Source organism: Salipaludibacillus neizhouensis (assembly GCF_002886185.1).
Classification (GTDB): domain Bacteria; phylum Bacillota; class Bacilli; order Bacillales; family Salisediminibacteriaceae; genus Salipaludibacillus; species Salipaludibacillus neizhouensis.
The window spans coordinates 407,187-522,529 of the sequence record NZ_KZ614147.1 but is presented as its reverse complement, the minus strand read 5'-3'; the positions used below and the strand labels follow the sequence as shown (position 1 = coordinate 522,529).

The 115,343-nt window shown below is 37.6% G+C and carries 102 protein-coding genes, 6 tRNA genes, 2 pseudogenes and 1 other annotated feature (1 of these 111 only partly in view); of the genes and pseudogenes, 30 read left to right on the top strand and 80 right to left on the bottom strand.

Translation table 11 applies throughout. The features are described from left to right. The 10 genes from CEF18_RS19470 to CEF18_RS19425 form a co-directional block, all read right to left on the bottom strand. Positions 1 to 611 carry the beginning of a DEAD/DEAH box helicase gene (locus CEF18_RS19470; RefSeq protein WP_110938172.1) on the bottom strand. It extends 826 nt beyond the left edge of the window, so only the first 611 of its 1,437 coding nucleotides appear in the window; it begins with the start codon at positions 609 to 611; the stop codon falls past the left edge of the window. Between the two features lie 241 nt (positions 612 to 852). Continuing rightward, the gene (gene rpiA, locus CEF18_RS19465; protein WP_110938171.1) at positions 853 to 1,533 is read right to left on the bottom strand and encodes a ribose-5-phosphate isomerase RpiA; all 681 of its coding nucleotides are present in this window, start codon (positions 1,531 to 1,533) and stop codon (positions 853 to 855) included. A 17-nt stretch (positions 1,534 to 1,550) separates the two neighbouring features. Continuing rightward, on the bottom strand, positions 1,551 to 1,829 hold the full coding sequence (locus tag CEF18_RS19460; RefSeq protein WP_110938170.1) for a cupin domain-containing protein: 279 nt from the start codon (positions 1,827 to 1,829) through the stop codon (positions 1,551 to 1,553). A gap of 30 nt (positions 1,830 to 1,859) precedes the next feature. Beyond that, entirely contained in the window at positions 1,860 to 3,125 is a 1,266-nt protein-coding gene (locus tag CEF18_RS19455) for a TRAP transporter large permease (RefSeq protein WP_183041159.1), read from the bottom strand. After that, a complete protein-coding gene (locus tag CEF18_RS19450) occupies positions 3,122 to 3,607 on the bottom strand; it encodes a TRAP transporter small permease (protein ID WP_110938169.1) in 486 nt (161 codons plus the stop codon). Before CEF18_RS19450 ends, CEF18_RS19455 begins: the two co-directional genes overlap by 4 nt. 181 nt (positions 3,608 to 3,788) lie before the next feature. Beyond that, a complete protein-coding gene (locus CEF18_RS19445; protein WP_110938168.1) occupies positions 3,789 to 4,850 on the bottom strand; it encodes a TRAP transporter substrate-binding protein in 1,062 nt (353 codons plus the stop codon). Positions 4,851 to 5,218: 368 nt separating this feature from the next. Beyond that, the gene (gene hxlB / locus CEF18_RS19440; RefSeq protein WP_110938167.1) at positions 5,219 to 5,776 is read right to left on the bottom strand and encodes a 6-phospho-3-hexuloisomerase; all 558 of its coding nucleotides are present in this window, start codon (positions 5,774 to 5,776) and stop codon (positions 5,219 to 5,221) included. Position 5,777: 1 nt separating this feature from the next. Continuing rightward, positions 5,778 to 6,398, bottom strand: coding sequence for a 3-hexulose-6-phosphate synthase (gene hxlA, locus CEF18_RS19435; protein WP_110938166.1), 621 nt, complete (start codon positions 6,396 to 6,398; stop codon positions 5,778 to 5,780). A gap of 9 nt (positions 6,399 to 6,407) precedes the next feature. Continuing rightward, positions 6,408 to 7,361 (bottom strand): sugar kinase, encoded by a 954-nt coding sequence (locus CEF18_RS19430; RefSeq protein WP_110938165.1) that lies wholly within the window; start codon positions 7,359 to 7,361, stop codon positions 6,408 to 6,410. 38 nt (positions 7,362 to 7,399) lie between these two features. After that, positions 7,400 to 8,404 carry a substrate-binding domain-containing protein gene (locus CEF18_RS19425; protein WP_110938164.1) on the bottom strand — a complete coding sequence of 335 codons (1,005 nt, stop codon included), beginning with the start codon at positions 8,402 to 8,404 and terminating at the stop codon, positions 7,400 to 7,402. Between the two features lie 417 nt (positions 8,405 to 8,821). Between CEF18_RS19425 and CEF18_RS19420 the strand changes: the two genes are divergently transcribed. From CEF18_RS19420 to CEF18_RS19405, 4 genes are all read left to right on the top strand, one after another. Then, on the top strand, positions 8,822 to 10,183 hold the full coding sequence (locus CEF18_RS19420) for a GGDEF domain-containing protein (protein WP_110938163.1): 1,362 nt from the start codon (positions 8,822 to 8,824) through the stop codon (positions 10,181 to 10,183). A gap of 342 nt (positions 10,184 to 10,525) precedes the next feature. Continuing rightward, positions 10,526 to 11,779 (top strand): GGDEF domain-containing protein, encoded by a 1,254-nt coding sequence (locus CEF18_RS19415; RefSeq protein WP_223292442.1) that lies wholly within the window; start codon positions 10,526 to 10,528, stop codon positions 11,777 to 11,779. A 202-nt stretch (positions 11,780 to 11,981) separates the two neighbouring features. After that, entirely contained in the window at positions 11,982 to 12,917 is a 936-nt protein-coding gene (locus tag CEF18_RS19410; RefSeq protein ID WP_110938161.1) for an NADP-dependent oxidoreductase, read from the top strand. 186 nt (positions 12,918 to 13,103) lie between these two features. Beyond that, the gene (locus tag CEF18_RS19405) at positions 13,104 to 13,823 is read left to right on the top strand and encodes a 3-ketoacyl-ACP reductase (protein WP_110938160.1); all 720 of its coding nucleotides are present in this window, start codon (positions 13,104 to 13,106) and stop codon (positions 13,821 to 13,823) included. A gap of 369 nt (positions 13,824 to 14,192) precedes the next feature. On the opposite strand, the gene CEF18_RS19400 is transcribed toward CEF18_RS19405, so the two are convergent. Then, the gene (locus CEF18_RS19400; RefSeq protein ID WP_110938159.1) at positions 14,193 to 14,498 is read right to left on the bottom strand and encodes a DUF3817 domain-containing protein; all 306 of its coding nucleotides are present in this window, start codon (positions 14,496 to 14,498) and stop codon (positions 14,193 to 14,195) included. Between the two features lie 756 nt (positions 14,499 to 15,254). Between CEF18_RS19400 and CEF18_RS19395 the strand changes: the two genes are divergently transcribed. Continuing rightward, on the top strand, positions 15,255 to 16,784 hold the full coding sequence (locus CEF18_RS19395) for a NarK family nitrate/nitrite MFS transporter (protein ID WP_110938158.1): 1,530 nt from the start codon (positions 15,255 to 15,257) through the stop codon (positions 16,782 to 16,784). Positions 16,785 to 16,846: 62 nt separating this feature from the next. Here CEF18_RS19395 and tatC read toward each other — a convergent pair whose 3' ends face one another. The 3 genes from tatC to CEF18_RS19380 all read right to left on the bottom strand — a co-directional run bounded on the left by tatC (position 16,847) and on the right by CEF18_RS19380 (position 19,367). Then, positions 16,847 to 17,563, bottom strand: a complete 717-nt coding sequence (gene tatC / locus CEF18_RS19390; RefSeq protein ID WP_407690427.1) for a twin-arginine translocase subunit TatC — start codon at positions 17,561 to 17,563, stop codon at positions 16,847 to 16,849. A gap of 69 nt (positions 17,564 to 17,632) precedes the next feature. After that, positions 17,633 to 17,857 (bottom strand): twin-arginine translocase TatA/TatE family subunit, encoded by a 225-nt coding sequence (gene tatA, locus CEF18_RS19385; RefSeq protein ID WP_110938157.1) that lies wholly within the window; start codon positions 17,855 to 17,857, stop codon positions 17,633 to 17,635. A 58-nt stretch (positions 17,858 to 17,915) separates the two neighbouring features. Further along, entirely contained in the window at positions 17,916 to 19,367 is a 1,452-nt protein-coding gene (locus CEF18_RS19380; protein WP_110938156.1) for an alkaline phosphatase PhoX, read from the bottom strand. A 667-nt stretch (positions 19,368 to 20,034) separates the two neighbouring features. Here CEF18_RS19380 and CEF18_RS26100 point away from each other — a divergent pair. Beyond that, positions 20,035 to 20,235: an antibiotic biosynthesis monooxygenase gene (locus CEF18_RS26100; protein ID WP_183041158.1), complete on the top strand. Its 201-nt coding sequence runs from the start codon at positions 20,035 to 20,037 to the stop codon at positions 20,233 to 20,235. Positions 20,236 to 20,698: 463 nt separating this feature from the next. On the opposite strand, the gene CEF18_RS19370 is transcribed toward CEF18_RS26100, so the two are convergent. The 5 genes from CEF18_RS19370 to CEF18_RS19350 all read right to left on the bottom strand — a co-directional run bounded on the left by CEF18_RS19370 (position 20,699) and on the right by CEF18_RS19350 (position 26,598). Continuing rightward, positions 20,699 to 20,941 (bottom strand): hypothetical protein, encoded by a 243-nt coding sequence (locus tag CEF18_RS19370; protein ID WP_110938154.1) that lies wholly within the window; start codon positions 20,939 to 20,941, stop codon positions 20,699 to 20,701. Between the two features lie 191 nt (positions 20,942 to 21,132). Continuing rightward, positions 21,133 to 22,704 carry a Vga family ABC-F type ribosomal protection protein gene (locus tag CEF18_RS19365; protein WP_110938153.1) on the bottom strand — a complete coding sequence of 524 codons (1,572 nt, stop codon included), beginning with the start codon at positions 22,702 to 22,704 and terminating at the stop codon, positions 21,133 to 21,135. A 385-nt stretch (positions 22,705 to 23,089) separates the two neighbouring features. Next, entirely contained in the window at positions 23,090 to 23,875 is a 786-nt protein-coding gene (locus tag CEF18_RS19360) for an SDR family oxidoreductase (RefSeq protein WP_110938152.1), read from the bottom strand. A 139-nt stretch (positions 23,876 to 24,014) separates the two neighbouring features. Then, positions 24,015 to 25,796 (bottom strand): methyl-accepting chemotaxis protein, encoded by a 1,782-nt coding sequence (locus CEF18_RS19355; RefSeq protein WP_110938151.1) that lies wholly within the window; start codon positions 25,794 to 25,796, stop codon positions 24,015 to 24,017. A 214-nt stretch (positions 25,797 to 26,010) separates the two neighbouring features. Beyond that, positions 26,011 to 26,598, bottom strand: a complete 588-nt coding sequence (locus tag CEF18_RS19350) for a TetR/AcrR family transcriptional regulator (RefSeq protein WP_110938150.1) — start codon at positions 26,596 to 26,598, stop codon at positions 26,011 to 26,013. A 152-nt stretch (positions 26,599 to 26,750) separates the two neighbouring features. Between CEF18_RS19350 and CEF18_RS19345 the strand changes: the two genes are divergently transcribed. Then, the gene (locus CEF18_RS19345; RefSeq protein WP_110938149.1) at positions 26,751 to 27,668 is read left to right on the top strand and encodes an ABC transporter ATP-binding protein; all 918 of its coding nucleotides are present in this window, start codon (positions 26,751 to 26,753) and stop codon (positions 27,666 to 27,668) included. After that, on the top strand, positions 27,668 to 29,269 hold the full coding sequence (locus tag CEF18_RS19340; RefSeq protein ID WP_110938148.1) for an ABC transporter permease: 1,602 nt from the start codon (positions 27,668 to 27,670) through the stop codon (positions 29,267 to 29,269). The genes CEF18_RS19345 and CEF18_RS19340 overlap by 1 nt, the downstream gene beginning before the upstream one ends. A 106-nt stretch (positions 29,270 to 29,375) precedes the next feature. On the opposite strand, the gene CEF18_RS19335 is transcribed toward CEF18_RS19340, so the two are convergent. The 5 genes from CEF18_RS19335 to CEF18_RS19315 all read right to left on the bottom strand — a co-directional run bounded on the left by CEF18_RS19335 (position 29,376) and on the right by CEF18_RS19315 (position 35,347). Further along, complete coding sequence (locus CEF18_RS19335) at positions 29,376 to 30,308, bottom strand: ABC transporter ATP-binding protein (protein ID WP_110938147.1); 933 nt, start codon at positions 30,306 to 30,308, stop codon at positions 29,376 to 29,378. Further along, positions 30,308 to 31,372 (bottom strand): ABC transporter ATP-binding protein, encoded by a 1,065-nt coding sequence (locus tag CEF18_RS19330; protein ID WP_110938146.1) that lies wholly within the window; start codon positions 31,370 to 31,372, stop codon positions 30,308 to 30,310. Before CEF18_RS19330 ends, CEF18_RS19335 begins: the two co-directional genes overlap by 1 nt. Before the next feature lie 15 nt (positions 31,373 to 31,387). Beyond that, entirely contained in the window at positions 31,388 to 32,548 is a 1,161-nt protein-coding gene (opp3C, locus tag CEF18_RS19325) for an oligopeptide ABC transporter permease (protein WP_110938145.1), read from the bottom strand. After that, positions 32,548 to 33,477, bottom strand: a complete 930-nt coding sequence (opp3b, locus tag CEF18_RS19320; protein WP_110938144.1) for an oligopeptide ABC transporter permease — start codon at positions 33,475 to 33,477, stop codon at positions 32,548 to 32,550. The genes opp3C and opp3b overlap by 1 nt, the downstream gene beginning before the upstream one ends. Before the next feature lie 145 nt (positions 33,478 to 33,622). Continuing rightward, complete coding sequence (locus tag CEF18_RS19315) at positions 33,623 to 35,347, bottom strand: peptide ABC transporter substrate-binding protein (protein WP_110938143.1); 1,725 nt, start codon at positions 35,345 to 35,347, stop codon at positions 33,623 to 33,625. A 384-nt stretch (positions 35,348 to 35,731) separates the two neighbouring features. On the opposite strand from CEF18_RS19315, the gene CEF18_RS27275 reads away from it, so the two are divergent. Both CEF18_RS27275 and CEF18_RS19305 read left to right on the top strand, forming a co-directional pair. Beyond that, entirely contained in the window at positions 35,732 to 36,100 is a 369-nt protein-coding gene (locus CEF18_RS27275) for a DUF3899 domain-containing protein (RefSeq protein ID WP_110938142.1), read from the top strand. Positions 36,101 to 36,218: 118 nt separating this feature from the next. Beyond that, complete coding sequence (locus CEF18_RS19305; protein WP_407690434.1) at positions 36,219 to 37,025, top strand: uroporphyrinogen-III synthase; 807 nt, start codon at positions 36,219 to 36,221, stop codon at positions 37,023 to 37,025. Between the two features lie 151 nt (positions 37,026 to 37,176). Here CEF18_RS19305 and CEF18_RS27270 read toward each other — a convergent pair. From CEF18_RS27270 to CEF18_RS19285, 5 genes and pseudogenes are all read right to left on the bottom strand, one after another. Then, a pseudogene (locus CEF18_RS27270) lies at positions 37,177 to 38,343 on the bottom strand (hypothetical protein); the annotation flags it as partial. 273 nt (positions 38,344 to 38,616) lie between these two features. Continuing rightward, positions 38,617 to 40,878, bottom strand: a pseudogene (locus CEF18_RS26610) (rhamnogalacturonan lyase); the annotation flags it as partial. 750 nt (positions 40,879 to 41,628) lie between these two features. Then, entirely contained in the window at positions 41,629 to 42,414 is a 786-nt protein-coding gene (locus CEF18_RS19295; RefSeq protein ID WP_110938140.1) for a GNAT family N-acetyltransferase, read from the bottom strand. Positions 42,415 to 42,464: 50 nt separating this feature from the next. Next, a complete protein-coding gene (argS, locus tag CEF18_RS19290) occupies positions 42,465 to 44,147 on the bottom strand; it encodes an arginine--tRNA ligase (RefSeq protein ID WP_110938139.1) in 1,683 nt (560 codons plus the stop codon). A gap of 72 nt (positions 44,148 to 44,219) precedes the next feature. Beyond that, positions 44,220 to 44,445 (bottom strand) — a binding site (T-box leader). A gap of 117 nt (positions 44,446 to 44,562) precedes the next feature. Next, a complete protein-coding gene (locus tag CEF18_RS19285; RefSeq protein WP_110938138.1) occupies positions 44,563 to 44,814 on the bottom strand; it encodes a hypothetical protein in 252 nt (83 codons plus the stop codon). A gap of 480 nt (positions 44,815 to 45,294) precedes the next feature. Between CEF18_RS19285 and CEF18_RS19280 the strand changes: the two genes are divergently transcribed. Together CEF18_RS19280 and CEF18_RS19275 are read left to right on the top strand one after the other, a co-directional pair. Further along, positions 45,295 to 45,591, top strand: coding sequence for a TIGR04104 family putative zinc finger protein (locus CEF18_RS19280; protein WP_183041157.1), 297 nt, complete (start codon positions 45,295 to 45,297; stop codon positions 45,589 to 45,591). Positions 45,592 to 45,721: 130 nt separating this feature from the next. Then, entirely contained in the window at positions 45,722 to 47,368 is a 1,647-nt protein-coding gene (locus tag CEF18_RS19275; protein WP_110938136.1) for a M20/M25/M40 family metallo-hydrolase, read from the top strand. Between the two features lie 93 nt (positions 47,369 to 47,461). Here CEF18_RS19275 and CEF18_RS19270 read toward each other — a convergent pair whose 3' ends face one another. The 5 genes from CEF18_RS19270 to CEF18_RS19250 form a co-directional block, all read right to left on the bottom strand. Next, entirely contained in the window at positions 47,462 to 47,962 is a 501-nt protein-coding gene (locus CEF18_RS19270; RefSeq protein ID WP_110938135.1) for a ferritin, read from the bottom strand. Between the two features lie 130 nt (positions 47,963 to 48,092). Next, positions 48,093 to 48,692: a response regulator transcription factor gene (locus tag CEF18_RS19265; protein ID WP_110938134.1), complete on the bottom strand. Its 600-nt coding sequence runs from the start codon at positions 48,690 to 48,692 to the stop codon at positions 48,093 to 48,095. Between the two features lie 34 nt (positions 48,693 to 48,726). After that, positions 48,727 to 49,836 carry a sensor histidine kinase gene (locus CEF18_RS19260; RefSeq protein WP_110938812.1) on the bottom strand — a complete coding sequence of 370 codons (1,110 nt, stop codon included), beginning with the start codon at positions 49,834 to 49,836 and terminating at the stop codon, positions 48,727 to 48,729. Between the two features lie 129 nt (positions 49,837 to 49,965). Further along, a complete protein-coding gene (locus CEF18_RS19255) occupies positions 49,966 to 50,988 on the bottom strand; it encodes a Delta(5) desaturase DesA (protein ID WP_110938133.1) in 1,023 nt (340 codons plus the stop codon). Between the two features lie 440 nt (positions 50,989 to 51,428). After that, positions 51,429 to 52,427 (bottom strand): methyl-accepting chemotaxis protein, encoded by a 999-nt coding sequence (locus CEF18_RS19250; RefSeq protein ID WP_110938132.1) that lies wholly within the window; start codon positions 52,425 to 52,427, stop codon positions 51,429 to 51,431. A 345-nt stretch (positions 52,428 to 52,772) separates the two neighbouring features. Here CEF18_RS19250 and CEF18_RS19245 point away from each other — a divergent pair, with 345 nt between their 5' ends. From CEF18_RS19245 to CEF18_RS19225, 5 genes are all read left to right on the top strand, one after another. Continuing rightward, positions 52,773 to 53,465, top strand: a complete 693-nt coding sequence (locus CEF18_RS19245) for a response regulator transcription factor (protein ID WP_110938131.1) — start codon at positions 52,773 to 52,775, stop codon at positions 53,463 to 53,465. After that, positions 53,462 to 54,466 (top strand): sensor histidine kinase, encoded by a 1,005-nt coding sequence (locus CEF18_RS19240; RefSeq protein ID WP_110938130.1) that lies wholly within the window; start codon positions 53,462 to 53,464, stop codon positions 54,464 to 54,466. Before CEF18_RS19245 ends, CEF18_RS19240 begins: the two co-directional genes overlap by 4 nt. A gap of 99 nt (positions 54,467 to 54,565) precedes the next feature. Further along, positions 54,566 to 55,327: an ABC transporter ATP-binding protein gene (locus CEF18_RS19235; RefSeq protein WP_110938811.1), complete on the top strand. Its 762-nt coding sequence runs from the start codon at positions 54,566 to 54,568 to the stop codon at positions 55,325 to 55,327. Next, positions 55,317 to 57,272, top strand: coding sequence for an FtsX-like permease family protein (locus CEF18_RS19230; protein ID WP_110938129.1), 1,956 nt, complete (start codon positions 55,317 to 55,319; stop codon positions 57,270 to 57,272). Before CEF18_RS19235 ends, CEF18_RS19230 begins: the two co-directional genes overlap by 11 nt. Positions 57,273 to 57,538: 266 nt before the next feature. Continuing rightward, a complete protein-coding gene (locus CEF18_RS19225; protein ID WP_110938128.1) occupies positions 57,539 to 57,934 on the top strand; it encodes a hypothetical protein in 396 nt (131 codons plus the stop codon). Positions 57,935 to 58,223: 289 nt separating this feature from the next. Here the strand turns inward: CEF18_RS19225 and CEF18_RS19220 are convergent, their stop codons facing one another. From CEF18_RS19220 to CEF18_RS19210, 3 genes are all read right to left on the bottom strand, one after another. Further along, positions 58,224 to 58,577 carry a GIY-YIG nuclease family protein gene (locus CEF18_RS19220; RefSeq protein WP_110938127.1) on the bottom strand — a complete coding sequence of 118 codons (354 nt, stop codon included), beginning with the start codon at positions 58,575 to 58,577 and terminating at the stop codon, positions 58,224 to 58,226. Between the two features lie 68 nt (positions 58,578 to 58,645). Beyond that, positions 58,646 to 58,834 (bottom strand): hypothetical protein, encoded by a 189-nt coding sequence (locus CEF18_RS19215; protein WP_110938126.1) that lies wholly within the window; start codon positions 58,832 to 58,834, stop codon positions 58,646 to 58,648. A 38-nt stretch (positions 58,835 to 58,872) separates the two neighbouring features. Next, the gene (locus CEF18_RS19210; protein ID WP_110938125.1) at positions 58,873 to 59,316 is read right to left on the bottom strand and encodes an Lrp/AsnC family transcriptional regulator; all 444 of its coding nucleotides are present in this window, start codon (positions 59,314 to 59,316) and stop codon (positions 58,873 to 58,875) included. A 171-nt stretch (positions 59,317 to 59,487) separates the two neighbouring features. Here CEF18_RS19210 and CEF18_RS19205 point away from each other — a divergent pair, with 171 nt between their 5' ends. Then, a complete protein-coding gene (locus tag CEF18_RS19205) occupies positions 59,488 to 60,126 on the top strand; it encodes a YitT family protein (protein ID WP_183041155.1) in 639 nt (212 codons plus the stop codon). A gap of 471 nt (positions 60,127 to 60,597) precedes the next feature. Continuing rightward, positions 60,598 to 62,025, top strand: a complete 1,428-nt coding sequence (locus tag CEF18_RS19200; protein ID WP_110938123.1) for an FAD/NAD(P)-binding protein — start codon at positions 60,598 to 60,600, stop codon at positions 62,023 to 62,025. Between the two features lie 381 nt (positions 62,026 to 62,406). On the opposite strand, the gene CEF18_RS19195 is transcribed toward CEF18_RS19200, so the two are convergent. From CEF18_RS19195 to CEF18_RS19120, 16 genes are all read right to left on the bottom strand, one after another. Next, on the bottom strand, positions 62,407 to 63,030 hold the full coding sequence (locus CEF18_RS19195; RefSeq protein ID WP_110938122.1) for an SAM-dependent methyltransferase: 624 nt from the start codon (positions 63,028 to 63,030) through the stop codon (positions 62,407 to 62,409). 9 nt (positions 63,031 to 63,039) lie between these two features. Further along, complete coding sequence (locus CEF18_RS19190; RefSeq protein ID WP_110938121.1) at positions 63,040 to 64,227, bottom strand: ParM/StbA family protein; 1,188 nt, start codon at positions 64,225 to 64,227, stop codon at positions 63,040 to 63,042. 963 nt (positions 64,228 to 65,190) lie between these two features. After that, entirely contained in the window at positions 65,191 to 65,670 is a 480-nt protein-coding gene (rlmH, locus tag CEF18_RS19185; RefSeq protein WP_110938120.1) for a 23S rRNA (pseudouridine(1915)-N(3))-methyltransferase RlmH, read from the bottom strand. A gap of 325 nt (positions 65,671 to 65,995) precedes the next feature. Beyond that, positions 65,996 to 66,169 (bottom strand): CxxH/CxxC protein, encoded by a 174-nt coding sequence (locus CEF18_RS19180; protein ID WP_147422006.1) that lies wholly within the window; start codon positions 66,167 to 66,169, stop codon positions 65,996 to 65,998. 279 nt (positions 66,170 to 66,448) lie between these two features. Continuing rightward, positions 66,449 to 67,696: a S1C family serine protease gene (locus CEF18_RS19175; protein WP_110938118.1), complete on the bottom strand. Its 1,248-nt coding sequence runs from the start codon at positions 67,694 to 67,696 to the stop codon at positions 66,449 to 66,451. A gap of 319 nt (positions 67,697 to 68,015) precedes the next feature. Further along, entirely contained in the window at positions 68,016 to 68,810 is a 795-nt protein-coding gene (locus CEF18_RS19170; RefSeq protein WP_110938117.1) for an MBL fold metallo-hydrolase, read from the bottom strand. A gap of 17 nt (positions 68,811 to 68,827) precedes the next feature. Beyond that, positions 68,828 to 69,628: a two-component system regulatory protein YycI gene (locus tag CEF18_RS19165; RefSeq protein ID WP_110938116.1), complete on the bottom strand. Its 801-nt coding sequence runs from the start codon at positions 69,626 to 69,628 to the stop codon at positions 68,828 to 68,830. After that, positions 69,615 to 70,967 (bottom strand): YycH family regulatory protein, encoded by a 1,353-nt coding sequence (locus CEF18_RS19160; RefSeq protein WP_110938115.1) that lies wholly within the window; start codon positions 70,965 to 70,967, stop codon positions 69,615 to 69,617. The genes CEF18_RS19165 and CEF18_RS19160 overlap by 14 nt, the downstream gene beginning before the upstream one ends. Positions 70,968 to 70,969: 2 nt before the next feature. After that, positions 70,970 to 72,796 carry a cell wall metabolism sensor histidine kinase WalK gene (gene walK / locus CEF18_RS19155; RefSeq protein WP_110938114.1) on the bottom strand — a complete coding sequence of 609 codons (1,827 nt, stop codon included), beginning with the start codon at positions 72,794 to 72,796 and terminating at the stop codon, positions 70,970 to 70,972. Between the two features lie 2 nt (positions 72,797 to 72,798). Continuing rightward, positions 72,799 to 73,524 carry a response regulator YycF gene (gene yycF / locus CEF18_RS19150; RefSeq protein ID WP_110938113.1) on the bottom strand — a complete coding sequence of 242 codons (726 nt, stop codon included), beginning with the start codon at positions 73,522 to 73,524 and terminating at the stop codon, positions 72,799 to 72,801. A gap of 478 nt (positions 73,525 to 74,002) precedes the next feature. Continuing rightward, positions 74,003 to 74,078, bottom strand: a tRNA-Thr gene (locus tag CEF18_RS19145). A gap of 12 nt (positions 74,079 to 74,090) precedes the next feature. After that, positions 74,091 to 74,166: transfer RNA gene (locus tag CEF18_RS19140), tRNA-Phe, on the bottom strand. A gap of 54 nt (positions 74,167 to 74,220) precedes the next feature. Continuing rightward, positions 74,221 to 74,296: transfer RNA gene (locus CEF18_RS19135), tRNA-Asp, on the bottom strand. 59 nt (positions 74,297 to 74,355) lie between these two features. Further along, positions 74,356 to 74,432, bottom strand: a tRNA-Met gene (locus tag CEF18_RS19130). A 102-nt stretch (positions 74,433 to 74,534) separates the two neighbouring features. Beyond that, positions 74,535 to 74,609: transfer RNA gene (locus tag CEF18_RS19125), tRNA-Glu, on the bottom strand. A gap of 18 nt (positions 74,610 to 74,627) precedes the next feature. After that, positions 74,628 to 74,703: transfer RNA gene (locus CEF18_RS19120), tRNA-Lys, on the bottom strand. A 324-nt stretch (positions 74,704 to 75,027) separates the two neighbouring features. Here CEF18_RS19120 and CEF18_RS19115 point away from each other — a divergent pair. Next, positions 75,028 to 75,660, top strand: coding sequence for a 3'-5' exonuclease (locus CEF18_RS19115; RefSeq protein ID WP_110938112.1), 633 nt, complete (start codon positions 75,028 to 75,030; stop codon positions 75,658 to 75,660). 186 nt (positions 75,661 to 75,846) lie between these two features. Here CEF18_RS19115 and CEF18_RS19110 read toward each other — a convergent pair whose 3' ends face one another. The 13 genes from CEF18_RS19110 to CEF18_RS19055 form a co-directional block, all read right to left on the bottom strand. Continuing rightward, entirely contained in the window at positions 75,847 to 77,133 is a 1,287-nt protein-coding gene (locus CEF18_RS19110) for an adenylosuccinate synthase (RefSeq protein ID WP_110938111.1), read from the bottom strand. A 193-nt stretch (positions 77,134 to 77,326) separates the two neighbouring features. Further along, complete coding sequence (locus tag CEF18_RS26090) at positions 77,327 to 77,494, bottom strand: hypothetical protein (RefSeq protein ID WP_183041153.1); 168 nt, start codon at positions 77,492 to 77,494, stop codon at positions 77,327 to 77,329. A gap of 163 nt (positions 77,495 to 77,657) precedes the next feature. Then, positions 77,658 to 79,016, bottom strand: a complete 1,359-nt coding sequence (dnaB, locus tag CEF18_RS19105) for a replicative DNA helicase (RefSeq protein WP_110938110.1) — start codon at positions 79,014 to 79,016, stop codon at positions 77,658 to 77,660. Positions 79,017 to 79,049: 33 nt separating this feature from the next. Then, positions 79,050 to 79,493, bottom strand: coding sequence for a 50S ribosomal protein L9 (rplI, locus tag CEF18_RS19100; RefSeq protein WP_110938109.1), 444 nt, complete (start codon positions 79,491 to 79,493; stop codon positions 79,050 to 79,052). Beyond that, positions 79,490 to 81,460: a DHH family phosphoesterase gene (locus CEF18_RS19095; protein WP_110938108.1), complete on the bottom strand. Its 1,971-nt coding sequence runs from the start codon at positions 81,458 to 81,460 to the stop codon at positions 79,490 to 79,492. The genes rplI and CEF18_RS19095 overlap by 4 nt, the downstream gene beginning before the upstream one ends. A gap of 12 nt (positions 81,461 to 81,472) precedes the next feature. Then, the gene (locus tag CEF18_RS19090; RefSeq protein WP_110938107.1) at positions 81,473 to 82,408 is read right to left on the bottom strand and encodes a YybS family protein; all 936 of its coding nucleotides are present in this window, start codon (positions 82,406 to 82,408) and stop codon (positions 81,473 to 81,475) included. A gap of 213 nt (positions 82,409 to 82,621) precedes the next feature. Then, entirely contained in the window at positions 82,622 to 82,807 is a 186-nt protein-coding gene (locus CEF18_RS19085; RefSeq protein ID WP_110938106.1) for a hypothetical protein, read from the bottom strand. A gap of 441 nt (positions 82,808 to 83,248) precedes the next feature. Next, positions 83,249 to 83,476: a 30S ribosomal protein S18 gene (gene rpsR, locus CEF18_RS19080; protein WP_110938105.1), complete on the bottom strand. Its 228-nt coding sequence runs from the start codon at positions 83,474 to 83,476 to the stop codon at positions 83,249 to 83,251. Positions 83,477 to 83,518: 42 nt separating this feature from the next. After that, on the bottom strand, positions 83,519 to 84,076 hold the full coding sequence (gene ssb, locus CEF18_RS19075) for a single-stranded DNA-binding protein (protein ID WP_110938104.1): 558 nt from the start codon (positions 84,074 to 84,076) through the stop codon (positions 83,519 to 83,521). Positions 84,077 to 84,120: 44 nt separating this feature from the next. Further along, on the bottom strand, positions 84,121 to 84,408 hold the full coding sequence (gene rpsF / locus CEF18_RS19070; protein WP_110938103.1) for a 30S ribosomal protein S6: 288 nt from the start codon (positions 84,406 to 84,408) through the stop codon (positions 84,121 to 84,123). 209 nt (positions 84,409 to 84,617) lie between these two features. After that, entirely contained in the window at positions 84,618 to 85,718 is a 1,101-nt protein-coding gene (gene ychF / locus CEF18_RS19065; protein WP_110938102.1) for a redox-regulated ATPase YchF, read from the bottom strand. Positions 85,719 to 85,947: 229 nt separating this feature from the next. Continuing rightward, a complete protein-coding gene (locus CEF18_RS19060; RefSeq protein ID WP_110938101.1) occupies positions 85,948 to 86,148 on the bottom strand; it encodes a DUF951 domain-containing protein in 201 nt (66 codons plus the stop codon). A gap of 55 nt (positions 86,149 to 86,203) precedes the next feature. Then, entirely contained in the window at positions 86,204 to 87,223 is a 1,020-nt protein-coding gene (locus tag CEF18_RS19055) for a YkvI family membrane protein (RefSeq protein ID WP_110938100.1), read from the bottom strand. 85 nt (positions 87,224 to 87,308) lie between these two features. Here CEF18_RS19055 and yyaC point away from each other — a divergent pair, with 85 nt between their 5' ends. After that, positions 87,309 to 87,929, top strand: a complete 621-nt coding sequence (yyaC, locus tag CEF18_RS19050) for a spore protease YyaC (RefSeq protein ID WP_407690426.1) — start codon at positions 87,309 to 87,311, stop codon at positions 87,927 to 87,929. Positions 87,930 to 88,101: 172 nt separating this feature from the next. Here yyaC and CEF18_RS19045 read toward each other — a convergent pair whose 3' ends face one another. The 14 genes from CEF18_RS19045 to CEF18_RS26085 form a co-directional block, all read right to left on the bottom strand. Next, entirely contained in the window at positions 88,102 to 88,806 is a 705-nt protein-coding gene (locus tag CEF18_RS19045) for a DUF554 domain-containing protein (protein ID WP_110938098.1), read from the bottom strand. A 12-nt stretch (positions 88,807 to 88,818) separates the two neighbouring features. Continuing rightward, positions 88,819 to 89,964 (bottom strand): aminotransferase class V-fold PLP-dependent enzyme, encoded by a 1,146-nt coding sequence (locus CEF18_RS19040; protein ID WP_110938097.1) that lies wholly within the window; start codon positions 89,962 to 89,964, stop codon positions 88,819 to 88,821. 224 nt (positions 89,965 to 90,188) lie between these two features. Continuing rightward, complete coding sequence (locus tag CEF18_RS19035) at positions 90,189 to 91,037, bottom strand: ParB/RepB/Spo0J family partition protein (protein WP_110938096.1); 849 nt, start codon at positions 91,035 to 91,037, stop codon at positions 90,189 to 90,191. Continuing rightward, the gene (locus CEF18_RS19030; RefSeq protein WP_110938095.1) at positions 91,030 to 91,791 is read right to left on the bottom strand and encodes a ParA family protein; all 762 of its coding nucleotides are present in this window, start codon (positions 91,789 to 91,791) and stop codon (positions 91,030 to 91,032) included. Before CEF18_RS19030 ends, CEF18_RS19035 begins: the two co-directional genes overlap by 8 nt. Positions 91,792 to 92,184: 393 nt before the next feature. Beyond that, entirely contained in the window at positions 92,185 to 93,033 is an 849-nt protein-coding gene (noc, locus tag CEF18_RS19025) for a nucleoid occlusion protein (RefSeq protein WP_110938094.1), read from the bottom strand. 425 nt (positions 93,034 to 93,458) lie between these two features. Beyond that, on the bottom strand, positions 93,459 to 94,175 hold the full coding sequence (rsmG, locus tag CEF18_RS19020) for a 16S rRNA (guanine(527)-N(7))-methyltransferase RsmG (RefSeq protein ID WP_110938093.1): 717 nt from the start codon (positions 94,173 to 94,175) through the stop codon (positions 93,459 to 93,461). A 21-nt stretch (positions 94,176 to 94,196) separates the two neighbouring features. Further along, positions 94,197 to 96,083 carry a tRNA uridine-5-carboxymethylaminomethyl(34) synthesis enzyme MnmG gene (gene mnmG / locus CEF18_RS19015; protein WP_110938092.1) on the bottom strand — a complete coding sequence of 629 codons (1,887 nt, stop codon included), beginning with the start codon at positions 96,081 to 96,083 and terminating at the stop codon, positions 94,197 to 94,199. Positions 96,084 to 96,138: 55 nt separating this feature from the next. Further along, positions 96,139 to 97,515, bottom strand: a complete 1,377-nt coding sequence (gene mnmE / locus CEF18_RS19010) for a tRNA uridine-5-carboxymethylaminomethyl(34) synthesis GTPase MnmE (protein WP_110938091.1) — start codon at positions 97,513 to 97,515, stop codon at positions 96,139 to 96,141. Between the two features lie 1,051 nt (positions 97,516 to 98,566). Then, entirely contained in the window at positions 98,567 to 99,187 is a 621-nt protein-coding gene (jag, locus tag CEF18_RS19005; protein WP_110938090.1) for an RNA-binding cell elongation regulator Jag/EloR, read from the bottom strand. Continuing rightward, positions 99,184 to 99,984, bottom strand: a complete 801-nt coding sequence (gene spoIIIJ, locus CEF18_RS19000; protein ID WP_110938089.1) for a YidC family membrane integrase SpoIIIJ — start codon at positions 99,982 to 99,984, stop codon at positions 99,184 to 99,186. The genes jag and spoIIIJ overlap by 4 nt, the downstream gene beginning before the upstream one ends. A gap of 259 nt (positions 99,985 to 100,243) precedes the next feature. Beyond that, complete coding sequence (gene yidD, locus CEF18_RS18995) at positions 100,244 to 100,468, bottom strand: membrane protein insertion efficiency factor YidD (protein WP_110938088.1); 225 nt, start codon at positions 100,466 to 100,468, stop codon at positions 100,244 to 100,246. Next, entirely contained in the window at positions 100,465 to 100,839 is a 375-nt protein-coding gene (gene rnpA / locus CEF18_RS18990; RefSeq protein ID WP_110938087.1) for a ribonuclease P protein component, read from the bottom strand. Before rnpA ends, yidD begins: the two co-directional genes overlap by 4 nt. Positions 100,840 to 101,141: 302 nt before the next feature. Further along, complete coding sequence (gene rpmH, locus CEF18_RS18985) at positions 101,142 to 101,279, bottom strand: 50S ribosomal protein L34 (RefSeq protein ID WP_110938086.1); 138 nt, start codon at positions 101,277 to 101,279, stop codon at positions 101,142 to 101,144. Between the two features lie 25 nt (positions 101,280 to 101,304). Beyond that, entirely contained in the window at positions 101,305 to 101,652 is a 348-nt protein-coding gene (locus CEF18_RS26085; RefSeq protein WP_147422005.1) for a hypothetical protein, read from the bottom strand. Positions 101,653 to 101,926: 274 nt separating this feature from the next. Here CEF18_RS26085 and dnaA point away from each other — a divergent pair, with 274 nt between their 5' ends. From dnaA to CEF18_RS18940, 9 genes are all read left to right on the top strand, one after another. Then, complete coding sequence (gene dnaA, locus CEF18_RS18980; protein WP_110938085.1) at positions 101,927 to 103,288, top strand: chromosomal replication initiator protein DnaA; 1,362 nt, start codon at positions 101,927 to 101,929, stop codon at positions 103,286 to 103,288. Between the two features lie 214 nt (positions 103,289 to 103,502). Next, positions 103,503 to 104,645 (top strand): DNA polymerase III subunit beta, encoded by a 1,143-nt coding sequence (gene dnaN / locus CEF18_RS18975; protein ID WP_110938084.1) that lies wholly within the window; start codon positions 103,503 to 103,505, stop codon positions 104,643 to 104,645. A 178-nt stretch (positions 104,646 to 104,823) separates the two neighbouring features. Continuing rightward, a complete protein-coding gene (yaaA, locus tag CEF18_RS18970; RefSeq protein ID WP_310793584.1) occupies positions 104,824 to 105,048 on the top strand; it encodes a S4 domain-containing protein YaaA in 225 nt (74 codons plus the stop codon). 12 nt (positions 105,049 to 105,060) lie between these two features. Continuing rightward, positions 105,061 to 106,182 carry a DNA replication/repair protein RecF gene (recF, locus tag CEF18_RS18965; RefSeq protein ID WP_110938083.1) on the top strand — a complete coding sequence of 374 codons (1,122 nt, stop codon included), beginning with the start codon at positions 105,061 to 105,063 and terminating at the stop codon, positions 106,180 to 106,182. 10 nt (positions 106,183 to 106,192) lie between these two features. Next, positions 106,193 to 106,453: an extracellular matrix regulator RemB gene (gene remB, locus CEF18_RS18960; RefSeq protein WP_110938082.1), complete on the top strand. Its 261-nt coding sequence runs from the start codon at positions 106,193 to 106,195 to the stop codon at positions 106,451 to 106,453. Between the two features lie 59 nt (positions 106,454 to 106,512). Next, complete coding sequence (gyrB, locus tag CEF18_RS18955; RefSeq protein WP_110938081.1) at positions 106,513 to 108,426, top strand: DNA topoisomerase (ATP-hydrolyzing) subunit B; 1,914 nt, start codon at positions 106,513 to 106,515, stop codon at positions 108,424 to 108,426. Between the two features lie 296 nt (positions 108,427 to 108,722). Beyond that, positions 108,723 to 111,338, top strand: a complete 2,616-nt coding sequence (gene gyrA, locus CEF18_RS18950) for a DNA gyrase subunit A (protein WP_110938080.1) — start codon at positions 108,723 to 108,725, stop codon at positions 111,336 to 111,338. 172 nt (positions 111,339 to 111,510) lie between these two features. Further along, positions 111,511 to 113,151 (top strand): BCCT family transporter, encoded by a 1,641-nt coding sequence (locus CEF18_RS18945; protein ID WP_110938079.1) that lies wholly within the window; start codon positions 111,511 to 111,513, stop codon positions 113,149 to 113,151. 434 nt (positions 113,152 to 113,585) lie between these two features. Next, positions 113,586 to 114,674 (top strand): HD-GYP domain-containing protein, encoded by a 1,089-nt coding sequence (locus tag CEF18_RS18940; RefSeq protein WP_110938078.1) that lies wholly within the window; start codon positions 113,586 to 113,588, stop codon positions 114,672 to 114,674. Positions 114,675 to 115,343: the final 669 nt, after the last annotated feature.

Here is a 115,343-nt window from a genome sequence, read left to right as displayed (position 1 = left end):
ACCTCAATTTGATGAGGATTATCCATATATTTAAAACAAAGCGCTTCGACATCTCTCGGCAACGTTGCTGAAAAAACCATCGTAACTCTGTTTTCCGGGAGTGCTTGCAGGATCGTCTCAACCTTCTCAATAAAACCCATATTGAGCATTTCGTCTGCTTCATCAATTACGAGATACTTTACTTGGTCTAACTCCAATGTCCCACGCTCGATATGATCCATCACTCGTCCTGGTGTTCCAACAACGACATGCGTTTTTTGCTGTAATTCCTCTTTTTGTTTCGCAAAAGGTTCTTTTCCATAAACCGCCATCGCTTTAATACGTTTAAATCTGCCAATATTCGTAATGTCGTCACGGACTTGGACAGCAAGCTCCCTAGTAGGTGTAAGAATTAACGCTTGTGGCTTTTTCTCTTCCCATGCGATCATTTCAGTAATTGGAATTCCAAAGGCTGCTGTTTTCCCGGTTCCTGTCTGAGACTTCACAACAAGATCTTGATTCTCCATCGCTCTCGGGATAACTTCCTTTTGAACCTCGGTTGGGGTTTTATATTTTAACACGTTCAGTGCCCTTGTTATTTCTTCGCTTACATTATAATTCGTAAAACTCATGTATTAACCTCATTTATAATATATTATCCGACTTCTATATAGGATTCTCTCAAAGAAATATCATATTCAAAAAATCCGACTAATTCCATTATATCTTAAAATCCAAACATATCGACCCTTGGTAGGTAAATAATAGCTATTTCCCCTATAAGAGGATGTCCAAAAAGGTAAAAAAACAGATCATAACCAAATAGGTCCATGATCTGTCTTGTCTAATTACGTGGTACAACGTCTCTAGATATTATCGAATGTGGGATACGTGAGCTTCTTCACCTATCAATATGATATCAGCCATATTAATAAATAATCCAGTTTCCACAACACCACACATACTTTTTAATTGCTTGTGCAGATACTCTGGATTAGTTATAGAATTGAACTCACAGTCAAATATATAATTCCCATTATCGGAAATGAAGATATCACTCTCACTTATTTTTCTTAATTGAGGAATCCCATGAATGCGCCTAATTTTCTTTGCAGTCCTTTCCCAACCAAAAGGAATCACTTCAACAGGTACTGGGCGCTTACCTAAGGTTTCGACTTTCTTCGCTTTATCTACTACAATAATGACTTTAGAGGAAGCTTCGGCGACCATTTTTTCTCTGACAAGTGATCCTCCTCCTCCCTTTAATAAATCTAGTTGAGAGGTGAACTCATCAGCTCCATCAATTGTTACATCCAGCAATTCGACATCTGAGAAATTAGTCAAAGGGATACCAAACTCTTTTGCCCAACGTTGCGTTCGTAAAGAGGTCGGAATTCCTTTGACATTCATCCCTTGCTGAACAAGATTGCCAATTTTTTTTATCGTCCAGTAAACGGTGGATCCTGACCCCAGTCCTAAAGTCATTCCATCCTCAATATACTCAACAGCTTTCTCTCCTGCTTTCTTTTTCATTTCCTCGACTGGTTCTAACATCATGTTCACCTCGGATTCTATTTTAAGAGATCCTGACGAATTGGTGTAAAGATATCTATAATTACACAATCCTCTATTACTCTTACACGATGCTTCTCATTGGAAGGAATATACTGAGTCTCACTTGCACTTAAGATGTTTTTTTTCCCACTTACCTCAAACTCAACTTGACCTTTTTCTATATAGCTTAGTTGCTCTTCTGGATGTTGATCCGTATCTCCTTCAAAGCCTTTTTTTATTTGAACTTTAACAACCATTAAAGATCCTTCTGAACTTAATACTTCTCTTTTTACCATAACGATTAATTCCTTTCCAACTGAGATTTTTTATTTTGCAAATAGCATAACATCGGGAAATAGTACTACCAAAGTTAGTACAATGAGAACAATGAGTATATACGGAACAACAGCGGTAAATGACTTTTCTATTGATAAATTTCCTATTTTTGCTGCTAATAACAGACACAATCCATATGGCGGTGTTACTAATCCTATTGCTAAAGAGATGATCGTAACCATTCCTAGAAGAACTGGATCAATACCAAATTGCAAAGCGATTGGTAAAATAACTGGAATAAATAAGATCATCGCTGGAATAGCATCCATAAATGTACCAATAAACAAGAAGAAAAGGATAACGATGATAATAAAAATCCATTTACTTGATATATTATTAGTGAAAAATTCGCCTGCTATTAGGGATAGTTGGTAATAACTCATCAATTCTCCTAATGCACTAGCCGCGGCTAAAGCAAAAAGTGACAATGAACTTAATGTTAATGTGTCCACTAAAATTCCATATAAATCTCGGATCTTCAGTGTTTTATAGATGAACATACAAATAAGTAGTGTATAAATTGAAGCGAATGCTGCTGCTTCTGTTGCCGTAAAGATTCCTGTTATAATTCCACCTATTAAAATTACTGGGGTTAGAAGAGCAGGTATAGACTCCAAAAACAGTTTTAAGAATTTTTTCAAGGATGCTCTTTGGTTTTTAGGATACCCTCTTTTAATCGAAAGGATAAAAACAAAGATCATCATTCCTAGACCAATTGCTACACCCGGTATAAGTCCTGCAAGGAATAATGCTCCGACAGAAACATTCGTTAAGCCTGCAAATATAATCATAGGAATACTTGGTGGAATAATAACACCTATCGTTGAAGATGCTGCTGTAAGGGCAACAGCTGTTTTCGTATCATACCCTTGTTTTTTCATATTTGGAATAAGCACTTTACCTACACCAGCAGTATCTGCCTGAGAAGCACCTGATACCCCAGCAAACATCATTGATACAAGGATATTCGCATGCGCTAATCCACCTCGAATATGTCCAACAATGGAAAGGGCAAAATCAATCAATTTCTGAGAAATCTCACCTGAATTCATTATATTTGCTGTTAGAATAAACAATGGAACAGCGAGGAGAACAAATGAATTTAACCCATTAAGCATACTTACCGGAACAGTAACTTCTGGTATATAAGGAATATTAAATATACCAATAAATGATACAATCCCGATTACAAACGCAATAGGTACACCGATGAACATAAGAATTATAAAAGTTGCAATTAATATTCCACCAATCATTTGTTTGCCTCCTCTCTATTAAAGCCTTTCATATCGTAAATAATGTGCGAAGCTAAATAAATCATCATTGTTAACCCCATAACTGGAACAGATAACCATACGTATCCCATTTTCATAAATGGTAAGGATACCCAATTGTAATTCCAAAAGTTATCTGTAGCAGCAACCCCGTAAAATAGAATCGCTAAGCTGAATAGAAAGAGGATACTATCATTGAAAATACTTAACGACGATCTCATTTTTCCTGTTAATTTTTTATAGAGTAAATCAAATTTAAAATGCTCTTTCCGATTAATCATCACTGCCGTCCCCATGAAGATCGACCAGATAAACGAATAGTTCGCCACTTCTCCTGTCCAAATTACAGAGACTCCTAAATATCTTGTGGCCACTTGAATAATCACTGCTAAGAAAAAGATACTGAGCATAATGACACCTATCGAAAGCTGAACTTTTTCGAGTAGTTTTACGATCTTTTTCATTTCACTTCCCTCTTCCCTTCTGCAAATAGACTCTAAATTTAAAGCTTACTTAATTGAGTACCAAAAGATGATTTAATATAACTGAAATCTAATCTGCAATTTTAAAATATATAGGGGGAAAAGATAAATATTTAACTTTTTATTCCCCCTATTTTATACTCTAATTCTTCAATTAGCTTTTTTACCGTTGCTCTCTTATCTGCTCTAAAAGATGCGCTACACCGATCTCTTCTGCTACTTCATCTTGTAAAGGTACTGCTATATCAATAAATGGTGCTGTATCTATTTCATTCACCTCTGCGCCATCATCCAATAGTGTTTGTTTAGATTCCTCTTCTTGGTCATATAGGGCTTGTCTCTCAGCCTCAACAGAAGCTGCAGCTGCTTCTAGAACAATATTTTGTTGTTCTTCAGAGTATGATTCAAACTTTTCATTATTAATTAATAAAAATCTTGTAGTGAAATCATGTGCAGTTTCAGATGTGTATTTTCCATTGTCCGTTTGATGATGATTCTCCTGAACGAAATAAGGGTACGCATTTTCTGCACTGTCAACAACATTCTGTTGTAAAGCCTGGTACAACTCTCCCCAAGCAACATCTGTAGGCACTGCCCCAACTTGCTGCCAAAAATCTGCAACGACACCTGATGTTTGAGTACGAATTGTCATTCCCTGTAAATCGTCAATGGACTGGATAGGTTCTTTACCATAATAGTGACGTACACCGGCTGACCAGTAACCCATTAATTTAAATTTGTTATCGGACTCCTCTAGGATAATATTTGCAATTTCATCGCCAACTTCTCCATCAACCGCTTCTTCCCAGTGTTCATAACTTTCAAATAAATATGGAAGTGCAAACAAATCAATTTCTCTTATTCCTGTACTGCTCATAAATCCTGGAGAAACCAACACAACATCAGCCCCACCTAACTGCAAACTTTCAACTAGTTCCGACTCACTTGTTCCTAGTGTACCTGCGTGAACTTCAACCTCAATGCTTCCGTTAGATTTACTCTCTGCCACTTCTTTAAATTCTAGTAAACCATCTTGATATGGATTTTCAGGTGAAGTCTGATTGTGCGCAGCAACGATCTTAATAGATTCTTCTTCATTCGCAGAAGTACCTTGATTACCATCTTCTGAGTTTGATTCTTCTCCACTTTCCTCGTTACCACAAGCCGCTAACATAAATACTGATATTAGAAGTACAAATGACCATAGTGTAAAATGTTTTTTCATGATTAATACGCCCCTCTTCATTCTTTTTTTAAAATCACTCAAAGTTCTAATTCAAATTTCATTTACCTTTTCTACATAGTGTGTTTCATCCTTTGTTAAGGATTTATAATTAGCTTGCTTAGCATAGCAACTTTTTTGGATTGACTAAATTACTCTCTATACCGATATAGCCTCACCACCTTTAATGCATATTCTGTACCATTATTTTAGGCGTCTCTGCTGTAATTTTCTAATCACCGAATTCCCACCTTCTAATAGAGCGCTTTCAATTTGTAAAGTGTTTACCGAATTCGCTACCGTATAACTACTACTAGAGTAGACTTTTGCAGTTTATTGATAACTTCCACAAAAATTCACCTACTTTTTTATTACTCCAAGTTTGCGTGCCGATTAGTCATTTTTTCATTTATTGATTCTTTATCATCCGTTTGTGTAATGAAGATCACGATGGCATCAAGAAGAAGATGAACCGATTGATCGAATTGATTCCCCAGCGGTTGAATCGTTTCTGGTTCTTCAGGTCTTCTATGTTTAGTAGCAGCAGGAATGATTAGTACACCATCGCTTATTACAGCAATCTTAGACTCCCGATTCGTCGTCACTAAGAAAATTCTTGCCCCCGCTTTCTTAGCAGTCGTTCCTAGTTGTAAACTTGAGTTTGTAGATCCTGAACCAGAGATTATGATTAATAAATCATCTTTTTCAATACTCGGAGTGATTGTTTCACCTGTTACATAAACATGGAATCCTCCATGCATGAGACGCATTGCAATTGCCTTCCCCATAAGTCCTGAGCGTCCTTCTCCACTTATAAAGATTCGCTTCGCGTTTATAATTTCATCACCTAATAATTTTGATTCCTTTTCATCTACCTTAGCTAAAACTGTTGATATTTCTTTAGCAACCGTCTCCACAACTTTTTTCATTTTAATTGATCATTCCTTTCAATTTCAAACTCACATCTTTTGGATTGTCCGCACTAGTAATAGCACTTCCAACGATGACAATATTAGGGTTATGTTTTACTATATCCGGTAATGAATGCTCGTTTATTCCACCTGCAACAGCTACTTCAAAATTCGAAGCTTCGTTGACTAAATCAAATAAATTAGTCGACATCTCTTTTTCTTGTTGCATGTCTTTTCCAAAATGAAGACTAACTAAATCTACACCTAGGTTTTCAAGTTCTACTATTCGTTTTTTGTCCGTAACACCAAGTAAATCGATCATAATTCTTTTGTTATACTGTTGGGCGACGTTCAGCGTATCTTTTATCGTTTGATCTGCGGAAAATGCCATTACTGTCACAATGTCTGCTCCTGCTTCAAACGCTTGTTTTGCTTCATGTTTACCTGCATCACATGTTTTCATATCAGCTACAATCGTATGACTTGGGTAGGAAACTTTTATTTCACGAACGATTGCCATTCCGAATTCCTTAATGACCCCGGTTCCAACTTCAATCCAATCAACACTCGCTTTTGTTTCTTCTAATAATTCAAAACACTCATCTCTTTCTAATCGATCAAGAGCTACTTGAAGTTTCATTACTTCACCTTACCTTTCAATAGAATCCTTTTCACCTAACTGAACCAAAACATCTTCTAAATAAGGTAAACCCTCGTTGTCTCCTGAAACGCTGACAACCATGGATCCAATCGTATTGGCAAATTCTAATGTCTTTCTTAGTGACCATTGATGCAGTACACCATATATAAATCCTGCATCAAATCCATCTCCTGCCCCAACAGTATCTACGACTTTTTTTGGTTTCACTGAAGGTGCTTCTATAAATTCACCATCAAAGTAACCAATCGACCCTTTGTCACCTTGTTTTATGGCAATATATCGGATTCCTAATGCTTTACTTTTCTCAATAATTTCTTTAGGTTCACTAACGCCTAGTAATATTTCAGCCTCATCAACTCCAGTCAACAAAATATCAACATCCGGTAAAAATTCAGCAATCGCCTTTTTTGCATCAGCCTTGCTCCATAATTTCAAACGAATATTTGGATCAAAAGAAATCAATAATCCTTGTTTTTTTGCGATTGCGATAGCTCTTTTTATAACACCAATATTTTTATCACTATCTATTGCCGGAAAAACACCTGTGATATGAAGTACTTTGGAATCTTTAAAATAAGTTTCCTCCAGAGCATCTTCAGTCAAAGTAGTAGTCGGAGATTGGTTTCGATAATAGAATGTTCTACCACTTCCGTCCTCCATAATCTCTTTGAAATTTAACGAAGTCGGATACCCAACTTCAAGTCCTACTTCAGAGACATCGATTCCTTCCCCTCGAACAAAATTCAAGATATATTTTCCGAATTCGTCATTTCCTAATCGACTTATCCACCCCGTATTTAAACCTAGACGTGCACATCCGATGGCAAAGTTTAATTCCGCTCCACCAACTTTTCTATCAAAGGACTGAACATATTTCATTGGTCCTTTCATACTAGGATTGAATGTGATCATTGCATCACCTATAGTAATCACATCTTTCATAGCTATTCCTCCTCTTTGCTTCTCCTTGTGCTAGTTCGTTAGCAAGATTCTCGCTTAATCAGTTGTGGCTCAAAGCTATATATATGATGATGAACATCTTCTTCTTTCTTTTGGATTTTATTAAGGAGCAACTCCGCAGCCTTTTTCCCCATTTCAAATGCTGGCTGAGCAACGGTAGTTAATCCCGGATTATAAAAACTGGCAAACGATACATCATCTATCCCAATCAACGCTAAATCTTTAGGAATGCTTATCTTTTTCTTTTTAGTAAACTTTAGTATCTCCATTAAGGCTAAATCATTACCTGCTAAGATTGCCTGCGGCGGATTTTTTAATGAGAGCATATTTGTCATTGCGTCTTCAAATTGATGCAACTCCAAGCTTTTAATGTAGTTTTCATTAATAGGTATATTTTGTTCTTGTAAAGCTTGTCTATACCCACCGACCCGTTTAATTCTTGTAGTTAAATTTTCAAGAATCGATGTCGTCATAATGCCAATCCTTTGATACCCACGATCTACAAAATAATCAACAGCTAGCTTGGAAGCCTTCTCATTATCCAATACAACGGATGGAACTTGAACTTCTGACATATAACGGTCCATAAATACTAGTGGAAAGTCATTTTCTTTTAAGCTAAGAAAAAGTTCCACATTCCCTCCTGTTGGGAAAATAATGATACCATCTACTTGTTTCGCCTGAAGCATCTCAATGTATTTTTTTTCTTTTTCGGGATCATCATCCGCATTACAAACAATTGTATGAAAATCATAGTCATGGCAAATGTCTTCAATTGCTCTTATCACTTGAGTAGAAAAGGTATGCAATATGTTTGCCACAATCACCCCAATGGTTGTCGTTGATTTTTGCTTTAAGCTTCGTGCCACAATGTTTGGTCGATATCCTAGCAGTTTAATCGCTTCTTCTATACGAGTCTTTGTCCCTTCACCCATATACTCATATCTTTTATTTAAGTACTGAGAAACAGTACTCTTAGAAACATTCGAGTGTTTTGCAACATCTGCAATTGTAATAGTCCTCATAAGCATCTACTCCATTATCAGTTAAAAACTAAGGTAGTTTGGATATAATATATCTCTTTTAAACATCTAAACTATTTGATAAATCGATTTAGTAAAACGATTTAGTTAGAGTATAAAATAGATGAAAGCGTTTTACAACCCTTTTTTGATTTTATAATAGGTCGATACGGTTCTGGTTCTGTGATTGTACTGGTTCTCTCCAATTTATAAATCTTAAAATTAAAAAAATATAATTAATTGATGACAGATAAATGTAACTTTTTTATACATTTCTAACCCTATTTATTATAATTTTTACGAATACATAATTAAATGAGATATAATTAAGAAATAATGTCTAAATTGATTATTTTCTCATAATTTTAACTGGAATTATAAGCGATATAAATATAATTCTGATTGGTGGTGGAGAAACAGATGAACGAGAAGGTAGATCGTTCGATATTATTCGAACAAGTTTTTCAATTTTCATCCATGGGGATTGCTCTCATATCTAACGAAGGGTATTTCCTTTTAACTAATCCTATGTTAACCGAAATGCTCGGTTACAGTGAAACTGAATTAAAAGAGAAAACATTTATAGACTTAACCTACGTGGAGGATCTTCACAATAGTATCGATAGATTTCGTCAACTCGTAAACGATGAAGTGAGTTATTACCAAGTGGAAAAAAGATATATTCATAAAAACAGTATGTTAATTAATTGCCTGCTTAATGTATCTGCAGTTAGAGACGATGCAGGCAAACCGTTATATTTTATTTCTCAATTCCAGGACATCTCCGATCAAAAATTATATGAGCACCAGTTAAAAGAAAGCGAGGAGCAATTAACCGAAATACTCGAGACCATGCCAAATGGCGTTCTTATGTTTGATTTACAAGGAAATATCTCTTATGCAAATAAGATGGCAGAGGAAATTTTGGAGATTAATAGGGCAGAAATTGTATCCAGAAAAATGGATACACCCGAATGGAAACTCCGTACAGTTGAAGGCAAGGCCATTCCGAGAGAAGAACTTCCTTTCTCGATAGTCATGAAAACGAAGGAGCCAGTGAAGGACTTCGTCCATGCAATCGAATCAGGGTCGGGTACTCGAAAAGTATTATCGATAAATAATTCCCCTCTTTTTGACCATACAGGAACGATGACAGCTGTTTTATGCTCTCTTGTGAATATAACAGAAAAAAAACAAACAGAATATGAACTTATTGAAGCAAACAAACTTCTTAAAAAGCTGTCAGAACATGACGGATTAACTGGCGTCGCAAACCGCCGATATTTCGATGAACAGTTAAAAAACTACTGGGTGGAATACTCAAATCGCAACATTCCTGTATCGCTTATTATGCTCGACCTAGATTATTTCAAACTTTACAATGATGAATACGGCCACCAAGCTGGGGACGATTGCTTGAAGACAATTACAAAAATTATCGGAAAAGAATTAGTCGGGCTTGATGCCGTCTTTGCTCGTTATGGTGGAGAGGAATTTTCAGTCATTTTACCTGGTTATTCACATGATATGGCTAGTGACCTGACGAAGAAAATTCATGGAAAGATGCAGCAGTTAAAAATTGTCCACGCAAAATCACCTGTCTGTAGCCATGTAACATTGAGTTTTGGCTTTTCCACGATTAATCCGGATTCATCCAACAGTCCCAGTGATCTCATAAAACAGGCTGATTTAGCTATGTACTCTGCCAAACAAAATGGTAGGAACACGATAGCCTATCATGACATAATAACAGTAGAAGGTAAATTCAGTACACTGAACTGACTACGTGTGTCAATTCCTAAGAAGATGTCTCGAAAGGTCAAAAAAGACCTTTTAAGGCATCCTTTTTTTATGTCAAATACTCACAAATCTGAAACTTCTCCAACAACATATAGTATTTAAAAAAAAAGAGTTTTAGACACATATTTAGGGTATAGGTCTTTATTATCGATTAATTATACCTAAATTAAATATGATTATACCTTGAGTTATATATTTTGTAACTGGTGGAGGAGAGCTGTATGATCACGAAGATAGATCGTTCGATATTATTTGAGCAAGTTTTTCAATTTTCCTCGATGGGAATTGCTCTCGTATCTACTAATGGGAAATTCCTTTTAACTAATCCAATGTAAGTCCGAGATACTAGGTTATAGTGAGACCGAATTAAAGGGTAAATCTCTCAGGGACTTGACTTATCCAGAGGATCTTCAAGCTAGTTTGAGTGCTTTTCACCAACTTCTTAGCAATGAAATTAGTTATTACCAAGTGGAGAAACGGTATATTCACAGGGAAGGTCAATTGGTATGGTGCTTACTTAACGTTTCTGCAGTTAAAGATGACGAAGGTAATCCTATGTATGCCATTTCCCAGTTTCAGGATATTACGGAACGCAAGTTATACGAGCATCAGTTAAAAGAAAATGAGCAGAAATTAAAAGATATCCTAGAGACCTTTCCTAATGGTGTGCTTACTTTCGATTTGAAAGGCTCTCTTCAGTATGCAAATAATATGGCAGAGGAAATATTAGATACTAAACAGAAAGACATTATTTCTAGGCAATATGATGCACATGAATGGGTGATTACAACAATTGAAGGAAATCCGATTGCACGAGAGAATCTTCCTGTATCCATTGTCATGAAGACCGAGCGGTATGTGAAAGATTATGTTCATACTGTTGTTTCAGGTTCAAACCAAAGAAAAGTTTTGTCTGTTAATGGTACACCGCTTTATGATCATACTGGAAAGTTAATCGCTGCGTTACTTTCCATCGTCGATATTACTGTGAAAAAGCAAACAGAGTCTGAGCTTATCCAGGCAAATAAACTTCTTAAAAGACTGGCGGAACAGGATGGGCTAACTGGTGTGTCAAATCGTCGGCACTTTGATAATGAGCTTCAAAACTATTGGGAAAGCTCCTTAAACAACAATACTCCTTTATCTTTAATCATGCTCGATATAGATTATTTCAAGCTTTACAACGACGAATACGGTCACCAAGCTGGAGATGACTGCTTAAAGTCGATTACAAAAGTAATTGATCAAAAATTAACGGATACGGATACGGTTTTTGCTCGTTATGGTGGGGAGGAATTTGCTATTATATTGCCTGATTACTCTGCTGAGGAAGCCTTAAACCTGGCACAGAAGCTACATCAAAGCATACAGAAATTAAGCATTCCTCATACTTCTTCTCCTTTATGTGATGAAGTAACGGTTAGTTTCGGAATATCCACCATTTTACCGAACCAGGAAAACAAATCCAGCGAATTAATTGAGAATGCAGATAAAGCTTTATATGCAGCAAAAGAAGATGGGCGTAACAGTGTAAAAACTTATATGGAAGTAAATGATAACAATACATGTACTCCTTAACTACAAAGGTTACTAGTACCAATAGATTCCTCATAAGCTAATTTTTTGATTTTATCTATTGTCTTTTTTACACTAGACAATACTAAGTAAGAGAATGCCCTACAAGTAGTAATTTGTTAAATGAAAGATTTAAAACATTATTAAGTGGATCGATTTTTCTAAAACAATAAGATTATATTTTTAAAAAAGGAGTATCAAACATATGAAAGCAATTGTTATCAATGAATATGGTGGTAAGGAACTGTTACATGAACAAGAGGTTTCAAAACCGGAAATTACCGAGGATCAAGTATTAGTGGAAGTCCACGCAACTTCTATAAATCCAATTGATTGGAAGTTAAGAGAAGGTTATTTGAAAGAAATGCTCGACTTTCCCTTCCCTATTATTTTGGGATGGGATGTAGCTGGTAAGATTGTGGAAGTTGGAACGAACGTGAAAAATTTCGGGGTTGGTGACGAAGTTTTTGCTAGACCAGCTACTACTCACAACGGAACGTATGCAGAATATACGACTGTCGATGAAAGCAGATTAGCGAAAAAACCAGAAAATCTTTCTTTTGAAGAAGCTGCCTCGATACCTCTTGCTGGGCTAACCGCATGGCAATGTCTCTTAGATGAAACAGGCGTAAAAGAGGACTCAAAAGTGCTTATCCACGCTGGCGCCGGTGGTGTTGGGAGTTTAGCCATACAAATTGCTAAACATTTCGGCGCATATGTCGCTACAACTGCCAGTGAGAAAAATGAATCCTACGTAAAGGAACTTGGCGCAGATCAAGTCATTAATTATCGCACACAAAAATTTGAAGAAGAAATAGAAAACTTTGATATTGTCGTTGATACGATGGGCGGAGAGATTCTTGAGAGAAGCTTTACTGTGCTAAAACCCGGTGGAAAACTCGTCACAATCGCAGGTTCTCCGGATCAAAAACTTGCTGAAAAATACGAGGTTGAAGCGAATTCCTATTGGCTTACAGAGAATGGCAAACAGTTAGCTCAACTTGGAGACCTTTTAGAAAAAGGAATCGTAAAACCGCAAGTTGGTCATGTTTTCGACTTTACTGCTGAACAACTTCAAGAAGCTCACGGACTCAGTGAAACACATCATGCCAAAGGAAAAATTGTAATTAAAATGAAGTAAGATTAGGTCGAATACGCTTCATTTATTATGATAAAATGCCAGCCACTTATTCTCTCTAACAAGTGCCTGGTTCTTTTCTTAAACTTTTTCTCCAACTTTTAGCTAACTATCACTGGACGTGGTTATAACGTCATCATTTAGTGAATATATCGGATAGAGATATAAATAGAAAGGATGGTTTAAAGCGTGCAATCATTACAAGGGAAACGAGCACTTATAACAGGAGGAAGCAGAGGGATTGGGCGAGCTACCGCAATTGCCCTTGCAAAAGAAGGTGTTGAACTCGGACTTATTGCTCGCTCAGAACAAAGTTTTGAAGTTATCCACGAAGAACTAACTGAGATGGGAGCAACGTTTGTTACGGCTGTTGCAGATGTTTCACATGAAACAGAAGTTCAGTGTGCTGTAAAAGAAATCCAAGAGAACCTTGGCTCTATCGATATTTTGATCAACAATGCTGGAGTTGGAGTTTATGGTAAATTTCAAGATTTATCCACCGAGGAGTGGAAAAAAGTACTGGATACAAATGTCATGGGGATTGTACTTGTAACAAAAGCTGTATTGCCTAACATGATTGAGCAAAATCAGGGAGATATAATTAACATTTCCTCGATGTCTGGACTTAAAGGTACAGAAGGTTCCAGTGCTTATAGTGCATCGAAATTTGCTGTAATTGGTATGAGTGAATCTCTGATGCAAGAAGTCCGTCGCAACAATATCCGGGTCAGCGTTCTGACGCCTAGTCTTGTAGAAACCGATTTAACTAGAGGTAAGGATTCCAACGAACGAAACCCGGATAAATACACGCAAGCAGAAGACCTTGCAGAATATATGGTTAGTCAGCTCAAACTTGAACAGCGGACATTCATTAAGACCGCTGCACAGTGGGGTACGAACCCGTTTTAAAAGATTTTTATTTTTGAAAGGCGGAAGAAATCCCAAATATCTTGTTTTAAATTTCAGCGTAAATCTCTGTAGCTTAATTAATCGATTTCACGCAACATTTCGACCGACCTTGTTAAGAAACGCCTTCCGATTCGGTTGTCGTGAAAGTTCATCCTCTTATAAAGAGAAGGTTGGTAAGCTATAGTCAATACAATACACAACTCATCAATGAGGGGTAATTCCTGCGCGGAATTACCCCTCTAATTTCAATGTATACATAATCCTTTATAACTTGGAGTCTTAAGTTTAGTTGAGTAAAAAACAATACAAGAAAAAGGAGGTCTCTACAACCTTATCGAATTCGACAAGATAATAGGGACCCCTTGTATTTTACTTCGCAACACTAAATGTTGCCTGCTTTAATCGTCCATCCAATATAAGATTTCCAAACGGGATAAAGGCTACAACAACTGCACTAAATAGCCATTTAAAAGACCAGCGGATTCTGTATGTGGTGTAAAGTGTTAAAAGAATATATCCAACAAAAAGGAAACCATGAATGGATCCAACGACTGTTACCATTTCAGGAATTCCTAAAACGTATTTGACCGGCATTGCTATAAAAAGCAAAATCAATAATGATGCTCCCTCAAAAAATCCCATTACTCTAAAACGACCAAGATCTGTTTTTAACATGATAACCCTCCACGTATACAAACTATCATTTACAAAACTAATTATATAGTAATACTCACGATAACTCCACTCTATCAAGGTAAAAAAAGAAGGAAGTTTTTATCATCTAAATTACCTGTTTTGCGTCACTTTTTCAGTCTCGGATACATCTTAGCATGTATTATTTTGATCTTTTATTTAAGACAGTATTCTCTCCCCCTTGTTGTAAATCTCCAGTTTCACTCGCTTGATAGAGACAATAGAATTTTCCCGCTTCTCTCTCAAATAAATATCCTACCTATTTAATCTGACGGTCTCATCATTCTTATGCTTCTATTCTATAAGTATGAACTCATTTTTGTTATCGGTATGACCGACTCCCTGTTTAGTAGAAAGCAGCGTTTTTTCCACTAACTAAATTAAATAAAAAAACAATTAATACATTCTTAATTACCATTATGTCATGTATACAAAGCTCTATTAGAGCATTTTAATTTCAATTTTTTATAATAAATATCCTACTTTAAAATACCGTTTTCATTGTTGATCCAGCAATACTTAAACCAATTAGCACTGGAAAGGACGAGAATATTTTCGCGTTAGATATTGTAACAACTATCCGATTTCCTAACAGAGCATGTGCCATAATAAAAAACAATTACTAGTAAAACGATTGAATATCAAAAATTCAATAACTTTTCACATCAAGAAAAATCAGAATTTACAAATAATTATTGGAGTACAAAAAATCTATGATACCTATAGGAGGGGCTTTAATTGAAAACGGCAGATATTTTTAAATTTAAAAGTCAACGTATGAAAGTTTTACACTTAACTTGGATTGCTTTCTTCATCTCTTTTTTCACTTGGTTCAATATGGCTCCACTCGCTACAACGATGTTGGATACAATGGATTGGATGACCACGGAACATTTAGCTGCACTTGGAATACTAAACGTAGCCTTAACGATTCCTGCAAGAATAGTCGTAGGGATGTTTCTCGATCGATTCGGACCACGAGTAGTCTACTCAGCACTTTTAATTTTAATGTCCATACCTACTTTTATGTTTGCGTTCGGTGACACTTGGACTCAATTGATGATTTCAAGATTATTATTAAGTAGTATCGGTGCCAGTTTCGTTATTGGGATTCGGATGGTTTCTGAGTGGTTTCCACCTAAAGATGTTGGTTTTGCGGAAGGTATTTATGGTGGTTGGGGTAATTTCGGTTCAGCTGCTGCCGCCATGTTACTTCCATGGTTCGCTTTAACCATGCTGGGAGGAGATAACGGTTGGAGATATGCAGTTGCTTTAACAGGCGTTATTTGTATTATCTACGGAATTATTTACTTTATTTGTGTGAGAGATACTCCGGAAGGAAAAGCTTTCATCAAGCCTAAAAAATCAGGGGCGATGGAAGTTAGTACATGGAAAGACATGATCCAGCTCATCTTATGGACCCTTCCATTAGGCGGTGCTTTAGCAGTACTTGCCTGGAGAATTGAGGGTATGGGCTTTATTTCTTCTAATGTCCTTTATATCACCTATACCGTTATTGGAATAACGATGATTTATCAAGTGTTAAAGATATTACAAGTGAATGTTCCAATTCTAAAAAAAGGAGTACCGAAAGACGATCACTATAATTTTAAAAATGTTGCTGCCTTGAATAGCACATACTTTGCAAACTTCGGTGCCGAATTAGCAATTATATCAATGCTTCCAATGTTTTTTCAGTTAACGTTCACACTCACTCCTGCCACAGCTGGAATGATTGCTGCCTCGTTTGCTTTTATAAACTTGGTAGCTAGACCACTTGGAGGAGTTTTATCCGATCGCTTAGGAAACCGTAAGCGAGTCATGCTTACCTATTTAATAGGTATCAGTATTGGGCTAGTTGTGATGGGGTTCATTGAATCGGGTTGGCCTTTAATCCTAGCTATTGTAGTTACTATTCTCACCTCTGTTTTTGTTCAAGGAGCTGAAGGAGCAACATTTGCAATTATTCCAATGATCAAGAAACGATTGACAGGGCAAGTTGCCGGTATGGCTGGTGCGTATGGTAATGTTGGTGCAACCTTGTATTTAACACTTTATACGTTTGTCACACCACAACAGTTTTTCTTTGTTCTAGCAGGAGGGGCCTTCGCAAGTTTCGTTATATGTTACTTCTGGCTTGAAGAACCTGATAACTCGTTTGCAGGTGACTATTACCAGTCTTCTGTAGACAAACAGAATGCCATTGATACAGATAGTCTAGCGAAGGAAGCATTAGAATTAAAGAAAACCGCTTCAGGCGGACGATAAGTGTGTCAAGGGGACGGTTCTCTGCTTCATGATGAAGCAGAGAACCGTCCCCCATTTTACTTTCAACCTGCTATTGTAGAATTTTTTCGGAAAATGATCTTACTCAGAGTTATGCTAACCTCATACAAAATAAATAGAGGAATGATAACTAATACATCTGAAATTAAATCAGGTGGTGTAATTAGTACAGCAATGATTACAAGTAACAAATAAGCAAACTTTCTACCTTTTATTAATTTTTCCGGAGTCACTACCCCCAGTTTTGTTAGAAACATAGCTACTGCAGGTATTTCAAACAGAAATCCAAATGGCAATGTGAGATGAAGCATGAATCGAAAGTACTTTTCTGCAGTGAAAAATGTTTCAAACTGGTCTCCTGCGAGAGATAAAACAAAGGATAGGACTAGCGGAAATAGAACAAAGTATCCAAAGGATACCCCACAGAGAAATAAGATACACAAACCAGGGATAAATAATAGCGAAGATTTCTGTTCATCCTTTGTGAGAGCGGGTTTTATAAACTTCCAAAGTTGATAGGCTGCAACAGGTATAGTTAAAGCAACCGCAACTACAGCTGCCAGTATCATATATATTGAAAGAACGTCACCTGGTCCTAGTAGAGCTAAATTCCCATCTAAGTCCTTAACTAAAAAACGGTAAATATCTTTCACATAAAAAAAAGCTCCCATAAAGAAACTCACGAAAATAATTGCTGTGATGATTATTCGTTTCCGTAATTCTGATAGATGATCAATGAGTTGCATTCCGTCTTTTTCCAATTACAAACTTCCTTTCAAAGAAAAGGCGAAAGATGTAGGCGGTTTAACCGACCGACCCACATCTTTCCTTTATTTAATTTCCTGTTTTTCTTCATTTACTTGCTCGCCTGTTTTATCTTCCGAGTTTGAATTTGTTGATTGCTCACCATTCACTAACTCATTTGTTGCTTTTTTAAATTCCTTTAAAGTCGTTCCGAATGCACGGCCAATTTCCGGTAGCTTTGAAGGCCCGAAAATAATTAAAGCAAGAACCAAGATTAGAATAATACCTGGTATTCCAATATTTTGAAACATGCTGGAATCCTCCTTTGTGCTAGAAAACTATCGTATTTTATAACTAAATAATATCTAATTAAACGGAAACCCCATGACGATTTAATGCAGCCGCCGCTAATAAAGACATTCCATTTCTTTCTGCATATTCCTCAACCTTGTGAGAAGTTTCCGGAGCAAAACCTGCTGGAGGAGAAGCATGACTCATCGCTACTTGCTTTGCCGAGTTTCTTCGAGCAAATGGTCCCCAAATGGCTATGGTTATCCCTGGGCTTTGAATATTTACAAACAGTGTATTTCCTTTTGGAGAGAATACTGGTCCTGTGAGCTCAGAACTATTAAAGACGTTTTGCGCGAATGGGTACACATTACCTTCTGGAGTTAGACCAATGATACGATCACCCCTAGGATTTCCATCTTCTGCAATCCATAAGTCTCCCCATGGCGTAATAGTAATATTGTCTGGAGCATGTAACTCGTTAGAAGCTGACGATTCAAAGAAAAGTTCTAATGTATTTGTAGCTGGAAAATAACGATATATTCTACCAAATTTACCTGAAGCCGTAGTGGTCTCTGCAGCTGTATCATCAAACCAAAAAGCGCCACCTTCAAACCAGGATCCTTCTAGACGTGTAAACTGAATACAGGCTAAATCCTTGGCATCTTCTTTTGCACGTTCAGGTTTAACTTCCTTCCAAACAACCCCGATTTGTTGACCAGGTGTAAAGTTTTTTGCTGATTTATTTGGAATTTCATCAATGGCTGCCGCTTCTAAAGTGCCACCTTTTTGTAAAGAACCTAGCTTTTGACTTCGATCATAAGGGGTGAACCTATATAAGTAACTTGGACTGTTATCTTCTGTTAAATACCAAATTCCAGTAGAAGGATCAATGCTACACGCCTCGTGAGAGAAATATCCCATATCACGAATCGGTGTTTTGGACATCTCATTTTCAGGATCATCAGGGTCTACTTCAAATACGAATCCATGTCCCATATCTCGAGTTTCTTCACATGTTAACCAAGTTCCCCAAGTAGAAGCTCCTCCTGCACAGTTACGAATATTCCCTGAGTTAGTGACATACTCTGAAACTACTTCTCGGTTAGGTCCCACTACTAAAGCCGTTGTTCCGCCAGCTGCACCTTTACTCCAAGGGTTTTTTCCATTTACAGGGTAATCATGGTTCGTACCACACTCGTGATTTCGAACTAGAACCGTCGAGTTTTTTGAGCCTTGAAATGCAGCCATTCCATCAGGTAATCCTGGGACGAGATCCCCATTTGACATCTGGTCGCCTGTTTCTGAAATAATCTTGTACTGGAAGCCTTTTGGCAAATCAAAAATACCTTTAGGATCTTTTACTAATGGCCCATACCCTCCAAATCCACTCGTTGGATTATTTTTAGAAGCTGCAAAGGTGGTCTCTTGTCCTGCAAGAGAAAATAAACCGGTAGATCCCAATGTAACTGCGAGCGTACTCATGCCCCCAATTTTGATGAAATCTCTTCTGTTCAAATTCTTTTTCTCCATTATCTCTGCCTCCTTTTTTTAGTTGGCTGCACTTCTAGAGTGTCGCTCTACTAGTAATCTACCAAAAAAATATTAATTTCTAATGCTAGTAATATCTTTATCGTGTAAACATGATGCAACTAGTTAAGAAGGAGGGATTTCAATTAAATAAAAGGGGGAAAATCCGTTACTATTTTATGTATACGTACATCAATTCATTTCTGATGTTGCAATTCGTTATTCTATTATCCAAAGGTTCGTGACTTTCCACCCACATAATGGACAAAATTGAGATGCACATTTTATGTTTTATGAAAAATTTATTAATACTTTATGAATTTTATGAAATAAAAAGGATTTTTTTGTTGATTTAATTAAAGTCACCAAATCACCTTTAAACCATTTGTTAGCATATGTTTAAAATACAAGTCGACAAAAAACAAGCCTCTTGTGCTAAAAAGAGACTTGTTTTTTATTCTATATTCCTAAAAATATAATATAGTACACCCATTCAATGACTATCGCTGGAACGGGTATCCGCTTCCAAGCTCACCATGAAAAGAAGCAGAGAACCGTCCCCTATTTCATCACAAACAGAATGCTCCTAATTTTAGATAGACTTAGAGGCATTCTTGGAATATTTAGTAACCGTATGCTAAACTTCAGAAAAACAAGGAGGAGGGCTTCCATGTATATTGTTCATGTAGCAGTTCAAGTAAAGGAAAATAAGATCGATACATTTGTCGACGTAGTCGAAGATAATCGAAAAAACAGTTTGAAAGAGGAAGGTGTTCTGCAATTCGATGTCTTTCAAGATACAAAGCAAAAAAATCACTTCTTTACTTATCGAAGTATATCAAACACAAGAGGATCAACTAAAACACCGTGAAACTTCCCACTTTGCCCGCTTCAAAGAAGCTGTACCAGATTTACTCGAAAAACCTTATTCAATCACTATTTACGATCAAGTTTTCAACTAAATATCCATAAAAAAATGCATAGCCGTCTTTTATTAAATACAGCGTCAGCTTCCACCGCCGCCGAATAGCACCTACGAAGTGTGTGCAGGTGCTACTCGATAGGAGGTGGGTTTTCCTTGATACGTGCGGTGTGAAGGTAGCTGCCGATTTTATAAATTCTGGTGTATCTTCTAAAAAAGAACTCTTCCATTTGATTAGAGTGGAAGAGTTCTCTATATTACAAGGTTACTTTCGTTAAACCTTGTTGTTTTTATAGAAATGTTCGAGAAGGAAAAGGCTGCAACTTTTCCACAGAAATCGTACTCTTGCAGCAGATTCGAGTATCCCTTAGCAAGTGTCAATCGTTTTTACCACCAGGTTCGGTTTTAATATTTAATCTTCCAATGTCTCTACCATTAATTTTAGATCAATTATCGATTCTTCAAATTTATGAACTAAGTCTTTCTCTGCAAAATGGGATCGATCGACTGTTTCCAGCAAAGCTAGCGCCGCTTTTATTTTTAAATCATCTTTCCATGTTGGTATTTCCGTCTCTCCCTCTATCTTTACTTTTAACGTTACCATTAATGTTTCTGGATTCACTTCCGTCAATTCCGATTTTGTATATCTCCCCATCTAATCCCCCCTATATATTAGGTACGGTGTCATTATTAAATATCGCTTCCTTAATACTTATTTGCCTGTCCGTGATTTAAGTACAAAGATTAATAAAAAAGATGGAGAAAAATTAATATTAAAGAGCCTCTCCTATTTCGATTACGACAGGGGAGAGGCTCTTCAACATAAATAATGATATCCAACATCTATCAAGTATTGGTACTATTCCTCTTCTTCTCTAAAAGTTTCTGAAATTCCAACTCTAATTCTTCAGAGGGGTCGATACTTAATCGACTAAGGACTTCTGATATCTTCGTTTCTAATAGAAGCTGTTTGTCTTCTTCCACATTTCTGTTTTCTTGTGGTTCATACTGGCTATATTGATCAAATGTTCCTTCAAAGAGTTCTATTTCTTTATTTTTAATCGCTAAAATTCGTGTTGCGACACTTTCGATGAAGCGCCTGTCATGGGAGACAAAAATCACGCTTCCCTCATACTCTTTTAAAAGTGATTCCAAGGCTTCTACAGCCTCCGTATCCAAAAAGTTTGTTGGTTCATCTAATAAGAGTGTATTAATATCACTCAAAAATAACTTCGCTAATGCGACCTTCACTCGCTCCCCACCACTTAATACTTCTATTGGTTTATACACGTCTTCTCTAAAAAAGGAAAGTCTGGCAAGCACCGTTCGAATGAATGTTTCATTTTGTTTGGATGTACAACTGACATTCTCCAGGATCGTTTTATCGCTCGCCAATATCGTTAAGTTCTGACTAAAATAACCGGTTTTCATCGAGGGTGAAACAGTAATACCTTCCTCTTCTTCCACTATTTTTTTAATCAATGTGGTTTTTCCGCTTCCATTTGCTCCTATAATGGCTAGTTTATCTCCACCACGAACATGAAAGGTTGCTGTTCTCCATAAAACACGCTGGCCTATTATGCCAGGTACATCGTTCACGCGAAGGATAATACGACCTTTAAACGTTTCTTCATTCGGTAAATTCATCTTGATTGAGGGAACCTCTTTGATCTTTTCAACTTTCTGCAATTTTGCTAATCTGGTTTCCATTGCTTTCGCAGTTTGTTGAAGCTTTTTTTGTTTCTTAGCAAAATATGGCTTAGCTCCAGTGATTTTCGCTTCTGATTTACTTACTTTATTCGTGGTTTTTGTGGCTCTATCAGCCTTTTTCTCTTTTAATCTCATTGCTTCTTCCAGCTGCTTTTTCTCTCTTATATACTTTTCATACGCAACTTTCTCTTCATGAAGTTCCACTTCTTTTTGTTTGGCATATGCAGAATAATTTCCTTTATATATTCTCACACTTCCCTCATGAATCTCCCATATCGTTGTGCAAAGTGCATCCAGGAATGCTCGATCATGAGAGACTATTACGAATGCTCCTTGCCATGTCATCAATTTCTTTTCCAACCATTCTATGTGATCCGTATCCAGATTTGTCGTTGGTTCGTCAGCAAATAAGATCTCTGGATCCTTTGCTAGAGCTTCAACAATGTGATCTTGTGTCACTTCACCACCGCTTTTGGTTGTATCCGTTCTTGACAACTGCGGTAAAAGTTCACAGGTTACAACTGTGGTAACTTTCCCTTTTTCAGGAATTTCCTTTCCTCCCAAGACATTCAATAACGAGGTTTTCCCACTTCCATTTTTGCCAACTAAGCCGATACAGTCTTTTTTATGAATTTCTAACCGATCAACATCTATGAGTAAACGATCTTTAACATATAACTTTAACGCATTCGCTTCTAATAACATCATATAATCATCCCCATTTACCGTTATGTTCCGAGGACAGAAAAATGCCCCCTAGTCACATCAGAATAGGAGGCAGAGATAGATACAGGTGTACACCAAAAAGAGACTTCTCCTTTTGAAGACAACTATAGAACTCTAATCCTATTCTGAAAACTCAACGAAAGCATCTCAAAAAAGCAGTCATATCTCCTGCTAAAAAATGCCTTCCTTTGTTCGTTTTCGTAAAATAGGATTAGTACTTCATCTAGTTGGTTCACCCTTCCGTGTATATTGATTTAATGTCACAATATCTGATTGAGTAATCTTTGTCAAATGGATCTCATTTCTTCTTATTTATAAATTCTCTTTAAAAGGATGTTCAGACATCTATCCTGAACATCCCTCCTGTTTAAATATCCTTCTTCCAGTTGTCTGCTTCTTCTTCCTTCATTTGTTGTTCTGTTTCAGGAGGATAGACTGTGCGGAATTTATGGGTATCTTTTGGAATTACTTCGACCATTTTAGCGATCATGTCCGCCGGATCAAACTGGTTTTCCATTCCTTTATCCTTTGCTCTCATCTCAACTGTGGGAGAGTAGTGGATATCCTCATTGAACCACTTCCACTTGGCTTCCACAGCTCGATCATTAAATCCTGTCTCAAATGGACCTGGGTTAATCGTTGCCACCTGAACGCCAAAATACGTCATCTCTTTTTGCAATGTTTTCGCAATTGCTTCAAGGGCATGTTTTGAGGCCGCGTAAAGACCACTGTATGGTCCCGCCATACTGCCTGCCATGGATGACATAAAAATAATTTTCCCTTGCCTTTTTTCAACAAACTTCTTCGCTGCCATTTGAGCCGTTTCCAGTGTACTAAAGACATTCACCTCAAATATCTCCCTAAAGATAGACATGGGAACTTCACCTAAAGGACCTCCTTCGTTGATCGCTGCATTTGCGACAAAAATATCAAAATCATATTCTAATATACGTCCACGATCCTCAGGATTTTTTATATCCATTTTGAACACTTCCAATTCCACACCTTCAGCCTCCGCTGCTTCCCGTAAAGACGTGACCTGCGGATAAATCTCAACAGAAGCAATAACGTGATGTCCTTCCTTCGCAAGCCCTATTGCAGTACCTTTACCAAGACCGGTGCCAGCTCCGGTAATAAAAATTGTTTTAGCCATTTCACACGCCTCCTAGATATTAAAATTAGATAAAATTAATATTCCCTGGAGTAAAGCAGCTAAACATTAGGTTTGACGGAATTTAGAAACGCATTCTAAAAAAAAACTGATTACTAACGCTCAGTAATCAGCCTTTTCTTCAGGTTTTAAATTCATTGATTTGATCCTGTAACTCTATTGCAATGGAGCTAAGCTCTTCGGCCGTTCTAGCTATTTCAGTCATGGATGCCAACGATTCCTCTGATGTCGCAGCTACAGTACTTGTACTGTCTGTCATCGTTTGAGCGAATGTCGAGAAATCTTCTGTGACTTTCTTCAATTCACTACCCTTTTCATCCAAAAATTCAACAATATTCGTGACATTTAAAATTTGTCCATCTACCTCTGAATTAATGTCTTCCACTTGTGAAAATAAACTCTTCATATGAAGCATCGAGGTTAATCCGTCTTCCACATCCTCTGTTACTTTTTTCATCGAATGTACAGATACACTAGTATCATTTTGAATATCCCCGATCATGCCTTTGATTTGTTCAGCAGAGTTGCCTGATTGCTCAGCTAGTTTCCTCACTTCATCCGCTACGATTGCGAATCCTCTGCCGTTTTCTCCAGCCCTTGCCGCCTCTATCGAAGCATTCAGCGCTAATAAATTTGTTTGTTCGCTTATTCCTGTCATCGTGCTGATAATTTGGCTAATTTCCTTGGAACGTTCCTCTAATCGGCTAATAACATTCATCGATTCATTGACAGAATTGGAAATCCCAGACATCTTTCCGGAAGTTCTTTCCATCGAAGAGGATCCTTCCTTGGAAACCTTTACAGATTCCTCGGATTTTTCTCTTAGTAGATGCGTAGCCGTCATCACATCCTTTAACCCTTTATCCTGTTCATTCACCATCACTAAACTTTGATCTGCTCTTTCCTTCACTTGTTCTGCTACTTCTGCTAAAGATTGAATCTCCTGTGCCGTGTGTTCACTAGTCGCATTATTTTCTTGAGCACTCGCTGTCAACTCTTCAGAAGACGCTGCTACTTGAGAAGACTTTTCATGAATACTTCCAATCATCTCACCTAACCTTTCCTTCATTTGGTTAATGGAAGCTGATAAATGAGAGATTTCTGTTTTTCCTTTTTCTGATAAGTTTTCGCCTGTTAATTGCCCAGATGCTACTTTTTCAGCAGCAAAACGGACCTCATTGATTTGTTTACTCATCTTATGCAAGAAATAGTATAATGTCGCAGATGCAATGATCACAGTTGCCAAGCCAATTGCGAAAGCCATCCAGCCTATATGAGCTGCTCCTTCATAAAACTCATCACTGTAAGCTGCTAAACCATACATCCAGCCCCACTCGTCATAATATGATACGTAGGCATTTTTTTCTCTGGCTTCCTCTTCGCCTGCATTTATCCACATATAAGTATAATAGCGATCTTCCGGATTCGGTTCCTTAGACGTTTCAATTAATCCACGAATCATATAGTTACCATCATCATCTTGCGTATCAAAAAGATTTTTACCTTCATTACCACTAGGATGAATCACCGTCATACCATCATCCATAAATCCGTAAAAATATCCCTGGTCTCCATATGTATATGGCACATCTTGAAAATCTCTTACCGGTGCGCCTTCTTCTGTAGTCTCCACAATTGGACCAGCCAAACGAACTCTTGCCTCTTCTTGCGCTTCTTCTAATGTTAACTCGCCTGCTTCAACGCGGTCATTAAGTACATCCAACAGCTCTCCCGCAGATTCAACTCTAACCTTTAAATCATTTTGTCCTGCTTCAGTCAGTTCCGATTTAGCGCTTTCATAACTTGCATAGCCTAAAATTACAACAGATAAAACAATAAACAGTGCTGCAATTGCGAAAATACGAGTAGCTATCCTATCCGTCCACTTCAATTTGTTTCCCACTTTAATCCCCCCAAAATAAAACCGTAAGATTACTAAATACCTATTACAATTATCACTATAATATCATGATTGTGAAACTTTTGACACAGAATATTGAGAATATTTGTCGCAATTTGCTAATACGGTTAATAATCCCGTAAAATTACCAAAAAAATGTCTGTTATTTGTCTCAACGACAAATAACAGACACTAGAATTAGACACATACTTCTAGGTTATTTTTTTCTATCCCCAGCAATCCCATAAAATAAAAGCTTTGTTATATCCTCCGTATAGGGTAATATTTTATCGTATACATCTTCTCGCTGCATGTATTCTTTGATCATATAAATATAAAACATAATGGCCTCGTTTGAAATTTCGGGATCAACAAATCCTTTTTTTCTTCCTTCATTAAATAATTCAACCATCTTCGGAATTGCTTTTTTCTCGTAAAACTCTTCAATATAACTACTTCCATTTGAGTATTCCTTCATGAAGTATAAATAAAAGTCTTCATGAATATTGCTTGCCGCCTCTTTTTTATTAAAGATAAGCAGTTTTATTTTCTCAGGAAATGATACATCACTACTCAGTAGCTCTTCTGCTTCTAACCATGCTTGATCAACATAATATATAATCGTTTCTTCCATTAATTTATCTTTACTTTCAAAGTAATTATAAATCGTCACTTGTGATACATTAGCTTTATTGGCTATCTCCGCAACAGAAACTTTTTGTACCCCATGAGCTTTAAATAAATCGAGAGCAGCTTTTAATATTTTTGTTTTTTTGAGTGCTTTGCGTCGCTGAAATCCGTCCATTGGTCTTTCACCTCCATTTAAGCTTATTAAAAAATATGAAATAAAACAAATGATTTACTTCAAAACAATTGCAAAACCTATCTACTTTGTATATTATGAACTCGTAAGGTTGAGATATTTCATATTTTCTGCCTGAAAGAGGAGGAATAGAGATGAACGTATTAGAAATCAATAACCTAACTAAAAGGTTCGGGAAATTTACGGCATTAGATGGTGTTAATTTAGAAGTAAATAAGGGAGAAGTGTTTGGATTTATCGGTCCTAATGGCGCCGGGAAATCAACAACGATTCGTGTCTTGCTTGGTATTCTAAAGCCTACAAATGGTGATGTGAAAATATTTGGGAAAGACACCTGGGAGGATGCAGTTGATATTCACAAACATATTGCTTATGTGCCTGGAGATTTGAACTTATGGCCCAATTTAACAGGTGGAGAAGTCATTGACTTGTTTGTAAAACTGCGGGGTACAAGTCATAAAAATAGACGGGAAGAGTTAATAAATAAATTTGATTTCGATCCAACAAAGAAATGTCGCACATACTCTAAAGGAAATAGACAAAAAGTTGCTTTAATTGCCGCATTCTCCTCTGATGCGGATCTATATATATTAGATGAACCAACCTCAGGACTTGATCCACTAATGGAAAATGTTTTTCAGGAATGTATCATGGATCTGAAAAAACAAGGAAAAAGTGTGCTGCTTTCGAGCCACATTCTATCAGAAGTGGAGAAATTATGTGATCGAGTTGGAATCATACGTAAAGGCAAGATAATCGAGACTGGTTCATTAAAGGAACTTCGGCACTTAACGCGTACTCAAATACTAGTGGAAACAAAACAGCCAGTTCCGAAGTTACATGACTTGAAAGGGATTCATGAAATCATTAAACAAGATCAGGAACTGTCTTTCCAAGTAGACACAGAAGAATTGGATCAGGTTATCCGACACATCAGTCAATATGGTATTATCAAGCTGGAGAGTGCCCCTCCTGCATTAGAAGACTTATTCATGCGTCATTATGATGGAACGGATAAAGCTAGAGATACAGGGGCAGGAGGTAAACATTAATGGTTATGGAAGCACTGTCGAATACCGGACAACTATCACGGTTTATTTTTCGATTGGATCGTGTTCGCATATCTTTATGGTTAATTGGTCTCTTATTTTTCACATTACTCGTTCCTACCGCATTCATTGATTTATATGGATCGCAACAAGAAAGAGACGCGATGGCCGAAACAATGGCTAATCCTGCAATGACGGCAATGGTAGGTCCAGGAGATTTAGCGAACTACACGGTTGGAGCAATGACTGCTCATCAAATGCTGCTGATGACCGCCGCAGTTGTTGGGTTAATGAGCATCATACTCGTCACTCGCCATACTAGAGCAGATGAAGAAGATGGACGAATTGAAATGATACGTTCCTTACCGACTGGAAGACTAGCTTATCTGAACGCAAATATTATTATTTCATTAGGTACAAATCTGGTTTTAGCACTTATTTCAGGTATCGGTTTGTTCGTAATCGGCATAGAAAGTATGAATTTACAAGGATCTTTGCTTTACGGGGCAACTTTAGGAGGAACGGGCTTGTTCTTTGCAGGTGTCACAGCCGTTTTTGCCCAGCTTTCTGAAACTTCCCGGGGAACACTAGGGTTATCTGTCGCTGTATTAATTATCAGCTACCTCATTCGTGCAGTTGGTGATGTAAGCAATGCAGCACTGTCCTGGCTGTCTCCGTTAGGTTGGGTTACAAAAACCGAAGTATACACTGCAAATAATTGGGGCCCCGTTTTAATACTGGTTAGTGTTTCGATCATTTTATTGCTCATTGCTCTTTATTTAAACGCCATTCGTGATTTGGAAAGTGGATTTCTTCCATCTAAACCAGGTAGAAGATTTGCTTCGCGCCTTTTACAAAGTCCTCTGGGTCTTGCCTTTAGACTTCAACGCACTGGAGTGATCGCTTGGGCTATCGGTATGTATGTGCTCGGTGTTTCTTATGGGTCAGTATTAGGAGATCTGGAAACTTTCTTTGAAAGCAATGAACTAATGGAACAAATGCTTACACCAGCTGCAGGAGTTTCTTTAACAGAGCAGTTTATTCCGATGCTGATGCTTGTTATAACCCTGTTAGCAACGGTCCCTCCCATTATGACAATGAATAAATTACGCTTGGAGGAGAAAAAGGAACGTATTGATCATTTGTTAAGCAGAGCAGTATCGCGTGCAGAGCTGTTAGGTGGATACGTAATATTATCGATTATAAATGGCTTTGTCATGCTTTCCCTAGGAGCGATTGGTCTATGGTCCGCAGGTGCGGCAGTAATGGAGGATGGACTCGGTTTCGGGATGATCTATGCTGCAGCACTTGCTTATTTTCCGGCAATGCTTGTGATGATTAGTATTACGGTCTTCCTAATTGGTTATCTACCAAAACTGACTAACCTAATTTGGGCTTATGTCTTTTACTCCTTTATCGTGCTTTATTTGGGAGGTTTGTTCCAGTTTCCAGAATGGGTTGGTAACCTTTCCCCATTTGGCCATGTCCCGCAGTCTCCTATTGAAAAACTGACATTCATGCCTTTGTTCTTACTAAGTGCCCTTGCAGTTGTACTAATGCTTATAGGCTTTAACGGTTTTAATAAACGCGATATAGAAAACTAAACCTATTAAATGAGAAGAGGATGTCTCAAAAAAGTCAAAAGACTTTTTTGAGACATCCTCTTCATTTATTTATAGATACCCTGATACATTCAAAAGGAAAGAATGATCACTGTTTAATTTCTTGTTTGTATGCTTCGAATTCTTTCGTTGTACAAAGTACCCAGTGCTTTGGCTGAACTTCTCTAAACTCGGGTTCTTCACTTGAATCCAGTTGGCTCGGGTCATAAGGAACTCTTGTACGGCTCCGCTCATAATCGGGATCGGGTAACGGAATTGCCGATAACAGTGACTTTGTATAAGGATGCAATGGATTTTTATAAAGTTCATCACTATCTGCCAGTTCCACAATTTTACCAAAGTACATAACGCCAATTCGGTCACTGATATATTTAACCATGGAAAGATCGTGTGCAATAAACAGGTATGTGTAACCATGCTTCTTTTGTAAATCCTTTAAAAGATTTACCACTTGGGCTTGAATAGATACGTCCAATGCAGAGATAGGCTCATCAGCAATGATGAATTCAGGATCTACTGCTAAAGCTCGTGCTATTCCTATTCTTTGACGTTGACCACCACTAAATTCGTGTGGATAACGATTGGCGTGTTCTTTATTTAATCCCACTGTCTCCAACAGTTCCTGCACTCTTGCCTTGCGTTCTTGACTGGAAGAAGTTAGACCATGAATATCTAAACCTTCAGCAATAATATCTAAAACAGTCATTCTTGGATTGAGAGATGCATAAGGATCCTGAAAGATCATCTGCATTTTCCGATTAAACATTTTAAGCTGAGCATGAGATTTTGTGCCGTGAACATCTACGCCTTTAAATTTCACATCACCATCTGTTGCATTATACAACCGGATAATACTTCGGCCTGTTGTTGACTTTCCACAACCGGACTCCCCTACTAATCCAAACGTTTCCCCTTGGTAAATATCAAAAGATACACCATCTACTGCTTTAACAACACTATGTCTACCAGTTTTAAAGTGTTGCTTTAGGTTCGAAACCTCTAATAATTTTTCTCCGCTCATTAGTCATCACCTTTCTTACTAATCGGTGAAGCACCTGTATTACCAAAGCCCTTCATACGTTTCTTCACGGCTGCAGGCGGCTCCACTTTCGGTGCATATTCATGTAGTAACCATGTAGCTGCATAATGAGTATCGGAAACCTTAAACATCGGAGGATCCAACTCATTATCAATCTCAAGTGCATACTCATTTCTCGGTGCAAAAGCATCTCCTTTAGGCGGTTGTAACATATCCGGTGGTGATCCTGGAATGGCAACCAAACTTTCTTCTTCATTATCCAGTGTCGGCATAGACCCCAACAGTCCCCATGTATATGGATGTTTAGGATTATAGAAAATTTCATCCACTGTACCAATTTCCACAATTTTACCCGCATACATCACTGCCACACGGTCAGCCACGTTAGCAACAACACCTAAATCATGTGTGATAAAAATGATCGAGCTTTCTGTTTTTCGTTGGATATCTTTCATTAATTCTAATATTTGAGCCTGAATTGTTACGTCTAACGCCGTTGTAGGTTCATCTGCAATTAAAATTTGCGGATTACATGCTAACGCGATTGCAATAACAACACGTTGACGCTGTCCACCAGAAAACTGGTGCGGATACTGATCCACTCTTTCTTTTGCATCTGGTAAGCCTACTAAATCCAATAGTTCTATCGCTTTCTTCTTAGCTAATGAACGATCCATTTTCTGATGCTTCATGAGACCTTCCATAATCTGTTTACCGATTTTCATCGTTGGGTTTAATGACGTCATCGGGTCTTGGAAGATCGTCGATATATCCTTACCACGAATTTGCTGCATTTGCTTTTCTTTTAACTTTGCCAAATCTTTTCCGTTAAAAAGAATTTCTCCTTCTTTAATTCTTCCAGGAGGTGAAGGGATCAGGCGTGCTATTGCTCTTGTAGTTACAGACTTGCCAGATCCTGATTCCCCTACAATTGCAAGTGTTTCCCCTTTTTTTAAATCAAAGGAAACGCCTCGAACAGCTGTTACTTCTCCTCCATGCGTATCAAAGGAAACGTGCAAATTTTTAACTTCTAATATATTTTCCATCTTCTCACCTACCTCCTATTTACGCATTTTCGGATCTAAAGCATCTCGAAGACCGTCAGCTAAAATGTTAAATCCAATCATAATGAGAGAGATAACAATCGCAGGGAAAATCATAATATGCGGATTTGTTTGCAATGATTTAAACCCATCATTAATTAATGTTCCTAACGATGCTTCCGGTGATTGGAGACCTAACCCGATAAAGCTTAAAAATGCTTCAAAAAATATAGCAGCTGGAATTGTGAACATCGTATTTATAATAATCATTCCAAGTGTATTAGGGATGAGGTGTTTCGACAAAATTCGCGTATTGGATGAACCAAGTGTACGAGAAGCCAGGATAAATTCCTGATTTTTTAACTTAAGCACTTGACCTCGAACAATTCTGGCCATACCTGTCCATCCGGTGATCGTCAGAGCAATTATAATTGATATAACACCCGGTTCTAATATCATAATCATTAAAATAACAACTACTAGATTTGGAATACCTATTAATATTTCAATGAAACGTTGCATCACATTATCGACTCTACCACCATAATAAGCGGATATACCACCATAGGCAACACCAATGATCATATCAAGTGCTGCGGCAACAAAGGCAATTAGCAAGGAAACTTGAGTTCCTGTCCAAACACGAGTAAATATGTCGCGCCCTAGTGTATCCGTGCCGAACCAATAATAAATCTCATCCATGTCCTGTTCCGCATACACATCGAAATGACCCACGACAGTTGCAGGTTCAGAACCCGTTCCATCATCTACCAGTTCGAATTCTACGTATTCTAAATCATCTATAGAAAAGCGCAATAGAGCTTTTTGTTCGGCTTCTTCCACAGTTGCCGCCTGGAATTCATCAGATTTTGTTCCATCTAATTGCAGCCATGAAATGTTCTCTAGAACTGGTACACGTGGTGGCATTCTAGAATGCCCCAAGTCTTGTTGATAGGCATCATTTTCGTTAAGATGTGGACCCACAAGAGATAAGATTCCAACAATTATTAGTAAAGCAATACCAAATATAGCCCCTTTGTTTTTTCTTAAGCGAATCCAAGCATCTTGCCAATATGAAAGACTCGGCCTTCGAATTTCTTCTCGTTTAGCTTCATCCTTTTTAGCAGGAACGAACAGATCTTTATTTAACTTTTCGTTATTTAGCTTTTCTTTATCCATTAATCTTTACCTCCAGCTAGTCGAATCCGCGGATCAATGATACCATACAGCACATCGACAATCAGTATGATAAAAACGAAGAAAAATGCGAAAAATAAGGTTGTTCCCATAATGACTGAAAAGTCATCCGTCATAACCGACGTTACGAACTGCTCCCCTATTCCAGGTATAGAAAATATTTGCTCAATAACCAGTGTCCCTGTCATTAAACTAACTGCCATCGGTCCCATTACTGTAACTAGCGGAATCAAAGCATTTCTTAATCCATGTTTAAATAATACTGCAGTTTCATTTAAACCCTTTGCTCTTGCAGTAACAATAAAATCTGACCCTAGTACTTCTATCATTTCTGTTCGCATAAATCGTGCTGCAATAGCCATTGGGAATATCGCTAATGCAATGGTGGGCATAATCGCTTGTTGCCATGTTCCCCAGAAAGCAATTGGTAATAATCCTAACTCCACCCCCACATAATATTGCAGTAAACCTGCAAATATAAATGACGGGATTGAAATTCCAATAACTGATACAAAATTGGCTGAATAATCAACCCATGAATTATTTTTTATTGCTGCTGCTATACCTAAAAGCATCCCTACTGTAGTCCCTATTAACAAAGCATATAAACCTAACTGCGCAGATATAGGTATTCTATTTAACAGAATATCTGTAACCGCTTGATTCTTCATTTGAAATGATATCCCTAAGTCACCTTGTAAAAGGTCACCTATATATTTAATATACTGAACTGGCACGGGATCATTTAGTCCGTATTTTTCCAGTACAATTAGTTGTTGCGCCTCAGATAGTTTCTCCTTGGCCCGGAGCGGAGATCCTGGAAGCATTTTCATGAGAAAAAATGAAAATGTGGCTATCAAATACAGTGTGACAACCATATAACCAAGACGCTGCAAAATATACTTCGCCATCCCTTAACCCTCCTATTAATCATATATTTACATTATAAATTAGAATCTTCAAACTGTTCAAAATTTATGCTCAAATGGAAAAAGAGAGTAGATGCCATGAGTTGGCATTACTCTCTCCCCAGAGCTTTTGTTCCTATGTTGTTAATTATTCAATATACGCCCACTTGTATGAGAAGTCTGCGCCCATTGGATTAAATACTACCCCTTGAACATCTGGTCTCCAAAGATATGCACGAGCACGTTGGTATAGCGGTGCTATCGCAGCGTCTTCCATCAATACTTTTTCAGCTTCTAAGAAATTGTCATAACGTTCAACAGGCTCGGTAAGTAATTCATTGTTCGCTTCGTTAATTAAAGCATCAAAGTCTTCATTACTGTAATTCATCGTCATGTAAGGACTTTCAGTAGTCCACATTTCCAACCATGTGTTTGGATCTAAGTAGTCAGGACCCCAACCAGAGCTTTGAATATCGTAATCACTTGCTTCATCTCTAGCAATTCTTTCTTCAAATGGTACAGAAGAAACATTCACAGTTAATCCTTCTAAGTTACCTTCTAATTGGTTTTTGATGTATGCATCCATTTCTGTTGCTACTTCAGTGTCTCCTCCAAGTAATCCTAGTTCAAGTGAATCTACACCTAAAGCGTCTAAACCTGCTTGCCAATGTTCTTTGGCTGCTTCTTGATCTGCAGTTAGTAAGTCTCCATTAATAACACGGAAATCTTCCTCTGTTTCAGGGTGCATAGTAAAGTCTTCTGGAACTGCACCATTAGACACGACAGACCCATTTGCAAGAATAACATCTACAAGATCTTGTTTATTAACAGACATTGCAATCGCTTTACGAATGTCTTGGTTAGCTAGTGCCTCTGTTCCTTGGTTCATTTTCAAGTAAAACAATGTTGGCTCAGGTAGTGAACGGAAATCTTCAGTACCTGCATATTGTTCCACATACTCCGCGCTTAGAGGATGACGATCAACTTCTCCATTTGTGTACAGGTTAACGCCCGTACTTGTTTCTTTTACAACACTCACGTTAACTTCTTCTAATTGTACTGTCTCTGCGTCCCAGTAATTCGTATTTTTAACAAGGCTCCACTGTTCAGGATCTTCTCCTGTTGGATCCCAGTTTTCTAGTGTAAATGGTCCGTTAAATAATAGATTTTCTGTACTTAATGCATAATCATCGCCTTGTTCAGTCACAAAAGACTCGTTTAGCGGTAAAAATGTACCAAAAGTAAGTAAACTATGGAAATAAGGAATTGGTTTTGCAAGAGTAATCTCTAGTTCAGTATCACTTAGAGCCTCTACTCCCAATTCTTCCAGTTCTGCTTCACCATTGTTGATTTCAGTTGCATTTGCAATGACATCATTCATCATGAATGGACCATACTCAGAACCTGTATCAGGATCAACTGCACGTCTCCATGCAAATACGAAGTCATTCGCTGTTACAGGGTCCCCGTTAGACCAAACTGCATCTTCTTTAAGTTGAATCGTCCAAGTAAGACCGTCTTCGCTAACTTCTGGTTCACCATCAGCGATACCAGGAATAGGCAATGCGTTTTCATCTAAACGATAAAGTCCTTCCATTGATTCCCCTAGGAATTGAAATGCAACAGCGTCAGTCGCCATTGAAGAATCCATTGTTGGAATCTGTGATGCTTCAGTAATATTAAGTACTTGTTCAGAATCAGACGCTGCAGCATTTTCATTACCCTCAGCGTTATTTGCTTCAGTATTGTTTCCTTCAGTGTTACCCTCTGCATTATTAGTGCCTTCGTTACCTGTGTTATTGCCACCACAAGCAGCAACCACTAAACTAAGCATTAATACTAGTACTACTAAAAACCAGTTTTTCTTTCTCATATAGATGTTGTCCTCCCCTTAATTTATATTTTCTGAATATTTAGGCGTGTACCTACCAACTACAAATTATATTATACAAGTTTTTTTTCAATTGTGCATCTTTTTTTTTCGGAATTTATTTGAATTTTTTTCCTAATTAAGATTGGCACACTTCACCGCGTTGTTCGTTTAAAGTGTTGAAGATTTGATTTTATATTACTAAATAATTATAAATTTGTAACTAATTTTACAATTAACTGAGTAATAATTGTTTTACGTGTTTTTTTTGCTCTTGAGCCTATCTTGTGTTTTCCCCGTAATTGGACTAGGATTCATCATTATTATGCTATAATATGTCATATAATATCTCATACAATATTTTATAAAAAAGGAAGGTCATTATTTATGCTGCCGTTTATTTATAATAAGTGGATTGTTTTGTTGCTTAATTTTTTCTTCAGTTTTCTCCTTTTTATAGTCTTTGCACCTACGTCTAATCTTCTCCACTATATTAATGCATTATTCTACGTTGCCTTAGCTTATTTAATCGTTTGGTTAATTTCCTTCATTATTAAAGGACGTTTCTTAGACGGGATTATTCATGGGTTCAGTAGAGTGGGAAAACGATTATTAAATGATGAGTTCGAGAGTGAGTGGTCCGATGAACGAAAACTTTCTACTAAAATTTCTTCTCGCTTTCTAAATCTTGTTCTTTTTCAAATACTCGTGTTGTTGTTTATAATGAGTGGGTTATTATTCATCTACTACATGTAAAAAGTACATGCCTACTCCTATATGCTGGCGGTACTCTAACTCTCTCTTGTTAAAGGAAACGACGACTCTGATAATATAGGTTATAATAATACACAGACTACTATATAGAAGGGACGCGATTCACATGAGTTTAGAAAACAAAAAAGTCGTGCTTGCTGCTTCAAGAAAAACTGAAGAAATGAGTACACTAATAGAAAAACAAAAAGGTACTCCTCTCGTTCGTTCTCTTCAAGGAACTGTATTTTTAAATGACAAACAAGTGAAGGAAGATCTTGAAAGAGCTGTTCAAGAGAAATTTGACTGGATGATTTTCACGACTGGTATGGGTGCGAATACGCTCCTCGATTTAGCCGAAGAAATGGAAATAAGGGATCAATTTTTGCAGATGATGAAAGATACGGATATAGGAGCAAGAGGATACAAAACGTTTGCTGCCTTGAAAAAAATTGGAGTAAGTCCACTTGCAAAAGATGACGACGGGACAATTAATGGACTAATTCAGTCCTTGAAGCAATTTGACTTCAAAGGAAAAAGAGTCATGGTCCAGCTCCACGGCGAAAATGCCCCCTCTCTTGTAACCTATTTAGAGGAAGCCGGAGCGACAGTCATGCAGATTCTCCCTTATAAACATATTGATCCTGACCTGGATACGGTCGAGTTATTTTGCCAGGAAGTGATGCAATCAAAAGTCAATGCCGTCTGTTTCACAGCTGCTATTCAAGTTAGATCACTCTTCAAATACGTGACAGAGAAAGGCTATACTAAAGAAATACTAGATGCTTTCGGCGATAATATACTCGCAGTTGCGGTTGGAAAAGTGACTGCTGAAGCTTTACGGGATGAAGGTATCGAGCGTATGGTCCAACCCGAATTAGAAAGAATGGGCGCAATGATTAAGGAACTTAGTCGCTATTACGAGAAATAGTGAATGAAACTAAATATTAGTAAAATATGAGTAATATAGTACAAGAAAGCCCTGAGCGAAATTCGCACAGGGCTTTCTTTCTTAATTAGATAACATTTACAAGGTAAATGTTCACAATACCGCTGGTCGTTTGTTCCTTTGTTTTTTACTTTTAATTCTTATTCTTTCCTGGATTATTTACTGGCCCTTTACCTGGGTTATCCATTGGCCCTTTACCAGGACTGTTTAATGGTCCTTTGCCTGGATTGTCCTTATGACCTTTCCCTGGATGCTCCGGTTCAGGTACCTCTTCTAACTCGTCCATCGCTTTTTGTAATGACGCAATTTCAACCTGTAACTGTTCTTCCGTCGTAATCGCCTCAAGTGCTGCTTCTGCAGCTTCAATAGCTTCTAGTAGCGATGCGTATGAGCTGTCTGTGAAAGTTTTCTCTTCATTAGAAATAGCTTTTGCTTCTTCAATGAGTCCTTCAAGCTCCTTTACATCTACACTCTCTTCATCTTCAGGTACATAGTAAATTTCAAGACCATTGATTCGTTCCCCAATATTAAGGGTTAACTGTCCATCCGTCACTGTCACCTGTTCTGTTAATTCTCCAAATTCTCCGGATCCGGAGGCAATACTCCCAATACTTTCCCCATCGACAGAAAAGGTCGAAGTATTAGAGGCGATATTATCACCCGCAATAATATGAAGAAGATAATCTCCATCGCGAAGGTCGACGGTAAATTCGTAATCACCATCAATCACGAAATCTCTTCTTACATCATCAGGTCCACCTCGGTCTCGTTCTGCTACAGCTTTGTTCAGTCCAAAGCCCTTTTCACTATCATAAAGCAAGCTATTTGCTACCTGCTCATAACCATACGCAGTTGGACTTCCCTTCGAACCAAAGTCGAATTTCACGTTGAAGTCTTCTACTGCAACAATTTCAATTCCATTTACACGAGCCCATGAGCCTGTAAATACGATATTTAATTGTCCATCAGACACTGCAATTGTATCTTTATATTCTGCAAATTCACCGGCTTCTGTTCGTGTACCTCCTTGAGTGTCTTCATGCTCAAGAGAAAATGTCGTGTCATTACTATCTGTTTGTGCGCCCGTAATAATTTTTACGTCATACTCTCCATCAGGTACATCGACCATTAATTCACTGCCATTAGCCAAGATGAAATCTCTTCTTAAATCATCAGGTTCACCTTGGTCTCGGTTCCCGTCAGCCGCTTCAGCAAAACCATATCCTGTTTCTTCGTCATAAACCGTGTCATCGGTTATTTTTGTGTACCCATTTGCTAATGGGCTCGTCGAGGATCCAAAGTCAAATCTCCAACCAGGACCTAAATCAACAATTTCTTCTAACCCGTCCATAGCAACCTGTAAGTTTCTCACCACACTACTAACTTGATACTGATAGATTATTTGTTCAAGTTCTTCCTCCGCTTCGGTAATAGCTTCTTGCAACGTTTGATAAGACATTTCTGTGTAGGAATTATTTTCATTTGATATCTCTTTTGCTGCTGCAATTAAATCTTCTATATCACTCACATCAATTTCCGGTCCTTCTTCTTCAATATACTCTAGTTCACCAGAGTAATTAGGAACCGGAACGAAATCCCAATCAATATCTGATGCAAAATAAAAGCTTGGATACGCAGGCTGATTATAGCTGCCGTTCTGCCATGCAATTCCGGTTCTGTATTGAATGTCATGCATTAATGTATACATTTTACGATCAGTAACTTCTGTATTTGTGTAAATACGAATTGCGGAGCTATCCTCAGTACGAACAAGAAGCTCTTCTCTCCAATCACCAAACACATCCGCTACTAATGAAGGATTACCCTTTGTCCCGTTGTTGGTCCTAGTCCCGTCAGCAGTTAATAGTCTACCATTCTCCCAATCATCAATTGTCGGTGTCGCATTTCCTGAACCATTGATAAGTTGAGTTGTCATATCCGAATCCCATTTGATGTTCATATTTGTTCCAGGGGTATTGGAGCTAATTACTTTTCCGTCAGCAGCCTTTAAATTACGGTTCCATGTTTCTAAACCTCGTTCTCCCCGGACAACATCACCGATCATGCCGCGCCCTTCATCATTGCCAGTATACTCTCCATGTATTACTTCCCCTGTAGCGGCATCACGTAGCGCTTTACCATATGGCGCCCAAGCAGAAGCTTCGAAAACAGACCAAATCTCTAACCCTGGTCTATCGGGATTAATATCTGAAACATGTAGCGCATCTCCGTGACCAAAAATGACATTCTCTCCAGGTGCTCCACTTCCTTCAGGAAGGTCTGCCATTGAGCTATATAACAATGTTCCATCATGATCAAGCGTTGCACCACCATGGATAATCTCATGCTTTCCATCTCCATCAACATCAGCTGTACTAATTTGATGATTTCCTTGACCTGCTAACCTTGCAAAATCCTCAATTGAGCCAGCTGCTCCGTGAGGAGTATCATTGAAAGGATTGTTCATCGGCACATGCCCACTATCGGCAACCCATACCTCTTGCAGATTTTCCCCATCCCAATCATAAGCAGCGAAGGTCGCCCTAGTATAATAGCCACGATTGAAAACTGCAGATGGGTTCTCCCCATCGAGATAAGCTACCCCAGCATTGAAACGGTCTACACGATTGCCGGGTTCAATTCTACTATAGGCATAATCTCCCCACATTAGGCCATCATCACCGCGAGCAGGTTCGTACTTAATCGTCTCCAATTCAGCACCTGTTTCACCGTTAAAAATAGTTAAGTATTCAGGCCCATCCAAAATAAAGCCTTCGAAATTACGTAAGTCATTGTTACTACTTCGGCTAGGTGCATAAACATCCATGAAATAATCAACTAAACTTTCGGCATCCTCTCTAGAAAGCGGGTAGTCATACTCCACATCTGTGCCCAAAGCCTCTTCCAGTGTTTCAGGCCAATTACCGGCAGTAACTTCTTCATGCTCGTGCCAATTCATAAATACATTAACGAGATGATCATAATAATCATCCGCATTTTTCCGGTAATCATCTTCGTTGCTGTATCCAGCATCAATGTCCTCATCCGGCATAGTAATATACTCTTCTGACTCAATCTCTCCATTTCCATCGAAGTTCATCACTTTAGTGCCAGGAGCAGTCTTAAACATAATTTCTGCTTTTCCATTACCATCAAAATCATAAACTAAAAACTGCGTGTAATGTGCACCTGAACGGATATTTACACCAAGGTCCATTCTGTGCAGAAGTGTCCCATCAAACTTATACGTATCAATATACGTATTACCTGTATATCCTACTTGCGAGACATCCTTAGAATTTGATGGATCCCATTTTACGATAAATTCATATTTACCATCACCTGTCACATCACCCACACTCATATCATTAGCACTATAAGTATAAGAATCCCCAGCTGGAGTCACACCATCTGCTGGCGTTTGTAACTCTAAATCATAATAGGAATCCTCCCATGGCATTGCTGTATCACTTACATCGCTCGTTTCTTCCCCATCTACTACTGCAGTTACGTAATATTCAGAGGCACCTGTTCCATCTGTATCTAAATAGTTTGTGCTCGTCTCCACGGTATCCAGGAGTTCTCCATCTCGATAAACATTGAAATCTGTTCCTCTTTGACCATAATCAGAATATCCTGTTACTTCATCTGACAAGAGTCTCCAGCTAAGAAAAACACCTTCAGAGGTTGTTGTTGCAAGCAATCCTCTATCAAGGTCTTCTAATTGAATAGTAAACTCTTTTTTCGTCTCAGACTTTACCGTTGTGGATACAGCTTCTTCTGTATCGCCAACAACAGCGGCTACCTTGAAATAATGCGGAATATGAGTAGACATTTCAAAGGTATAAGCCGCATCAGTTACTGTTGCTACCTTTTGGTACTGAACGTTTTCCACGTTTTTATCGGCCCAATAAATAACATACTCATCGGCTCCCTCGTAATTGGTCCAGCTAAGAGAAACAGTGGAGTCTGTCACTCCAGTTACATTCAATCCTGTAACAACCTCAGCCTCTTCTGCAGATACTTCACTTCCTGAAATACTAATACTCGATAACACTGAAAATAGCATCATAAAAATCATGAAAATAGATATACTTTTCTTCCTATACATTTTACTCCTCCTCATATTTAAAAAATGTGTCCAAGTAACACTACTATATTTGATCACTTTTTCTAAACCCCGCCTCCTTTGGCAAATAAGATTGAATTTCTTTGCCACGCTTAGATTTAAAGCGCTTACATTAACTTAGTTACTTATGGAAGTCTCATAGTTGTAGGGGAGGTTATGATATTCTTGAGGTGTGTTCAGTATACAAACAAGTCCGAATTTTTTAAATACTAAAAACAACTAAAAACTATTGAAAAGTAATACACACATTAATAGAAGGTATTTAGCCTACTACTAAATACCTTCTACCGAGTTAATCTGTTCTCTATAGTATAAGAAAAACGCGTAGCGTCTTTTATTAAATACAGCGTCAGCTTCCACCGCCATCTTTTAAGTATCAAGGATGGGTTTCCCTTGATACGCGCGGTGTGAAGGTAGCTGCCAATTTTATAAATTCTGGTGTATAAAAAAATACAACTATCTCACTATCTCATAATGGCTATATACCGGGCCTCTATCAAAACCTACTTTTCCCGCAAGTCTTACAGAAGCTTTATTTGTTACATCGCAGTCCCAAGTCGGGATTATATTTTCATCGAGACATGTAGCGATAAAATGTTTTGCTAATAAGAATCCCAGTCCGTATCCCCTGAAATCATCCTCTGTAAATATATCAATTTCCGCTTTTCGATTACTTCGATAGATGGATATGCATTCACCCACTAGTATATCGTTGTGTAACGCACAGACTCCAATTCCCCAAGTGAAAAAGGAATCGACATTTCCCCAATTACTTTTATAGTAACTGTCTCTATACTTTTCACTCATATTCATTAAGTCTCTCGTTATCGATTTTACTTCTGTCTGTATGGCTGGAACAGTATCTTTCATTTCATAGAATCTCTCCGCATTAAAAATAAACCAAGTTCTCGTGGTTTTCACTATGGTAGTCTTGTGCAGGATGTTCTCAATATAAGTATCCCAAGCTGCATTACCAGAAAAAATCATCAGACTTTCTTCTTTTTTTTCGTCAATTAACTTCTTAAAGACTTGTATACACGAATGACTCTGCTCTCCGCACACAAAATATTTTCCATTACGTGTTTCGACTACTAATGAACGTGGTTCAACCTTGTCATCCGTGTAAATATTTCCTTCAATGAATCCATCAACAATTGCATCAGCAAAGGTTGGTACCGTTGCTGAATTTTCTTCAAGAAGACTTTTCACCATTTGATAATCTTCCTTTATCAATGTAACCATTCACTGATCACCTCTTCTTTAGGCAAATGTTTATTAAGGTTCTTTACTTCTTACATTTTTTCGGGTGCCTGCAGTCCTAGTAGTCTTAAACCTTCTTTTAAAACAGCTTTAACCGAATACACGAGGGATAGTCTGGCTTGTCGTTTACTAGCGTCATCTAACACCCTTACAGAACCGTAGTACTGATTAAACGCTCGTGACAGTTCAACAACATATTTGGCAATTTGTGATGGATCCGAGTTTTCCGAAGCTCGTTTGATCACATTTGGAAAATACATTAGCTGTGTCACAACGGACCATGCTTCCTTGTCATCAATCCCTACGTGGTCACTATCTTTTTCGAATTGACCTTTTACTAAAAGTGAGGATGCTCTCGCATGGGTATATTGCACATAGGGTCCAGTTTCACCTTCGAATCTCAGCATGTCCTCCAGTGAAAATTCAATATCATTGCTTCGATGATGCTTCAAGTCATGAAAGATAATCGCTCCTGTACCGACATGACGAGCCACCTCTTCCTTCGCTTCAAGCTGAGGATTCTTATCATTAATATTTTTCATAGCAAGCGAAATTGCCTCTTGGATGACTTCTTCTAATAAGACAATTTTCCCTTTTCGTGTCGACATTTTTTTGCCGTCCTTCAGCATCATCCCAAAGGATATGTGTTCCATGCCTTTCTGCCATTCATAGCCCATTTTCTTCAATACAGTAAATAGCTGTTGGAAATGAAGGCTCTGTTCATTTCCGACTACATATAAAGATTTCTTAAAATGGTAATTTTCCTGACGATAGACAGCTGCCGCTAAATCCCTTGTCGCATAAAGAGTTGAGCCGTCTCGTTTCCTGATCAGACACGGCGGCAAATCCTCTAACGGAACAACATGCGCACCTTCAGATTGTTCAAGCATCTTTTTTTCTTCCAAAAGATCGACAATTCTTTGCATCTTGTCATTGTAAAATGCTTCCCCATGATAAGAGTCAAACGTGATTCCCAGTTTCTTATAAATCTTCGAAAACTCTTGTAATGATTCTTCCCTGAACCACGTCCACAACGACCTTGCTTCCTCATTGCCTTCTTCTAACTTCTTAAACCATTCCCGGGCTTGATCATTTAAAGAGGGATCGTGCTCCGCTTTCTCATGAAAGTGAACGTATAGTTTTAACAACTCCTTAATAGGGTCCTGCCTTAAGGTGTCTTCCTTCCCCCATAATCGGTAGGCAACTATTAATTTTCCGAATTGCGTTCCCCAGTCTCCAATATGGTTGATCTTTACCGTTTTGTATCCGCACTTTTCAGCGACTAGTGCCAGTGAGTTTCCGATCACGGTCGAGCGCAAATGTCCCATTGAAAAGGGCTTTGCGATGTTTGGAGAGGAAAAATCGAGGGTGACTACCTCTCCCCGGCCTATATCTAGATTCCCATACTCTTGAGCAGATCGATTCACCTCATTGATCACTTCGTTAGTCACTTTATCTCTCTTCAAAAATACATTCACATAACCTCTTACCGCTTCTACTTTCTCCACCAATGGATTCGTGATTTTACTGGCAATATCGCTTGCGATACTTTGAGGTGATTGTCTGAACAGCTTTGCAAGAGTAAAACAAGGGAACGCCAGATCACCCATATAATCATATTGCGGCTTTTCAAGCATATGCTCAATCTGCTCGCGGCTTAGCTGACCCTCTAAACTATTAAAAACTATCTCTACAACATCTTTTTTGATTTTCACCGTGAATCCTCCTCGTAGATTTTAAATTTTTCCGAGGCAGAAAGACACAAAAAACTCCCGCCTCTTTAACGATAAAGAGACGAGAGCTATAAATTTATCCCGCGGTACCACTCTGATTGTTTCTATCCTATAGAAACCACTTGGCGTTGATAACGAGGTCCTCCCCGGCTTTTCCCTACTTTTGTTTTCAAGAAAGCATCTCCAAAGTGCGCTTCATGATTCGCTAAGTATCAGGCTTACACCGTCCCCGACTCGCTGTTCCCTTACAAATCACTACTCTCTTTGTCACTGATATGTCTGTATTAATTTCATTCGAATATTATTTTAAATCTTACCACGATAATTTAAAAAATCAAGATCTCTATATCCATTTAAATGATTTATCCCTATATTTCAGTTCTCTGTCGCTATTAATTTATTGCACTGATAGATCATCAATTTTAGGTTCTGAAAATTGCAGTCCACTTGCCGCACCTTCAACCTTTGTTTTGTAATCGATTAGATACGGGTTCAACTGACCTTTATACTTTTCAATAATGTATTCAATATTATTTGCATTGCTTTCCAATGAGACAACCTTTTTTTCAAATACAAGCCACTCAATTAGATAGATTAAACTTTTGAATTCCTCCACTTTAGCTTCATTATAAAGTTCCTGGATGGTCATACATCTTCCCCCTTTTCGCATTTACATATAACGGAAATGTTCCACGTGTAACAAAATCAGGAATGTTGCGTTGCTATTAGTTATTTTTCCCTCACTGTCTTATATGCGATACATTCCAATTAACGCTTCGTCATTTTTCCTCTATAAAGTAAGTACAGGTCATAATAGAAGAAGGAGGAGGTATATCTCTTAGTTATTAGTCCTTATGTTAAAATGAATAGACTGACTGTGATTACTAATGAGAGAAAAATGGGGGTGTAGAAATGAAAAAGTACATGGCTTTAGTTTCAGCATCAATCATTCTAAGTGCCCTTCTTTTCCCGAACCGGTGCAATGATGCTGAATAAGTTTTTTGTTTGGAAGAATTACCATTCGCTTTCGTGAGGCAAATAAGCCTTTCGAACTAACGCTCAAAGGTACTGAATAAGTAAAACTTAACTTTTTCAGTACCTTCATTTTCAGAAAGATGGAGGTTATATTTTGAATTTACCTACCTGTTGGTCGTGTCAATACTCGTTTAAATGGATCCAACTATTATTTATGACTGGAACCAAACAATGCCCATCCTGTGGAGCAAAACAATATAATACTTCTCGAAAAAAACGAAAAATAGTATGGATCGGCCCCGCGTTAGCAACGTTAATGCTGGTGCTATTAAATATCTTTCATATCTCTTTAATGAATGTTCTTTTACTAGGGTTACTTCTACTGTTAATTGCCTTGGTTATTAGCCCCTTTACATATGAGTTCACCGATAAAAATGAGGGCGTATTTTGAATTTTGGGGTACTTATCCGGTAACAGGAGATAGTGATTAAGCTGTTTACCTCTCCGATTTTAATGATTTAGGTGTTATGATTATCCCATGAATAAGGAAGATGCATATTTTAATAAGAGGAGGTTAAAGAATGGCTAAGATGTTATGGAATACACCCGAAGACTTACGTAAATTGCTATGCGAGCTTGTGAGCTGGGAGAGTCGAACCTTCACACCAGGTGAACGAGAGTTTCCCATTAAGCTGCAAGAAAAAATTAAAAAGTTATCTTATTTTAAAAATAATCCCCATCAAATTTCCCTTCATGATGTTGATTTTGGCAGAAAGCTTTTAACCGCATTATATAAACACCCAAAAGCTGTAAAGACAGTCGTTTTAATCAGTCATTTTGATACAGTGCAAACCGAAGAATACGGTGAATTAGAGCCATTTGCATTTCATCCGGAAGAACTTACATTAAAACTTCATGATCGAAAACATACGCTTCCTGAATCAGCACGGATCGACCTTGAATCGGGAGACTATTTGTTTGGTCGTGGAACAATGGATATGAAAATGGGGCTCGCCACTCATATGACCCTTATCGAACAAGCGAGTATTGAGGAATGGCCGATAAACCTATTACTTCTAACGGTCCCGGATGAAGAAGTTAACTCTGCAGGTATGCGCATCGCGATTCCTGAACTGTTACACCTTCAAGAGGAGCATGATTTGGAGTATTCGCTGTTTCTAAATAGTGAGCCTTCTTTCACCCAGCACCCCGGTGACGAAACGCATTATATCTATACAGGAACGATGGGAAAGATTATGCCAGCCGCGCTTTTTTTCGGGAAAGAAACTCATGTAGGTGAGCCATTGAGTGGAATGACAGCCAATTATATTGCTTCCTTTATGACTCAGCAAATGGAATGGAATGCGATGTTTCGGGAACATGACCTAGGTGAAACATCACCACTTCCTGTATCGCTTCATCAAAAAGACTTGAAGCTTGAATATTCTACACAAACTCCATACCGAGCTTCCGCACTTTACAATGTTTTTCTCATGAAACGTAATGCAGACGAAATATTTGATTTATTTGAAGAAGCTGCCCTGGACGCTGCTAGCAAGTGCAATATCTCCTATCAAGAGATTTGTAGAAGAGAAAACATTTCTGGTGTGGGAGAAGTGAGGGTAATTCGTTATGAGGAACTTTTAAAGCACGCTAATCATAAGTTCGGGGAAGCTACTGTGGAGAAATTAATCGAAGCCTTCACAGATAACACACTTTTAGATGACCGTGAAAAATCGCTTGGAATTGCAGATGAGTTAATGATTCAATGTCCGGAATTAGCTCCGGCAATGGTAATTTTGTTTGCACCCCCATATTACCCGGCTGTGAATTCATCCGAGGATTCTGGGATTGCAGATGCCGTAAAAGTCATTAAAGCTACGGCTGCGTCTCATCATGCTAACCTTGGTCATATTCATTACTTTAATGGGATTTGTGACTTAAGCTACCTCCGTTACACAGATAGTGGAGGAGAATTAGCAACCTATAAGGAGAATACACCTGTTTGGGGTACAACCTATTCCATTCCTTTTGAAGAAATGAAACAACTGCAAGCTCCTGTATTGAATGTAGGTCCCTTCGGAAAAGATCCTCACCAGCGAACGGAACGATTACATCGGAAAAGTGCGTTTGTTCACACGCCATCTATATTAAAAGAATTGTTAAAGAGTATGATGGGCAAACAAAGTGGTACCAACTCCGATATAGAGATGCGGTCCGTAGACTAAGATAGCAAAATTTAAGAAACTTATTTTTAATAGTAAGTTTCATAGAAAAAACGGAAAGGTCCTTTTAATAGACCTTTCCGTTTGCTTTACTAGTTATTCTGCAGTGAATTTTCGCTTTCCTAGCTCATCTTCAAGCATAAAGAATGCATTACTATCATCGTTAATACGTTTCAGCTTTTGAATGAGGTTATCAAAAGTCGCCTCTTCCTCAACCTGCTCTTCAACGAACCAGTTTAAGAATGTCATTGTTGCATGCTCCCGTTGATCCAATGCTAAGTCAGAAAGCTTATAAATCTGCTTCGTTACTTCTTTTTCATGCTCAAGTGATTTTTCAAAAGTTTCGAGTATAGAAGAAAAGGTGTTGTTTGGAGTAGGCAAGCTAGCTACTTCAGCCTTTTCCCCCATGTCATTGATAAAATGATAGAATTTCATCGCATGAAAACGTTCCTCTTCCGCTTGTGTTAGAAAGAAGCTGGCAAATCCATCAAAGCTTTCGTTGGAACAATAAGCAGCCGTAGCAAGATATACATGTGCAGAATAAAATTCATAATTCATTTGATCGTTTAATCCTTTAACTAAGTCTTTACTAATCATCTTCTTCACCTGACCTTTTCACAATTTTTGTTCTTATTTATTATTTTCCTTCTTTTAAGGCTAACATATAATTCGAAAATGAGTTAGTAAAATGGTATACAGTCTTATGGGAAAATTTATCTCTAGCTTCTCACTTAGACCAACCTTTCTCCTTAAAACGTGTTATTGCTTCGATTCGATTCGTGACTTCTAATTTTTCAAGGATGGAAGAAATGTAGTTACGAACTGTCCCATTAGTAAGATGGAGCTCGTCCGCTATGTCTTTGGTACTTTTACCGGCTGCCATTAGTGCAAGAACATCATTTTCCCGGTCAGTTAAGGGGTTTTGTGGACTATAGAATTCATCCACCAGTTCCGGAGCATAAATTCGCCGCCCATCCATCACACTTCGGATTGCATTAGCCAATTCCTCACTCGGATTATCCTTTAGCATATAACCGTTTACCCCTGCTTTCACAGCACGCTGAAAATAACCAGAGCGAGCAAATGTAGTGAGAATAATGACTTTGCAGTCAAGTTCTTTTAATTCTTCCGCTGCATCAAGTCCAGTCCTTTTAGGCATTTCAATATCCATGATGCATACGTCTGGATCATGTTTATAAACGAGATTCACAGCATCTTCCCCATTACTTGCACTTCCAACTACACTCATGTCTTCTTCTAAATCGAGTAAAGCAGCCAGCGCTCCGAGCAGCATCTTTTGATCCTCCGCAATAACAATTCGTATCATACTTTTTTCACCCTCTTCTTTTTTTGCTTAGCCTTTACTTATAGTCACCAGGTACATTAATCACGACTGTGGTACCGTTCTCCGCATAGATTTCCAAATTACCGTTAACAAATTCTAATCTTTCCTTCATTCCTTTTACACCACTTTTTTTTGCTCGACTTTTTGAAGTGTCTATTCCAATCCCATTATCTTTTATTTTCACCGCAAGATCCCTGTCTTCTGATTCGATAATGATGGAGCAATTTGTGGCCCCGCTATGCTTCACTATATTAGTTACCGCTTCTTTTACACACATACTCACGACATTCTCCGCAATAAGAGAAGTGTTCGGAAGTTCCAAAGACCCATTGAAATGGAAGTCAATATTTGCTGCCTGTAATATTTGCTGTACACGAGGTATCTCATCTTCTAACCTCGTACCTCTCATCTCTGTGACTAGTTCTCTTACTTCTTTGAGAGCAATTCTTGCAGTATTTTGAACATCTTTAATCTCAGTCCTGGCTTGATACGGATTTTTACTAATAAGTTTTGCAGCCAGATCACTCTTTAGACCAATTAATGAAAGTTTCTGACCGAGAGTATCGTGAAGATCTCTGGAAATTCGTTGACGTTCTTCTAGCTTGACGAGTTCGGAAATACGCTTGTTTGCATCCTCCAATTGACCTTGGAGTCGCTCCTCTTTATTTTTGTTATAAGTACTTACCGGAAGAAGAATAACAGCAACTATACTGAGAAATACAAAAGGTAGTTGTGTTATAAACACACTATGGGCAATAAATCCATAATAACTAGTTCCAAATGTGCTAATAAGAAGAATCGTGTATAACGTAAAAAAGGCCCCCCGATTTCTGAGATTGCCGATAAAGAAAGCTAGGAAAAGGAAAAAATATATATAGCCAAACAGCAGTGTCATAGCCGTTGCAATTGCAATCTGTAAACTTGCACCTAAATAAATAATCCAGCCATGTGACGCAAATGACAGAACATAGCAAATAAAAAAGCCGACAACCATTGTAATTCCGATAACAATTTGTAGTGTGGAAGAATCTTGCACGATGAAGTAAAAAGGGAGGATGTAAAAGACGACCCATACGTATGGACTAAGCCCTGTATTCTTACGAAACTTTTGATTCCAATTTTTCAAGTCCTTCCCTCTTTTCCATGGATTTTCTTGAATTAAGTGTATTGTACCACATGTTAGCACCTGGGGGTTTCCCCAGGTGCTAACTGTTACTTTTATATGCAAGTAAAGTTTCTCTAATATTTCTATTCGTTAATTCTTTACTAACTCCTCTTCAAGCTTTATTATCCGTTTTGCTTCTCCAAACGAGACGAACTTTTTCGCATTTTCATCCCATAGACGATATCGTAGTGATTTGAAACTTGTCGCTAACGTGATTGTTGTAGCCTTCTGAAGTGGCTGTGATGATTCATGAGCCTTCTCCAAATTGTAGTTTGGAACTCTAGGACTTAAATGATGCACGTGATGAAAACCGATGTTTCCGGTGATCCACTGTAATACTTTCGGAAGCTTATAATACGAGCTTCCTTCTACTGCTGCCTGAACATAACTCCACTCATCACTATGTTCAAAATAAGAATCTTCAAATTGATGTTGTACATAAAATAACCAAATACCCATCATGCCTGAAATTAATAGCATCGGAAGCTGAAGCATAACAAAAGTCTGCCAACCCACTAACAAGCTTAAAAGTGCATAAAGAGCAACAATGGAGAAATTGGTGACATACAGATTGATTCTCTCTTTACGTCTCGCCTTTTTAGAATTAAAACGATATTGAAAGGCGAAAACGGCAAGTGGACCAATTCCTAGCATAACGATAGGATTACGGTATATTCTGTAACCGATTTTTGTCCCAATAGAAGCATTTTTATATTCATCAACGGTAAGGAGCCACATGTCACCAGTACCTCTTTTATCAAGATTACTGCTTGTTGCGTGGTGCGTATTGTGACTATTTTTCCATTGTTGATAAGGAACTAACGTTAATATCCCTGTTATCGTACCCAATATTTCATTTGCCTTCTTATTCCTGAAAAACGATTGGTGACAACAATCATGAAAAATAATAAACGTTCTAACTAAAAATCCAGCTGTGGCGATTAAGAAAGGAATAGTCAGCCAATAAGATACAGATATACTTAAATATGATGAGTACCATAGGATAACTAAAGGTACTAGCGTATTAATTACTTGTTTGACACTTGCTCTTGTGTCGTTTTTTTCATATGGAGCCATTTCTTTTTTTAATTCTGCAATATTTGATTTACTCATTATAGTATTTCCTCCTCGTATAAAACTCCTGAAACTCGAATTAGTATATTCAGGATTGGTCTTACTTTATAAGAATATAGGATTTATATGCTCTAGTTAAGTCATAAACGTCAAAACAAGGGTATGACATATGTCATATATACTGGAGATTTTAGTAGGTCCTCGCTGTTTTATCCCTTACTAGCATATAGATACACTTCCTCTATCAATTTTGATGATATTTACATAACGGTATTCTATGTAGAAAAATTAAACACATAATATACTATTTCTAATCAATAGTAGTATTCACTCTTAAACTAAATTATTCCTTTTCTTTAAAACCAATTTATGCTTTTTGATCAAACCCATCCGCACTAAAAGCCTATTAGGAGCATCATTTATCCTAATAAGCTGGAGAGGAAGCCTATTGTATTGCCTATATCTATTCAATAAAACATTTATGCGATGGATTCAATAACAATGACTGTCCAACCTTTTCCTTTATAAGCGTTGTATCCATTCGTTAAACAATAAGCATGTATTTGCTTGTTTTCAATCATATATCCATGCGTTTCCTTACCTGACAAAACATTGTTTACTGCGGCCATGTCCGTAAGTTTTTTCTCTAAAATACCTGATCGATCTCTTGAGGCAATGATGTATCCCTCTGAATTAATAACATATAGTTTGCTATCTTCGGCAACCTTCACACGATCGATAATATCATAAATGAAATCCCAATTAAACCTCGTAGTAAGTACTCCTACGACCTTACCTGAGTCATTGTGAATCGGGCTCGAATATCCCATTGTATATCCACCAACAACAGATGAATGATACATGTCAGTCACGTGCACCTTATTTGTCTGAACCGTTTCTTTAAACCATTCTCGATCGGACATATTTTTTCCGACCTCGGTTTCATTCTGAGAAGCTACAATGATTTCTCCATTAATATCAACGACTAATAAATCAAAATACACTTCATATATCTTATAAATATTCGTCAAAAAGGAATGTGCGATCTTCTTATTCTCTTGCGTAGGGCTAATAAGACAATTTTTAACAGCATCAAAAGTTGCCCAAGCCTGGACGTCACAATTTCTTTCAAATAAATTCCTATCAATCTTATCAATCGTGTCAAAAGCAATATCTACGGTCCTTACAGCAATTATTTCATTTGCTTTATCTTGTATTTCACTTATAATTTTTTCACTTTCCTTACTAGCACTAAGGCTTTCCTCGGCAAATTTCTTGATTTCGGTTGCGACAACCGCAAAGCCTTTACCAGCTTCTCCAGCTCTAGCCGCTTCAATTCCCGAATTTAGAGCTAAGATATTTGATTTTCTTGAGATACTTTGAATATTCTTCATGACACCTTGCATATCACTATTTTCCTGCTTTAATTCACTCATTAGTAACGAAACATTCAAACTTTTATTTGCAGTATTTTCCACTACTTTGTCCCCCCCCATTATTTCTATAAACTCTTGAAAACTGGATACTTTTAATCAATTTTATTAACAATATTTAGGTATTATATCACATGTTTAGTAAAATAGTGAACACATTCACAAATTAAAGTGGACTGACACTATCGTGTTTTTGATGTTTTCAATAGGCTCTTCAATACTCTTCTAACAATGATGAATAGTAGGGAAAGTCAGATACACTTTTAAAACTCCCTTCACCGTCATTCCATATAGATACATATATAGATAAAATTAACATAATATAGCGCACCAATAGATTTTAATATACAATGACGTTAAGAGTTGACACTAAAAAGCGTGGTGATTTCGTTGTTTAAACTTATGTTAATTGAAGATGACACGACTCTTTTTGAAGAAATCCAAGAAAGATTAACCCAATGGTCATATGATGTCTCTGGAGTGACAAATTTTAATCATGTTTTTCAAGAATTTACTGCTATCAAACCCGATTTAGTCATTATTGATATTCAATTACCTAAATATGATGGCTTTCATTGGTGTCGAATGATTCGAAACCATTCAAATGTCCCCATCGTGTTTTTGTCCTCACGAGACCATCCAACAGATATGGTCATGTCCATGCAGCTTGGTGCTGATGACTTTATTCAAAAGCCATTTTATTTTGATGTGCTTATTGCCAAAATCCAAGCAATTCTTCGTCGTGTTTATAACTACAATGCAGAAGACATTGAGCTTAAAACATGGTGTGGTGCTTTAATCGATTATCAGAAAAACACGGTTACGAATGATGCAGGGACGATTGATCTAACGAAGAATGAGATCTTTATATTAAAACTTCTTGTTGAGCATAAAAATCAAATAGTCAGCCGAGACGACCTTATCATTAGTTTGTGGGATGATCAGCGCTTTGTCAGTGATAACACGCTAACCGTTAACGTTAATCGCCTGAGAAAACGTTTGGAACAGCTCGGATTAGGAAGATTTATTGAGACAAAAATGGGTCAAGGCTACATCGCTATGGAAGAAACGAATACTTTATGATTAAACAGTATCTTATGGAGCGGCTCAGTTGGATTATACTTTTTTTATCCTTGCAGTTACTTCTTTGCTTTGTTGCCTATCTCGATCCCACGATTCCAGTTGCGTCTATCCTTTATATCATATTTTTATCATTACTCATTTTTAGTATCTTTTTGGTTATCCGCTATCATAGAGAAACAACATTCTATACTCGTTTACTCGATCAGGACAATGACCTTGACCTAACACAAATAGCAGACCCTCGTACTCCTTTTGAACAAATTGTTTCTGACAGTATAATTGGACAAACAGAACAACTGAAGCAACTCTCCTCCCATAATTTACTCACGTTAGAACAGGAGAGGGACGATATGCTCGCGTGGATTCATGAAGTGAAAACACCTCTGACTACGATGCATTTGATGATTGATCGCATAGAGGACAAAACAATAAAACGGCATCTATCCTTTGAATGGCTTCGTATTCATCTTTTATTGGATCAGCAGCTTCATCAAAAACGGATACCTTTTATAGAAAATGATCTCTATATGGAAGTCACTAATATAGAAAGCCTTTTTTACGCTGAGATTAAAACTTTACAATCCTGGTGTATTCAAAAAGGAATTGGTTTTGACTTTCAGTTAGAGAAGACAAAAGTACTTAGTGACGGGAAGTGGCTTGCCTTTATCCTGCGGCAACTTTTAACAAATTCCATTAAATATAGTAATGGTTCAGATATTTTGGTTAAAAGCTTCCAGCAAGAAGACCACATAATCCTCGAAGTAAAGGATTTTGGTCGCGGTATTGCTCAGAAGGACATTCCACGGATTTTTGACAAAGGTTTTACTTCTACTGTGGACCATTACGATAATGCTGCATCCGGGATGGGACTCTATTTAACGAAGAAAATTGCGCAATCGTTACTCATTAAAATAGAGGTTTACTCTGAATTTGAGCGAGGGACAACCTTTACATTAACTTTCCCAAAAATAAATGAATTCCTTGATACGACAGGCATGTGACGAGATTGTCACATGCCTGTCGTTTATGTTCGCTACATCGAAGGAAATGACAAACAAATCCATTTATACTCAAGCTATGATAGAGAAGGAGTGAGTAAAGTGAATATATTAGAAGCCACTAAGATTTATAAAAGATATGGAAATAAATTTAATAAACAGGAAGTTTTAACAGACTTGGATTTGACAATCAAAAAAGGTGAATTCGTCAGCATCATGGGGGCATCTGGATCTGGTAAAACAACATTACTAAATGTTCTTTCCTCCATTGATAAAGTTAGTCTAGGTGTCATCAAAATTGAAGGAAAAGAAATTACAGGAATGAAAGAAAAACAGTTGGCCGAATTTCGAAAGCATCATTTAGGATTTATTTTTCAGGACTATAATTTATTAGATACCCTTACTGTTAAAGAAAATATTTTGTTACCATTATCGATTACGAAGGCACCTAAAAAGGAAGCAAATCAAAAATTCAATGAAGTCGCAGATCAACTAGGGATTCTGGATATTAAATATAAATATCCAAATGAGATATCTGGTGGTCAAAAGCAGCGTACTTCCGCAGCAAGAGCTTTTATTCATGATCCAAGTATTATTTTTGCAGATGAACCAACTGGAGCACTCGATTCAAAATCTGCCTCTGATTTATTAAATAAATTAAGTGAATTAAATCATAAACGAAAGGCGACGATTCTTTTAGTCTCTCATGATCCAGTTGCCGCGAGTTATAGCAACCGTGTCATTTTTATTAAAGATGGACGAATTTATACACAATTAACGAAAGGAAATGAATCACGACAAACTTTTTTCAAGAACATTATTAACACACAAGGGGTATTAGGTGGGGTACACCATGACCATTAATCAACTCATCTATCGAAACCTGAAAAAAAATATAAAGAACTATTACCTGTATGTATTTGCCTTGATCTTTAGCGTGGCACTTTATTTTGCATTTGTAACATTGCAATACGATCCTTCGATGGATGCAACAAAAGGATCTATTAAGGGTGGTGCCGCCGTTAAAGCTGCATCCGTTTTACTAATTGGTATTGTCAATATCTTTCTTTTGTACGCTAACAATATTTTTATTAAAAGACGAAGTAAGGAGCTGGCATTATTTCAATTAATAGGAATGACCAAAGGAAAGATCTTTCAAATATTGAGTTTCGAAAACTTCATTCTATATTTTAGCTCATTAATTATCGGAACCTTTCTAGGCTTTTCTATATCAAAAATAACGACGATGATCTTATTTAAAGTCACCGGAATAGATGCCATCGCCACACTTCAATTTTCAGTCCAGGCACTTATCCAAACACTCGTTGTCTTTGGTCTCATCTATCTTTTTATCATGTTGATGAATTATATCTTTATTAAAAGAGCGAGTATATTATCATTATTTAACGTCAGATCAACAAGCGAAATAAAAATAAGAAAAACCTCTATGTTTGAAATAATTCTAGGTGTTGCTGGAATTGTCTTGATTGCATCTGGGTACTTTCTTTCCTCCATGTTATTTGATGATAAATTCATGGGAATGAATCATCTTTTCCTTATGATGATCATCATTCTGGCTTCTGTCATTACTGGAACGTACTTTTTTTATAAAGGTTCCGTTAATTTTATTTTTCATCTCATTAGAAAAAGGAAAGATGGCTATCTAACGATTACCGAAACATTATCTCTTTCATCAATTATGTTTCGCATGAAATCGAATGCTTTATTATTAACAATTATTACGACTGTCTCCGCCCTAGCGATTGGTTTACTATCGTTAAGCTATATCTCCTACTATTCAGCAGAAAAAACCGCGGAAGATGCTGTCGCTGCTGATTTCACGATGACTAGTAGCGAAGATTCTGATCAATTTAAGCAAGCTTTGGCAACTAATGGAATTTCCTTTAATGAAAGAGTCATTGATGTTATTCAAGTATCGGTTAACATCGAAGCATTATTGGAGGCCGAAATAGATGGGTTAAATTTTGATCCAAATATGATGATAGTTCCTGTGGTTAGTGACCTTGAAGTCGATGGGATAAGTCTTTCTCCAGAAACAACCCTTTTCACAGGTTACAATGATATAATGCAATCATTTATGCCCCTTAAAGATACAGGCGAAGTCGAGTTCCATGGAGTGAATAACGTTACTCCGCAAGAATTTTTAGGATTGAAAAAAGCCCCCATTATTTCAGCGTACTTTACTAACGGAGGTCTTCCTACAGCCATTGTTGATGAATCAACTTATGAACGTCTCTCAAATGATTTAGATCCGGAGATTCAAAAGGATTCCTCGATATATATTGGAATTTCTGTTGTAGACAATGCTCACATCAAAGACGCAAACGCTATTTTTAATGAAATGACATTCAGTCATGTTGATGGTCTCAGTCATACCTCTCAATACGACATTAGTAAAAGACAGAAGATAAACATGGGTCTTATTATGTTTATCGTAGGTTTTTTAGGATTAGCCTTTTTAAATACATCCGGCTGTATTCTCTACTTTAAACAAATGGGCGAAAGTGAAGATGAAAAATCAAATTACACGATATTGCGTAAACTTGGTTTCACTCAGTCAGATTTATTAAAAGGAATTCAAGTGAAACAGCTTTTTAATTTTGGAATTCCATTAGTCATAGGACTGCTACACAGCTTCTTTGCAGTTCAATCCGGTTGGTTTTTCTTCGGAACAGAAATTTGGACACCGATGATCATTGTTATGAGCATTTACACCATTTTGTACTCAATCTTCGGAATCCTCTCCGTTCTTTATTATAAAAAAGTTGTTAAGGAGTCTTTAACGTAATTTCTAAAACGAGGGAGTAATTCTCTCGTTTTTTTATTTATTCCTCGAAAAAAATTTTTAAACTCTCGTCGCAATAAGACTCTTCTCTCCCTGTTCGAATATCTAACTGTGTCACCATTCCAAATTAAACTTAGTATATTAATTTTATTTGTCCTGATTTGTCCAAAACTTATTTTACATCCTCCTGTTCGTTCGACAACCTCTTTAAAAGTCAGCTTTTATAATAGAGACTAAGATAGATTAATAGATTAGAGGAGGAAGTTTTTATGAAAATATTGTTACCGTCATTTATTCTACTATTGTCATTTACACTTTTATTTTCCACTGTAGTATTAGCACAAACTGAAAAAAGTGTAAAAGAGACCTTACTGTCATTAAGTTCTTCTATTACTTTCGAATCGAATCTGGGAGAAAACTACATAGCCTCTCTATTAAAAGATACGTTCCCCAATTTATATGAAAAGAATTTAACGATACACAATGGGAATTTGGCCGGTCTCACTTGGAAAACCGGTAATATGATGCACGCTCTTGAAATGAAGCAACGATTTAGTATTGCTCAGAGACAGCTGGATTATATGATGCTGAATACTGGACACAACCAGTTAACAGAAAGTAGGTCTTCCCTTAAAGAGCGAACTGAGCAAGGACCCGATCCATAGGATTAATGCAAGTCCTAGTATATGACATGTAATTTCAACGAACCTTTATAATAGATGGAAGTAAATTTAGAATAATGGAGGGGATACATGTACCAAGACTGAAAGAATTAAGCGACTTATTTTATCTCGGAAGGAGGTTGCCATCTGACCCAAAAATGTCCAGGGAAACGATCAACATAACAATTGACTTGTAAAGTGTACTTTTATGCTACAGCGAGGGCTTCCGCTGCATGCAATTCAAAAAGCAATAAGTGTAGTCACCCCGGACTATACTTATTGCTTATTTTTCTTAATAAAATACTTTGTCTACGTTATACTTTGCCTTGAGTTCGTGAATAATGAACGTTTCGTAAATTTCTCGATCGACAGGCTCTTGAATCAAACAAACAAGAATTTTAGTCACTTCGTCTCGGTGGTGTTTAATGGGAGAAACATTATCTTCAAAATGCTTTTTCAATCTTGGTCGTAATTTCCGCGCTTTTCCAACAAATAATAAGTCTTCTTCCTCATTTAAAAACATTAGAATCCCGCCCTTATCACGAGGCACTAGGTGGAAATCAGTAAATCCATAAGTATTACTCATTTCTGGAGAATCTTGTTTTGTAATTGTAATGTCCGGCGTTGGGATGGTGATATTTATCACGTAAGTTCACTTCCTCTAGTCATATTGCTGTAAATATTACCATACATCAACCTATATTGCGATCTTTACTAGCTCTTCGGGTCAAGTGCCTGGTAAGATTCTTGATATTTCCCGCCGTCAGCAACTTCTGAATGGTACAGAGCCTTAAGTGCATAGGTCTTTTCCAGATCATGTTCTTCGATAAGGTCTTTCAAATGTTGTTGTAATTCTCTATTCTCTTTTACAAGTTTTTTCATTTGCGATTTCATATACCTCATAAAACAATTAACTCCTTTCAACTCCGAAAAGTCTTCTATTATTTCGTATCTTGAGGCAATATATGTCGGTATGATACTGGTGAGCTAAGTACTACCGATGTATTTATCTTACCATATGGGATAAGTCGATCCACTAACAGGGCCAGTCCCTCAATTTTACTCACTGCTGCTTTAATAAAATAACTCGTTTGACCGGTCACACGGTGGCATTCGATGACATCTGTTTCCTCTTTAATTAGTCTTTCAAATTCAAGCGGAGTAATCTTAAGCTCACTAATTTGTATAAATAAGGTTGTGTCACGTCCTACTGCCGCAGGAGAAACTCGAGCACTGAATTCCTTAATGACACCTCTCTCCTGTAAACGGTGTACCCGTTCCGAAACACTCGGCCTGCTCAATGCTAAATGCTTGGATAATTCACTAATTGGCATTCTTGAGTCTGATTGCAGTAATTTAAGTAAATCGATATCAATTTGGTCCATTTTATAATCACTCCCAGGCATTATTTCAATTTGAAGGCTAAAACGCGATAATACATTCATTATATTACATATAACGAATAAACGCATTCTATTTTGCATACCCTTTTTTCCAATAGTGTTCTATCATTATACTATAGCTTTTTAAAGTATTTTCTATTGGAGGAATCAACTTTGAGTAAACTATTAAAAATCCTATTTGGTTCCTTTGTGGTGGCCTTAGGAGTAATTATTTTACAGCACTCGGACCTTTTAACAGGCGGAACTGCCGGCTTATCTTTAGGCCTTATGTACATTTTCAATATGCCTTTTAGTTTATTCTTTTTTATCATCAATATCCCATTCTATATATTCTCTTTTATAACGATGGGCTGGAGATTCACAGTATCAACTATCTTAGCCGTTTCATTTTTATCTTTAATGACAAGCATTGACATTTTCTTACCTCACTTTGTTATCCCTTCTCTATTAGGAGCCACCTTGGGAGGTGTGGTCATCGGACTTGGAGTATCTTATTTATTCATTACTGGCGCTTCACTTGGAGGTGCTCATATTTTAGCATTATTTTTACAGAAAAAATTCAACTTTAATCCCGGAAAAGTAAGCTTTTCATTCGATTTTTCAGTAATATTAATCAGTCTTTTTACAGTTGGTATTATTAATGGAATGTATTCCATCCTATCGATCGTTATTTTAAGTTCTATACTCAGCTATTTTAAAGGGAACTTTGCCACAGCCTCACCAAATAAAACAATGAAGGAAAGCAAAACGTATTCGCCGACAGCGAAAGTTTCCTTCGTAGCAAATTCATAATTTATAGACGAAGAAGGGACTAATTATATTAGTCCCTTCTTCGTCTTTTCTTTTCCTTATCCCGCCGGTTTATTTCTTCTATGTATCTGCCCAATGCCAAGCTCGTAAGATAAAAAGTCTAGCCTTCATCACAAACCTTGTCTAATCATCTCACATGTAAATACTGCACAGAAGAAATAGCAAAAGAGCAAATAATAAAGATAACGGAGCTTACAAATGCTTTTTACTGTTATCTTTATATTCCACCTATCTACCTTTGAACATTTTGGTGCATCCATCTAGTGATTATGTTCAAAAAGAAAAAGCAATTTTAGCCATAATGACCATGCCATGCAATTATTCTAAGTGATAAAATATGCGGAAGAATAAAAGTATTATTGATAACTCAACTCACCATTTCTTTTTCTGTAAAACTAAAACTTACATTTTATAATCTCTTCTTGAATAACGATTTTGAAAGGAATGATGATGATGAGTTTAAAGGCTTTAAAAGAACGTGTGAAAACTGATCTTTCTTACCTTGCCTTTGGAGGTAAGGATTGGAGCCGTATGCTCTATCATCCTGAGGGACATGTATACGATGTAGTGATCGTCGGGGGTGGTCAAAGTGGGCTCGGCACCGCATTTGGTCTTTTGCGAGAGCGAGTCTCCAACATTCTTGTTATCGATGAAAATAACGAAGGCTCAGAGGGACCATGGGAAACCTATGCCCGTATGGTAACGCTAAGAACACCGAAACATCTAACCTCCGTTGACCTTGGTATTCCTTCTTTAACCTTCCGTTCATGGTGGGAAGCTCAGTATGGAGCAAAAGGCTGGGAAGCAGTAGATAAGATTCCACGTGGGGATTGGATGAACTATCTTCGCTGGTATCGAAAGGTTCTTCAACTTCCTGTCCTGAATAATATCAAACTCAATCTTATCGAGCCTTTAGAAGAAGGGTTGCACCGACTTTCCATTGAAGGACCTAATGCACCCTCGTCTTCCTTACTTGCACGTAAAGTTATTCTTGCTACTGGTATTCAGGGTGGCGGAGAGTGGCATATACCTCCGATGATTGCCGAGAATTTACCAAAACATCTTTACGCGCATACTTCTGAAACAATTGATTTTCAAAAACTGAAAGGGAAAAAGATTGGTATTCTTGGAGGTGGAGCCTCTGCCTTTGATAACGCTAATTTTGCTTTATCAGAAGGTGTGGACGAGGCTCATATTTTTATCCGGCGAAAAGAGATGACGCGAATTAATCCAATCCGTCAAATGGAAGCTTCCGGTATGATCGAACGTTTTCATGCCCTTTCAGATGGTGATAAATATGCAGCTATCGCCCATTTCTTTAAACACAATCAACCACCAACCAATGATACTTTTGATCGTGCAACCTCATGGTCTGGTTTTAATCTGCATTTAAATTCTCCGTGGCTTGAAGTTGAGTCTGCAGCAGAGGGGGCAGTGATAACAACCCCTCAAGGAAGATTCACCTTTGATTACTTACTTATAAGTACTGGTCTTCTCACTGATCCGGCTTTGCGCCCGGAGTTAAAGCTTGTTGAAAGTGATATTGCTCGTTGGGGTGATTTCTACAAAGCCCCTAGAGAATTGGCAAACCCCATACTAGACGCACATCCTTATTTAAGCCCAGGCTTTGCTTTCTTAAGTAAGGATGAGAAGGGAAAAAAAGATCTTCATGGGCTTTTTGCTTTTAATTACTCTGCTTTAATTAGTTGTGGTGTCTCCGCTTCTGCACTATCAGGTATGAGATATGGTATACCAAAACTCGTCTCTGCTGTAGCAGATCAACTTTTTTTAGATGACCGTGATAAGGTCCTCCATCACTTCTTTTCCTATAATGAAACAGAATTTAATGGTGAGTGGTCAAAGAGTAAATTAAAGGCATAGTAAGTTAGTTCTAGATATTATCGAACTAAAAAACTCCCGTGTCATCCAACATAAATGAGACGGGAGTTTTAAGTAGTAATTAAGAGATATCTACTATATTTCACTTATGATATGGTTCTCTAAAGTGTATATAAATGAGGTTTTATTCCTCATTTATATACACTTGGCTATTGGTTCACTTAGCTCATCAATGCATTAGGTTACTTCCTCCATCGGTAATGAGGCATTTCTATTGCTTAACCATAAAATAAAGATGTAACACATATGTATTAAAAGGCATTTTTACCTTTTGATACACACTCTTCGACACTTCTTTTACATCGTGTTCATGTTGTTTAAAAACTATTGTAACTGTTCTATGAAGATGCTTGGTTATATAGTTTACTTGTTCATTTGTGCTAGAAAATCTCCAAGTAAATCTTCTCCATCCTCTTCTTCCACTTTCTCTTCTTGACTATCTTCTGAAGACGATGCATACTCTTCTCTTGCCTTTGTCAAATCAAAGTTCATCAAATCATCTTCCACGTCATCTTTTTCATTAGTTACAGGATTCTGAGGTTCTTTCAACTCATGGTTAAAATTAGATTGGTCGTCACCAGTTTTGAATTCTTCCGCTGAGACATTAGTCTCTTGTAGATATAACGCCTCATCAATATCTATCGCGTTGCTATTAAGAGACGCTAGAAAAGAAGTTGCTCGAACCGGATCTGCTAATAACTGGTAGACGACACTCCCTAACAAAGCTTCAGAGTGAGAATGTTTTAACCAATTACGCTGTTCTTTTGTTAATTGTCTCGGAAGAGGAATTGTCACTGTTTCTCTTTCTTTTGAAAGGGAATTACTTACCCCGTCTAAAATAAACTTAGCAATTTCACTGGAAAAGTTTCTTCTCTCAGTTTCTTTTAACTTTTGTAATTGCCTCAATATATGATCTGGTGTGTCAGAAGGTAGGCGAAATGTAATCGCCTGTCCCCTCTCAATCTTTGCAGTCCCCTTTTTTAGCATAAAATCACCCTATTTGTTTTTTACAGTTCTTTTCTCTGCCTCTTCTTCTACTTGTTTTTTATTATTCTTTTTATCAAAAGCGGAGATTAACTTGTAATACGCATTAGCCATCATCCAAATACTCTCTTTTTCGTCTTCAAAAAAATCAATATTGTAACCATCTAAATTATTATTGATCGTTTTGAGATACTCCTTTAAAACCATGGACCCTCCACCTACAAAATAACAAATCTCAGTTTGGGAATTTTTTTGCCAAACATTGCGTAAATGTCGGTATTGTTTCTTAGCAATTTCTAATAATATTCTATCCGTAATATCATGAACGCTTGTCCGACTACCTTTGACCATAATATGATTTCGATCGTGTTTCTTTGTGATTACTTCGACTACATCTCTACGACTATCTAGCTCTACACCATGTTTTGTTCTAATTTCTTCTCTGATAGATTCTAAAGATTCAGATACTCCAATATTAAACCCTTGAGCTTTATCATCGTCTACCTTCCGATTTTCAATAACAGCAATATCTGTAGTTAACCCACCAATGTCCTGGATTAAAATTCTCTTATCTACTAAGTCTCTGTTAATGATATTTAAATCATTATCCATAACTAAGTTAATATAAGCAGCAAAGCCCTCAGGGTAAACCTTCACATGGTCAAACTTTATATTCACCTTTATACCTTGATATTTGGGAGTTACTAAAAATTCAATTTGATGAACAGATCCTAAAAGACGTGAACGATACCCCACGTCCTTTCCTTCTTTCACCTCACGAAGAGGTAGTCCTGTACCTAGCGTATAATTAGCATTAATCACGCTATCTTTTCTTTCAAACAAATCCTCATTTTCTGCTCTGGCTGCATCTAATGCCAAAGAAGCAAAAAGCATGATTAATGTTTGATCTTCCTCAGATTTGCTGCTACCTTGATCTAATTCAGTTGCATTTCCGCTCTTAGTTGCTAAGTCACCGACACGATAAATAGCATTGTTTTCCCTTAAAGCAGGTGAGTGGACTCGTATATGTACACCTTCTAGTGGATTTTTATCATCCAATTCTTCTATTCCTATTACTGGTCTATCTTCGGTATCTCTCGCAATAACATTAGGCATGTTTAGCTCATATTCTGCTTTTCCAAATAACGCTTTAATAGAATCATTACCTACATCAATTGCTGCAATTCTACTTTTCCTCATATATTTTCATCCCTCTCCATTTACTAGTAATATTATATAACTAATATCTACCATTCACTAAATAATATAGTAGATGAGTTCGTTCTTCAATCATCCTAAAGTTGCGTTCGTGATTGTATACACGAACGTATACAAGGAAACATTCCGTAAACACCTTAACAAAGATATGTATACGAGTTTGTATACATGTACACGATTACGAAAACAAAAAGAATACATAAAGTTTTCTTGTGTACTCTATTGTATACATGTGAATTTAATATTTATAAGCACTTAAAATAGATAGAGAATATACTTCCCATCATGAAAAATGCTTTCTATAACGATTATTTTACTTCCATCGACAACTACCAAACAACTATAAATAATCACAATAGACTAGACCGAATGACAATAAAAAAATAGATCAATCGAAATAAAGTATACTAGATCGTTCTTCCAGTACACTTATTTATTTTAACTTTGACAATCAACGTTTCATAACACCATTAAAGTATTTTTTACTCCACCCTTTATTACAATTGAAGAATTATTTTTCACATTTAGGTCTTTCTTAAGGGCTGTTTACGCAAACTTTGTTATTTTTGCTCACAACCTAGAAGAAGCGTAAGGCCGGCGAGTAACCGCAGGAGCAGCTGAAGAGCCCGCAGGATGGTCCCCATAACACTGTGTTAGGTACTAAGTGTAAACTTAGCTACAAGAAAGATGCTCCAACATATAATTCTTCATAAGATCCCGGTTTACTAATGATAAAACCCTGTGCATAATCAAATTCTAATTTAGAAGACTTCCAATTGCTGACCAGTTTCAATACCGCTGCACAAATTTTAATGACATTATGTAAAGCATATTGATCATCGCCTGTACCATGATACTGTTTTTAAGGTAAGTTGCTACATCGTCAATAAACGATTTATCAATTTTTGGTAATTATTGATTAATATACATTATGAAAAACCTCATTTACTTATGATACGGTTCATTACGGTTGATTTTAAAAGCACGGTATACTTGTTCAACTAATATGAGCCTCATTAGTTGATGTGGATAAGTCATCTTAGAGAATGATAACTTCGAATTGGCTCGTTTCAGCACTGCATCACTTAATCCTACGGAACCACCTATGACAAAAGCAATTTTACTTTTCCCATAGGTTGCCAGGTCGTCAAGTTCTTTTGCTAGACGTTCTGACGTCCAAGCATTCCCCTCAATAGCCAAAGCGATCACATGAGTGTCCTGCCCGATCTTTGACAAAATCCGTTCTCCCTCTTTTACTTTCACTTGAATCATTTCATTGTTGCTCATATTTTCTGGTGCTTTCTCATCAGCAACCTCGATAATTTCAACATTTGCATATGCGGAAAGACGTTTCGTATATTCCTGAATCCCCTGTTTTAAATATTTTTCTTTTAGTTTACCCACAGTAAAAATCGATATATTCATATGTGTGTCCTTTCTTGAGTTAGTTATCCACAAAAGTTATCCACATATACACAACCCACTACCATTTTCTAGCTTAAACTAAGGTTTTCGTTCTAAATTCTTTGTGGACAACGAATTTTCAGTTAACTAAACACCTTTTTTCTTGGAATTTATAATAATAGATTAGACATCTTTTAAAATTAGCTTTATTCTTCGTTTTACTTCCAATACCATTCATTGGGAATAAATTACCTTTTAAGTATATCTTTCACCCTGTTGATAACCATGTGCATAACTCTACTTATACACATGTTTTCCACAGTGGTTTTTCTGATATGTTTGTAACTTATCGAATAACTTTCTTGACCATATAGGTTGAGGAATGTTCACAGATAAAACAGACTTTTTCGGTTTTTTCTTGTTCGGGAACTAAAGCTAATTCCGGGGGGAAACCCTCATCATCAATGGCTTCTTCTATTGCCTCTTCCACATGTTCTTTACAGCTAAATATCCACTCCATAAGCACAACTCCCCTCCTTTTTTGACTACCGCTTATCCCATGCGGACATAGGTTTCAGTATTGATAAACTATTTGTCCACATAACATGTGAATAACTTAGTTTCTTACCTCATTATCATGTTAAGCCAGGTTGATTTATTTTTAGTTTATTTTCTTATAAATTCCTACTTTATTCTTTTAAATCACCCATTCTGTTCTAGATACTATACTATCATCGGTCGTTCTAAACAAATACATAAAAAACAGGAGAGATAACTTCTTTATCCCTCCTGCATATAATTAAAACACTTGCTTATCTAATGTTAGCTTGACAGTCTGTTTCTCTCCTTCACGATAGAACGTGACGTCAATTGTTTCACCAATTTTTACATCTTTATATAAAAAGCTGCGAAGATCATGGGAATCATTTATTTCTTCATCATTTAGTCCCACAATAACATCACCTTCTTGCAGACCAGCATTAGCTGCTGGAGTGTTAGATTCAACACCTTCAACGTAAACACCGCCAGTAACATCTTCAGGAAGGTTTAATGTATCTTGCCAATGAAAGCTAGGGATCTCTTGTAAGGATCTAAGCAAAATACCCATTTGTGGACGCTGCACTTCTCCATATTGTTCAATATCAGCAATAACTGGAAGTGTAAGGCTTGAGGGGATTGCAAAACCTATCCCTTCCACCGAAGATTGAGCTATTTTCATTGAGTTAATCCCAATAACCTCACCCTGTATATTTAGTAAAGCACCACCGCTGTTACCAGGATTGATCGCTGCATCGGTTTGCAATACTTCCGCATTCCAATCTGGCTGACCATTTCCTGTTAAGTCGACAGGCAAACTACGTTCGATCGCGCTAATAATTCCTAATGTAACAGAACCTTCGAAAGATAATGGATTCCCTATTGCAATGGCAGGTTCCCCTGCACGGACTTCATCTGAATTACCAAATTCCGCTACTGTTTCTATGCCTTCTGAGTCAATCGTTAGCACTGCTAAATCAGTTAGCAAATCTTCTCCGATAAGTTCGGCTGGTACACGAGATCCATCGTTTAAAGTGACATCTAGTTCACTGGACCCTTCACCAGCCCCTTGAATTACATGTTGGTTTGTGACAACAAAAGCATTGTCTCCCTCTATCTTATAGATAACTCCGGAACCTGTGCCTTCACCGCCTTCAGCCCCAAATAGACCAGAAGATTGCTGCATATTCACTACTCCTACGACCGCATCTGACACGCGGTCAACTGCCTCAATTACTTCGGAGGTCGTTTGCAGACTTACCGTCTCCGTTTCTACACTCTCATCATCCGTATTTTCCTCAATAACCAAGTCACTATCAACTTCATTTGCATTCTTTAGCAACACTTCATATGGTAAAAAACCGTTATTTGCAAGAACAGGAACAGATAGTAAAACTAGCAATGCACCTAATACTGCACCAAAAAATCCAATAAGTCCTGCTCCTTTTACACCTTGCCGCTTCCTGCTACGAGTTTCTCTACCTGCTGAATGATCATCATAATACCCCATCTAACACCCTCCTCTATCTCTCATATGAGAAAAGTAATTCAAAATACAGTACTTAATTCAGATATCTAGCGTAAGATCATTTCAATAAATTACTAGTATTTTCGTCTATCATTCTGCTCAGTTTTGTTAATATTCCACATATCAATAGGATTTCCCAAGGCACGAAACGATAAACATCTGATTGAAAATAATGGCTGTTTTTCTTATCTTTGTTTCCTTAAAAAAATTAAAGTAGCATCAAGTAACTCCCGTTCCCGTTAAAATAAAATCTATAAGAATACAGTCAATGTAAAAGAGGTTTACATTTATAAAAAAAGAGTTAGACAACTTTTAATGGAGTTGGAATCGTTGGGTCCGTGTCAAAAAGCCTCACTTGTTTTCCTACCTCCACATCATATTCTTCCAACGTTTGTTGGACAGTCATTCTTGCAAGTTCCTTCATGTTGTTGTCCTTACTCAAATGAGCGAGATAAACATCTACATTGTTCGAGCCGACAATTTCTGCCAAGGCGATTCCAGCATCACTGTTTGAAACGTGTCCCTCATCACCTAGTATTCTTCGTTTCACTGTCCATGGATATCTCCCCATACGAAGCATATCTATATCGTGATTAGACTCGAATATAAAAGAATGAGAACCTTTTGATACTCCCATCATTCTATCACTTACATAGCCTGTATCCGTAAGCAAAGTCAATTTACGCCCTTCGTGTTGAAAAGAGAAAAACATCGGATCTGCAGCATCATGAGAGACTCCAAATGATTCTACATCTAAATCTCCAAATGTCTTAACTTCTCCCTGGTGAAAATGAAATTTTTGGTCAAGAGGAAGCGTTCCAAGCATGCCATCCATCGCTTGCCATGTTTTCTCGTTTGCGTAGATAGGTAAGTTGAAACGACGGGCAAAGATACCCGCCCCTTTAATATGATCACTATGTTCATGAGTGACAAGCAGCCCATCCAAATCAGATGGGGATATATTTATGTGCTTGAAGCACTCCTCTAATTTTTTTCCACTAAGACCTGCATCTATTAAAAGGCGCTGTTTCTCTGTCTCTACATAGATTGCATTTCCAGTGCTACCACTTGCTAGCACACTAAATTTTAAACTCATTCTCTCACCCACTCCAATTAACTAGTTGGTTCCACTTCTACTAAACCACCCTCTAACGCATCTACATAATACACCTGGTCTTTTGCTTTGATTCGCCAAACAGGTGCATACATTTGTGATTGCCTTTGTCCTTCGCCCAGATTGTAATTGTAATAACCCAATTCAGAGTCTTCAATGATTGTACCCACACTCAAGAGTGATGCATCTAATACCTGTTCAACCGCCTTGTAAAGAGACAATAACTCTTGTTTTCGGTCTTCCTCCTGATCTCTTATATTCATATATGTCTGCGTGTAAGATTCCACATTATTATCCTCGGAAATATCTAATATCAAGTGATGATTATCCCCTTCATAATCATCTATTTTACGCCCTTCATACGTTTGATAGAGTCCAATTTTACCTTCTTCTTCATTATAGACTGCAAAATCATATTCCTCTCCGTTATATACATGCCTAGTTAAGAACGCCTCTACACTTGCGTCTATATTAGCATCAACAATTTTGTACGGATTCTCAAGAACCGAATAAATAGTTGTACTATTAAGTAAATCTGCTTCTTGATCCTCGAGATTTTCCTCAAGAAAAGACTCATCAAACGTACGATAGGTGCCAGAGATAGGAGCACCTTGTACCGTCTCCTCAGGATTATCATCGATAATTTCAACACGTTGCTGGATAAGCCGCTCTTGCAACGATGATGCTTCCGGCGCCACACTATAGTTTTGCGTTTCTTTTTCATAAAGTTGATATCCTAAAAATGCATTTAAGCATAAGAAAGTGATAATGAAAATTGTTTTTGCCTTACTCCAATCCATTTTCCATCTCCTCGCTATTCATATCAAGCCGTGTCCATCTTCCATTTTGTGTCTCTACATACCATGCAGGACGAAAAGTAACAAATGAGCGATGTCTTGTCATATAATATCCAACGCGAATATCTTCGACTGTTTCTAGGTTGTACCACTCTTCTTCCTCAAGTTGATGATCTACCTCATGAATAGAAGGCATCTCAACTGTATCTTCAAACGTTGCACTATCGAGTTTAAATATTGGTCGATCATACTCACTTATTTGGCCGCCTGAACGAGCTAGGCGCATCGTATAGTATTCTGCGCTTCTATTCGAACCAAACACTGGGATTCCATCTACGTGTAACCGAAAAGAGATTTCATTACTGTCCATGAACTGTTCTAATTCACCGATGTAATATTCATCCGTCCATCCATCATGTCCATTAATAAAATCTACAGCTGTCTCTAATAAAGACTCTTCCTCTGATATCGGACTCCCAACCACACCAGGTCGCACATAATTAATTAAATTCTCGCTATCTTGAATTTCCATCATACGATTACCATCTGTATAAGAATCAGTTTGGCTCCCTAATGGGGACCGATCGACATATTCCGGATCAGTAAAAAGAGCTTGAATAAAGGAAGCAATCGGCAGATCTGCCGTTTCATACGTATATTCCTTTAGTGTAAAAGGTTGTGTCGGAACATAGATAACTTGCTGAAAGGCATCGTCCATACTATCATCATTTAAGATTCGTTTTTCTACTGGAATCTGATACTCTTCACTTTCCTCATACATCTGCTCTAATTGATCTATTGTTAAAGATGCAATGTCAAAATTATAAATAACTTCAAGTTCTGTAGAGATTAATTGAAGTATCACAGAAGATCCCTCACCCGAAGAATCTTCAAGAAGAATGACTCGATCAATTTGATCTAATTCCTCTGGGAGTATGTTTTCATCTACATTAAATAAATCAGATATCCATTCATGTTTAATCGCTTCACTGAAAACAAGTTCTAGCCCATTTAAAGTCTGATCTAACGAAGGAGCATCTTCACTACTGCCACTCTCAAAGTATTCTAATTCAAGCTCAGAGAGGAACTCCATAAAAGCAGGATAATGACCTTCAATAGGTTGGATCCAAGAGATATCCTCTTGATTATGAATTAATATCTCTTTTGGCGATATAACTTCATTTATCGAACGTGACTCACCGATTTCCTCACTTTGGACATAATCAATATCAATATCCTCTAAATTATCGTATTCAGGTTGGTAAGACAAAATAAACCATGTTAAAGTCATACTAGTCAAGACAAGGAACCAAAGAACCACTGTTTTGATATTTTCAATCATGGTCAAATTCCCTCCTCATCGTCATACGGCAAACTAAAGGAGAATGTCGTTCCTTTACCCCAGTCACTGCTTACCCAAATGTTTCCACCATGGGTCATTGCAATTTCTTTTGCAATTGCTAAACCAAGACCAGTGCCGCCAAGATTCCTCGATCGTGCTTTATCTACACGGTAGAAACGATCAAATACATGAGGAATATTTTCTTTCGGGATACCAACACCTTCATCCTTCACACTAATAACAATACGTTCTTTTTCGGGTTTCACTGACACAGTAATCGTTCCACCTTGCGGGGAATATTTTACTGCGTTAGAAATGATATTATCCATAAGCTGGGTCAACTTATCACGGTCACCTTTTATTGCGTACAACTTTTCAGGTATTTTTCGTTTAAATTGAATAGCTTCATTTTTGGTAACCATTTCAAAGCGATCAATAATTTGATCAACAAAACTTGTAACGTTAATACTCGTTGTAATCATTTGATAGTCTTTACTATCCATTTTTGTTAGTTGCAATAAATCATTCACAAGACGAATCATTCTTTCCGTCTCATTCGATGTTACTTGAAGGAACTGAGGAGCAATTTCAGGGTCATCCATTGCTCCGTCTACTAATGCTTCTAAATAGCTTTTCATAGAAGTTAGAGGTGTTCTGAGTTCGTGGGACACATTTGCCACAAATTCTCTGCGATCTTCCTCAATTCGTTCTTGTTCCGTTACATCATGTAGGACTGCAATTAACCCGTTTTCCATGCCATTTTCTTTTGCAATCACAGAAAAATGAGCTTCTAGAATCGTTTCTTCTTTCTCAATATCAAAATCTAGTAAAATTGGATCTGTAATACCGTAGAGATCTTCTAATTTCATAAAATTATCGAGATTGAGTATCTTTGTAATTTCCACGCTTATTACGTCTTCTTGTTGTTGATTTAACATTTCCTCTGCCCGACGATTCATCAGTATAATATGACCCTTTTTATCCGTAGCTATAACCCCATCTGTCATATGTGTGAGTACCGATGAAAGCTTTCTTCTTTCACCCTCCGTAGAAGCATTAGCCTCCTGTAAACTATTGGCTAGTTCGTTAAAGCTAGTGGCCAATTGTCCAATTTCATCGTCCCCATAGACGACAACATTCCGGGAATAGTCTCCCGTACCCATTACTACCGATTGTCTTCTCATGTCAACAATTGGACGTGTAATTGTGCGAGAAAGTATTGTTCCAAGTGCTGCGGTTAAAAAAAGCGCAATAATAGTTCCAGTAAGGAAAATTTGTTTTATTTCCTCCATCTGTTCATAGATCTCCTCCATAGGAGCTTCTATATAGATGGCACCAATTATCTGATCTTCATCTTTTATTGGAGTAGCTAATACTCGCATACGGCGGTAAGTATTAGGCTCGAGCATCGGTTGGTCAAATTCGATATCCAACAAAGCACGTTTCACTCGGTAGTCCGTTGTTCGTTGTCCGATATATTTATGGTGTGCACGGTTAGTAGCCGTCACCACCGTTTCATTTTCATCAATCACTTGAATATTTGCGGCATTTTCCATTCTGAAAAACTCAGATAACAATCCGTCAATTCTCTGCCTAAGTGTAGGACCGTCTTCATCGTCGGTCTCTTCATCTCTCAGCATTTCCTGTGCAATATTATACTCTAGAAGAACGGTACGCTCATCTAATGTATCGTAGAAATTAGCTACGAGATGGTCTTCTAATTGACGTGTAAAATACACCCCAATTACTTGCATGGCAATCATAATCAATAGCACGTAGATGATGACAATCTTTACATGAATTGATTTATAGAAACGAATTTTTTTCATTCTTAGTTCTCCTGGTCGCCTTGGCGGAGATAATAACCTACTCCCCGTCTAGTCACAATCCAAGCTGGGTTACTAGGATTATCTTCTACCTTTTCACGAAGTCTACGAACAGTAACATCCACTGTTCTTACATCTCCGAAATAGTCATAGCCCCATACCGATTGAAGGAGGTGTTCCCTTGTCATCACTTGTCCAATATGTCGAGCTAAGTAGTAGATAAGTTCAAATTCCCGATGAGTCAGTTCTACTGGCAGATCCCTTTTAGTAACAAGATAAGCCTCTGGTTGAATGAGTAAAGGACCGATTTTAATATTCTTATTTTCTTCTTCCGGTTCTTGTGACTTTTGGTTCCTGCGTAAGTTTGCTTTGACTCTTGCAATTAATTCCCTAGTACTAAAAGGCTTGGTGACATAATCGTCCGCACCTAGTTCCAACCCTAGTACTTTATCGATTTCAGAATCTTTTGCTGTTAACATGATAATTGGCATATCATATGTTTTCCGTACTTCTCTACAAACTTCCATTCCATCTCTATAAGGAAGCATAATGTCTAAAAGAATCAGATTTGGCACGTATTCCTTTACCTTTTCTACAGCCTCGTTACCATCATAAGCACACACAACATCAAATCCATCTTTCTCCAGACCAAACTTTATAATATCCGCTATCGGCTTTTCGTCATCTACCACTAGAATTCTTTGCTTGTCCACTATTAGATCAACTCCCATTTATCTTTCACTCTCTCTATTCTATCACATTAAAAATATAGATCACTAGCTTCAACTTTAGAAGTAGGGTCACTTCCAACTGGTAAAATTACCATCTTCTCTTTTACAAGGTTAACAGTTTTTATAATTCATATTTCATGAACTACTTCATTCTAAAACATGAACTGTTTTTAAGAACCGACATATCCGGGCGGAAATTACAAGGAGCTTGAGTATTTCTTGTCTGCGGAAAGCATCCGCTTAGAGCTAATTGAAGTAGTCTTATATCCATGTACAAGAAAACACTCAAACCTAACCTTCCCCCGATTAATATCAATTATTTCCCTGGAAATTAATTTCTTCACTTTTCGACATTTTTCATATTTCAAAAACTACCTTGTACCATGCATTCTGTCTTCCAGGGTTACACGTAAGTTTTAAACACAAAAAAACTTATCCCTATTTGGATAAGTGACATTTTCTCATATAGAAGTACTACTGGTGCTGGCCAGAGGACTTGAACCCCCAACCTACTGATTACAAGTCAGTTGCTCTACCAATTGAGCTAGGCCAGCACTTTAAAAAAGTGGTGGCTCAGGACAGAATCGAACTGCCGACACATGGATTTTCAGTCCATTGCTCTACCGACTGAGCTACTGAGCCAAAGATTGGTTTGAGAAGATTAATTCTGAATTTATCATTAGAGATAAATTAATATGGCGGTCCCGACGGGATTCGAACCCGCGATCTCCTGCGTGACAGGCAGGCATGTTAACCGCTACACCACGGGACCGCATCAATATATTTATGTAAAATTGGTTTTTTCTTGGGTTTTTAAGCAAAAAAAATAATTGGTTGCGGGGGGCGGATTTGAACCACCGACCTTTGGGTTATGAGCCCAACGAGCTACCAGACTGCTCCACCCCGCGACAATATTAAAGTGTTTATTACTTCTTTACCCTTGTCCTATTAGTATGAGGGACAACAGAATTAATTATACCTAAAACTATTTAAAATGTCAATAGTTTTTTTGGTGACCCGTACGGGATTCGAACCCGTGATACCGCCGTGAAAGGGCGGTGTCTTAACCGCTTGACCAACGGGCCATAAACTTTATTTAAAAATGGTGAGCCATGAAGGACTCGAACCTTCGACCCTCTGATTAAAAGTCAGATGCTCTACCAACTGAGCTAATGGCTCTTCATCTGATGGCTAAAGCATGAGGATCTTTAGATCATACTTGCCTTGCAACTGAAGTATACGCTTTTGGCGACAAGAATTATCTTATCACTATTATTCTAATGATGCAACATGTTTTATAAATTTTTTTATATTTCTTTTGATCATGTAGACTTATTTAACTTTAACAGCAACATAGAGTAGATTCGGGTCACTATGTTCTAAGAAAAGCAACAATACCTAAAGTTTTATGAATTATAAAGTAAATAACTCTTATTTCTCTTTCATTTAGTTATTACTATTGATAATCTAGTAGCATCATAGTTTAGGAGTTGGAGTGAAAAAATGAATTTTGTTGCGCTTGATTTTGAAACTGCTTCAAGAGAAAAGGGTAGTGTTTGTGCTATCGGTATGGTGCGCGTAGTCAATGATGAAATAGTAGACGAAAAATACGCGCTCATACGTCCTCAAAACCCTTATTTCGATCCTTATTTTGAGCAAGTCCATGGCATAACATGGGACGACGTCAAAGAAGAACCGACATTCGATCAACTTTGGCCAGAACTATCTGGTTACTTTCACAACAATCTCATTGTGGCTCATAATGCAGCTTTTGATATTAATGTTTTAAGAAACGTGCTTGACCACTATAGCATTCCCTACCCAATGATGAAATATAACTGTACTGTTAGTATCGCCAAAAAAACTTGGCCGGAATTTATCAATCATAAACTAAACACGATAGCTTACCATTTCGATATGGATTTCGAGCACCATCACGCATTGGAGGACGCACGTGTTGCCGCTCATATTATATTAAAAGCATCCGAAATATATAATGCGTTTGATGAGGAGACATTTCTACAAAGGCTTGATCTGTGTCACGGTATTATTTCAGAGGAAGCATGTATAACCCCTGGTATGAATAAAAAGAAACAAAGATCTATGAAGAAAAATCTAAGCAAAAAGGGAAGCTAATTTTCTTTTTGCTTTTTTTTATTAAAATTTATAATCTTGAATAGAAAAGATGTTTTAAAACACAAGAGCACCGAAAAAGTCAAACTCGACTTTTCGGTGCTCTTGTTCATCTATAAGTAAAACCTTTAGCTAGAATTCCACATTTTTTAATGACCTCTTAAAACTAGGCCCTTCTAAGACTCTTGGTTACGCAAATACACCACGAACGAGATTTGTTTGGTTTCTATCAGGTCCAACTGAAAAGATCGTCAGTGGAATGCCTGTGAGCTGTGAAATGCGTTCAATATAAAAGAGGGCGTTCCTAGGTAAATCATGAAGCGACTTCACACCTGTGATGTCCTCTGACCAACCTGGAAGTTCTTCGTACACTGGTTCACATTCAGCTAACACTTTAAGGCTCGCAGGGAACTCTTCCATCAATTCACCACGATACTTATATGCAACACAAATTTTCAATGTTTCGATACCTGTTAATACATCAATAGAGTTTAATGACAGGTCGGTAATCCCACTCACTCGGCGAGCATGGCGAACGACTACACTGTCAAACCAACCCACTCGTCTTGGACGACCGGTAGTTGTGCCGTATTCGTTTCCGACTTCACGGATCTTATCGCCAATTTCATTCTTCAGCTCTGTTGGGAATGGACCATCACCTACTCGAGTAGTATAAGCTTTAGACACTCCTACTACATGATTGATTCTAGATGGACCTACACCTGAACCGATAGCAACTCCACCTGCAATTGGATTCGATGAGGTTACAAAAGGATATGTCCCTTGGTCGATATCAAGCATTACTCCTTGTGCACCTTCAAAAAGCACACGTTTTCCTGCATCTAAACCATCATTCAAGATAACGGAAGTATCTGCCACATAGTCCGCAAACTGCTGGCCATATTCGTAGTACTCCTCTAAAATATCTTCCATTTTAAAGCCATCTACTTCATACACTTTTTCAAACAAACGATTCTTTTCATGCAAGTTGACCTTTAGCTTTTCTTCGAAGGTTTCTTTATCTAATAAATCAACAATACGAATTCCAACTCGAGCTGCTTTGTCCATGTAAGCAGGACCTATTCCTTTACGAGTTGTTCCGATTTTGTTTTCGCCCTTGCTTTCTTCTTCTACGATATCAAGCTTCAAATGATACGGTAAAATAACATGTGCACGGTTACTAATACGAAGGTTACTCGTATCTACTCCCATATCATGCAAATATTTAAGTTCCTCAACCAAAGCCTTAGGATCAATAACCATGCCATTACCAATAACACACGTTTTGTCCTTATAGAAAATACCCGATGGAATTAGATGAAGCTTATATTTTGTACCTCCGAATACAATCGTATGTCCGGCATTATTTCCACCTTGATAACGAGCAATTAACTCTGCTTGTTCAGATAAATAATCAGTAATTTTTCCTTTTCCTTCGTCTCCCCATTGCGTTCCTACAACTACGACAGATGGCATTAATCGAGCACCTCCAGGTTTTTTTAACACATTCGCCTTGCTTTCATTCAATAAAAACTATTTTCTGTTACTAGTCCTTGATCTTGAATTACTATTCTATAGTTATTGTATTGGTTAACTTATTTGCCATCGTTATTTTATCAGTTCCACCCCTAGTCAGTCAACTTTTTTCCGAACATTAACGAAAGTAAATCTATTTTTGTTCGTTAATTGTTGCTGATTTCTCGTTAATTGCCCAATTTCCCCCTTCATACCATCCCATATAACAAGACTTGTTAGTGTATGTAACAAACCTGTTATCTATAAGAAAAATGAGCATTAGTTCTGTAATACTGTTTTTTAAAACCATTTTTACATTCATTGAAACTCTTCCACGGGCAGATAGCATATGAAATCCAGTCTCCGGGATTTACATATGTTTACTTCTTTTTGAAGTTTCTCTATTTATGATTTCCTCTTTTTTCAGAAACAACAACGTTTATAAAAACAAAGCCCTAAAAAAAAGAGGCATCTCTGCCTCTTTTCTAGGATGGTACTCCGCTTTCTTCATAACGCCGTTCTAAATTAACGAACTTATTATATTCTTTTACGAAAGCAAGCTCTACGGTGCCTACCGGACCATTACGTTGTTTAGCTATAATTATTTCTATAATATCCTTTTGCTCCGATTCCTGATCATAATAATCATCACGATAGAGGAACGCAACAATATCCGCGTCCTGCTCAATACTCCCTGATTCCCGGATATCGGACATCATTGGACGCTTGTCCTGTCTTTGCTCCACGCCACGAGAAAGCTGGGATAAAGCAATAACTGGCACTTCCAACTCACGGGCAAGTCCTTTTAATTCTCGCGATATTTCTGATACTTCCTGTTGACGTCCTTCGCCACTTCGGGAATCGCCTGCTATTAGTTGTAAATAGTCTATCATAATCATTCCTAAACCACGTTCTTGCTTTAAACGCCGACATTTAGAGCGAATATCCTTCACTTTTATTCCCGGTGTATCATCAATATATATTCCAGCCTTTGAGAGGCTTCCCATCGCCATTGTCAAACGTTGCCAATCTTCATCTTCTAGTTTACCAGTTCGAAGTCTTTGTGCATCTATATTTCCTTCTGCACACAACATACGCATGACGAGCTGATCGGCTCCCATCTCCAAACTGAATATCGCTACATTTTCATCTGTTTTTGTTGCAACGTTTTGCGAAATATTTAGAGCAAAAGCTGTTTTCCCCACAGAAGGTCTTGCTGCCACTATAATTAAATCATTTTTCTGAAAACCGGCAGTAATACGATCTAACTCAGAGAAGCCTGATGGGATTCCTGTAACATCTCCAGTAGCATTTTGAAGCATTTCAATTTTATCAAATGCTTCGACTAACACGTCTTTTATTTCTACGAATTCCCCTGCATTCTTTTTTTGTGACACTTCGAGGATCGATTTTTCTGCATCATTTAAAATAGCATCAACATCTTCATCTGCTGCGTATCCCTCTGCAGTAATGTTAGTCGCTACACGAATAAGTCTTCTTAGTAATGATTTTTCTTCTACGATCTCACTATAGTAGTGGACATTCGCAGCAGTTGGTACTGCGTTTGCCAGGTCACTTAAATAAGACACACCGCCAATTTCTTCGAGCCAGTTTTTCGTCTGTAATTCCGATGTCACAGTAACTAAATCCACAGGTTCTCCTTTAGAAGAGAGAAGTAACATGACTGTAAAAATACGTTCATGTGCTGCACGATAAAAGTCTTCCGGATTTAAACGTTCAGAGGCGGTGATGAGGGCTTGATCTTCAATGAAGATTGCTCCCAACACCGCCTGCTCGGCTTCGATATTTTGCGGTGGTGTGCGATCGGCAATTAAGTCATTCATGACCCACTTCCCTCATTTCCCGCTTGGAATAGTTTATTCTTCCGTGACATGCACCTTCACCGTCGCCATTACTTTGGGATGAACTTTTACTTGAACGTTCGTATACCCTAATGCGCGTATCGGTTCATTCATTTCTATTTTACGCTTATCAACTTTGAGATCCATCTTCTTTAAATGTTCAGCGATTTGTTTGCTGGTCACGGCACCGAATAGACGTCCATTTTCTCCGGCCTTTGTAGTGACTTCTATCGTGAGTTTCTCGATTTCTTCTTTGAATTTTTCGGCATTTTCAAGTTCCTTTTCTACTTGACGATCTTCACTTTCCTGCTTTTTCTCTAGTGACTTCATATTACCTTTATTAGCTTCTACTGCAAGATTATTTTTCAATAGATAGTTTCTTGCATAACCTTCAGAAACATTTTTCACATCACCTTTTGTACCTTTTCCTTTTACGTCCTCTAGAAAGATAACTTTCATGTTGTTTGTCCCCCTTTGAAGTACTCATCAATTTTTGTTTTCAACGTTTCTTCTACTTCCTCAATCGTCATACCATCAACTTGTGTCGCAGCATTCGTTAAATGGCCTCCACCGTTCATACTTTCCATAATTACTTGCACATTTACTTCACCAAGTGACCTAGCGCTAATACTCACGCGGCCATCATCAATTCGGGAAATAACAAAGGAAGCAACGATATCATTCATTGTTAATAATGTATCAGCTGCCTGCGCAATAAGGACTTGGCCGTATGCTTCTCCTGCATACCCAGTCGCAATAGCCATGCCGCCTGTGTAAATATGTGCTTGCTCAACAAGTTTGGAACGTTTAACGTACTGATCCAAGTCCTCTTTCAGAAGTTTTTGCACGAGCGTCGTGTCTGCTCCTTTACTTCGCAAGTAAGATGCTGCATCAAACGTTCTTGATCCTGTTCGAATTGCAAAGCTTTTCGTATCCACAATGATTCCTGCTAAGAGCGCGGTTGCTTCCAAGACATCTAAATTCGGATGACTTGGTTGATATTCAAGTAACTCTGTGACTAGTTCAGCTGTCGATGATGCATATGGTTCCATATAAACAAGTACAGCATCATTTATAAAATCTTCACCGCGTCTATGGTGATCGATCACAATGGTTCGATCCATTTTTTCCAAGAGCTTAGGTTCTTGTACCAGAGAAGGTTTATGGGTATCAACAACAATAAGCAACGTGTCGTCTGTCGCTTCCTCATTTGCTTCCTCCGGTGTAATAAACTGAGCCCATAAGTCATCATGCTCTTGAATCTCTCCCAGTAATTTATGAACACTTTGGTTAACTTCGTCCGGGTCTAATATAATAAATCCGTCTTTCCCATTCGTTTCCGCAATTTTTAACATCCCAATTGCCGCGCCAATAGAATCCATATCCGGGTTTTTATGCCCCATTATAAAGACTTTATCACTTTCATTAATAAAGTCCCTAATAGCATGTGAAATGACCCTGGCCCGGACTCTTGTTCGTTTTTCCATCGCGCTTGATCTTCCACCATAGAAACGACCTTTACCCGTTTTCTCCTTGATGGCAACCTGGTCGCCGCCACGTCCCAGAGCCAAATCTAAACTTGACTGCGCTAACGTTCCAAGTTCTCTTAAAGATGTCTCGCGGCTTCCTATTCCAATGCTCAGCGTCAATGACACCTTTTCTTTACCGGTCCTGTCTCTAATTTCATCTAAAACCGTGAATCTGTTTTCTTCTAAAGCTGCAAGAGCTTGCTCATTAAAGACAGCAATAAACCGGTCCGAAGCTGTTCTTCGAATAAAGACATCATATTCCTTTGACCATCTATTTAACGTGTCCGTCACATGTGTGAGTAATTTACTTCTTACCTGGTCATCCATCCCTTGAGTCACTTCATCATAATTATCGAGATAAATATGTGCGATAACTGTTTTCTCTTTCTCAAATAACTCTTTAAACGCTTGTTCTTCCGTGACATTAAGAAAATAGAGTAGTCTTTCGTCTGGTTCATGAAATACGCGATAATTTTGATCATTAATAGAAATGATAAAACGTTTTTTTTCATCATTCACTTGTTTTAATAGATCTTCTGTGAAAACAGTAATAGAACCCCCTACTACATCCTTATCGATAAGTTTTGTTAAATAGGGGTTAATCCATTGTACATATCTATTTTCATTATAGAGAAGAATACCTATCGGTAATTTTGTTACTGCAGCTTCTCCAGCTTTGTTGACTCGATAGGTAAGCGTAGAGATGTAATCTGCTAGTTCTTCTACAAAATGTTTTCTGGCACGTATAATTAAAAATAAAACAACACCAATGCTCATTAAGCCTAGAAGACCCCATTGCCATTGGTAATATGTTAATATCCCGGTAAACAGCACAGAAACGCTTAACAGCGCCATTACATGATAACCATGCCATCGTTTTAACAGGAATTTCGGCATTATCCACAACTCCTATTTCTGCGAGTTCATTCGCTTTCTTAAGTCAAAACCTAAGTCAATTATACCTAAGATCCTTATGATATGAAGGAAAAATGGTAAAAGAAACGACATTACCACCACTATGATAGGAAATACAAGCCCTTTGCCTTTGTAATGAAAATAGAAAAATACGAGTGCAAAACCTTGAATAATCATGATCATTTCTAAAACTGGTGATAAATTAGATACTGCAGTATACAGTGCAGTCCCTTCTTCTATTCCTCCGAACATAAAAAGATACGTGATTAAATAATACCATATAAATGCCTTAGGAAATCCCCAATCTCTAAAAGGAGGAAACCTTGAAATATCTTCCCCTTTTTTTCTCAGGATAAAGGATGCAATTACTTGAACAGTAAAGGCGAATCCGACACCAATCATAACCATTAGTGATGGTGCAATCACCGATAATGAATCTACAAAATCATAAAACGTCTGAAGTGCATCTTCCTCGGCCTCTCCAAGTAGCGGCATCATTTGTTCCGTCATTTCCACAGACTCTAACATGACAGCTTGCATTTCCGCAACAGGATCTACATTTAAAATTAAAACTGCAGCAATAAAAATAAATACGATCGCCACAACATAGCTTAACGCACCTCCCACTAATACAGCAAATGCCTCTTTTTTCCTTCTGTATAGTTCTCCAATAATAACACCACTTGGAAGAAAAAATACTCCAATTGGTAATGCTGATGGCCCCAAAAGGATAAAGAGAATTGAAAAAGCTATCAGTGCTAAACTTATCCCTGCTTTAAGTTCATATTTGAATGTAAAATAAATAAACGGTATAGATAAAAAGAAAAAGGCGGCTAAACCTAGAACCGGAATCCACAGTGCAAACACTGTAAGTATTAAAAACAGGCCTAGACACAATCCCCCTTCTCGTAATAAATTCGAACGGTCCATGTAATTCGTTCCCTCATTTCAGTAATTCTTTCAACACTGCTCTCTATTTTATCATGCTTCTTCTAGAAAACCTAAGTAAAAACCTGTTAAAAGCCAATGATTTATTCCAGCTTCATGCAAGATTAATCATGACATTAACTCAACTTCACCTAAAAAAAAGCAACCAAAATGTTTGGTCGCTTCTCCAGTGTTTATTTTGTTATGTCAAGAATTTTAGCGGTTAATCTTGTGAATTAACTCTTTATTTACCTTTAAGCTTTCCAAATATTCCTTTTCACGTTTTTGTTCTACTTCGATTTTTTTATCCAAACTTTTTTTATATACTTCGTGACCAAATCCATGGGCTAGATGGAGGCTTTTCTCCATCTGCTCAGTTATTTCTTTTTTATCATCACTCATCTACTATCTTTCCTTTCATACCTTTGTGTAAGTTCAGCTCTTTAAAGCAGGTATAGATACTTATTTCACGAAATACCTATTCCAAAACATTGAATTTAATTTAGACAACTCTAGATAGCGATTAATTCATTCCTAAACCGTTTGCTTTCCCCGGACAAACACTTCAAACATAAGAATCCGAGACTCTCTATCTGCACTTCACTTAATTTTTATATATTAAAAAAAACGGCATAGCCGTCTTACTTTAATGCAAAAGAAGCTGCTTTCTTAACCTTAGATTATTCTAATTACGTAAATTTATTGCTTTGTTATCACCGAAGGTTGTTTGGAAAGAAACAACGGTCTCTAACAGAATACCAGATTCAGCCTTAAAACATCGTTCCAATACAAAAAGGCCTTTCAGTAGCATAAAATACTACTGAAAGGCCTTCTAATCTAAAACTATTCCGTAACGAACGGCAATAATGCCATTGTACGAGAGCGCTTAACTGCGCGAGTTAATTGACGCTGATATTTTGCAGAAGTTCCAGTTACTCGGCGAGGAAGAATTTTCCCACGCTCAGAGATAAACTTTCTTAGCAAATCTAAATCTTTATAGTCAATTTTTGTAATCTTATTTACTGTAAAGTAACATACTTTACGACGCTTTGGACGACCACGACGTGCCATGCGTATCCCTCCTTTTATATTTTTCCCCGATTTACAATCGGTTTAAAAGGGCAGGTCATCATCATTAATGTCGATCGGCTTACCATCACTGGCAAATGGATCATCATTTGAACCTGATTGATTTCCTTGACCACTTTTATTTCCTTGACCAAAACCTTGCTGCCCAGATCCTTGGTTCGGATTTCCCTGATAACCGCTGTTATCATTTTGCTGCCCATAATTGCTTTGGTCCGCACCTTGTCCAGCATTTTGGTTTCCGCCACCTCCAGATCCTCCAGAACCGCGAGGCTCTAAGAATTGAACGCTATCGGCTACCACTTCTGTCATGAAAATACGTCGCCCTTCACTGTTGTCAAAGTTTCTTGTTTGTAACCTACCGTCAACGCCTGCTAAACTTCCTTTTTTAAGATAGTTAGCTACATTTTCAGCTGGTTTTCTCCAAACCACAACATTAATGAAATCGGCTTCCTTATTTCCCTGTGTGTTTGTGAAAGGGCGATTTACAGCTAAAGTAAAAGATGTAACAGCAATTCCGTTGGCTGTGTAACGTAGTTCTGGGTCTTTTGTTAAGCGTCCAACTAAGACAACGCGGTTTATCATCCGAATTCCTCCCCGGAATGGTTTCAATCTATTATCATTTTAAATTAGTCATCTTCACGAACGATAAGAGAACGTAAGATGTTATCGTTAATGGAACTTAAACGGTTGAATTCGTCAAGCGCTTGCTTCTCAGCGTTCAATTTTACGAGAACGTAGTAGCCTTCTGTGAAATCCTCGATTTCATAAGCAAGACGTTTCTTACCCATTTCCTTCGTTTCATTCAATTCTGCGCCGTTGTCCGTCAATACCTTGTTAAATCGTTCAACAATTTCTTTTGTTGCCGCTTCTTCCAAGTTAGGACGTACGATGTACATAATTTCATAATTGCGCATTTCTGTCACCTCCTTTTGGTCTAGGCCCTCTTCCTATAGAAAAGAGCAAGGAGCAAGCATTTATTTCCTTTTGCTCGCAAGAATATAGTATATCAGATATAAGAGTACGAAACAAGTAGCGTTTTACTATTCTTTAGAAACATCTAGAACATCCAGAAAACAAAGAAAAGATAGCCGGGTTCGAGTACCCCCACTATCCTCTTCCTAATTTATACATTAAAACGGAAATGAACGACATCTCCATCTTTTACAACGTACTCTTTACCTTCCAATCTTACTTTTCCATTCTCTTTCGCAGTGCTCATGGATCCAGCGTTTACTAGGTCCTCATAAGAAACCACTTCAGCGCGAATGAAACCTCGCTCGAAGTCTGTATGAATGACTCCTGCTGCCTGAGGTGCTTTCGTTCCATGAAGAATTGTCCAAGCTCTTACTTCTTGTTTCCCCGCTGTAAAATATGTTTCTAATCCCAGTAAATTGTACGCAGCTTTAATTAACTGGTCTAATCCTGATTCTTCAATTCCTAAGTCCTGTAAGAATTCTTCTTTTTCATCGCCATCCAACTCAGCAATTTCAGACTCTATTTTTGCACATACAACAATCACTTCGGAGTTTTCTTCTTTGGCAAAGTCCATTACCTTTTTCACATTTGGGTTACCAGAAACATCTAACAGCTCATCTTCACTCACATTTGCTGCATATAATACTGGTTTCCATGTTAATAGATGCAAACCTTTTACGATTTTTTGTTGGTCTGTCGTAAATTCCACACTTCGAGCCGGCTTTTCTTCTTCAAAAGCATCTCGAAGCTTCGAAAGGATTTCATATTCAACAACAGCATCTTTATCTTTTTGTCTAGCCAACTTTTCGACCTTACCAATACGTTTGTCCACCGCTTCCATATCAGCTAGAATTAATTCGAGATTTATCACTTCAATATCGCGAATTGGATCCACACTGCCAGACACGTGTGTAATATTGTCATCATTAAAGCAGCGTACAACATGAGAAATGGCATCTACTTGACGAATATGAGATAGGAACTTATTCCCTAACCCTTCCCCTTTACTGGCACCTTCCACAATTCCGGCAATATCCGTGAATTCAAAAGCTGTCGGAACCGTTTTATCAGGTGTAACCATTTCTGTTAGCTTATCCAGTCTTGGGTCTGGGACTTCTACAATCCCTACATTCGGATCAATCGTACAGAACGGGTAATTTGCTGATTCTGCTCCAGCCTGTGTAATTGCATTAAATAACGTGGATTTACCTACGTTTGGTAGTCCCACGATTCCTGTTGTTAAAGCCATACATCATACTCCTTTTATTGGAAGTTCACTAAGTGACGGAAACATGCATCATACGTGTCTCCGATTATTGAACACAATTTTTATTTCAATGATTTCTTCTCGTCCAAAACTACATCCTTATTAATTATAGAGATTTATATGAAAAAGCGCAAGAGTATCAGTTATCGAGTAGAAGCGATTTAAATACTAATAAAATAGAGACTCCCGCATCAAGCGAAAATCTCTATCATCATAACTGCTCTTTCGTTTCAAGAACTTTTTTAATCTTTTTAGAAAACTCTTTCCTTGGGATCATTACACTATGTTCACAGCCAAGACACTTTATTCTAATGTCCATTCCCATTCGAATAATCTGCCAGCGATTTACTCCACATGGGTGTTGCTTTTTCATTTCTACAACATCGTGCAATGCGAATGGCGTGTCTTTCATATCTTTCACACTCCTGTTTCCATTGGTTGTCCCCTATTATACACCAACTTTATTTTCAAGTGTTATCAAACTTATGGATAATTGGGTAAAGCATAATTGATGCTAGTATATAAAGGTTTAATAACCCATATAAAGGGTAAAGTATTCCAACTAATTTTGAAAATCCGAAGGTTGTTAAAGGCATCATTAGGATTGACAGGACTAATGCCAGCGCCCAAAATGGTATCTTTATTAAAGGTTGAAGTCTTGTACACAATCCGAGCATACCCGAGGCAGCTGTAGTAAATATTGCAGCCCACAGCAATCCCGACATAACCAGAACCATGAAATACGGATAATTTTTCAAAATAGCGAATAATGGTATTTCATAAATCATTACCTCTTGCGCTACTTGTATTAACGATTGATTATAAAGATAAGAGATGACCCCTAGCGTACTGGCACTCCCTATACTTGCAATCCATATCTCACCACGATGTTTTATTTTTGAACCAATAGCACCTAATACTGCTATCAAAGGTAATATATTTAAAGCGGTAAATGTAAATGCAGATGGCCAATTTGCCTGCTTTGTCCACTCAAATCCCATATCCCATCCTACGCTTTTTTGAAAAACTAGAAGAGTAGTCACTAAGAAAAAAATGAGCAATGGAATAATGAGCGCATTTATGGATGTCATTCCATTGATGCCCCATATAAAAAGTAGTACTAAAAGAAAAGCCAGAATCATTACCCCATACCAATAAGAAACATGTAATACTTCTAAAGTTGCACCTCCGCCAGCCATCATAATGACTGTCGTGGAAAATAAGTACAGGATAATCATTCCATCATACAGTTTGGTCAGTTTCTTACCCATCAATTGCTCTAATATTGGTAAATAATGCTCGGAACCATGATTTTGACTAATCGTCATAATTACAAAAGTACACGTAAAGAATAATACTGTGAATAAAAGTATTGCTAGTCCACTTTCGTATCCAAAAAATTGCCATAATTCTCTACCTGATGCATATCCTGCCCCAATCATCGTTCCAATAATAAGAAACATCCATTTAATCCCGGCTTTCCACAAAACAATCCCTCATTTCAATCTTTTGACGTATAGATCCATGTTTTGATCCGTATACTGTTACTACTATTTTTGAAATGAGGGTTATATGATGAATTATGGACAACTTTTTCATAAAAAGAATTCAGACTCCTTTAGGATCCACGTAGAAGAGCCTCTCAGAGTACAGCAACTGGCCTCTGCTGTCTTTTCTTTCTTACCGGCAAGTGAGGATAGATCTATTGTAATCGTCTGTATTGGCAGCGATCGTTCAACTGGTGATTCACTAGGGCCTCTTATTGGAACTAAATTATTAGAACGGCAATGTCCCTTATTTTCTATTTACGGAAGTCTATCCTCTCCAGTTCATGCCAAAAATTTAGAAGAAACAATGATAACCATTAAGACCCTTCATGATAATCCTTATATTATTGCTGTCGATGCATGTTTAGGTCGAACGACAAGTGTCGGTTATATGACGGTCGCTGACGGTCCAGTTAAACCTGGTGCCGCTGTTCAAAAAAGTCTTCAACCAGTAGGAGATATTCACATGACTGGGATTGTCAACGTCTCGGGTTACATGGAAATGTTAGTTTTACAAAATACGAGACTTTCTCTAGTAATGGATATGGCAGAATCAATGTCGAGAGCAATATGGCGTGCTGCATTTTGGCAGAAAAAAAGAGCCACAACACTGGCTGTTGCGCCTCAAAAGGAAATCAATCTTTAGTATTCGCGACTCGTTCAATTATTATCTTACTCCTTATAAGAGAGAAGCAAGTGATGCTGACTTCTCTCTTTCATCCAGTAGAACTATACAGAAAGCTCCACCTAGCCAATTTTGAGCCACACTTTTTAACATACAGCCTTTTAAAACCACTTTCTGCGTTAACAAAGAAAGACTAAAAGAAACGATAATATATCAAGACAAATAAAACGGCAATGACGATGGATGGCAACAGATTTGCTATACGGATTTTTGGTAATCCTAATAAGTTCAAACCAATACCAATGATCATAATTCCGCCTACCGCTGTAATTTCACTAATCATTACATCAAGTAACTCTTCTGGTAGCCATTGGATAATAAAGGTAGCTGACAACGCTATTAGTCCTTGATATATAACTACTGGAACAGCGGAAAACATGACACCAATACCCAACGTTGCCGCAAATACAATCGAAGAAAATCCATCAAGTACTGATTTCGTAAGCAAAACAGAATGATCCTGGCGAAATCCACTATCCAATGCCCCAATAATTGCCATTGCTCCTACAACAAAAAGGAGTGTTGCTGCTACGAAACCTTCTGCTATTTTTCCATCACTACTTTTCTTCATTTTCCGTTCTAACCATGATCCTAATTCATTCAATTTACCTTCAATATTCATTCTTTCACCAATTATTCCACCTAATGCAAGGCTAAAAATTAAAATTAGAAACTCCGTGCCTTCCAAAGTCATTGTAAACCCAAGTACAAGAACTGCTAATCCTATCGCTTTCATTACTGTATCTTTCATCGACTGGGAGAAATGTTTTACATTTACTCCTATCCATGCACCTATAATAATCGCTAGTCCATTTACTAGCGTTCCCAACAACACCATTCAAAAATTCCCCTATCCAAGTAAACCTTCTTTTATTTCTTTCATCGCTTCTAAAAACTTTATTATTTCATTTTCGGTATTATATATTCCTACACTAACCCTGACTAAGCCGCCGGTAGTCGTTTGATACGTTTGGTGAATCATTGGTGAACAATGTAACCCGGCTCTAACAGCAATTTGATAATGGTTATCTAATATTATTGCTATTTCATGACTATCAATGCTATCTAGTTGGAATGAGACAACGCCTAAACGGTCCTCTCCCTCTTCCGGCCCATAAATCGTAATAGCGTCTATTTTTTTCAGTCCTTGAATCAATTTAGACGTTAACTGTTTTTCATGTTCATGAATATCAGTTATTCCTTTTGATTGCACTTCCAGTATACCTTTTAGTAAACCTGCTATCCCAGGCGTATTCATCGTGCCACTTTCCCAACCTATTGGCCACAAACAAGGTTGTTCAGGTTTTTCTGATTGACTTCCAGTACCACCTACATATAAAGGCTTAAGTTCCACTTTTGTTCCAACAAGAAGAACGCCAACACCTTGAGGCCCCAACAAAGCCTTGTGCCCTGGCACTGCTAGCATGTCTATCCTCATTTCTTTCATACTAATTGGCAATATACCTGCCGTTTGCGAACCATCTACGCAAAAAAGAGCATCGTATTCTGAAACTAGTTGCCCAATTTCTTGAATTGGAAGTATCTGTCCGGTTACATTCGATCCATGAGTTACTACTACTAGCTTTGTTTGTTTTGTTATCTTTTTACTGATTTCCTCTGTCCAATTCCCATCCACCCCTATGTAATCTACGTTGATACCAATTTCGGTTCGTAATCTTTCTAAAGGTCTTCTTACCGAATTATGCTCTAGTACTGTAGTAATAACATGATCCCCTTTTTCCCAGGACAAGCCAGCAATCGCTTGGTTAAGAGCTGCAGTTGCATTTGAAGTGAAAATAATTCTTTCAACAGAAGGTGCCTGAAACATATCTTTTAACTTTGATCTTGTTTCTTCTATTATGAAACTCGCCTGTCTTGAAAGTTGATGTCCACTTCTCCCCGGATTTGCACCATATGTATTTACTGCGTCAGCCATTGCTTGAGCTACACTAGCCGGTTTAGGGAAACTTGAAGATGCTTGGTCAAGATAAATCATGTTTAGACCTCCATTAAAACGACGTAGATTTTATCTTTGTATTATCTAAATTACTTCTTAGACGTTCCCAACTTTAGATACTAGATAGAACTTTTAAATTTCTCTGTGTTTAGAGAGTGTTGTTTTCGTAGAGTAGAGAGGTTTGAATACCTTCTAGCCGGACACTTTGCGGTTTTTAACTTTAGAAAAGATGACCCAACGAACGGGCCACCTTTTGTCCTTACCTATTCTTCTTCCGTTGTATGAAGTAATTCTAAAATTCTTTCTAAATCTTCATCAGTAAAGAAATCAATTTCTATTTTCCCCTTACCTTTCCCTTTTTTGATCTGAACTTTTGTTCCAAAATATGATTTTAAAGCTGATTCTCGATCCTTTAAAAATGGTGACAGTGTGTTTTTCGAAGTTTCACGTGAAACATTTTCATTAGAACGTTGAATCCATTCCTCAAGTTGTCGAACACTCATTTTGTCTTTAATTATTTTTTGCAGTAAGGGGGTTAGTTTATTTTTGTCTTTCAGCGATAAAAGTGCTCTAGCGTGCCCCATAGATAACCGTCCGTCCGAAAGATATTGTTGTACAATTTGTGGAAGTTGCAACAATCGTACGTGATTAGCGATATATGGTCTGCTTTTCCCTAGTTTTTTAGAAAGTTCTTCTTGAGTGACTTGCAAATGTTCCATTAATTTCTGATATGCCCTTGCTTCTTCTAATGGATTTAAATCTTCTCGTTGAATATTCTCAATAAGAGCTATTTCCATCATTTGATCCTCGGTTAATTCTTTTACAACCGCCGGAACTGTTTTAAGTTCAGCATTTTGTGCTGCGCGATACCTACGCTCGCCTACAACAATTTCATATCCTTTAATACTTTTTCTGACGATAATAGGCTGAAGAATGCCATGCTCGAGGATAGATTCGCTTAACTCTTTGATTGCAGCTTCATCAAATGTCTTCCTTGGTTGATATGGGTTTGGTCTTAATTCTGATACATTAATACTTTGAACTTGATCTTCTTGAGTATAAGATGTATCAGGAAAAAATGCTCCTATCCCTTTTCCCAGTCCTCTAGCCATGGCTCATCACTTCCTTTGCTAATTCAGTGTATACTTCTGCACCGCGTGACTTGTTATCATATGTAATGATTGGTTTCCCATGACTCGGCGCTTCACCTAGACGTACATTACGAGGAATAATTGTCTTAAATACTTTTTCACGAAAGTATTTTTTCACTTCTTCGATGACTTGAAGTCCTAAATTGGTTCTAGCATCCAACATTGTTAATAAGACTCCCTCTATCTCCAAATCTTGATTTAAATGTTTTTGGACTAATCTAACTGTATTTAATAATTGACTTAACCCCTCTAATGCATAGTACTCGCACTGTACTGGTATGAGTACCGAGTCTGATGCCGTTAACGAATTGATAGTCAACAGTCCTAGGGACGGTGGACAATCAATAATAATATAGTCATATTCATCTTTTATTGAGTCAATAGCGCGCTTTAATCGAACCTCTCGTGAGATCGTTGGCACTAATTCTATTTCCGCTCCGGCAAGTTGAATCGTAGAAGGTATGATATGTAACCTCTCTGTTGGTGTAGGTACGATTACATTTTTTGGTTTTTGATCCTCTACTAGCACATTGTATATACATTCATCAATGTCACCTTTATTTATTCCGATCCCGCTTGTAGTATTTCCCTGGGGATCTATATCAATAATAAGTACTTTATTTCCTTCATGAGCAAGACAAGCACTTAAATTAACAGCTGTTGTTGTTTTCCCTACTCCACCCTTTTGATTGGCTATGGCGATTACTTTTCCCATCATGTCACCTACCTAACTCTCTAAACTCTGCATAAACAATCTTCATTATAAAAATAAGCTTATTCATCTTAACTTATACAGGTACTTCTCATCAGCCCCAACCTTGCTTTTAATTATCAAACTTTTCAATTTAACAACTCTACTTTTACGCACATAGTCATTAATTTACATTTTCGCGTGGTAATCACCTATTTTATCTCTAATATCCTGTTTATTCTATCATGAAAAAAAGATATTTAACGTAAATTCAGAGTTATTTTAGCAAAAATAATACTATGGATGTGTTTATTCAAAAAATAACCGTATCCGCGAAGTTATCGAATACGATTACAATTACTCTAAAAAAAGAGAGGTATTATCAAATTATCAGAGATTGAGACACTCTAATTCTAATTATTTTTTTGGTATGCGGATTGTGAACTCATAATACTCTTCATGTTCCTCTTCATTTGTGTCAATATGCATTCCTGTCTGAGCAACCATATCGACCGACTTTCGAATTGTATTCATTGCAAGTCGAGTGTCTTTTGAAACAGCTTTGCGGAACGTTTTTTTCTTTTCTTTCGGAGGCTCTTCTGAAAGCTTTTTTATTGCCTCTTCTGTCTGTTTTACATTCAATTCATTTTCGATAATTTTGCCCAGTAACATTAATTGTTTTTTCGGATCCTTTAACACGATTAATGCCCTTGCATGTCGCTCTGTAATTTGACGGTACAAAAGTGCATCTTGTACTTCGGAAGGTAGTTGTAATAATCGAAGCTTATTGGCCACGGTTGATTGTCCCTTGCCAAGTCTTTGAGCTAAACTTTCCTGGGTTAATCCATGGAGTTCCAAAAGTTTTGCATAAGCAGTTGCCTCTTCAATAGACGTTAAGCCTTCTCTCTGAAGGTTCTCTATTAATGCAATCGAAGCCGTTTGAGAATCATTGAATTCTTTGATAACTGCAGGAATCCGTTCCCAGCCCAGCCTTGTAACGGCACGCCAACGACGCTCCCCCGCGATTATTTCATATTTCCCATTCCGCTCTCTTACAACAATCGCTTGAATGACACCGTGCGTCTTAATTGTTTGCGCAAGGTCGTCGATTCGATCGTCATCAAACACTGTTCTCGGTTGATATCTGTTTGGTACAATATCAGCTACTAATAGTTGATGGATTTCTTCTTTATGATTTATGACTGGCTCTTCTGTATTTTCCTGTTTGTCGTTCAAGCCAAAAAGCTTTGAAAATGATTGTTTCATGTCGCCCCCACCTTCATAAAACTACCTTTCTAACTCACTAGCAATTTTAGAAAATATGTTGATGAACTCTAAGCAAATTGAGGTGATTGGGTGGCAACCCTTTTAACTCAGAGCTTGGACATTATTCATGTTCAACAATATTCTCTTATAAAGCCTTTAAAGCAAGAAGAAAGGATATTAACTAAAATAACCAGCATCACATAAAAATGTTCCACGTGAAACATTTTTATCGTAATCACCAATATCTTTTTGTAAACGTAACATTTGTTTCTCCATCTACAGTATACGTGAGAATAAAGAAATCTTCTATAAAAAACTATTAGAACATTTGTTTACCTTTTTTGATATCCATTTTGGAATGCGATTGTCCAACTAAAAAACATTTAAAAAGTATGTCGATATACTAATTGAGCATAGTTTCCGATTTACAATAATGGCTCTTTATTTGGTGTGCCTGCTTTTCTTGGGAATTTTTTGGGTGTTAATTTTTGTTTTTCCACTATAATGACAGATCGCTCACTTTCTTCTATAGGTAAAATAAAGTCATGTTTATTGATTACATGACCACCTAAAAGTTGAAAGGCTTTTGTGGAATTATGTAACTCATCTTCCGCTCCTGCACCTTTCATAGCAATAAATTGACCATGTTTTTTAACTAGTGGGAGGCATAATTCTGCTAATACTGGCAATCGGGCAACAGCACGAGAGACGGCGATGTCATATTGCTCACGATGTTCCTTCTTATTGGCGAACTCTTCTGCTCGTGAATGATAAAAAGATACTCCTTTTAGTTGAAGTTCTTCTGCCAATGCATGTAAAAAGGTAATTCGCTTTTTTAAGGAATCAACAATAGTTACATGAAGCTGAGGAAAACAAATTTTTAAAGGGAGGCTGGGAAACCCAGCCCCTGCTCCAACATCTACGATCGACAACTCTTCTTCAAAGTTTTTATAAAAACTTACCGAAATAGAGTCATAAAAATGCTTTAAATAAACATCTTCTTTTTTTGTAATGGCCGTTAAATTCATTCGTTCATTCCAGTCTACAAGTGTTTGGTAATAACGGTCAAATTGGTCCAATTGAGACTCATTCAGAAAGATCCCTTTTTCTTGAAGTGCTTCTTGAAATTGTCGTTCGTTCATTTAAAACTCCACCTTCATCTTTTAATCAACTTTTTTGAGCTTACCTTGTTCCATATAAACTAGTAGAACGGAAACATCTGCCGGATTTACCCCGGATACTCGAGAGGCTTGCGCCATAGATAATGGTTTCACTTCAGAAAGCTTTTGTCGAGCTTCCATTGCCAGTCCTTTAATAGATAAATAGTCGAGATCTACAGGTAATTTTTTGTTTTCCATTTTTTTCAAACGGTTAACTTGATCCAGTTGTTTCGAAATATAGCCTTTGTATTTCACCTGAATTTCAACTTGCTCTTTTACATCTTCTTCATAATCATTTTCAGAAGGAATTAACAGGTTAATCGCATCATAGTGAAGCTCTGGCCGTTTTAATAATACTGCAGCATTCATTGCTTCTTTTATAGGGGAAGATCCTGCTTTTTCTAGAACAGCATTTGTTTCCGGAGAGACTTTTACAAAACTATTTTCTAATCGCTCAATTTCTACTGCTATTTTATCTTTTTTACTAATAAACTTGTCATACCGCTCTCGGGATATTAGACCTATTTCGTAACCTTTTTCTGTTAATCTTAAGTCTGCATTGTCGTGACGCAATAATAATCGGTACTCTGCACGGGACGTGAGTAAACGATAAGGTTCATTCGTACCCTTTGTCACCAAGTCGTCAATTAACACACCTATATAGGCTTCTGAGCGATTTAAGATTAACGCTTCTCGATCTTGTGCTTTACGTGCTGCATTTATACCTGCCATAATTCCTTGACCCGCCGCTTCCTCATATCCGCTCGTACCATTTATCTGACCAGCAGTGAATAACCCGCTTATCTTTTTTGTTTCTAAAGAAGGCCATAGCTGTGTAGGTACAATTGCATCATATTCAATAGCGTATCCTGGACGCATCATGCGCACATTCTGTAAACCAGGTACTGTTTTCAGAATTTCATGCTGCACGTCTTCCGGAAGACTTGTTGACAAACCTTGAACGTATACTTCGCTTGTGTTACGTCCCTCTGGTTCCAGAAAAATTTGATGTCTTGGTTTATCATTAAAACGAACGACTTTATCCTCAATAGAAGGACAGTAGCGTGGACCTGTTCCTTCGATCATTCCGGAATACATAGGAGATCGGCTTAAATTAAGATTTATTAATTCATGTGTGGTCTCATTTGTATAGGTTAACCAACAAGGTAGTTGGTCAGTAATAAATTTAGTTGTTTCATACGAAAACGCTCGCGGAACATCATCACCTGGTTGAATTTCTGTTTGGGTATAGTCTATTGTTGCACCATTAACTCGAGGTGGCGTTCCTGTTTTAAAACGCACCATTTCAAACCCTAACTCTTGTAAATGATAAGAAAGATTTACAGACGGCTGCATGTTGTTAGGTCCACTATCATAGGAAAGGTCACCTAAGATTACTTTTCCTCGAAGATAGGTTCCTGTTGTTACAACTACTGATTTCGCTGAATATCTAGCTCCTGTTTGTGTAACAACTCCACGTATTTCCCCATTCTCTACGATAAGTTCTTCTACCATTCCTTGTCGAAGTAATAAATTATCAGTTTCTTCGATGGTACGTTTCATTTCGTGCTGGTATGCAAATTTGTCAGCTTGAGCTCGTAATGCACGAACTGCAGGACCTTTTCCTGTATTAAGCATACGCATTTGAACGTGCGTTTTATCAATATTTTTTCCCATTTCACCACCGAGTGCGTCAATTTCACGCACAACAATCCCTTTTGCGGGTCCGCCTACGGATGGATTACAAGGCATATATGCTACGGCATCTAAATTTAATGTCAACATTAAAGTATTTGCACCCATTCGTGCAGAAGCAAGTCCTGCTTCTACCCCCGCATGGCCGGCACCGATAACAATGACATCAAATTCGCCTCCATTATAACTACTCATCTTACATTCCTCCTCTTAAAAGCCCGCATGACGGCCTTTTATTAAATCTCATTCTTTATTTCCCTAAACAAAACTGTGCAAATAATTGATCTATCAAGCTCTCCTGAGCACTATCTCCAATGACCTCACCGAGTAGTTCCCATGCTCTTGTAATATCGATTTGAATCATATCTACGGGCATATCAGCGTCAACTGCTCCCAATGCCTCTTCCACCGATTGTTTAGCCTGATGCAATAAAGCTATGTGACGTGAATTAGACACGTATGACATATCTCCGGTATCCAAATCGCCTTCAAAGAAAAGATCGCGTATCGCTTCTTCTAACTCATCCACACCTTCATCCCGCACAAGAGATGTAGCGAGAACTGGACGATTACCCGCTAGTTTTCTCACATACTCAATATCAATGCGATCCTCAAGGTCAGCCTTATTAACAATGATTATGCTGTCGTTTTCCTCGGTTAGCTTCAAAAGTTCTAAATCAGAGTCCGTTAAAGGTTCATTTTGATTCAAAACAAGTAACACGAGCTCTGCTTCGTTTAGTACCTTTCTTGAACGCTCCACGCCTAATTTTTCTACAATGTCTTCCGTATCTCTTATTCCGGCTGTATCCAATAAACGTAAAGGAACACCCCTTACGTTGACGTATTCTTCAATGACGTCTCTCGTTGTTCCAGCTATCTCGGTTACAATTGCTTTGTTTTCATGAACAAGACTATTTAATAAGGATGATTTTCCAACATTCGGACGACCAACAATAACTGTGGATAGACCTTCACGTAAGATTTTACCTTGATGAGCTGTCTGCAAAAGACGTTCGATCTCCTTTTGGACAAATGTGCCCTTCTCTTGAAGAATAGTAACTGTCATTTCTTCGGCATCATATTCAGGATAATCAATGTTCACTTCTACGTTTGCAACTGTTTCTAATAATTCCTGTCGTAGTTTTTGAATTCGTTGGGACAGTTTTCCTTCCACTTGATTCATCGCTACATTCATTGCACGGTCTGTCTTAGCTCGGATCAAATCCATGACACCCTCAGCTTGAGAGAGGTCAATACGTCCATTTAAAAATGCACGCTTTGTAAATTCACCGGGCTCTGCAAGTCTTGTCCCTTGATTAAGCACGAGATGCAATACTCGATTGACTGAAACGAGACCTCCATGACAGTTAATCTCAATCATGTTTTCCTTGGTATACGTTTTTGGCGCACGCAAAACAGAAACCATCACTTCTTCGATCGTTTCACCACTTTGAGGATCGTATATATGGCCGTAATTGATAGTATGACTATCAAGAACTGTTAACGGGAATTTCCCCTTATATATTTTATCTGCTACCGCAATGGCATCTTCTCCACTAACTCGAACGATTCCAATTGCACCTTCGCCCATTGGTGTGGAGATGGCCGCTATTGTATCAATATTCAATTCGCCCACCTCCTCCTTTCTTCTTCGTTACTCTATATAAAATGGTTATAAATGTTAAAATTAGAATTGAAACCAATTTATGATTCCAACTATCTAGAATATCATAAATTATCGTAATAAGATAGTTCTTTAGCTTGGGTCTTTAGTATTTATCAAAAACATCCGTTAAAATGTTTTCCACATTTCCCTTTATGTCACTGATAATGAGTTATCCACATGTGGATACATCAAAATCGTGACAGTATCCACAATAATATCATGAAGACAGTCAGATTCAAAATACTAATGGTATAAACCTGGTTTTTATTAATTATTTTTTCTTTCTCAAAAGCTATTAAATCAATGTAAATAGATTGATTTTATCTCTATTATTTGGCAATGAAAAATTTTAAAATACATTTTAGCTAAAAAATTTTGAATTTGATTGTTCTATTTAATGGATTTCTCGAGATAGCTGAGTCGATGACGCCTGCGCGATTAACAAATAGTTGAAGACTTTGCAGTGCTGAGCGTTTCTTCATGCGTAACTTTATATTGTCATTATATCGACGAAGGCTTCTTTAGAGCATTTGCTGGGAGAGGTAGAGTCGCACGTTCTTTTTCCCGCGGTGAACTGAACAACCCTCGCGGAAATCAGCCGCCTAGAGCGATTCAAGCACCTCTGAACGATCTAAACAACATTCTGAGTTTACAGAACCGTCATTTGATAGAAAATCAGGCTGCAGAGAATAAGAAAAAGCATAGCGTCTTTATAAGACTTTTATTCTTATTTGGTGAACTTAGTGCTCTGTTATTATCGAAGGTTTTTTGACAGAATTCCCGATCGCTTTCCGTGGATGTAACTAAAGACATCCCATAGTTACACTTATAGGAGAAGTGAGTTCCTAGTGTCATTAAAAACGGGAGATAGCTCTACTCAACCGGACACTAGGCACCTGAGTGTCCTCTAAAATCTGATACTATAAAAAAAGAGGCTGTGCTAAAAAGTCATTTGACCCTTTTGGCATAGCCTCTTAACAAACTATTTAATTCGATTTTTCTAGGTGACTGATCATTTTGATTTAGGTACAACAACAATACGCCTATGAGGTTCCGTACCATCTGAATAAGTAGCAACCTCTTTTACATTTTGTAAGGCTGTATGAATGATTTTCCGTTCATGAGAATTCATTGGCTCGAGTCGAACTTCACGTTTTGTTCTAATTGCTTTGCTGCTTAACCGCTGCGCCAACGTTTCTAATGCTTCTTTTCTACGTTCACGATAGCCTTCAGCATCCAAATAGATTCGAAGATAGCTTTCGGACTGTTTATTTGCAACGAGATTGACTAAATACTGGAGAGAGTCAAGAGTTTGTCCTCTTTTTCCAATGATAACGCCTATGTCGGAACCTAGAATATTTAAATAAGTTCCTTCTTTTTTCGTCTCTTCTTCAATGGTTGCTGAAACCCCCATTTTATCAATGGTATCTCGTAAAAATAAGACGGCTTCTTTCACAGGATCAATATTAACCGTTACTTCTACGATTGCAGGTTTGCTGCCAAATCCAAATATCCCTTTTTGGCCTTCTTCTATAACGTGAATCGTTACACTTTCTCTTTCTGTGTCAAGCTTTTGTAAACCCGTTGCCACTGCTTCATCTACAGTTTTACCTGATACAGTCACTTTTTTCACTTATTTTTCGCTCCTCCTGTTTTGGCGTCATTTACCTTCCCAACATTAGGACCAGTGATAAAATATGTCTGAGCAATCATGAACAAGTTACCTATAACCCAATATAACGCTAATGCAGATGGGAAAAACGCTGCAAATGCAATAATCATAATTGGCATGATGTACATCAAAGCCCGCATTTGAGGATTATCTTGGACCATCATCATTTTTTGCTGAATAAACGTTGTTGCGCCTGCAACTAATGGCAGAATAAAGTACGGATCTGCACTTCCTAATTCAAACCATAAGAAATTTTGGGGGGTCCCTACGTAACTTGGATCCACTTCTGGATTGATTGCAGGAGTTCGAATAATCGCATGGTAAAATGCAATCAATATCGGCATTTGAATTAAAATTGGAAAACAACCAGCTAATGGATTTACTTTATGTTCTTGGAACAGTCCCATCATCTCTTGCTGAAGTTTCTGTTGTGTTTGCTTATCCTTCGCACTATGTTTCTCTCGAAGTTCTTTCATCTGCGGTTGCAAAGCTTGCATTGCTTTTGTACTCTTTGTTTGTTTGATCATTAAAGGCAAAATCAATATGCGCAGTAAAAGAGTCGTGATGATAATCGCTAAGCCATAACTGTTTCCTAAAGCCTCTGCGATATTTTCCATTAACCAGGACAATGGGTATACAAAGTAGGAATCCCATATCCCTTCATTTTCCGCTTTAATCGGTACATCAATGTTAAAACATCCAGTCATAAAGACCATTAAACCGACTAATAGTGAAACTAAACCTAATTTCTTTGCCACTCTAGGTCCTCCTATCTCTTCCCTAACTATTAATTTATAGAGGATGTTCAATAAAACCACTTTATCCTTGCGAAGAAAAGCCAATCTCAAAACGTAAACTTCTACACTATGGGATTATTTACTGTCAACGCCCTGATTAATTAGCTTTTTGAACACACACTTATATTACGTCATTTAAAGAAATAACATATACTCCACGCCAATGCCCCCTGCGAAAGAGATTATCATTAAATGACCGAAATAACTTGGATGATGATTATCATTCACTCTTTTTTTCAGGAACTGTATCAATTCCTCCAGGATGAAAAGGCTGACATTTCAAAAGTCGTTTGACTGTTAACCAACCACCTATTACTATTCCAAAACGCTCTATCGCCTCGATCCCATAATGGGAACATGTAGGATAAAAACGGCATGACGGCGGGGTAAAACGTGAAATGTATTTTTGATAAAACCTGATAATCACGATAAATACTCTTTTCACCTTATCTCACCTCTTGACCTCTCAATTGAATGGGGCTTCTGAAGCTTGGCTACTTTTAACACGTGGTTCAATGATTTCTTTATTTCATGGTAATCCATATCAGCTACTGGTTTTCTGGCAATGATAATGACATCACGATCTTGGTGGCATTTATCTGTCAATTCCCGAAGTACTTCCTTCATTAACCGTCTTATTCTGTTTCTCATCACAGCATTCCCAATCTTTTTACTTATAGACAGACCAAAACGAATCGTTGTTTGATCAACTTTTTTTACTTGGTAAACGACAAATTGACGGTTGGCAACAGAATACCCCCGTTGAAAAACGTGCTGAAAGTCTTCGTTTTTTTTCAATCGGTACTCTTTCTTCATTCCTGCACCTCATCTATCCATTCAAACAAATGCTATCTAATCTAAGTTCGTCTGTCCCATTCTACATTATAAAGAATAATAGACTGATTAGCCATTGCTTTCTAAGATTTTATGTAATAAGAAAAAGAAAAACCGCATCGCGGTCAATAATCTTAGTTAATTGAAGAAAAACCAGATCATTACTCTTCATATGAATGATGAAGAAACGATCTGGTTCATCTTGGAATCCGGTCAACATAGTAAATACTACAAAAAAGTCCTCTTATTTCGAGAAAAAAGACCACTGATCACACAGTGGTCATTTACGCTGATAGCACTTTTCTACCTTTACGACGACGATTAGCTAGTATATGACGACCATTTTTTGTAGCCATGCGAGCACGAAAACCGTGATTCTTTTTACGCTTTCTATTATTTGGATTAAATGTTGGTTTGCCCATCTATTCCACCTCCTGAGGTTTCTAATTAATTAATTATGATTAACATATCATCATCTTCTGCATCGCTTATCGTTCCACATACGATGAGATTGACAGTCCTGTAAATTATATGAGAGTCAGAGGTTAATGTCAAGTACCCTTTTAATATTTCCTTCCTCTGGGTCCCTCCGCTAAAAAATGTTTTAATTAAAAAATATATCTGTGGACAACTTTCAACAAAATATTTCATCTTTCCACAGCAGTTTACACAGGCTTTACACAAAATATTGTGCTGTGGACAACTTTTAGACACAACCCCTTGAGTAGTGTGGATAACTCCTAGTATTCCTTGTGCCCCTTCTCTTAGTCTGATATCATATTCTTGTTTTTTCAAGTGGAAAACCTGTGGTAGAATATAAACTATCCACAGATGTTAACAACTTTGTGGATAGTTGTCCGAGTGTCTTTATATTGTTATCCACATCTTTGTTAATTACGTGGACATATATTATCTCTTCCTATATACTAGTTTTTCCACAAGTAATTCAGCAAATGAGTATAACTTTATATTTATACATTGCTATTATACATTGGTTGTACAACCTGCGAACTTATTTTTAAATTCGCATTTCTGTTATGTAACAAACCGCAAGGGAGGGATAAGAAAATTGGAAAATCTTGAAGACTTATGGGAACAAGCCCTATCTAAAATCTCAGAAAAAGTTAGTAAACCGAGCTTTGATACGTGGTTTAAGTTCACAAAAGCAGATTCTATTGATCAAAGCTCTAACACAATCACTGTGATTGCACCTAATGAGTTTGCAAGAGACTGGCTGGAAAATCGTTATTTCGGAATTATTACAGAAACTTTAAATGAATTAACCGGTGCTGAGCTTGAAACGAAATTTATTTTACCTAAAGAAGATAAGAATAATGATTTAGACCTTTTTGACAAGGTTAAACAATCACCTGAACCTCCTGCTCAAAACCAGGAAGAGATTATACCGAAACATATTCTTAATCCAAAATATACATTCGATACGTTCGTTATAGGCAGTGGTAACCGATTTGCACATGCAGCATCCTTAGCTGTCGCTGAAGCCCCTGCTAAGGCGTATAATCCTCTTTTTATCTATGGAGGAGTCGGATTAGGGAAAACTCACTTAATGCATGCGATCGGACACTATGTCATGGATCATAATCCAAATGCTAAAGTCGTCTATTTGTCCTCTGAGAAATTTACAAATGAATTTATTAATTCCATACGAGACAATAAAGCCGTTAATTTTCGTAATAAATATCGAAATGTAGACGTGCTGCTCATAGATGATATTCAGTTTTTAGCTGGAAAAGAACAGACACAAGAAGAATTTTTCCATACATTTAATTCGTTACATGAGGAAAGAAAACAAATTGTAATATCCAGTGATCGTCCTCCTAAAGAAATTCCTACATTGGAGGATCGACTGCGTTCCAGGTTTGAATGGGGACTGATTACCGATATTACTCCGCCGGATCTGGAAACAAGAATTGCTATTTTACGTAAAAAAGCAAAAGCTGAGAATTTGGATATTCCTAATGAAGTGATGTTGTACATTGCAAATCAAATTGACACAAATATTCGTGAGCTTGAAGGTGCACTCATCCGTGTTGTTGCGTATTCATCGTTGATAAATCAAGATATGAACGCTGATTTGGCTGCTGTTGCACTAAAAGATATTATTCCTAATTCAAAACCAAAAACGATTACCATTGCAGATGTACAAAAAACGGTAGCTGCGACTTTTCAGGTAAGAGTGGAAGACATGAAAGCAAAGAAAAGAACGAAAACTGTCGCTTATCCTCGCCAAATAGCGATGTATTTGTCACGGGAGATGACGGACCATTCATTGCCGAAAATTGGGGTTGAATTCGGGGGAAGAGATCATACTACAGTCATCCATGCCCACGACAAAATTGCCAGGTTGTTTGCTACTGATCAGGATCTGCAAAAACAAATACAAGAAATCAAAGAGCAATTGAAATCGTAGACCTGTGAAAACTGTGTATAACTCTTTGAATGTTATGCACAGTTTGTCCACAGGTGGATAACCTGTCCTGTATAGCTTATTTCTAAGTTATCCACATGTTAACAGTCCCTACTACGATTACTTCTAGAAATAACTATTAAAAAGAATGATATAAAGGCTTATTAAACTAGAATTCAAAACACAGCTAGTGATAAAGAAAGTGAGGAAGTAAAAAATGAAATTTACCATTCAACGTGATCAATTTGTGCAAGGAGTACAACATGTATCAAAAGCTATCTCATCAAGGACAACTATTCCTATTTTGACGGGAATTAAAATTGAGGCTAGTTCAGAGGGGGTAACTCTTACTGGCAGTGACTCTGATATTTCCATAGAAGCATTTATACCGAAAGAAGATGGAGATACAGAACTTGTTGATGTTGAAAAAGAAGGAGCTATTGTCTTACAAGCTCGCTTTTTTGGAGATATTATTAAAAAACTTCCTGAAAGCCATGTTGAAGTTACAGTATCAGATCAATTTGTTACTCAGTTAAAGTCAGGATCTTCCGTATTTAATCTAAATGGTCTGAATCCAGAAGAATATCCTCGATTACCGGAAATAGAAGAAGAAAATGTCTTTAAATTACCTAAAGATTTATTAAAAAGTATTATTCGCCAAACAGGATTTGCTGTATCCACAGTGGAAACACGACCAATCCTTACGGGTGTTCATTGGTCCATTGAAGATAATCAACTTACTTGTACATCCACAGATAGTCACCGTCTGGCAATGCGACATGCTAAGGTTGAAGCAAATACCTCAGATTTATCTTTTACAAATGTTGTTATTCCAGGCAAAAGTTTGAGTGAATTGAATAAAATTCTCGATGATAAAGAGGAATGGATTGAAATTATCGTGACGGATAATCAAATTTTATTTAAAGCAGCAAATTTATTGTTTTTCTCGAGGCTTCTTGATGGGAATTATCCAGCTACGAAAAATATGATTCCTACACACTCAAAAACTAGTGTGAAGTTGAACGCGAAAAAATTGCAAGACGCTATTGAACGTGCGCTTCTTTTATCAAGAGAAGGTAAAAATAATGTTGTAAACGTGAAAACTATTGAGGATAATCAAATAGAAATCACATCGGTCACTCCGGAAGTTGGTAAAGTAACAGAAGATGTTGAAAGCCTTGAGTATACTGGAGAAGAATTACGAATTTCTTTTAACGGAAAAAATGTGATTGATGCGTTGAAGGTTATTGATTCGACTGAAATAGTCATAAACTTTACAGGTGCTATGAGCCCATTTGTGATGAAGCCTGTAGAATCAGATCATATGCTGCACCTTTTCTCTCCAGTAAGAACGTATTAAAACGTTTTACTGACGTACTATAATCACCCATTCCTAGGATTCAGAGAGGAATGGGTGATTTCTCTATGTTGTAAAAAAAATCAGATTGGCGTAAATAGAAAACTTTTAGTACAATATAAAGTGAGATAAAATCTGTGCGTGATAAAATAGTGAGAAAAAGAAAGTGAGTGACCAAATTTTGAGAGAAACGATTATGATCAAAGAGGAATACATGACTCTCGGACAGGCATTAAAAGAAGCTGCCGTAATTGAATCCGGTGGAGCTGCAAAGTTCTTTTTAGCAGAAGTACCCGTTTGGGTAAATGAAAAAGAAGAAAATCGCAGAGGTCGAAAACTCTACCCTGGTGATCAGGTGACAATAGAAAATATTGGTACGGTATTGATTGCCAGAGATGAAACATAAAGAGGGATTTCGTTGTACATTGATCAACTAACACTTAAAGATTACCGGAACTACGGGGAACTAACACTATCTTTTGAAAATCAAGTAAACTTAATTCTTGGTGAAAATGCCCAAGGAAAAACGAACTTGATGGAAGCTATTTATGTGCTCGCCATGGCGAGATCACACCGTACATCAAAGGATAAAGAGCTCATTCGCTGGGATCAGTCGTTTTCTAAAGTTGAAGGTCATCTCACGAATCGTCATGGACCACTTCACATGGAAGTGGTGTTTTCTCAAAAAGGAAAAAAAGTAAAGATCAATCGGATTGAAAAAAAAAGATTAAGTGACTACATTGGTTCTTGTACCATCGTAATGTTTGCACCTGAAGACTTGACGTTAGTAAAGGGCAGTCCTCAAATACGTCGCCGTTTCCTTGATATGGAAATGGGTCAAATATATTCTATTTATCTTTATTATCTTTCTCAATACCATAAAATTTTGAAGCAGCGCAATCAGTGGCTAAAGGATGTACAACAAAAAAAGGTTAAAGCTAATAGTGACTTTCTTGAAGTCATGACCGATCAGCTGATTCAAGCTGCAGCTCAAGTCATTACAAAGCGCTATTCTTTTATTGAAAAACTTCAAGCTTGGGCTCAGCCTATTCACCATGAAATTAGTCGTGGTAAAGAAAGGTTGGAAATCAAGTATGTTCCCTCCTGTCGAGTATCAGAAGAGATGGACTTGTCGACAATGGTAGTAGTATTGAAAGAGGAATTTAAACGAGTAGAAGAAAGAGAGATACAAAGAGGAACGACACTAATTGGTCCGCATCGTGATGATCTGGCTTTTATAGTAAATGATCGTGATATTCAAACATTCGGATCTCAAGGACAACAAAGAACAACAGCACTATCTCTGAAACTCGCGGAAATTGAATTAATTTATGAGAAAACAGGCGAATATCCAATTCTTTTACTTGATGATGTTCTATCTGAGTTGGATGATTTTCGACAGACCCACTTATTAAATACGATCCAAGGGAAAGTGCAAACTTTCGTGACAACTACAAGTGTGGATGGTATTGACCATAGAATTTTGGATGATGCGGAAACTTTTTACGTAGAGGAAGGATCGATTCAGCGAAAAGAATGAGGTGGGAAACATGTTTATACATTTAGGCGGAGATATGGTCTTGAAAGCAGATGTGATTATAGCGATTATAGATCATCATAGTCATGATTTATCAAAAGAAAATCAACGATTTTTGCAAGATCATATAAAACGTAAAAAAACGATTAAAGTAACGGAGGATATTCCAAAATCAATCATTGTTACGAAAGATGATATCTACTTATCCCCTATATCCTCTCTTACATTGAAACGTAGGGCCGAGACGGCTGCAGTGATTCCAGAAGAAGAATAAATAAACGACTATAGATTACTTAGTAGCTCTACTACTAGGAGAAGTGTAGGTGAAGAACAGTGAGCATAGAACAACATTCCTATGATGAAAGTCAAATTCAAGTTTTAGAAGGTTTAGAAGCCGTTCGTAAAAGACCGGGTATGTATATTGGTTCAACAAGTGCACGTGGTTTACATCACCTTGTTTGGGAAATCGTTGACAACAGTATTGACGAAGCAATGGGAGGACACTGTGATAGGATTCACGTTGCTATTGAAGAGGACAATTCGATAACGGTAGAAGATAATGGTCGAGGAATTCCGGTCGGTATTCATGAAAAAATGGGCCGTCCAGCAGTAGAAGTTATCATGACTGTTCTTCACGCAGGAGGAAAATTTGGCGGTGGAGGTTACAAGGTTTCTGGTGGTCTTCACGGAGTGGGTGCTTCTGTTGTAAATGCACTTTCCACGCATTTGGAAGTGCAAGTTTTCCTAGACGGAAAGATCCATAAAATCGAGTTTTCACGTGGGATTCCTCAAGGGGACCTTCAAGTAATTGGTGAGACAGAAAAGAACGGTACATTCATTCGATTTAAACCAGACGAAGAAATATTTACGGAAACAACGGAATATGAGTACGATCTTCTTGCTAATCGCCTTCGAGAGCTAGCCTTTTTAAATCGTGGTCTTCGTATTTTCATTACTGACAAACGTGAAGGCGGCAAGTCGGCGGAATACTTTTATGAAGGTGGCATTCAATCGTTCGTCGAACACTTGAATCGAACAAAAGAACCTCTTCATGAGCCTCCTATTTTCATTGAAGGAGAGAAAGATGGAATTACAGCTGAAATTGCCATGCAATACAATGATGGTTTTTCCAGTAATCTATATTCATTTGCAAATAATATTAATACCCACGAAGGTGGAACTCATGAGTCTGGTTTCAAAACTGGCCTAACTCGTGCAATCAATGATTATGCACGTAAAAACGGCTTATTTAAAGATAATGATCCAAACTTAATCGGAGACGATGTACGTGAAGGATTAACAGCAATCATTTCTGTTAAAATTCCGGATCCTCAGTTCGAGGGTCAAACTAAAACAAAGCTGGGTAACAGTGAAGTCCGAACGATAACTGACTCTTTATTTACTGAACATATGAGTAAGTTTATGGGAGAGAACCCCTCTGTTGCGCGACAAATTGTCGAAAAAGGCTTGATGGCATCACGTGCCCGTGATGCTGCTAAAAAGGCAAGGGAACTTACAAGACGAAAATCGGCATTAGAAATCAGTGCTCTACCAGGCAAATTAGCTGATTGTTCGTCAAAGGATGCTTCTATTAGTGAGATTTATGTCGTAGAGGGTGATTCCGCCGGTGGTTCTGCAAAACAAGGTCGTGATCGTCACTTTCAAGCGATTTTACCATTACGCGGTAAAATTATTAATGTAGAAAAAGCACGTTTGGATAAGATTCTTGCAAACAATGAAATTCGCGCAATTATTACTGCATTGGGAACCGGAATTGGCGCTGAGTTTGACATCACAAAGGCAAGATATCATAAAATTATTATCATGACGGATGCGGATGTGGATGGCGCTCACATACGAACGCTATTGTTAACGTTTATTTATCGTTATATGCGCCCGTTAATTGAAGAAGGCTATATTTACATTGCTCAACCGCCGCTTTATAAGGTATCTCAAGGTAAAACAATAGAATATGCCTATAATCAAAAAGAAATGGAACGAATTTTCAAGGAATTACCAGCAACTCCGAAACCAACTTTACAGCGTTATAAAGGTTTAGGGGAGATGAATCCAACACAGCTTTGGGAAACAACGATGGATCCATCAATGAGAACTGTATTACAAGTGAGTATGAATGATGCCCTTGCCGCTGATGAAATATTTGAAACATTAATGGGTGATCGCGTGGAACCACGACGTGATTTTATACAAGAAAATGCTCATTATGTTAAAAACTTAGACGTTTAAGAAACTATAATTAATAGACGGCTATGTCGTTTCTCTAAACAGATAAGAAAGTATAATTTAAGAACTCTCTTGATGCCAAGCGCACCTGGGGAAGCCGCTCAATTCGAGTAGCACCTACACGCAATTCAAAGGTGCTACTCGAGATGGCGAAAGATCACAATAAAAGACGCTATGCGTTTTTCTTAACTAACGTGAAAGGTTCGGTACTGTATTAACAGTATGGAGTCCTATACATAAATGAATAATGAGTGTACGGGAAACAAACGTTTGGAAACTGGTGAACGGAGGTACAAGGAATGGCTGATCAAGAAGAATCTAGAGTCAAAGATATTAATATTAGTCAGGAAATGAAAACATCTTTCATGGATTATGCGATGAGTGTTATTGTAAGTCGTGCTCTTCCTGATGTTCGGGATGGATTGAAACCTGTTCACCGTCGTATTTTATTCGCGATGAATGAACTTGGTATTACTGCAGATAAATCTTATAAGAAATCAGCTCGTATCGTAGGAGAAGTTATTGGTAAGTATCACCCGCATGGTGACTCTGCTGTATATGAGACGATGGTTAGAATGGCACAGGACTTCAGTTATCGCTACATGCTTGTTAACGGACACGGAAACTTCGGTTCTGTCGATGGCGATGCAGCAGCAGCGATGCGTTACACAGAAGCGAAAATGTCTAAAATTTCTATGGAGCTTGTACGTGATATTAACAAAGATACAATTGATTATCAGGAAAACTATGACGGTTCTGAATCTGAACCGATTGTAATGCCTGCAAGGTTCCCGAACTTATTGATTAACGGAACATCGGGTATTGCTGTTGGTATGGCTACTAATATCCCGCCGCACCACTTGTCTGAAATCATAGATGGGGTTTTGGCATTAAGCAAAAATCCTGAAATAACAACGGCTGAATTAATGGAGCATATTCCTGGTCCAGATTTCCCAACTGCAGGTGAGATCGTTGGAATTTCAGGAATCCGCCGAGCATATGAAACGGGTAAAGGTTCGATCTTAATACGCTCTAAGGCTGAAATTGATGAAGTAAATGGCAAGCCGCGAATTATTGTTAGAGAGCTTCCTTACCAAGTGAATAAAGCCCGATTGATCGAGAAGATTGCGGAACTTGTACGTGATAAGAAGATTGACGGGATAACCGATCTTCGAGATGAATCAGACCGCACTGGAATGAGGATGGTCCTTGAGCTTCGCCGCGACGTGAATGCAAATGTTTTATTAAATAATTTGTATAAGCAAACAGCACTGCAGACGAGCTTTGGTATTAATATGCTTGCTTTAGTTAATGGTCGTCCAAAGGTAATGGGATTAAAAGAGGTGTTATTTCACTACTTAGAGCACCAAAAAGTTGTGATACGACGCCGCACAGAATTTGAGCTACGTAAGGCGGAAGCACGTGCACATATTCTTGAAGGCCTTCGTATTGCATTGGACCATCTCGATGAGGTTATAGCCCTCATTCGTGGTTCCCAAACAACCGAAATAGCCCGCAACAGCTTAATCGAAAAATTCGAACTTTCTCATGATCAAGCGCAAGCGATTTTAGATATGCGTTTGCAGCGTTTAACTGGTTTAGAGCGAGATAAAATCGAAGCCGAGTACTCGGAACTTAGAGCGAAGATTGCTGAGTTAAAAGCAATTTTGGCAGATGAAGAAAAGGTATTAGAAATTATTCGCGAAGAGTTAACGGAAATTCGCGATAAATACGGTGATGATCGTCGAACTATTATTACGTTCGGTGAAGATAGCTTAGAGGATGAAGATTTAATCCCACGCCAAAATGTGGTTATTACGTTATCACATCACGGATATATTAAACGACTACCAGTCTCCACGTATCGTAGTCAAAAACGCGGTGGACGTGGTGTTCAAGGAATGGGAACTCATGATGAAGATTTTGTACGACACTTGTTCGTGACAAATTCTCATGATACGTTACTGTTCTTTACAAATAAAGGGAAAGTGTATCGACTAAAAGGATACGAAGTACCTGAACAGAAACGTACGTCTAAAGGGATTCCAATCATTAACCTGCTGCAAATAGAAAAGGGCGAGTACATTAGTACAGTCATTCCTATTTCAGAGTTTACGGAAAACCAGTCATTATTCTTTATGACAAAATACGGTGTTTCAAAGCGTACTGAATTAAAGGCTTTCGCAAACATTCGCCGAGGTGGACTATTTGCCATTAAACTTCGAGAAGAAGATGAATTACATGGGGTTCGCTTAACAGATGGTTCGAAAGAGATAATTGCAGGTACGCATCTTGGTATGTCGATACGTTTTAATGAAAATGATGTTCGATTAATGGGACGTACGGCAGCCGGTGTAAAAGGTATTAATTTATCTCAAGGTGATGAAGTGATTGGAATGGATACGATTGAAGAAAATCATGATATTCTAATCGTAACGGAAAATGGGTTCGGGAAACGAACACCAATTGAAGAGTATCGCCAGCAAACACGAGGCGGAAAAGGTATTAAAACACTTAACGTCACCGAAAAAAATGGGAAACTTGTCTCGCTTAAAGTTGTATCTCCAGAGCACGATTTAATGGTTATTACGACTAATGGGGTTATCATCCGCATGCACGTAGCCGAGATTTCTCAAACAGGACGAAGCACACAAGGTGTGAGACTCATTCGAGTAGGTGACGAAGAGTTCGTATCAACCGTTGCCCGTGTAAATATTGATGATGTCGAAGAGGATGAAGAAGTTGATCCAGAAGCGCAAACAGAAGCGATAGTTACTGAATCTAATTCTGATATCGAACAAACATCCGATACCGAGACTTCTGATGAAGTCAGCGACAAAGAAACGGAAATAGAAAAACAAGAAGAAACAGATGAAAGCCAAGACACCGACGATAATGATGATTCCGAGAGTTGAAGCTCTGATTAGTAAAACTAATTTTTAAAAAAGATGCCACAAAAGCCCAGTGCTTTTGTGGCGTTTATATTTTAGATTCAAGTATACATAAATTTACATTCGACAAAAAATGTTAGAAACTTTCTATATAGGGAAGTGGCTATATATACACTTTTGTGAAAGGAGAATTGAGATGGAACCTAATAAAACCGGTTTAAAAACATTTTCGGAAACATTAAAAACACCAGTTTTCTTAATTTCGATAATTATTGCAATTATATTTGTTGCGGCTGGAATTATTTTACCTGATTTTAATCAGTATATCGACGCTACCTTCAATTGGGTAGTAACAAACCTTGGGTGGACATTTATTTTAGGAGGGAGCTCATTTTTATTTATTACTCTCTTTTTAATTATTAGTCCGCTCGGAGCGATTAAACTAGGTGAGGATCATGAAGAACCAGAGTATTCGACACCCGCTTGGTTTTCCATGCTTTTTAGTGCAGGTATGGGAATTGGACTGTTATTCTGGGGAGTATCAGAGCCAGTTTTTCATTATAATACACCAGCTTATGGTGAAGGTGGAACTGCACAGGCTGTTCATATGGCTCTACAGTATTCATTCTTCCATTGGGGACTTCATCCTTGGGCCATTTATGCTGTTGTAGCGTGTGCACTGGCTTATTTCTCCTATAGAAAAAACTTGCCGATGCTCTTGAGCTCTACATTAGAGCCAATTTTAGGACGAGATAAGATTAACGGAGGGTTAGGAAATACAGTAAATATTGTTGGAGTTCTAGCAACTTTATTCGGTATTTCTACTTCACTAGGTTTAGGAGTTATGCAAATTGGAGCAGGTATGGAAACATTATTTGGTATTCCAAATAACACAGCATTGTGGATGGGTATTATTGTCGTAGTAACGATTTTAGCGATCCTTTCAACGACTACTGGAATAGATAAAGGAATCAAGTGGCTCAGTCAGATAAACTTATCTGTCGCTGGTTTACTCTTATTGCTGGTCCTCATTCTTGGGCCAACTCTATTTATCCTCAATGCATTCACACATGCAACAGGTTCATATTTACAAAATATCTTACAAATGTCGTTTGGCATTGATGCTGCAGGAGAAGGAACAGAAGGTTGGTATGGCAGTTGGACAATCTTCTACTGGGCTTGGTGGATTTCATGGGCTCCATTCGTTGGTTCATTTATTGCACGTGTTTCTAGAGGGCGTACGATTCGAAGCTTCTCTATAGGAGTTTTACTCGTGCCAACAGCTGTTAGTATGGTATGGTTTAGTGTTTTTGGTGGAGCAGCCTTGTTTAGAGAACACTTTGGTATTGGAGGAATCAGTGAAGTAATTGGTGAAGACGAAGCGCTAGGTTTCTTTGTTGCCTTAGCGGACTTTCCCTTTTCAAGTTTGTTAGTAGCAATCGCAATGATTTCAGTTACTGTCTTTTTCATTACTTCCTCTGACTCGGGTACGTACGTTATTGGAATGCTTACATCACAAGGGAATCCAAACCCACCATTAGCACTGCGAATTACATGGGGGACGATAGAAGGAGCCTTTGCAGCCGTCTTACTTTATGCAGGTGGATTAGGTGCATTACAAACTGCTGCGGTAACCGGCGGATTTCCGTTTATGCTTATTATGTTTTTAATGGTCTATTGCTTGTTTAAAGCATTATTTAAAGAAATGAAAGAAGGTTCACTGCCGGTTGAGAGACAACGCGTGCAAGCCGCACTCGATGATATCCGCGCAGAGCAAAGAAAACATCTAGAGGCGAGAGACATGGTCAATTCAGGCGAGAAAGAAGACGATAAATAATATTGCATTCCAGAATAAATAGAGAATGGAGGGTGACTGAAAAGTCACTCTCTTTTTATATAAAAGATACTATTATATTCAGTGTAGGTACTAGAGCATCATCGCTTGTAACTGAGTGAAAATCAAAAGTTTTCTAAGGTATTATATAATGCGTGCCCTGCTTGTATTGATTGACTCCTGATGAAGTATCAATTAAACCTATCAAAATAAAAAGAAATTGTTTTTTTGATGATATTTCATAAATTTATAAAAAAAGTAATATTCCATCTTGACATTCAAATGATATTTCTTTCAAATAGAGAGAGGACATAGTATTTACTAGTTTAGGGGTTAGGTAAAATCTATTTATTATCAATAGCAAAAAACATACGAATAATTCTGTTACAATGAAAAAGTGAGTTTTTGAACATTGTTATTTTAGGGGAGCGGGAACGATGAATATAAAAATAAACTTTTTACTACCCGGCTGTATTTTAGCTCAAGATGTTTTTAAGCTATCCAATAGCCCTTTAATCAAGAAAAAAACAGTGATTACCCCTCATCATATTGAAATCCTAAAACTATTTCTTGTGAAGGACGTCCATGTAGAACCAAAACTTGTCAATGGAAAAACATTTATGCCAAAAGATATTATTAATGAAAAAAATAATGTTCAGAAACCTCTTGTTAAAAAGCGAGAGAATAAAACTTTTATAGATCTTTACTTGAAGGCTGTACAACAATATAAAAAGTTGTTTACAAATTGGCAGGGTGGAACGAAGGTCGAAGCTTTTTCGGTTAGAAAGATTTTCTTACCGCTATTCGAGACGGAACCATCTAAGGAAGAATTAATGCAATTGCATCATTACAGCACAAAGAATGATTATATATATTATCACTCAGTAGCTGTAAGTATCTTAAGTTATATGATAGGAAAACGAACTGGGCTTGAAAACGCAGAGGTAATTCAACTAGGATTAGCAGGTTTATTGTCTGATGCTGGCATGTCCAAACTATCATTTAATGTTTTCGACCAACAGAGTCAATTAACGTCGACACAATATGAGGAAGTAAAAAAGCATCCGATATTTGGTTACCGCATGCTTGAAGACGTACCTGGTTTTCGTAAAGAAGCACTTTTAGGAATTTTACAGCATCATGAAAGAGAAGATGGAACAGGATATCCAATACAAGTAAACTCAAAAAAACTTCATCTATATGCAAAAATAATCGCGATTGCAGATGTATATCATGCAATGACATCAGAAAGATATTATAGAAAGAAACAATCTCCTTATAAGGTTATTGCTTCTTTAAAGATTGATCAGTTTGGACGATTGGATCATAATCTTATTGAAACATTTACACATATGATGATTGATTTGTCGATAGGCAGTAAAGTCAGACTCAATAATAACCAGATAGGAGAAGTTATTTTCCAACAAGTTAAGTATCCTACTAGACCGATTATAAAGCTGGATGATGATTCTCATATTGATTTAACGAAACATGTAGATATTGTAATAGAAGAAGAATTAATATAATCAAAGAGTAATATGACACTGTGTTGTTGACATTTGCTTGCAAAGTTCGGGTACAATTGCAATATTGTTCAAAAAATAATAACCAACTTCTTTGTGTGATTAGAGCAGTGAAAGAATCATTTTTACTTTCTCAGTACTCCTTTTAGATACTTTTAAAAGTTGTGAAAGTATTGAAATGTTCCGACTACGAATAATTCCTTGCTTTCTTCAAAAAGTATATGTTATATTATTAAACGTTGCTGAAAAAACAACTTTGATTTTATAACTTTTAAACTTACACGTTATGAAAAATAGAGATGTTGACAACAACAGTATAATTTGATAATATAGTATGAGTCGCAACAGAAACAGCGATTCAACAACACTAATTAAAACATTGTGTTAATGACCTTTGAAAACTAAACAAAAAGCCAAGCAAAGTGGGATATTTTAAATATCCCGTCAAATGTAACAAATCGTTGAATGGTAACATTCGACAAACGCCAGACGAAAGTTTGGTTTTGATGTCTAGGACATCAAGCTTGATGATAAGTCATCATACTTTATCGGAGAGTTTGATCCTGGCTCAGGACGAACGCTGGCGGCGTGCCTAATACATGCAAGTCGAGCGCAGGAAACAAGCTGATCCCTTCGGGGTGACACTTGTGGAATGAGCGGCGGACGGGTCGT

Bases quoted from the DNA above. Each gene is read 5' to 3' on its own strand.
- rpiA (WP_110938171.1), bottom strand. From the start codon at position 1,533: ATGTTAGAACCAGTCGAGGAAATGAAAAAGAAAGCAGGAGAGAAAGCT.
- CEF18_RS19460 (WP_110938170.1), bottom strand. From the start codon at position 1,829: ATGGTAAAAAGAGAAGTATTAAGTTCAGAAGGATCTTTAATGGTTGTT.
- CEF18_RS19455 (WP_183041159.1), bottom strand. From the start codon at position 3,125: ATGATTGGTGGAATATTAATTGCAACTTTTATAATTCTTATGTTCATC.
- CEF18_RS19450 (WP_110938169.1), bottom strand. From the start codon at position 3,607: ATGAAAAAGATCGTAAAACTACTCGAAAAAGTTCAGCTTTCGATAGGT.
- CEF18_RS19445 (WP_110938168.1), bottom strand. From the start codon at position 4,850: ATGAAAAAACATTTTACACTATGGTCATTTGTACTTCTAATATCAGTA.
- hxlB (WP_110938167.1), bottom strand. From the start codon at position 5,776: ATGAAAAAAGTTGTGGAGACGGTTGCTAAAGAAATATCAACAGTTTTA.
- hxlA (WP_110938166.1), bottom strand. From the start codon at position 6,398: ATGAAACTTCAAGTAGCTCTTGATCGATTAGAAAGAGATGAGTGTTTT.
- CEF18_RS19430 (WP_110938165.1), bottom strand. From the start codon at position 7,361: ATGAAAGATGTGATTACTATAGGTGATGCAATGATCACATTCAATCCT.
- CEF18_RS19425 (WP_110938164.1), bottom strand. From the start codon at position 8,404: ATGAGGACTATTACAATTGCAGATGTTGCAAAACACTCGAATGTTTCT.
- CEF18_RS19420 (WP_110938163.1), top strand. From the start codon at position 8,822: ATGAACGAGAAGGTAGATCGTTCGATATTATTCGAACAAGTTTTTCAA.
- CEF18_RS19410 (WP_110938161.1), top strand. From the start codon at position 11,982: ATGAAAGCAATTGTTATCAATGAATATGGTGGTAAGGAACTGTTACAT.
- CEF18_RS19400 (WP_110938159.1), bottom strand. From the start codon at position 14,498: ATGTTAAAAACAGATCTTGGTCGTTTTAGAGTAATGGGATTTTTTGAG.
- tatA (WP_110938157.1), bottom strand. From the start codon at position 17,857: ATGTTTCAAAATATTGGAATACCAGGTATTATTCTAATCTTGGTTCTT.
- CEF18_RS19380 (WP_110938156.1), bottom strand. From the start codon at position 19,367: ATGGAGAAAAAGAATTTGAACAGAAGAGATTTCATCAAAATTGGGGGC.
- CEF18_RS26100 (WP_183041158.1), top strand. From the start codon at position 20,035: ATGTATATTGTTCATGTAGCAGTTCAAGTAAAGGAAAATAAGATCGAT.
- CEF18_RS19370 (WP_110938154.1), bottom strand. From the start codon at position 20,941: ATGGGGAGATATACAAAATCGGAATTGACGGAAGTGAATCCAGAAACA.
- CEF18_RS19365 (WP_110938153.1), bottom strand. From the start codon at position 22,704: ATGATGTTATTAGAAGCGAATGCGTTAAAGTTATATGTTAAAGATCGT.
- CEF18_RS19360 (WP_110938152.1), bottom strand. From the start codon at position 23,875: ATGGCTAAAACAATTTTTATTACCGGAGCTGGCACCGGTCTTGGTAAA.
- CEF18_RS19350 (WP_110938150.1), bottom strand. From the start codon at position 26,598: ATGGACGGATTTCAGCGACGCAAAGCACTCAAAAAAACAAAAATATTA.
- CEF18_RS19345 (WP_110938149.1), top strand. From the start codon at position 26,751: ATGAACGTATTAGAAATCAATAACCTAACTAAAAGGTTCGGGAAATTT.
- CEF18_RS19340 (WP_110938148.1), top strand. From the start codon at position 27,668: ATGGTTATGGAAGCACTGTCGAATACCGGACAACTATCACGGTTTATT.
- CEF18_RS19335 (WP_110938147.1), bottom strand. From the start codon at position 30,308: ATGAGCGGAGAAAAATTATTAGAGGTTTCGAACCTAAAGCAACACTTT.
- CEF18_RS19330 (WP_110938146.1), bottom strand. From the start codon at position 31,372: ATGGAAAATATATTAGAAGTTAAAAATTTGCACGTTTCCTTTGATACG.
- opp3C (WP_110938145.1), bottom strand. From the start codon at position 32,548: ATGGATAAAGAAAAGCTAAATAACGAAAAGTTAAATAAAGATCTGTTC.
- opp3b (WP_110938144.1), bottom strand. From the start codon at position 33,477: ATGGCGAAGTATATTTTGCAGCGTCTTGGTTATATGGTTGTCACACTG.
- CEF18_RS19315 (WP_110938143.1), bottom strand. From the start codon at position 35,347: ATGAGAAAGAAAAACTGGTTTTTAGTAGTACTAGTATTAATGCTTAGT.
- CEF18_RS27275 (WP_110938142.1), top strand. From the start codon at position 35,732: ATGCTGCCGTTTATTTATAATAAGTGGATTGTTTTGTTGCTTAATTTT.
- CEF18_RS19295 (WP_110938140.1), bottom strand. From the start codon at position 42,414: ATGGTTACATTGATAAAGGAAGATTATCAAATGGTGAAAAGTCTTCTT.
- CEF18_RS19285 (WP_110938138.1), bottom strand. From the start codon at position 44,814: ATGACCATCCAGGAACTTTATAATGAAGCTAAAGTGGAGGAATTCAAA.
- CEF18_RS19275 (WP_110938136.1), top strand. From the start codon at position 45,722: ATGGCTAAGATGTTATGGAATACACCCGAAGACTTACGTAAATTGCTA.
- CEF18_RS19270 (WP_110938135.1), bottom strand. From the start codon at position 47,962: ATGATTAGTAAAGACTTAGTTAAAGGATTAAACGATCAAATGAATTAT.
- CEF18_RS19265 (WP_110938134.1), bottom strand. From the start codon at position 48,692: ATGATACGAATTGTTATTGCGGAGGATCAAAAGATGCTGCTCGGAGCG.
- CEF18_RS19255 (WP_110938133.1), bottom strand. From the start codon at position 50,988: ATGAGTAAATCAAATATTGCAGAATTAAAAAAAGAAATGGCTCCATAT.
- CEF18_RS19240 (WP_110938130.1), top strand. From the start codon at position 53,462: ATGATTAAACAGTATCTTATGGAGCGGCTCAGTTGGATTATACTTTTT.
- CEF18_RS19230 (WP_110938129.1), top strand. From the start codon at position 55,317: ATGACCATTAATCAACTCATCTATCGAAACCTGAAAAAAAATATAAAG.
- CEF18_RS19225 (WP_110938128.1), top strand. From the start codon at position 57,539: ATGAAAATATTGTTACCGTCATTTATTCTACTATTGTCATTTACACTT.
- CEF18_RS19215 (WP_110938126.1), bottom strand. From the start codon at position 58,834: ATGAGGTATATGAAATCGCAAATGAAAAAACTTGTAAAAGAGAATAGA.
- CEF18_RS19210 (WP_110938125.1), bottom strand. From the start codon at position 59,316: ATGGACCAAATTGATATCGATTTACTTAAATTACTGCAATCAGACTCA.
- CEF18_RS19200 (WP_110938123.1), top strand. From the start codon at position 60,598: ATGAGTTTAAAGGCTTTAAAAGAACGTGTGAAAACTGATCTTTCTTAC.
- CEF18_RS19195 (WP_110938122.1), bottom strand. From the start codon at position 63,030: ATGCTAAAAAAGGGGACTGCAAAGATTGAGAGGGGACAGGCGATTACA.
- CEF18_RS19190 (WP_110938121.1), bottom strand. From the start codon at position 64,227: ATGAGGAAAAGTAGAATTGCAGCAATTGATGTAGGTAATGATTCTATT.
- rlmH (WP_110938120.1), bottom strand. From the start codon at position 65,670: ATGAATATATCGATTTTTACTGTGGGTAAACTAAAAGAAAAATATTTA.
- CEF18_RS19180 (WP_147422006.1), bottom strand. From the start codon at position 66,169: ATGGAGTGGATATTTAGCTGTAAAGAACATGTGGAAGAGGCAATAGAA.
- CEF18_RS19175 (WP_110938118.1), bottom strand. From the start codon at position 67,696: ATGGGGTATTATGATGATCATTCAGCAGGTAGAGAAACTCGTAGCAGG.
- CEF18_RS19170 (WP_110938117.1), bottom strand. From the start codon at position 68,810: ATGAGTTTAAAATTTAGTGTGCTAGCAAGTGGTAGCACTGGAAATGCA.
- CEF18_RS19165 (WP_110938116.1), bottom strand. From the start codon at position 69,628: ATGGATTGGAGTAAGGCAAAAACAATTTTCATTATCACTTTCTTATGC.
- CEF18_RS19160 (WP_110938115.1), bottom strand. From the start codon at position 70,967: ATGATTGAAAATATCAAAACAGTGGTTCTTTGGTTCCTTGTCTTGACT.
- walK (WP_110938114.1), bottom strand. From the start codon at position 72,796: ATGAAAAAAATTCGTTTCTATAAATCAATTCATGTAAAGATTGTCATC.
- yycF (WP_110938113.1), bottom strand. From the start codon at position 73,524: ATGGGAGTTGATCTAATAGTGGACAAGCAAAGAATTCTAGTGGTAGAT.
- CEF18_RS19115 (WP_110938112.1), top strand. From the start codon at position 75,028: ATGAATTTTGTTGCGCTTGATTTTGAAACTGCTTCAAGAGAAAAGGGT.
- CEF18_RS19110 (WP_110938111.1), bottom strand. From the start codon at position 77,133: ATGCCATCTGTCGTAGTTGTAGGAACGCAATGGGGAGACGAAGGAAAA.
- CEF18_RS26090 (WP_183041153.1), bottom strand. From the start codon at position 77,494: ATGAATGTAAAAATGGTTTTAAAAAACAGTATTACAGAACTAATGCTC.
- dnaB (WP_110938110.1), bottom strand. From the start codon at position 79,016: ATGAATGACTTAATTGCCGATCGCACACCACCGCAAAATATCGAAGCC.
- rplI (WP_110938109.1), bottom strand. From the start codon at position 79,493: ATGAAAGTTATCTTTCTAGAGGACGTAAAAGGAAAAGGTACAAAAGGT.
- CEF18_RS19095 (WP_110938108.1), bottom strand. From the start codon at position 81,460: ATGCCGAAATTCCTGTTAAAACGATGGCATGGTTATCATGTAATGGCG.
- CEF18_RS19090 (WP_110938107.1), bottom strand. From the start codon at position 82,408: ATGGACCGTTCGAATTTATTACGAGAAGGGGGATTGTGTCTAGGCCTG.
- CEF18_RS19085 (WP_110938106.1), bottom strand. From the start codon at position 82,807: ATGAGTGATGATAAAAAAGAAATAACTGAGCAGATGGAGAAAAGCCTC.
- rpsR (WP_110938105.1), bottom strand. From the start codon at position 83,476: ATGGCACGTCGTGGTCGTCCAAAGCGTCGTAAAGTATGTTACTTTACA.
- ssb (WP_110938104.1), bottom strand. From the start codon at position 84,076: ATGATAAACCGCGTTGTCTTAGTTGGACGCTTAACAAAAGACCCAGAA.
- rpsF (WP_110938103.1), bottom strand. From the start codon at position 84,408: ATGCGCAATTATGAAATTATGTACATCGTACGTCCTAACTTGGAAGAA.
- ychF (WP_110938102.1), bottom strand. From the start codon at position 85,718: ATGGCTTTAACAACAGGAATCGTGGGACTACCAAACGTAGGTAAATCC.
- CEF18_RS19060 (WP_110938101.1), bottom strand. From the start codon at position 86,148: ATGAAAGACACGCCATTCGCATTGCACGATGTTGTAGAAATGAAAAAG.
- yyaC (WP_407690426.1), top strand. From the start codon at position 87,309: ATGATGAATTATGGACAACTTTTTCATAAAAAGAATTCAGACTCCTTT.
- CEF18_RS19045 (WP_110938098.1), bottom strand. From the start codon at position 88,806: ATGGTGTTGTTGGGAACGCTAGTAAATGGACTAGCGATTATTATAGGT.
- CEF18_RS19040 (WP_110938097.1), bottom strand. From the start codon at position 89,964: ATGATTTATCTTGACCAAGCATCTTCAAGTTTCCCTAAACCGGCTAGT.
- CEF18_RS19035 (WP_110938096.1), bottom strand. From the start codon at position 91,037: ATGGCTAGAGGACTGGGAAAAGGGATAGGAGCATTTTTTCCTGATACA.
- CEF18_RS19030 (WP_110938095.1), bottom strand. From the start codon at position 91,791: ATGGGAAAAGTAATCGCCATAGCCAATCAAAAGGGTGGAGTAGGGAAA.
- noc (WP_110938094.1), bottom strand. From the start codon at position 93,033: ATGAAACAATCATTTTCAAAGCTTTTTGGCTTGAACGACAAACAGGAA.
- rsmG (WP_110938093.1), bottom strand. From the start codon at position 94,175: ATGAACGAACGACAATTTCAAGAAGCACTTCAAGAAAAAGGGATCTTT.
- mnmG (WP_110938092.1), bottom strand. From the start codon at position 96,083: ATGAGTAGTTATAATGGAGGCGAATTTGATGTCATTGTTATCGGTGCC.
- rnpA (WP_110938087.1), bottom strand. From the start codon at position 100,839: ATGAAGAAAGAGTACCGATTGAAAAAAAACGAAGACTTTCAGCACGTT.
- rpmH (WP_110938086.1), bottom strand. From the start codon at position 101,279: ATGGGCAAACCAACATTTAATCCAAATAATAGAAAGCGTAAAAAGAAT.
- dnaN (WP_110938084.1), top strand. From the start codon at position 103,503: ATGAAATTTACCATTCAACGTGATCAATTTGTGCAAGGAGTACAACAT.
- remB (WP_110938082.1), top strand. From the start codon at position 106,193: ATGTTTATACATTTAGGCGGAGATATGGTCTTGAAAGCAGATGTGATT.
- gyrA (WP_110938080.1), top strand. From the start codon at position 108,723: ATGGCTGATCAAGAAGAATCTAGAGTCAAAGATATTAATATTAGTCAG.
- CEF18_RS18945 (WP_110938079.1), top strand. From the start codon at position 111,511: ATGGAACCTAATAAAACCGGTTTAAAAACATTTTCGGAAACATTAAAA.
- CEF18_RS18940 (WP_110938078.1), top strand. From the start codon at position 113,586: ATGAATATAAAAATAAACTTTTTACTACCCGGCTGTATTTTAGCTCAA.